The sequence below is a fragment of the Microbacterium longlingense genome (genome assembly GCF_058349825.2).
Window position 1 is genome coordinate 393947 of record NZ_JBYRJA020000001.1, and the last position, 111997, is coordinate 505943.

108 protein-coding genes, 1 pseudogene and 1 riboswitch (2 of these 110 cut by a window edge) are annotated in these 111997 nt (G+C 70.3%); of the genes and pseudogenes, 36 read left to right on the top strand and 73 right to left on the bottom strand.

Annotation, left to right across the window (positions count from 1 at the left end; genetic code table 11):
- Positions 1-1111: the 3' portion of a DNA repair protein RadA gene (gene radA, locus AC3RXY_RS01855; protein WP_491509173.1), read on the top strand. Its footprint begins 242 nt before the window's first position; the window shows 1111 of its 1353 coding nt (coding positions 243-1353); the start codon falls outside the window, past its left edge; its stop codon occupies positions 1109-1111.
- A gap of 48 nt (positions 1112-1159) precedes the next feature.
- On the opposite strand, the gene AC3RXY_RS01860 is transcribed toward radA, so the two are convergent.
- From AC3RXY_RS01860 to AC3RXY_RS01880, 5 genes are all read right to left on the bottom strand, one after another.
- Positions 1160-1582 carry a dehydrogenase gene (locus AC3RXY_RS01860; RefSeq protein WP_491509174.1) on the bottom strand — a complete coding sequence of 141 codons (423 nt, stop codon included), beginning with the start codon at positions 1580-1582 and terminating at the stop codon, positions 1160-1162.
- A gap of 43 nt (positions 1583-1625) precedes the next feature.
- Entirely contained in the window at positions 1626-2300 is a 675-nt protein-coding gene (locus tag AC3RXY_RS01865) for a hypothetical protein (protein WP_491509175.1), read from the bottom strand.
- Positions 2301-2354: 54 nt separating this feature from the next.
- Positions 2355-2855 (bottom strand): amino-acid N-acetyltransferase, encoded by a 501-nt coding sequence (locus AC3RXY_RS01870; RefSeq protein ID WP_491509176.1) that lies wholly within the window; start codon positions 2853-2855, stop codon positions 2355-2357.
- An 80-nt stretch (positions 2856-2935) separates the two neighbouring features.
- Positions 2936-3580, bottom strand: coding sequence for a YitT family protein (locus tag AC3RXY_RS01875; protein ID WP_491509400.1), 645 nt, complete (start codon positions 3578-3580; stop codon positions 2936-2938).
- Positions 3581-3730: 150 nt separating this feature from the next.
- Positions 3731-5452, bottom strand: coding sequence for a glycerol-3-phosphate dehydrogenase/oxidase (locus AC3RXY_RS01880; protein WP_491509177.1), 1722 nt, complete (start codon positions 5450-5452; stop codon positions 3731-3733).
- Between the two features lie 179 nt (positions 5453-5631).
- On the opposite strand from AC3RXY_RS01880, the gene AC3RXY_RS01885 reads away from it, so the two are divergent.
- Positions 5632-6591, top strand: coding sequence for a sugar-binding transcriptional regulator (locus AC3RXY_RS01885; protein ID WP_491509178.1), 960 nt, complete (start codon positions 5632-5634; stop codon positions 6589-6591).
- 160 nt (positions 6592-6751) lie between these two features.
- Here AC3RXY_RS01885 and AC3RXY_RS01890 read toward each other — a convergent pair whose 3' ends face one another.
- Positions 6752-9280: an ATP-dependent Clp protease ATP-binding subunit gene (locus AC3RXY_RS01890; RefSeq protein WP_491509179.1), complete on the bottom strand. Its 2529-nt coding sequence runs from the start codon at positions 9278-9280 to the stop codon at positions 6752-6754.
- Positions 9281-9602: 322 nt separating this feature from the next.
- On the opposite strand from AC3RXY_RS01890, the gene AC3RXY_RS01895 reads away from it, so the two are divergent.
- From AC3RXY_RS01895 to AC3RXY_RS01910, 4 genes are all read left to right on the top strand, one after another.
- Positions 9603-10226: a hypothetical protein gene (locus AC3RXY_RS01895; protein WP_491509180.1), complete on the top strand. Its 624-nt coding sequence runs from the start codon at positions 9603-9605 to the stop codon at positions 10224-10226.
- Entirely contained in the window at positions 10223-10984 is a 762-nt protein-coding gene (locus tag AC3RXY_RS01900; RefSeq protein ID WP_491509181.1) for a hypothetical protein, read from the top strand. The genes AC3RXY_RS01895 and AC3RXY_RS01900 overlap by 4 nt, the downstream gene beginning before the upstream one ends.
- Entirely contained in the window at positions 10981-11211 is a 231-nt protein-coding gene (locus AC3RXY_RS01905) for a helix-turn-helix domain-containing protein (protein ID WP_491509182.1), read from the top strand. Before AC3RXY_RS01900 ends, AC3RXY_RS01905 begins: the two co-directional genes overlap by 4 nt.
- Positions 11212-11325: 114 nt before the next feature.
- Positions 11326-11679 (top strand): hypothetical protein, encoded by a 354-nt coding sequence (locus AC3RXY_RS01910; RefSeq protein ID WP_491509183.1) that lies wholly within the window; start codon positions 11326-11328, stop codon positions 11677-11679.
- Positions 11680-11721: 42 nt separating this feature from the next.
- Here AC3RXY_RS01910 and AC3RXY_RS01915 read toward each other — a convergent pair whose 3' ends face one another.
- Positions 11722-13482: a cation:proton antiporter domain-containing protein gene (locus tag AC3RXY_RS01915; RefSeq protein WP_491509184.1), complete on the bottom strand. Its 1761-nt coding sequence runs from the start codon at positions 13480-13482 to the stop codon at positions 11722-11724.
- Between the two features lie 182 nt (positions 13483-13664).
- On the opposite strand from AC3RXY_RS01915, the gene AC3RXY_RS01920 reads away from it, so the two are divergent.
- Complete coding sequence (locus tag AC3RXY_RS01920) at positions 13665-14741, top strand: LLM class flavin-dependent oxidoreductase (protein WP_491509185.1); 1077 nt, start codon at positions 13665-13667, stop codon at positions 14739-14741.
- A 17-nt stretch (positions 14742-14758) separates the two neighbouring features.
- Here the strand turns inward: AC3RXY_RS01920 and pheA are convergent, their stop codons facing one another.
- A complete protein-coding gene (pheA, locus tag AC3RXY_RS01925) occupies positions 14759-15709 on the bottom strand; it encodes a prephenate dehydratase (protein ID WP_491509401.1) in 951 nt (316 codons plus the stop codon).
- A 218-nt stretch (positions 15710-15927) separates the two neighbouring features.
- Here pheA and pgm point away from each other — a divergent pair, with 218 nt between their 5' ends.
- The 4 genes from pgm (at position 15928) to AC3RXY_RS01945 (ending at position 21695) form a co-directional block, all read left to right on the top strand.
- Positions 15928-17571: a phosphoglucomutase (alpha-D-glucose-1,6-bisphosphate-dependent) gene (gene pgm, locus AC3RXY_RS01930; protein ID WP_491509186.1), complete on the top strand. Its 1644-nt coding sequence runs from the start codon at positions 15928-15930 to the stop codon at positions 17569-17571.
- 34 nt (positions 17572-17605) lie between these two features.
- Positions 17606-19081 carry a mannitol dehydrogenase family protein gene (locus AC3RXY_RS01935; protein WP_491509187.1) on the top strand — a complete coding sequence of 492 codons (1476 nt, stop codon included), beginning with the start codon at positions 17606-17608 and terminating at the stop codon, positions 19079-19081.
- A 110-nt stretch (positions 19082-19191) separates the two neighbouring features.
- On the top strand, positions 19192-20169 hold the full coding sequence (gene galE, locus AC3RXY_RS01940) for a UDP-glucose 4-epimerase GalE (protein WP_491509188.1): 978 nt from the start codon (positions 19192-19194) through the stop codon (positions 20167-20169).
- A 59-nt stretch (positions 20170-20228) separates the two neighbouring features.
- Positions 20229-21695, top strand: a complete 1467-nt coding sequence (locus AC3RXY_RS01945) for a carboxylesterase/lipase family protein (RefSeq protein WP_491509189.1) — start codon at positions 20229-20231, stop codon at positions 21693-21695.
- Positions 21696-21708: 13 nt separating this feature from the next.
- Here AC3RXY_RS01945 and AC3RXY_RS01950 read toward each other — a convergent pair whose 3' ends face one another.
- Positions 21709-22965, bottom strand: coding sequence for an MFS transporter (locus AC3RXY_RS01950; protein ID WP_491509190.1), 1257 nt, complete (start codon positions 22963-22965; stop codon positions 21709-21711).
- 181 nt (positions 22966-23146) lie between these two features.
- Here AC3RXY_RS01950 and AC3RXY_RS01955 point away from each other — a divergent pair, with 181 nt between their 5' ends.
- On the top strand, positions 23147-23281 hold the full coding sequence (locus AC3RXY_RS01955) for a hypothetical protein (protein WP_491509191.1): 135 nt from the start codon (positions 23147-23149) through the stop codon (positions 23279-23281).
- 1147 nt (positions 23282-24428) lie between these two features.
- Here AC3RXY_RS01955 and AC3RXY_RS01960 read toward each other — a convergent pair.
- Positions 24429-25316: a DNA-methyltransferase gene (locus AC3RXY_RS01960; protein WP_491509192.1), complete on the bottom strand. Its 888-nt coding sequence runs from the start codon at positions 25314-25316 to the stop codon at positions 24429-24431.
- A 111-nt stretch (positions 25317-25427) separates the two neighbouring features.
- Here AC3RXY_RS01960 and AC3RXY_RS01965 point away from each other — a divergent pair, with 111 nt between their 5' ends.
- The gene (locus AC3RXY_RS01965) at positions 25428-25820 is read left to right on the top strand and encodes a phage holin family protein (protein WP_491509193.1); all 393 of its coding nucleotides are present in this window, start codon (positions 25428-25430) and stop codon (positions 25818-25820) included.
- Positions 25821-25928: 108 nt separating this feature from the next.
- Here AC3RXY_RS01965 and AC3RXY_RS01970 read toward each other — a convergent pair whose 3' ends face one another.
- From AC3RXY_RS01970 to AC3RXY_RS01980, 3 genes are all read right to left on the bottom strand, one after another.
- Entirely contained in the window at positions 25929-26192 is a 264-nt protein-coding gene (locus AC3RXY_RS01970; protein ID WP_491509194.1) for a hypothetical protein, read from the bottom strand.
- Positions 26193-26331: 139 nt separating this feature from the next.
- On the bottom strand, positions 26332-27381 hold the full coding sequence (gene lplAB / locus AC3RXY_RS01975; RefSeq protein WP_491509195.1) for a lipoate-protein ligase LplAB: 1050 nt from the start codon (positions 27379-27381) through the stop codon (positions 26332-26334).
- 33 nt (positions 27382-27414) lie between these two features.
- Positions 27415-28266 (bottom strand): alpha/beta fold hydrolase, encoded by an 852-nt coding sequence (locus AC3RXY_RS01980; protein ID WP_491509196.1) that lies wholly within the window; start codon positions 28264-28266, stop codon positions 27415-27417.
- Positions 28267-28388: 122 nt separating this feature from the next.
- On the opposite strand from AC3RXY_RS01980, the gene AC3RXY_RS01985 reads away from it, so the two are divergent.
- Positions 28389-28823 carry a MarR family winged helix-turn-helix transcriptional regulator gene (locus AC3RXY_RS01985; protein WP_491509197.1) on the top strand — a complete coding sequence of 145 codons (435 nt, stop codon included), beginning with the start codon at positions 28389-28391 and terminating at the stop codon, positions 28821-28823.
- The gene (locus tag AC3RXY_RS01990) at positions 28820-30172 is read left to right on the top strand and encodes an MFS transporter (protein ID WP_491509198.1); all 1353 of its coding nucleotides are present in this window, start codon (positions 28820-28822) and stop codon (positions 30170-30172) included. Before AC3RXY_RS01985 ends, AC3RXY_RS01990 begins: the two co-directional genes overlap by 4 nt.
- Before the next feature lie 149 nt (positions 30173-30321).
- On the opposite strand, the gene rocD is transcribed toward AC3RXY_RS01990, so the two are convergent.
- The 10 genes from rocD to AC3RXY_RS02040 form a co-directional block, all read right to left on the bottom strand.
- Positions 30322-31503, bottom strand: a complete 1182-nt coding sequence (gene rocD, locus AC3RXY_RS01995; protein WP_491509199.1) for an ornithine--oxo-acid transaminase — start codon at positions 31501-31503, stop codon at positions 30322-30324.
- The gene (gene ddaH, locus AC3RXY_RS02000) at positions 31500-32345 is read right to left on the bottom strand and encodes a dimethylargininase (RefSeq protein WP_491509200.1); all 846 of its coding nucleotides are present in this window, start codon (positions 32343-32345) and stop codon (positions 31500-31502) included. Before ddaH ends, rocD begins: the two co-directional genes overlap by 4 nt.
- Positions 32346-32519: 174 nt before the next feature.
- The gene (locus AC3RXY_RS02005) at positions 32520-36230 is read right to left on the bottom strand and encodes a proline dehydrogenase family protein (protein WP_491509201.1); all 3711 of its coding nucleotides are present in this window, start codon (positions 36228-36230) and stop codon (positions 32520-32522) included.
- A gap of 248 nt (positions 36231-36478) precedes the next feature.
- The gene (pntB, locus tag AC3RXY_RS02010; protein WP_491509202.1) at positions 36479-37897 is read right to left on the bottom strand and encodes a Re/Si-specific NAD(P)(+) transhydrogenase subunit beta; all 1419 of its coding nucleotides are present in this window, start codon (positions 37895-37897) and stop codon (positions 36479-36481) included.
- The gene (locus tag AC3RXY_RS02015) at positions 37894-39438 is read right to left on the bottom strand and encodes a Re/Si-specific NAD(P)(+) transhydrogenase subunit alpha (protein WP_491509203.1); all 1545 of its coding nucleotides are present in this window, start codon (positions 39436-39438) and stop codon (positions 37894-37896) included. The genes pntB and AC3RXY_RS02015 overlap by 4 nt, the downstream gene beginning before the upstream one ends.
- A 243-nt stretch (positions 39439-39681) precedes the next feature.
- Positions 39682-40869: a bifunctional 2-methylcitrate synthase/citrate synthase gene (locus AC3RXY_RS02020; RefSeq protein ID WP_491509204.1), complete on the bottom strand. Its 1188-nt coding sequence runs from the start codon at positions 40867-40869 to the stop codon at positions 39682-39684.
- A 27-nt stretch (positions 40870-40896) separates the two neighbouring features.
- Positions 40897-41796, bottom strand: coding sequence for a methylisocitrate lyase (gene prpB, locus AC3RXY_RS02025; protein WP_491509205.1), 900 nt, complete (start codon positions 41794-41796; stop codon positions 40897-40899).
- A gap of 67 nt (positions 41797-41863) precedes the next feature.
- On the bottom strand, positions 41864-43390 hold the full coding sequence (locus AC3RXY_RS02030; RefSeq protein ID WP_491509206.1) for an MmgE/PrpD family protein: 1527 nt from the start codon (positions 43388-43390) through the stop codon (positions 41864-41866).
- Positions 43387-44070 carry a GntR family transcriptional regulator gene (locus AC3RXY_RS02035; protein WP_491509207.1) on the bottom strand — a complete coding sequence of 228 codons (684 nt, stop codon included), beginning with the start codon at positions 44068-44070 and terminating at the stop codon, positions 43387-43389. The genes AC3RXY_RS02030 and AC3RXY_RS02035 overlap by 4 nt, the downstream gene beginning before the upstream one ends.
- Positions 44071-44237: 167 nt before the next feature.
- Positions 44238-44858 (bottom strand): TetR-type transcription factor C-terminal domain-containing protein, encoded by a 621-nt coding sequence (locus AC3RXY_RS02040; protein ID WP_491509208.1) that lies wholly within the window; start codon positions 44856-44858, stop codon positions 44238-44240.
- 256 nt (positions 44859-45114) lie between these two features.
- Between AC3RXY_RS02040 and AC3RXY_RS02045 the strand changes: the two genes are divergently transcribed.
- A complete protein-coding gene (locus AC3RXY_RS02045; protein WP_491509209.1) occupies positions 45115-45621 on the top strand; it encodes a GNAT family N-acetyltransferase in 507 nt (168 codons plus the stop codon).
- A 101-nt stretch (positions 45622-45722) separates the two neighbouring features.
- On the opposite strand, the gene AC3RXY_RS02050 is transcribed toward AC3RXY_RS02045, so the two are convergent.
- From AC3RXY_RS02050 to AC3RXY_RS02100, 11 genes are all read right to left on the bottom strand, one after another.
- Entirely contained in the window at positions 45723-47279 is a 1557-nt protein-coding gene (locus AC3RXY_RS02050) for a 4-hydroxyphenylacetate 3-hydroxylase N-terminal domain-containing protein (protein WP_491509210.1), read from the bottom strand.
- 53 nt (positions 47280-47332) lie between these two features.
- A complete protein-coding gene (locus AC3RXY_RS02055) occupies positions 47333-47896 on the bottom strand; it encodes a flavin reductase family protein (RefSeq protein ID WP_491509211.1) in 564 nt (187 codons plus the stop codon).
- Positions 47897-48039: 143 nt separating this feature from the next.
- Positions 48040-48945 (bottom strand): AraC family transcriptional regulator, encoded by a 906-nt coding sequence (locus AC3RXY_RS02060; RefSeq protein WP_491509212.1) that lies wholly within the window; start codon positions 48943-48945, stop codon positions 48040-48042.
- Complete coding sequence (locus tag AC3RXY_RS02065) at positions 48932-49801, bottom strand: IclR family transcriptional regulator (protein WP_491509213.1); 870 nt, start codon at positions 49799-49801, stop codon at positions 48932-48934. Before AC3RXY_RS02065 ends, AC3RXY_RS02060 begins: the two co-directional genes overlap by 14 nt.
- 34 nt (positions 49802-49835) lie before the next feature.
- A complete protein-coding gene (locus AC3RXY_RS02070) occupies positions 49836-51272 on the bottom strand; it encodes an aldehyde dehydrogenase (RefSeq protein WP_491509214.1) in 1437 nt (478 codons plus the stop codon).
- Positions 51269-51472, bottom strand: coding sequence for a tautomerase family protein (locus tag AC3RXY_RS02075; RefSeq protein WP_491509215.1), 204 nt, complete (start codon positions 51470-51472; stop codon positions 51269-51271). The genes AC3RXY_RS02070 and AC3RXY_RS02075 overlap by 4 nt, the downstream gene beginning before the upstream one ends.
- The gene (locus tag AC3RXY_RS02080; protein ID WP_491509216.1) at positions 51472-52311 is read right to left on the bottom strand and encodes a 2-keto-4-pentenoate hydratase; all 840 of its coding nucleotides are present in this window, start codon (positions 52309-52311) and stop codon (positions 51472-51474) included. Before AC3RXY_RS02080 ends, AC3RXY_RS02075 begins: the two co-directional genes overlap by 1 nt.
- The gene (gene dmpG / locus AC3RXY_RS02085; protein WP_491509217.1) at positions 52308-53396 is read right to left on the bottom strand and encodes a 4-hydroxy-2-oxovalerate aldolase; all 1089 of its coding nucleotides are present in this window, start codon (positions 53394-53396) and stop codon (positions 52308-52310) included. Before dmpG ends, AC3RXY_RS02080 begins: the two co-directional genes overlap by 4 nt.
- On the bottom strand, positions 53393-54334 hold the full coding sequence (locus tag AC3RXY_RS02090; RefSeq protein ID WP_491509218.1) for an acetaldehyde dehydrogenase (acetylating): 942 nt from the start codon (positions 54332-54334) through the stop codon (positions 53393-53395). The genes dmpG and AC3RXY_RS02090 overlap by 4 nt, the downstream gene beginning before the upstream one ends.
- A 60-nt stretch (positions 54335-54394) precedes the next feature.
- Entirely contained in the window at positions 54395-55177 is a 783-nt protein-coding gene (locus tag AC3RXY_RS02095) for a 2-keto-4-pentenoate hydratase (RefSeq protein ID WP_491509219.1), read from the bottom strand.
- Positions 55178-55192: 15 nt separating this feature from the next.
- Positions 55193-56215, bottom strand: a complete 1023-nt coding sequence (locus tag AC3RXY_RS02100; RefSeq protein WP_491509220.1) for a catechol 2,3-dioxygenase — start codon at positions 56213-56215, stop codon at positions 55193-55195.
- A gap of 216 nt (positions 56216-56431) precedes the next feature.
- Here AC3RXY_RS02100 and AC3RXY_RS02105 point away from each other — a divergent pair, with 216 nt between their 5' ends.
- Complete coding sequence (locus AC3RXY_RS02105) at positions 56432-57655, top strand: MFS transporter (protein ID WP_491509221.1); 1224 nt, start codon at positions 56432-56434, stop codon at positions 57653-57655.
- A 70-nt stretch (positions 57656-57725) separates the two neighbouring features.
- Here AC3RXY_RS02105 and AC3RXY_RS02110 read toward each other — a convergent pair whose 3' ends face one another.
- The 4 genes from AC3RXY_RS02110 to AC3RXY_RS02125 all read right to left on the bottom strand — a co-directional run bounded on the left by AC3RXY_RS02110 (position 57726) and on the right by AC3RXY_RS02125 (position 61841).
- A complete protein-coding gene (locus AC3RXY_RS02110; RefSeq protein WP_491509222.1) occupies positions 57726-59333 on the bottom strand; it encodes a cytochrome b/b6 domain-containing protein in 1608 nt (535 codons plus the stop codon).
- Between the two features lie 2 nt (positions 59334-59335).
- A complete protein-coding gene (locus AC3RXY_RS02115) occupies positions 59336-60316 on the bottom strand; it encodes an electron transfer flavoprotein subunit alpha/FixB family protein (RefSeq protein WP_491509223.1) in 981 nt (326 codons plus the stop codon).
- 7 nt (positions 60317-60323) lie between these two features.
- Positions 60324-61100, bottom strand: coding sequence for an electron transfer flavoprotein subunit beta/FixA family protein (locus tag AC3RXY_RS02120; protein WP_491509224.1), 777 nt, complete (start codon positions 61098-61100; stop codon positions 60324-60326).
- Positions 61101-61391: 291 nt separating this feature from the next.
- On the bottom strand, positions 61392-61841 hold the full coding sequence (locus AC3RXY_RS02125) for a putative immunity protein (protein WP_491509225.1): 450 nt from the start codon (positions 61839-61841) through the stop codon (positions 61392-61394).
- A 106-nt stretch (positions 61842-61947) separates the two neighbouring features.
- On the opposite strand from AC3RXY_RS02125, the gene AC3RXY_RS02130 reads away from it, so the two are divergent.
- Positions 61948-63033, top strand: coding sequence for a PLP-dependent cysteine synthase family protein (locus tag AC3RXY_RS02130; protein ID WP_491509226.1), 1086 nt, complete (start codon positions 61948-61950; stop codon positions 63031-63033).
- Positions 63034-63057: 24 nt separating this feature from the next.
- Here AC3RXY_RS02130 and AC3RXY_RS02135 read toward each other — a convergent pair whose 3' ends face one another.
- The 3 genes from AC3RXY_RS02135 to AC3RXY_RS02145 all read right to left on the bottom strand — a co-directional run bounded on the left by AC3RXY_RS02135 (position 63058) and on the right by AC3RXY_RS02145 (position 67521).
- Complete coding sequence (locus tag AC3RXY_RS02135) at positions 63058-64626, bottom strand: DUF4407 domain-containing protein (protein ID WP_491509227.1); 1569 nt, start codon at positions 64624-64626, stop codon at positions 63058-63060.
- 201 nt (positions 64627-64827) lie between these two features.
- On the bottom strand, positions 64828-65772 hold the full coding sequence (locus AC3RXY_RS02140) for an RNA polymerase sigma factor (RefSeq protein ID WP_491509402.1): 945 nt from the start codon (positions 65770-65772) through the stop codon (positions 64828-64830).
- Between the two features lie 288 nt (positions 65773-66060).
- A complete protein-coding gene (locus tag AC3RXY_RS02145) occupies positions 66061-67521 on the bottom strand; it encodes an aminotransferase-like domain-containing protein (protein WP_491509228.1) in 1461 nt (486 codons plus the stop codon).
- Between the two features lie 19 nt (positions 67522-67540).
- Here AC3RXY_RS02145 and AC3RXY_RS02150 point away from each other — a divergent pair, with 19 nt between their 5' ends.
- Positions 67541-67870 carry a hypothetical protein gene (locus AC3RXY_RS02150; RefSeq protein ID WP_491509229.1) on the top strand — a complete coding sequence of 110 codons (330 nt, stop codon included), beginning with the start codon at positions 67541-67543 and terminating at the stop codon, positions 67868-67870.
- A 117-nt stretch (positions 67871-67987) separates the two neighbouring features.
- Here AC3RXY_RS02150 and rlmN read toward each other — a convergent pair whose 3' ends face one another.
- From rlmN to AC3RXY_RS02180, 6 genes are all read right to left on the bottom strand, one after another.
- Positions 67988-69226 (bottom strand): dual-specificity RNA methyltransferase RlmN, encoded by a 1239-nt coding sequence (gene rlmN, locus AC3RXY_RS02155; protein WP_491509230.1) that lies wholly within the window; start codon positions 69224-69226, stop codon positions 67988-67990.
- Positions 69227-69392: 166 nt separating this feature from the next.
- Positions 69393-70232 (bottom strand): SDR family oxidoreductase, encoded by an 840-nt coding sequence (locus AC3RXY_RS02160; protein WP_491509231.1) that lies wholly within the window; start codon positions 70230-70232, stop codon positions 69393-69395.
- A 36-nt stretch (positions 70233-70268) separates the two neighbouring features.
- Positions 70269-71030, bottom strand: coding sequence for an SDR family NAD(P)-dependent oxidoreductase (locus AC3RXY_RS02165; RefSeq protein ID WP_491509232.1), 762 nt, complete (start codon positions 71028-71030; stop codon positions 70269-70271).
- 188 nt (positions 71031-71218) lie between these two features.
- Complete coding sequence (locus AC3RXY_RS02170) at positions 71219-72061, bottom strand: energy-coupling factor transporter transmembrane component T family protein (protein ID WP_491509233.1); 843 nt, start codon at positions 72059-72061, stop codon at positions 71219-71221.
- Complete coding sequence (locus tag AC3RXY_RS02175; RefSeq protein WP_491509234.1) at positions 72058-73521, bottom strand: ABC transporter ATP-binding protein; 1464 nt, start codon at positions 73519-73521, stop codon at positions 72058-72060. Before AC3RXY_RS02175 ends, AC3RXY_RS02170 begins: the two co-directional genes overlap by 4 nt.
- Positions 73522-73523: 2 nt before the next feature.
- Positions 73524-74162, bottom strand: a complete 639-nt coding sequence (locus AC3RXY_RS02180) for an ECF transporter S component (RefSeq protein ID WP_491509235.1) — start codon at positions 74160-74162, stop codon at positions 73524-73526.
- Positions 74156-74264: riboswitch (TPP riboswitch) on the bottom strand. It overlaps the preceding gene by 7 nt.
- A gap of 140 nt (positions 74265-74404) precedes the next feature.
- Between AC3RXY_RS02180 and AC3RXY_RS02185 the strand changes: the two genes are divergently transcribed.
- Positions 74405-75886 (top strand): D-alanyl-D-alanine carboxypeptidase family protein, encoded by a 1482-nt coding sequence (locus tag AC3RXY_RS02185; RefSeq protein ID WP_491509236.1) that lies wholly within the window; start codon positions 74405-74407, stop codon positions 75884-75886.
- 106 nt (positions 75887-75992) lie between these two features.
- Here AC3RXY_RS02185 and AC3RXY_RS02190 read toward each other — a convergent pair whose 3' ends face one another.
- The 13 genes from AC3RXY_RS02190 to AC3RXY_RS02250 form a co-directional block, all read right to left on the bottom strand.
- Positions 75993-77651: a SulP family inorganic anion transporter gene (locus AC3RXY_RS02190; protein WP_491509237.1), complete on the bottom strand. Its 1659-nt coding sequence runs from the start codon at positions 77649-77651 to the stop codon at positions 75993-75995.
- Complete coding sequence (locus AC3RXY_RS02195; RefSeq protein WP_491509238.1) at positions 77648-78007, bottom strand: ArsR/SmtB family transcription factor; 360 nt, start codon at positions 78005-78007, stop codon at positions 77648-77650. Before AC3RXY_RS02195 ends, AC3RXY_RS02190 begins: the two co-directional genes overlap by 4 nt.
- Positions 78008-78232: 225 nt before the next feature.
- A complete protein-coding gene (locus AC3RXY_RS02200) occupies positions 78233-80356 on the bottom strand; it encodes an ABC transporter ATP-binding protein (protein WP_491509239.1) in 2124 nt (707 codons plus the stop codon).
- Positions 80353-82080 carry an ABC transporter ATP-binding protein gene (locus AC3RXY_RS02205; RefSeq protein ID WP_491509240.1) on the bottom strand — a complete coding sequence of 576 codons (1728 nt, stop codon included), beginning with the start codon at positions 82078-82080 and terminating at the stop codon, positions 80353-80355. Before AC3RXY_RS02205 ends, AC3RXY_RS02200 begins: the two co-directional genes overlap by 4 nt.
- Before the next feature lie 159 nt (positions 82081-82239).
- Positions 82240-83316 carry an enoyl-CoA hydratase/isomerase family protein gene (locus AC3RXY_RS02210; RefSeq protein WP_491509241.1) on the bottom strand — a complete coding sequence of 359 codons (1077 nt, stop codon included), beginning with the start codon at positions 83314-83316 and terminating at the stop codon, positions 82240-82242.
- Between the two features lie 42 nt (positions 83317-83358).
- On the bottom strand, positions 83359-83805 hold the full coding sequence (locus tag AC3RXY_RS02215; protein ID WP_491509242.1) for a hypothetical protein: 447 nt from the start codon (positions 83803-83805) through the stop codon (positions 83359-83361).
- Between the two features lie 127 nt (positions 83806-83932).
- Complete coding sequence (locus tag AC3RXY_RS02220; protein ID WP_491509243.1) at positions 83933-84733, bottom strand: uroporphyrinogen-III synthase; 801 nt, start codon at positions 84731-84733, stop codon at positions 83933-83935.
- A gap of 193 nt (positions 84734-84926) precedes the next feature.
- Positions 84927-85205, bottom strand: coding sequence for a hypothetical protein (locus AC3RXY_RS02225; RefSeq protein ID WP_491509244.1), 279 nt, complete (start codon positions 85203-85205; stop codon positions 84927-84929).
- Positions 85192-85599 carry a phage holin family protein gene (locus AC3RXY_RS02230; protein ID WP_491509245.1) on the bottom strand — a complete coding sequence of 136 codons (408 nt, stop codon included), beginning with the start codon at positions 85597-85599 and terminating at the stop codon, positions 85192-85194. Before AC3RXY_RS02230 ends, AC3RXY_RS02225 begins: the two co-directional genes overlap by 14 nt.
- Positions 85600-85602: 3 nt before the next feature.
- A complete protein-coding gene (locus AC3RXY_RS02235) occupies positions 85603-85992 on the bottom strand; it encodes a hypothetical protein (protein WP_491509246.1) in 390 nt (129 codons plus the stop codon).
- Between the two features lie 139 nt (positions 85993-86131).
- Positions 86132-87667, bottom strand: a complete 1536-nt coding sequence (locus AC3RXY_RS02240; RefSeq protein ID WP_491509247.1) for a protoporphyrinogen/coproporphyrinogen oxidase — start codon at positions 87665-87667, stop codon at positions 86132-86134.
- Positions 87668-87958 (bottom strand): DUF1330 domain-containing protein, encoded by a 291-nt coding sequence (locus AC3RXY_RS02245; RefSeq protein WP_491509248.1) that lies wholly within the window; start codon positions 87956-87958, stop codon positions 87668-87670. It abuts the gene before it with no gap.
- A gap of 152 nt (positions 87959-88110) precedes the next feature.
- Positions 88111-88518 carry a GNAT family N-acetyltransferase gene (locus tag AC3RXY_RS02250; protein ID WP_491509249.1) on the bottom strand — a complete coding sequence of 136 codons (408 nt, stop codon included), beginning with the start codon at positions 88516-88518 and terminating at the stop codon, positions 88111-88113.
- Positions 88519-88735: 217 nt separating this feature from the next.
- Between AC3RXY_RS02250 and AC3RXY_RS02255 the strand changes: the two genes are divergently transcribed.
- From AC3RXY_RS02255 to AC3RXY_RS02270, 4 genes and pseudogenes are all read left to right on the top strand, one after another.
- Entirely contained in the window at positions 88736-88984 is a 249-nt protein-coding gene (locus AC3RXY_RS02255) for a type II toxin-antitoxin system Phd/YefM family antitoxin (RefSeq protein ID WP_491509250.1), read from the top strand.
- Positions 88985-88993: 9 nt separating this feature from the next.
- The gene (locus tag AC3RXY_RS02260; protein ID WP_491509251.1) at positions 88994-89245 is read left to right on the top strand and encodes a type II toxin-antitoxin system RelE family toxin; all 252 of its coding nucleotides are present in this window, start codon (positions 88994-88996) and stop codon (positions 89243-89245) included.
- A 35-nt stretch (positions 89246-89280) separates the two neighbouring features.
- Entirely contained in the window at positions 89281-90027 is a 747-nt protein-coding gene (locus AC3RXY_RS02265; RefSeq protein ID WP_491509252.1) for a phosphotransferase, read from the top strand.
- Between the two features lie 4 nt (positions 90028-90031).
- Positions 90032-90127 (top strand): annotated as a pseudogene (locus AC3RXY_RS02270) (HhH-GPD-type base excision DNA repair protein); the annotation flags it as partial.
- A gap of 38 nt (positions 90128-90165) precedes the next feature.
- Here AC3RXY_RS02270 and AC3RXY_RS02275 read toward each other — a convergent pair.
- Together AC3RXY_RS02275 and AC3RXY_RS02280 are read right to left on the bottom strand one after the other, a co-directional pair.
- Complete coding sequence (locus tag AC3RXY_RS02275) at positions 90166-90516, bottom strand: HepT-like ribonuclease domain-containing protein (protein WP_491509253.1); 351 nt, start codon at positions 90514-90516, stop codon at positions 90166-90168.
- A complete protein-coding gene (locus AC3RXY_RS02280; protein ID WP_491509254.1) occupies positions 90513-90956 on the bottom strand; it encodes a helix-turn-helix domain-containing protein in 444 nt (147 codons plus the stop codon). Before AC3RXY_RS02280 ends, AC3RXY_RS02275 begins: the two co-directional genes overlap by 4 nt.
- A 461-nt stretch (positions 90957-91417) precedes the next feature.
- On the opposite strand from AC3RXY_RS02280, the gene AC3RXY_RS02285 reads away from it, so the two are divergent.
- Entirely contained in the window at positions 91418-91990 is a 573-nt protein-coding gene (locus tag AC3RXY_RS02285; protein ID WP_491509255.1) for an HhH-GPD-type base excision DNA repair protein, read from the top strand.
- A gap of 43 nt (positions 91991-92033) precedes the next feature.
- Here the strand turns inward: AC3RXY_RS02285 and AC3RXY_RS02290 are convergent, their stop codons facing one another.
- From AC3RXY_RS02290 to AC3RXY_RS02305, 4 genes are all read right to left on the bottom strand, one after another.
- Positions 92034-92555 (bottom strand): hypothetical protein, encoded by a 522-nt coding sequence (locus tag AC3RXY_RS02290; RefSeq protein ID WP_491509256.1) that lies wholly within the window; start codon positions 92553-92555, stop codon positions 92034-92036.
- Positions 92552-93298 carry a hypothetical protein gene (locus AC3RXY_RS02295; RefSeq protein WP_491509257.1) on the bottom strand — a complete coding sequence of 249 codons (747 nt, stop codon included), beginning with the start codon at positions 93296-93298 and terminating at the stop codon, positions 92552-92554. Before AC3RXY_RS02295 ends, AC3RXY_RS02290 begins: the two co-directional genes overlap by 4 nt.
- A 148-nt stretch (positions 93299-93446) precedes the next feature.
- Positions 93447-94832, bottom strand: coding sequence for a glycine--tRNA ligase (locus AC3RXY_RS02300; RefSeq protein WP_491509258.1), 1386 nt, complete (start codon positions 94830-94832; stop codon positions 93447-93449).
- Positions 94833-95024: 192 nt separating this feature from the next.
- Positions 95025-95711: an NUDIX hydrolase gene (locus tag AC3RXY_RS02305; RefSeq protein ID WP_491509259.1), complete on the bottom strand. Its 687-nt coding sequence runs from the start codon at positions 95709-95711 to the stop codon at positions 95025-95027.
- 101 nt (positions 95712-95812) lie between these two features.
- On the opposite strand from AC3RXY_RS02305, the gene AC3RXY_RS02310 reads away from it, so the two are divergent.
- From AC3RXY_RS02310 to AC3RXY_RS02325, 4 genes are all read left to right on the top strand, one after another.
- A complete protein-coding gene (locus tag AC3RXY_RS02310) occupies positions 95813-96826 on the top strand; it encodes an SPFH domain-containing protein (RefSeq protein WP_491509260.1) in 1014 nt (337 codons plus the stop codon).
- Position 96827: 1 nt separating this feature from the next.
- A complete protein-coding gene (locus AC3RXY_RS02315; protein ID WP_491509261.1) occupies positions 96828-97718 on the top strand; it encodes an NAD(+)/NADH kinase in 891 nt (296 codons plus the stop codon).
- Between the two features lie 75 nt (positions 97719-97793).
- Positions 97794-98294 carry a MogA/MoaB family molybdenum cofactor biosynthesis protein gene (locus AC3RXY_RS02320; protein ID WP_491509262.1) on the top strand — a complete coding sequence of 167 codons (501 nt, stop codon included), beginning with the start codon at positions 97794-97796 and terminating at the stop codon, positions 98292-98294.
- The gene (locus AC3RXY_RS02325) at positions 98291-98719 is read left to right on the top strand and encodes a molybdenum cofactor biosynthesis protein MoaE (protein WP_491509263.1); all 429 of its coding nucleotides are present in this window, start codon (positions 98291-98293) and stop codon (positions 98717-98719) included. The genes AC3RXY_RS02320 and AC3RXY_RS02325 overlap by 4 nt, the downstream gene beginning before the upstream one ends.
- A gap of 11 nt (positions 98720-98730) precedes the next feature.
- On the opposite strand, the gene AC3RXY_RS02330 is transcribed toward AC3RXY_RS02325, so the two are convergent.
- From AC3RXY_RS02330 to AC3RXY_RS02355, 6 genes are read right to left on the bottom strand one after another with little or no spacing between them, the layout of a single operon-like run.
- Positions 98731-98964, bottom strand: coding sequence for a MoaD/ThiS family protein (locus AC3RXY_RS02330; protein WP_491509264.1), 234 nt, complete (start codon positions 98962-98964; stop codon positions 98731-98733).
- Positions 98961-99206: a DUF6457 domain-containing protein gene (locus AC3RXY_RS02335; RefSeq protein ID WP_491509265.1), complete on the bottom strand. Its 246-nt coding sequence runs from the start codon at positions 99204-99206 to the stop codon at positions 98961-98963. The genes AC3RXY_RS02330 and AC3RXY_RS02335 overlap by 4 nt, the downstream gene beginning before the upstream one ends.
- Positions 99196-99798: a molybdenum cofactor guanylyltransferase gene (mobA, locus tag AC3RXY_RS02340; protein ID WP_491509266.1), complete on the bottom strand. Its 603-nt coding sequence runs from the start codon at positions 99796-99798 to the stop codon at positions 99196-99198. Before mobA ends, AC3RXY_RS02335 begins: the two co-directional genes overlap by 11 nt.
- Positions 99791-100261, bottom strand: coding sequence for a cyclic pyranopterin monophosphate synthase MoaC (gene moaC / locus AC3RXY_RS02345; RefSeq protein WP_491509267.1), 471 nt, complete (start codon positions 100259-100261; stop codon positions 99791-99793). The genes mobA and moaC overlap by 8 nt, the downstream gene beginning before the upstream one ends.
- Complete coding sequence (locus AC3RXY_RS02350; RefSeq protein WP_491509268.1) at positions 100258-101484, bottom strand: molybdopterin molybdotransferase MoeA; 1227 nt, start codon at positions 101482-101484, stop codon at positions 100258-100260. Before AC3RXY_RS02350 ends, moaC begins: the two co-directional genes overlap by 4 nt.
- A complete protein-coding gene (locus AC3RXY_RS02355) occupies positions 101481-102584 on the bottom strand; it encodes a ThiF family adenylyltransferase (RefSeq protein ID WP_491509269.1) in 1104 nt (367 codons plus the stop codon). The genes AC3RXY_RS02350 and AC3RXY_RS02355 overlap by 4 nt, the downstream gene beginning before the upstream one ends.
- Before the next feature lie 178 nt (positions 102585-102762).
- On the opposite strand from AC3RXY_RS02355, the gene AC3RXY_RS02360 reads away from it, so the two are divergent.
- The 7 genes from AC3RXY_RS02360 to AC3RXY_RS02390 all read left to right on the top strand — a co-directional run bounded on the left by AC3RXY_RS02360 (position 102763) and on the right by AC3RXY_RS02390 (position 111161).
- A complete protein-coding gene (locus AC3RXY_RS02360; RefSeq protein WP_491509270.1) occupies positions 102763-103176 on the top strand; it encodes a TOBE domain-containing protein in 414 nt (137 codons plus the stop codon).
- Positions 103177-103237: 61 nt separating this feature from the next.
- Positions 103238-104053: a molybdate ABC transporter substrate-binding protein gene (modA, locus tag AC3RXY_RS02365; protein WP_491509271.1), complete on the top strand. Its 816-nt coding sequence runs from the start codon at positions 103238-103240 to the stop codon at positions 104051-104053.
- An 8-nt stretch (positions 104054-104061) separates the two neighbouring features.
- Positions 104062-104850 carry a molybdate ABC transporter permease subunit gene (locus AC3RXY_RS02370; protein WP_491509272.1) on the top strand — a complete coding sequence of 263 codons (789 nt, stop codon included), beginning with the start codon at positions 104062-104064 and terminating at the stop codon, positions 104848-104850.
- Positions 104847-105953: an ABC transporter ATP-binding protein gene (locus AC3RXY_RS02375; protein ID WP_491509273.1), complete on the top strand. Its 1107-nt coding sequence runs from the start codon at positions 104847-104849 to the stop codon at positions 105951-105953. The genes AC3RXY_RS02370 and AC3RXY_RS02375 overlap by 4 nt, the downstream gene beginning before the upstream one ends.
- Before the next feature lie 55 nt (positions 105954-106008).
- Positions 106009-106857, top strand: a complete 849-nt coding sequence (gene fdhD / locus AC3RXY_RS02380; RefSeq protein ID WP_491509274.1) for a formate dehydrogenase accessory sulfurtransferase FdhD — start codon at positions 106009-106011, stop codon at positions 106855-106857.
- 272 nt (positions 106858-107129) lie between these two features.
- Complete coding sequence (locus AC3RXY_RS02385) at positions 107130-109589, top strand: FdhF/YdeP family oxidoreductase (RefSeq protein WP_491509275.1); 2460 nt, start codon at positions 107130-107132, stop codon at positions 109587-109589.
- Positions 109590-109718: 129 nt separating this feature from the next.
- The gene (locus AC3RXY_RS02390; RefSeq protein WP_491509276.1) at positions 109719-111161 is read left to right on the top strand and encodes an MFS transporter; all 1443 of its coding nucleotides are present in this window, start codon (positions 109719-109721) and stop codon (positions 111159-111161) included.
- Positions 111162-111207: 46 nt separating this feature from the next.
- Here the strand turns inward: AC3RXY_RS02390 and AC3RXY_RS02395 are convergent, their stop codons facing one another.
- A protein-coding gene (locus AC3RXY_RS02395; RefSeq protein ID WP_491509277.1) for a serine hydrolase crosses the window boundary here: on the bottom strand, positions 111208-111997 show its 3' portion. Its footprint extends 128 nt past the window's final position; the window shows 790 of its 918 coding nt (coding positions 129-918); its start codon lies beyond the right edge, outside the window; its stop codon occupies positions 111208-111210.

Consider the following 111997-nt stretch of genomic DNA (forward strand, 5'->3'; position numbering starts at 1 on the left):
CGTGCTCGGCGGTGGCATCGTGCCGGGTGCCGCGATCCTCCTCAGCGGCGAACCGGGCGTGGGGAAGTCGACGCTGCTCCTCGAGGTCGCCGCCCAGGCGGCGCGCGCCGGACGCAGGGTGCTCTACGCGAGCGCAGAGGAGTCGCCGGCCCAGGTGCGCCTGCGGGCCGAGCGCACCGGCGCACTGCACGACGAGCTCTACCTCGCGAGCGAGACCGATCTGGCCACCATCCTGGGTCACATCGACGAGGTTCGCCCGGAGCTGGTGATCGTCGACTCCGTGCAGACCGTCGCCTCCTCGCTCGTCGACGGCGCCGCCGGGCAGCCGAGCCAGGTGCGCGAGGTCGCCGCCACGCTGATCCGGGTGGCCAAGGAGCGCGACCTGCCGATCATCATCGTCGGGCACGTCACGAAAGACGGCCAGGTGGCCGGTCCCCGTGTGCTCGAGCACCTGGTCGACGTCGTCTGCCATTTCGAGGGAGACCGGCAGACCGCGCTGCGGTTCGTGCGGGCGCTGAAGAACCGTTTCGGTCCGACAGACGAAGTCGGCTGCTTCGAGATGACCGGAGCCGGCATCGCCGAGGTTCCCGACCCCAGCGGGCTGTTCCTCTCCCGCGGACGCCCGGAGCCCGGCACGTGCGTGGCCATCGCGATGGAGGGGCGCCGTGCCCTCCCCGTCGAGGTTCAGGCGCTCACGATCCCCACCCAGGCGCCCAACCCGCGGCGCGTGGTGCACGGGCTCGACTCTTCCCGCGTGGCGATGGTCCTGGCCATCCTCGAGCGCCGCGCGTCGATCAAGACCTCCGACCAGGACGTCTACGTCTCCACCGTGGGCGGGGTGCGGTTCACCGAGCCCGCCGCCGACCTCGCGATCGCCCTCGCCGTGGCGAGCTCGCTCGGCAACAGCCCCGTGCCGCGCACGTTCGCCGCCGTCGGCGAGCTGAGCCTCGCGGGCGAGGTGCGCCCCGTCACGCAGGCCGCACAGCGCCGCAGCGAAGCGGCCCGCCTCGGCTACGAACGGGTGATCGACGACCGCTCGGGGCGCCTGCGCGCGGCGCTGGGCGACATGCGCACCGCGTCCGCCCGGCCAGACGACGTCCCCGAGTTCTGACGGCGTCCTCCCGCCGCGACCATCGGCCCGGGCCGGAGGGCGCGGACGCTATGCCTCGCCGAGGCTGAGCACGCGCAGCAGTTCATCGGGCGACGCCTGCATCGGATGCGGCCCGGCGATATCGAGGAACACCGTCGTGATGGTGTCGCGATGTCTGGCCAGGAACGACGACAGCCAGGCCGGCGAGAAGATGCCCACCCCCGGCGGGAGGGTCTCCGGCTTGTTGCGGGCATCGCTGAACAGCAGCAGCGCGACCTGCCCGGTTGCGGCATCACGGTACGTCCACACCTCACCGCGGTCGAGCGGGTCGTCCCGGGTTCCCGCGGAGAGCAGCGGCACCACGATGTTCCCGTTCCGCAGCGCGAGCGCGACGGCCGCCATGTCCTGGCGCTCGAGCGCCTGCGCGAGCGCCTCGGAGCGGAACTCCTCTGGCGCCGGCTTCGTGGTCTTCGTGCTCTTCTTGGCGGCCATGCCTCCAGCCTAAGACGCCGGGGCCGCTGACCTCAGCGGTCGGCTACTCCAGGAAGACCTGCACGCTCTCCGACTCCGGCAGGCCACCGATCGAGACCCGTACGTGATACGAGGCACCGGCACCGGGGGCCTTCGGCCGGCTCTCGGGGGTCGCGCAGGTGTCGACGTTCGACCGGGTGCGGTCCCACACCACCGGCTCGGCGCTGGTCACCGTCTTGCCGGGCTCGAGCGTGACCTCCATGTCGACCGGGTTCTCCTGGCAGTCCGTCGAACGCCACCACACGTCGTTTCCGCTGGTCACCGTGAACGCCTGGGTGGTCGTGCCGACATTGAGGGTGCAGTCGTGCGCGCCGCGATTGGTGACCGCGATCGACATCTGCGGGTTCTGGCCGGCGGCATAGACCTCGGCATCCGTCACCGCGACGACCTCCACGTCGGAGGCCCGGCACGGCCCGAGCTCGGGCGGCTCGGTGGGGGTCGGCGTGCTCTCCACCGCTGCTTCCCCCTCCTGGTCGGGCTCAGCGGAGGCAGACGGATCCGCCGCAGGGCCGGCCGACGGAGTGTTCGACGCCGCGGGCTCGACCGGTTCGACCGTGTCCAGAGCCCGGGCGACGAGCGACCAGATCAGCGCCGTGATCGCCACGACCACCACCACCAGACCGAGCAGCACCACCAGCCGACGGCGGCGGTACACGGCGGGCGACGGACGTGAAGGCATGGCTCCAGGGTACGGCCGGCGGCTGAGCGGATGCCGCAGGGCAACGCCGCGGGATCAGAGGCGTTTGAGCATCCGCGTGTTGCCGAGCGTATTGGGCTTCACGTGCGCGAGGTCGAGGAACTCCGCGATGCCCTCGTCCGGGCTGCGCAGCAACTGCGAGTAGACATCGGGGTCGACCACGTGCTCGCCGATCGGGGCGAAACCGTGCCGCGCGAAGAAGTCGACCTCGAAGGTGAGGCAGAACAGCCGCGTGAGACCCAGGGCACGGGCGTCCTGCTCCAGACGATCCACGATCGCCCTGCCAACACCGCGGTGCAGCCAGTCCGGCCGGGTGAGGAGCGTGCGCACCTCGCCGAGGTCCTCCCACATCACGTGGAGCGCACCGCATCCCACGACCGCGCCGTCCACCTCGGCCACCACGAACTGCTGAACTGATTCGTAGAGCACCACGAGATCCTTGCCGAGCAGGATGCGCTGCGCCACGAACGGCTCCAACAGGTCATGGATCGTCGGAACATCGGCTGCGCGCGCATGCCGCACCAGGAACTCGCTCACACGAAAAGCCTAGAACCGCCGGCCCGCCGACACGGCCTGGTTCTCACAGGAGTTTTGCGGCGAGCGCGACACCGGCCGTCTCAGCGCCCGATGTATCGCCCAGGGCGGTGGTTCATCGCGAGCACGAGGTTCAGCAGCACGGCCCCCGCCGCGCTCAGCAGGACGCCCGGCCACGGCATCACCAGCAGCGCCCCGAGCACGATCAGGACGTCGAAGACCATCAGCGTCCAGCCCGCGCGGAAGCCGGTGCGGTCCTGCACGATCAGCGCGATGATGTTGACGCCGCCGAGGCTGCCCCGGTGGCGGAACACGATCAGCAGGCCGACGCCGGCGAGCAGATTTCCCGCGAGCGTGCCGTAGACCGGCTGGATGTCGTCGATCTGCACCATGTGTCCGTGCAGCACGGAGAAGCCGGAGACCAGCCCGATCCCGAGCGCCGTGCGCAGGGTGAAGCTCCAGCCGCGGCGGCGGATGGCCAGCACCACGAACGGCAGGTTGACCGCGGCGAAGATCGCCCAGAACGGCCAGCCGGTTCCCAGCCCGATGAGCAGCGCCAGGCCGGCTGTGCCGCCGGTCACCGCACCGCACACCTTCAGCAGGTATAGGCCGAGGGAGACGAGGAACGTCCCGGTCAGCAGCCCCAGCACGTCCTCGGGGATGGAATGCCTGGTCGCCTTCTCCTCGAAGACGAGTGATGGACCGGTCTCGGGATGCTTCGCGGGCATGTCGGTCACGAGCATTCATTCTCGCAGGCCGTCGCTCGGCGCAGGTCCCCCGATCCGACGGCAGGAAAACAGGCAGACAGCGCCAGAACAGGCCGGTTCTGGGGGGATGGGCCTGTTCTGGCGCTGTCTGCCTGTTTTCCTGCGGCGGTGTCAGCCGCGCGCGGCCTCCGCACGGTCGGCGCTGTCGATGTGCACACCGTGCGCGTCGGCGAGAAGGCGGATGACGTCCTCCTGCTGCTTGCGGCTCTCCTCCTCGCTCCAGCCGAGCGGACCGGCGATCGCCTCAGCGACCTCGGCGATGGTCTCTGCCGTCATCCCACCAACGAAGGCGAGCGAGGTGCGCCGGAGCAGCACGTCGGCGAGCGTGACGACCTGCTCGGTCTCGGCCAGGTACGCCAGTTCGTCGCGGGTGTACTCCGGAGCGTGCGGCAGCGGCTCCTGCGGCGCGTCGAGGGCGTCGAGGAGAGCCGCAGCGCGCGTGCCGTACCGGGAGAGCATGCGCTCGGCGAACGCGGCATCGTGCTCGCCGCGGTGCGCGTCGATCCAGGTGCGGCGTTCCCGCGGCGAACGCGGGAAGCCCTCTCCGCCGCCGATCGCGCGGTCCAGCGTCGACACGGTGCGTGCGCGCCCCAGACGGTTGAGCACGGCGTCCGCCAGGGTCTCCCCGAGTGCGCGGAAGGTGGTCCACTTGCCGCCCACGAGGCTGATGAGCGGGGTGCCGCCGAGCGTGCCGTCCTCGAGCCGGTAGTCGCGCGACACGAAACCGGGGGCCATGTCGTCGTGGCGGGGCAGGGGGCGGATGCCGGCGAAGGAGTACACGATCTGCGAACGATCGACCGTGATGTTGGGGAACACCTGGGCGACGAGCTCGAAGAAGTAGTCGATCTCCTCCTCCGTGCAGTGCACCGGCTTGGAGGGGTCGGCATCGATGTCGGTGGTGCCGACCATCACGCGTCCCTTGAGCGGGTAGATGAGCACGATGCGGCCGTCTGCGGCCTCGAAGAAGATCTCGTTGCCCCGGGTCGCCGCGGCGAGCTCCGGGTTGTCGAGCACGATGTGCGAGCCCTTGGTTCCCCCCATGAAGGAGGTCGGCTTGCCGAGCGCCCGGTTGGTGAGATCGGTCCACGGACCGCTGGTGTTCACGACCACCTTCGCGTGGATGTCGAACCGCTCTCCGGTGATCTCGTCCTGCACGGTGACGGCGCCGTCGTTCTCGCCCACCGCCGCGACGTAGTTCACGGCGCGCGCGTGGGGGCCGGTGCGCAGCCCGTCGTAGAGCACGTCGAGCGCGAGGCGCTCCGGGTCGTGCATCGACGCGTCATGGTACGTCGCGGTGTAGCGGAAGCGGTCGTCGAGCTCCGGGAAGGCACGCTGCGATGCGCGCTTGCCGCGCATGTGGTGCCGCGGCACGGAGCCGCCGTCGCGCGAGAAGAGGTCGTAGATGATCATCCCGACCTTGATCAGCAGCGCACCGCGCTCGCGCGGCTTGCCCGTGCCGTGGGTGACGAGCAGGCGCAGCGGCGCGGTGAGAATGCCGGAGAAGGTCTTGGCGATGGGGATCGTGGTCGGCAGCGGCTTGACGTAGTGCGGCGCGTTGCGCACCAGCCGGTTGCGCTCGGTGACCGACTCCTTGACCAGCCGCAGCTCGCCGTTCTCCAGATAGCGCACACCACCGTGGATCATGTGGCTCGACGCTGAGGAGGCGCCGGAAACGAAATCGCCCCGCTCGATGAGGACCACGTCGACGCCCTGGAGGGCGAGATCGCGGAAGGTGGCGATGCCGTTGATACCGCCGCCGATGATCAGCACGTCCGTCTCCGGCCGCTTGCGCAGCTCGGTGATGGCCTCTCGCTCCGGCTTCGTCGCTGACATGACCTCACGTCTCCTCTCGTGGCTCATGTCGCGCTCGGCACTGAGCCTGTGGATGGACTTGGTTCCAGATGGAACCTCATTAGACTCTCTCTCAGATACGCACTTCGGTGCAAGGTATCTGGAAACAATTGCGCAGCGGAGTGAACGTGACACGAACGTTCACAGCAAGGAGGCCGACGGTGTCTGATGCATCGCACACCCGTTCTGAGACCGCTCTGCGCGCCGCGCAGCTGTACTACCTGCAGGATCTCAACATGGACGCGATCGCGCGGGAGATGAACCTCTCCCGCTCGTCGGTCTCGCGCCTGATCTCGTTCGCCCGGGATTCCGGCCTCGTGCAGATCAGCGTCACGTCGCCGCAGGCGGCGATGGGCGACATCGGCCAGCGCATCTCGGACGTGCACGGAATCGCGGTGCACATCGTCCCGACTCCGCCCCGCGCGACCGAGGCGGAACGCCTGGAGCGCACGTCCGTCTCGGCGGCCCGGATCCTGGCGACGATGGCCGACTCGAACCAGGTCATCGGGATCGCCTGGGGTGCCACGGTCTCCGCGATCGGGCGCCAGCTGCCCACCAAGGCGCTGCACAACGCGCACGTGGTGCAGATGAACGGCGCAGCCAACACGCATTCCTCCGGCGTTGCGTACGCGGGTGCGCAGCTCGAGCAGTTCGGCAAGGCCTTCGGTGCGGAGATCCATCATTTCCCCGTTCCGGCGCTGTTCGATGACCCCCTCACCAAGCAGGCGATGTGGCGCGAGCGCTCGGTCAGGGCGGTGCTCGACATCCAGGAGCAGGTGAATCTGTTCGTGTTCGGCCTCGGCTCCCCCAAGGCCCACATGCCGTCGCACGTCTACGCCGGGGACTATGTGACGGCGACCGACCTGCGCAGCATCGTGCGCGACGGCGTGGTGGGCGATTGCGCGACCCGGTTCTTCCGTGCAGACGGGTCGAGCGACGACATCGCGCTGAACAACCGTTCGAGCGGGCCGGACTTCCCCACGGTGCGGCAGATCCCGCACCGTGTGTGCGTGGTGTCGAGCCTGTCCAAGATCGAGGCGGTCCGCGGCGCACTGAGCGCCGGGCTGATCACCGAGCTGGTGATCGAGGAGTCGGTGGCTCGCGCGCTGGCCGAGGGCTGAGCCGCCCGCCCAGCCCCAGAACAGGCGAACAACCCCAGAACAGGCCCTTTCCGGAAACTTCGGCCTGTTCTGGGGTTGTTCGCCTGTTCTGGGGCTGGGGTAGACGCAGGCGGGGCGGCCCCCGAAAGGACCGCCCCGCCTGCGCATCAGCCGACGTCCGCTACTCGCCGCTCGCGATCAGATCGGGCGTCGCGCTCACACCGCCACCGGTGTTCACACCCACCGCGACCCGCTCGCCGCGCGGACCGCTCTCGAAGGCGAACGCGCCGTCCACGACGTCGACCTTCACATGATCGCCCGCGTTGAGCTGGCCGTGGAGGATGCGCTCGGAGAGCTGGTCCTCGATCTCGCGCTGCATCGCACGACGCAGCGGTCGGGCACCCAGCGCCGGGTCGAAGCCGATCTCGATGAGCTTGTCCTTCGCGGAATCCGACAGCTCCACCGTCATGTCGCGGTCGAGCAGGCGGTCGCCCAGCTGCTTGGTGAACAGCCCCACGATCTGGCGCAGCTCGTCCTTCGACAGCTGCGGGAAGACGATGATGTCATCGACGCGGTTGAGGAACTCTGGCTTGAAGTGACGCTTGAGCTCCTCGTCGACCTTGCCCTTCATCCGCTCGTAGGTCGTCTGCTGGTTGCCCTCGATCTGGAAACCGACCGGGCCACCGGCGATGGCCGAGGAGCCGAGGTTCGTCGTCATGATGATGACGGTGTTCTTGAAGTCGACGACGCGACCCTGACCGTCGGTCAGACGCCCCTCTTCGAGGATCTGCAGCAGCGAGTTGAAGATGTCGGGGTGGGCCTTCTCGATCTCGTCGAACAGCACCACAGAGAACGGCTTGCGGCGCACCTTCTCGGTGAGCTGACCGCCCTCCTCGAAGCCGACGAAGCCGGGAGGGGCACCGAACAGGCGTGAGACGGTGTGCTTCTCCCCGAACTCGCTCATGTCGAGCGAGATCAGTGCGCCCTCGTCGTCGAAGAGGAACTCGGCGAGCGCCTTGGCCAGCTCGGTCTTTCCGACGCCGGTGGGGCCGGCGAAGATGAACGAGCCGGAGGGACGCTTCGGGTCCTTGAGACCGGCCCGCTGGCGGCGGATCGTGCGCGACAGAGCGGCGATCGCCTCCTCCTGACCGACGACGCGCTGGTGCAGCGCCTTCTCCATGAACACCAGGCGGCTGGACTCCTCCTCGGTGAGCTTGAACACCGGGATCCCGGTGGCCTGGGCGAGCACCTCGGCGATCAGGCCCTCGTCGACGACAGCGCCGGAGGCGACGTCGCCGGAGCGCCACTGCTTCTCCAGGCGCAGCCGCTCGGCGAGGAGCTCCTTCTCCTGGTCGCGCAGAGCCGCGGCCTTCTCGAAGTCCTGCTCCTCGGAGGCCGCCTCCTTCTGTGTGCGCACATCGGCGATCCGCTCGTCGAACTCGCGGAGCTCAGGCGGAGAGGACAGGATGCTCAGACGCAGACGCGCGCCCGCCTCGTCGATCAGGTCGATGGCCTTGTCGGGGAGGAAGCGGTCGGAGATGTAGCGGTCGGCGAGGTTGGCCGCTGCGACGATCGCGCCGTCGGTGATCTGCACCTTGTGGTGCGCCTCGTAGCGGTCGCGCAGCCCCTTGAGGATGTTGATCGCGTGCGGCAGGTTCGGTTCGTTCACCTGCACCGGCTGGAAGCGGCGCTCGAGCGCCGCGTCCTTCTCGAAGTGCTTGCGGTACTCGTCGAGCGTGGTGGCGCCGATGGTCTGCAGCTCGCCGCGCGCGAGCAGCGGCTTCAGGATGGATGCGGCGTCGATCGCTCCCTCGGCGGCGCCCGCCCCCACGAGCGTGTGGATCTCGTCGATGAAGACGATGATGTCGCCGCGGGTGCGGATCTCCTTGGTGACCTTCTTCAGGCGCTCCTCGAAGTCGCCGCGGTAGCGGGAGCCGGCGATGAGCGAGCCGAGGTCGAGCGAGTAGAGCTGCTTGTCCTTGAGGGTCTCGGGCACATCGCCCTTGACGATCGCCTGGGCGAGGCCCTCGACGACGGCGGTCTTGCCGACACCGGGCTCGCCGATCAGGACGGGGTTGTTCTTGGAGCGGCGCGAGAGGATCTGCATGACCCGCTCGGCCTCCTTCTCCCGGCCGATGACCGGGTCGAGCTTGTTGTCGCGCGCGGCCTGGGTGAGGTTGCGGCCGAACTGGTCCAGGATCTGGGAGCCGGCCTGCTGGGTCTGCTGGTTCTCGTGCGCGGCGCCGGAGACGGCGGCGGGCTCACGGCCGCCGGCGGCGCCGGAGAGCAGCTGGATGACCTGCTGGCGCACCTTGTTGAGGTCTGCGCCGAGCTTGACGAGCACCTGCGCGGCGACACCCTCCCCCTCGCGGATGAGGCCGAGGAGGATGTGCTCCGTGCCGATGTAGTTGTGGCCGAGCTGCAGCGCTTCGCGCAGGCTCAGCTCCAGCACCTTCTTCGCACGGGGGGTGAAGGGAATGTGGCCGGTGGGCTGCTGCTGGCCCTGACCGATGATGTCCTGCACCTGCTCACGCACCGCGTCGAGCGAGATCCCCAGCGACTCCAGCGCCTTGGCTGCGGCGCCCTCACCCTCGTGGATGAGGCCGAGGAGGATGTGCTCCGTGCCGATGTAGTTGTGGTTGAGCATCTTCGCCTCTTCCTGGGCGAGGACGACCACCCGGCGGGCCCGGTCGGTGAATCTCTCGAACATGCTGTGCTCCTTGTTCGCTGGGCTGCTCTGATGCCCCTCAAGCGGGCTCTCGAATGCCCTTGCATCGAGAGTAACGACCACGCCGGAGCCCGATGCCCGTGTTCGCCGTCGGCATACCTCCCCCGCTCTCTTTCTCTCTCCGCTTCGACGGGGGGGGGGAGATCCCGGGGGCTGGGGGCGCGGGGTTGCGGCGCGGGAGGAGGGAGCGTATGTTAACGATCATCGATAATATCGATAAACGATATCTCGGGAGCGCGAAAACAACGCGAGCACGAGAACAAGGAGAACGAGGGACACCGGAGGAACCATGGGAAGTGAGCGGATGTCAGCGGACGATGCCTCAGCGAGCCGGCCCACACGCTCCGACGCGAGCGCCTGGTGGTTCTTCATCGCCGTCGGAGCAGCGATCGCCGTGTTCACCATCGTGCGCGGCGCGATCCGCATCGCCGAGGTGCTGCCCGGCCACGGCGTCCGTGTCTTCGCGGAGTTCTCCGGCACCATCGCCGACGCCCCGATCGGACCGGGCGGCGCCCCCGTCCCCGTCGAGCTCAAAAGCGCCTGGCTCACCGCGCCGGCCCTGCCGGTGGCATCGATCGGGGCTCTCGTGCTGGAGCAGATCGTCGCGATGATGGCGATCCTCACCGTGATCATCTGCCTCCTGCTGGTCCTCCGCGGCGTCCTGCAGGGCAGGATCTTCTCCCGGACCAACACCCGGCTCATCAACACCGCCGCCGGCGCCGGCCTCGCCGGCTTCGTCCTCGCGCCGTTCTTCTCGAACATGGGCACCAACGGCGCCTTCGCCTGGCTCTCGGCGCGAACCTTCGACAACATCGTGCTCTCGGCCGACCTCACCCAGCTGTTCGCGATCGCCTTCGCCGCCGCCCTCCTGATCACCACCTTCACCGTCGGCGAGCGCCTGCAGCACGAAACGGAGGGGCTGGTATGAGCGCCACCACAGATAGCCTCTGGCACGCGCTGCTCGTCGTCGGGGTCAGTCTCCTGGTCTGTGCCCTGGTCATCGGCGCCATGATCCTGATCGGCCGCTGGCGCGGCAACACCATGATCGCGATCACCGCCACGGAACTGCTGGCATTCGCGTGGATCACGCTGTGCCTGCTGGGTGTGGCGTTCTCCGTCTACACCCTGCTCGCCCAGCCCGGCGTGTACGTGAACGACCATGTGCGCGACGCGACGATGTCGGGAGACAACCTCGACAAGATCACCTGCACCGACACGACGGAGGTGTCGTCGCCGGGAATCATGTGCGGCTTCACCGAGATCGTCGGGCTCCCCCTGGGGCCGCGGGTCCTGCTCGCCATCGCGAAAGCGGTGCTGACCGCCACGCAGGCTCTGCCCGCCTGGGCGATCCTCGTCGCCGCACGGGGCGCCGGCCGGGGCGCGCCCTTCGACCGGCGCGTGACACGCGCCTTCCTGGTGACCGGAGTGCTCTTCCCCGTCCTGTTCACCCTCGGCACGGTGCTGGATCAGATCGCCGCGACCGTCGCCCTGCGCATGCTCCCCTGGGCCGGGCCCGCGGACGGGACGGGTGGCGGCGCCTGGGTGCCCTTCACGCTGAGCGTGCCCCTGACGACCGCGCTCGCGGTGTCGCTGGGGTGCTTCGCGCTCGCCTCGATCTTCCGTCACGGCGCCGCGCTGCAGGACGAAGCAGCCCGGCTCCGGAAGGAGACGGACGGCCTGGTATGAGCCCCGACGACGATGACACCGGCATCCACTGTCGCCTCGACGAGCTCCTCGCCGAGCGCGGCATGACCCTCACCGAACTGAGCGCCCGGGTCGGTGTGAGCGTCGTGAACCTGTCGGTGCTGAAGAACGACCGGGCGCGAGCCATCCGGTACTCGACGTTGCGCGCGGTGTGCGATGCGCTCGACTGCGAGGTAGGCGACCTGCTGGTGCTGGCGCGGCGCCCGTGAGCACGACGGCAGACCGACGCTCGCCGGCCTGAGCGGCGCGGCGAACCCGCCCGCCGGACGGCGGGACGCGACCCCCAGGAGTCGGCGGTCAGGGGGCCGACGTAGGGTGGACGCATGTCTGCGCAGATCCGCCCCTCCGCCGCCCGCCGCCTGCTGTTCGCCCTCCCCGCCGCTGCGCTCGCACTCTCGCTGACCGCATGCTCTGGCGCGCCCGCCGAGCGTCCCAGCGCAGACGAGCTCGCGGACGGCCTGTCGATCATGGTCGAGAACGAGCAGAAGGGCGCGAGCGACAAGATCGGCCAGGACGGCTTCGACTGCATCGCCGGCATGCTTCTGGACTCGGATCTCTCGGACGAGACCCTCGCGAACTACGCCAGGGGCGAAGACGCCACCCCGCAGACCGACGCCGATCTGGCCACTCAGGTCATCGCCCAGGCGAACCTGATGTGCGTGACGCCTGCCGAGTAACACCCGGCAGCCCGCATCGCTCGCCGCGCCGCGGGCACCGCGTCACCGGACCGGGGCCGCGTCGGGGTCCTCCCGTCCCGGCAGGGCTCCGCGGGCGTCCAGGGCGGACTCCTCGGCATCCATCGCGGTGATGAGGTCGCGCATGACCTCCTCGCTCAGGGTGCCGGCGTCGCGCTCGTGCAACAGCACCTCTCGTCGGATCCCGAGCCAGGAGCGCGACAGCGCGGGCAGCACGTCCCTGGCCGCCCGGTGCACGGCGGCATTGACCGGCTCCTCCTCCCTGGCGCTGTCCGTCGCCGCCTCGACCTTGAGCATCCGCTCGGCGTAGCGGTCGAAGATCGCCAGTTCCTCGGGAGGCCGCGTGCGGGCCCACTCGGCGCGGACCGTGCGCAGATACTGCTTTCCGGCCTCGCGGCTGCGCCGCCGCACGAGAGCGAGCTCGCGCCGATCGGCCTCGCGCTCGCTGTCGTCTGCGATGTCGAGGCGGCGGATCAGCACCGGCAGGGTGAGGCCCTGCAGCAGCAGCGTGCCGACTGTCACGACGAAGGCGACCACGACGATGATGTGCTCCGCACGATCGGAGAGGCCGGCGAGGTCTGCAGCCGCCACCGCGGTGGCGAGTGTGACCACACCGCGCATCCCGGCCCACGAGATCACGATGTTGTCTTTGAGGGTGAGCGTCGGGGCCGTCATCAGCGCTCGCATCCGATCGGCCTCCTCGATCGTGAGCTCTCGACGGTGCCGGCCGATCCGCTTCTTCGTCGGGGGGACGCCGCTCATCGCCGCTTCCTGGGCACGATCGAGCCGGCGCAGCTGCGCACTCTGGTGCATCCGCCCCCATGCCGACGCAGGGAACACGAACGCCGGTCGCACCAGCAGCACCACCAGCAGCACAACCCCGGCGCCGAGCAGCACCTCGGACACCGACTCTGACCCCAGATCGCTCAGCACCCGCGGCAGCTGCAGGCCGATGTAGGCGAACACGAAGCTCTCGAGCAGGAAGTCCATCGACCGCCATACCGGCGCCTCATGCTGCCGCGTGCGGTAGCTCGTGCGGGGTGAGTTGTATCCCACGTACAGCCCCATCGCCACGACGGCCAGCACCCCGGAGCCATGCAGATGCTCGGCGATCGCATAAGCCCCGAAGGGCACGAGCAGACCGGCGGTGCCGATGACGACGGCGTCGGGCACGCGCATCCGCAGCTGGTGCAGCAGCACACCGAACAGCAGGCCGATCGCGATGCCCACCGCCACGGCGAGCAGGAACTCCGCGACACCGTCCCAGACTGTGACGGTCGCTCCGGCCACGACGGCCGCGAACACCCGGTACAGGGTGAGCGAGGTGGCGTCGTTGATGAGGCTCTCCCCCGAGAGCACCGTCATCACACGACGAGGGAGACCGAGCTGGCGGCCGATCGCCGCCGCCGAGACCGCATCGGGCGGGGCCACGATCGCCCCCAGCAGCAACGCCGCCGGCAGGCTGAGCGCGGGAAAGATCAACCAGGCGACGAGCCCCACCGCGGCCGTGGTGACCACCACGAGCCCGATCCCCAGGCGGCGGATCTGCGGCAGGCTCCGCCGGAAGCTGACGAACGACACATCGAGAGAAGCCGAATACAGCAACGGCGGCAGCACGACGCTCAGCAGCACATGACCGTCGATGTTGAGATGGGGAGCGAACGGCAGGAACGACGCCGCGATCGCCACGACCGTCACGAGCAGGGGCGCGGGCCAGCCGCGCCAGCGCGCGACCGCGGCCACCGCGACAGCGCCGACCAGCATGTAGAAGAGTCCGGCATCCATGCGAGAAGCGTAAACCGGGCGTATTGCCAGAAGGTGACCGACGGTCGCATTCCCCAACTCAGGAATTATCGCGACGGAAGGGCGGAAGAGGCCGCATTGCGGCCTCCGACGGACATTCCGCCTGAGTTGGGAATTTGCTGTGGGGCGGAATGCCGCGCGCCGCGGCGCGGTTGCATCTGCAGATGGATGCCGCAGCCCCCGCCCTCTCCGTTCTCGATCTCGTTCCGGTGCGATCGCAGCGGAACGGCCCGGCGCAGACCAGCGCCCAGGCCGTCGCCGCATCGCTCGACCTCGCCCGGCACGCCGACGCCCTCGGCTACCGCCGGTACTGGTTCGCCGAGCACCACAACATGCCCGCGGTGGCCTCGACATCGCCGCCCGTGCTGATCGCCGCCGCCGCGACGCAGACCGCACGGATCCGCCTGGGATCCGGCGGCGTGATGCTGCCGAACCACTCCCCGCTCATCGTCGCAGAGCAGTTCGCCGCACTCGAGGCGATCGCACCGGGCCGCATCGACCTCGGTCTCGGACGAGCCCCCGGCAGCGACCCCGTCATCACCCAGCTGTTGCGCACGTCGGGCACCACGAGCGATGTCTCGCGCTTTCCCGAGCACATCCGCGACATCGCCCTCATGGTCGATCCGGACGGCGCCACCGTGGAGTTCACCAGCGGCGGCACCTACGCCGTGCGTGCGACCCCCGCGGCGACCAGCAGTCCAGAGGTGTGGCTGTTGGGATCGAGTGACTACTCGGCAAGCCTCGCGGCGTCCGCAGGTCTCCCCTACGTGTTCGCCAACCACTTCTCCGGCGAAGGCCTCGACCACGCGCTGCGGCTGTATCGCAGCCAGTACCGGCCCAGCCCGGAGCACCCGGAACCGCGCACGTTCCTCACCATGAACGTCGTCGCAGCACCGACAGAGGAGGAGGCGGCGCTGCGTGCCCTGCCACAGCTGCGGATGATGGCCAGGCTCCGTCGCAACCACCCGCTGACCGCACTGGAGACCGTCGAGCAGGCGCAGGCCGCGCTGGCCGAGAAGCCGGACCCGGTCGAGGAGCAGATGCACGAGCAGACCCGTGCCCGCTGGATCATCGGCACCGCCGACGACGTCCGCGCGCGCCTCGCCGATGTGGCACGGCAGTACGACGTCGACGAGGTCATGATCTCCCCGGTGGCCGGGGCGTTCGAGGGAGAGCCGCTGGACGTCTCGACCGGGCGCGTGCAGACCCTGGAGCTGCTCGCGCCGAACGCCCGCGGATAGCCCCGCGCCGCGCGGAGCTAATCCGATTCGACCCCGGAGATGATGTCGCGCAGCCAGTCGCGCGCCTCGACGAAGACGTCGTCTGCATAGCGCTGCGGGTACTGCACGATCTGCCGGTCGGCCCGCGGGTAGGACCCGAGAAAGACCACGCGGGGGCTGAACCGGCGCAGTCCCAGCAGGGCGTCGGCCATGCGCTCGTCGTTGATGTGGCCATCGGCGTCGATCACGAACCGGTAGCGGCCGAGGGCGTCGCCGATCGGCCGCGACTCGATCAGCGAGAGGTTGATGCCGCGCGTCGAGAACTGCTCGAGCAGCTCGAGGAGGGCCCCCGGATGGTCGTCGGGCAGCTCGGCGATGAGCGAGGTCTTGTCTGCGCCGGTGGGCGCCGGGGACGGGCCGGTGCGGGTGACCAGCACGAACCGCGTCACGGCCTGGTCGTTGTCGCCGATGTGCTCGGCGAGCACCGTGACCTCGTGGTGGTCGACCACCCCGGGGGCGGCGATCGCGGCGTCCGCGGGCAGCGTCCCGTCGAGCATGCCGGTGGCGGAGGCCACGTTGCTCGCGGCGGGCAGATGCGCATGCTCGGGGATGTTCGCGCTCAGCCACTCGGTGCACTGCGCGTATGCGACGGGATGTGCGGCGATGACGCCGACGTCTTCGATGCGGGTGCCGGGCGGGGCGACGAGCACGAAGTCGACCGACACCAGGTACTCCCCCGCGATGCGCAGCCCCGGGCGGGTGGCGAGGGCGTCCTGCGTGGTGGAGACGCCGCCCTCGATCGAGTTCTCGATCGCGATGACCGCCGCGTGACTGCGGCCTTCGAGCACGTCGGCGAAGGCCTCCCCGACGTTGTTCACTGCGCGCCATTGCTGACCGCGGGCCTCCGGCACCTGCGCGAGCGCCGCCTCGGTGAAGGTGCCAGCAGGACCCAGATAGCTGTACGCGCGGCGTTCGGTCACGGCGTTCAGCCTAGTCCTGCGCGCGAGGTGCCTCCGGACTGTCCCTCCCGAACTCAGGCAGAACCGGAGCCGGCGGCCCCAGCGGCGGCCGTTTCCGTTGCCGGGGCGGAATCTGCCTGAGTTGGGGAGGAGCGGCGGCCGCGCTGTCGAAGCGGTGGGCGCGCGGGAGCGGCGGCGATTCCGGCCGTGAGGATGCGCCGAGGCGGCGCCCCGTGCAGACTAGGCGCATGACGAGCCGTGCCGGCCTCCCCGCGGAGGAAAGTGACCTCATCGACATCGACGAGCTGATCGCCGCCTATTACGACCGCTCGCCCGATCCCGCCGTTCCGGCGCAGCGGGTGGCGTTCGGCACGAGCGGGCACCGCGGTTCTTCCCTGTCTTCGAGCTTCAACGAAGACCATATTCTCGCCACCACCCAGGCCATCGTCGAGTACCGCCGCGCTCAGGGCATCCGCGGGCCGCTCTTCCTGGGCCGCGACACCCACGCGCTCTCGTTGCCCGCGGAGCGCAGTGCCGTCGAGGTGCTCGTCGCCGGTGGCGTCGACGTCCGTCTCGACTCCCGCGACGCCTGGGTGCCGACCCCGGCGCTGAGCCACGCGATCCTGACGCACAACCGCGGCCGCGCCGCGGACGACCCCGAGCGCGCGGACGGCATCATCATCACGCCGTCGCACAACCCGCCGCGCGACGGCGGCTTCAAGTACAACCCGCCGCACGGCGGCCCCGCAGACACCGACGCGACCGGCTGGATCGCCGACCGCGCCAACGCGCTGCTCGAGGCGGGCCTCGACGGCGTCGAGCGGGTCCGTTTCGCCGACATCGATGCGGCCGGGCTGGGTTCCTACGACTTCCGCGACGCCTACGTGCGCGATCTGCCGACGATCATCGACATCGACGCGATCCGCACGGCGGGCGTCCGTATCGGCGCAGATCCGATGGGTGGGGCATCGGTGGAGTACTGGGCCCTCATCGCCGAGGTGCACGGCCTCGACCTCACCGTGGTCAACCCCGACGTCGACCCCACGTGGCGCTTCATGACGCTGGACTGGGACGAGAAGATCCGCATGGACCCGTCGTCGCCGTCGGCGATGGCATCGCTCGTGGCGAAGAAGGCCGACTACGACATCCTCACCGGCAACGATGCCGACGCCGACCGGCACGGGATCGTGACCCCGGACGCCGGGCTGATGAACCCGAACCACTTCCTCGCGGTCGCGATCGACTATCTCTTCGCGCATCGGGAGGGATGGCCGACCGATGCGGCGATCGGCAAGACGCTCGTGTCGTCCATGATCATCGACCGGGTCGCGCAGTCCCTCGGCCGCACGCTCGTGGAGGTGCCGGTGGGCTTCAAGTGGTTCGTCCCCGGCCTGCTCGACGGCTCCGTCGCGTTCGGCGGCGAGGAGTCGGCAGGTGCGTCCTTCCTGCGGAAGGACGGCTCGGTGTGGTCGACCGACAAGGACGGCATCCTGCTGTGCCTGCTCGCCGCGGAGATCGTCGCGGTGACCGGCAAGACCCCGTCGCAGCGTTACCGCGAGCTCGAGGAGGCCTTCGGGGCATCGGCCTATCAGCGCGTCGACGCCCCAGCGACGCCCGAGCAGAAGGCGACGCTGGCCAAGCTGTCTCCGGAAGCCGTCAGCGCGACGACGCTGGCCGGCGAGCCCATCACGGCGAAGCTGTCGCATGCCCCCGGCAACGGCGCGGCGATCGGCGGGCTCAAGGTGCAGACCGACTCGGCGTGGTTCGCTGCGCGCCCGTCCGGCACCGAGGACGTCTACAAGCTGTATGCGGAGAGCCTGCGCGGCCCCGAGCACCTCGCCGAGGTGCAGGCGGAGGCGCGTGCGGTGGTGGCTGCCGCCCTCGGCGACTAGGAACGGCTCCGGTCGGCGCACGAAGGGAGCCCCGATGACCCGCCTGCAGCCCGCGACCCTCGACGCGACGACGCCCGGCACGTCTGTGCCGGGCTACGACCGGACCGGGATCACCTGCGGCATCGCGCACATCGGCGTGGGGGGATTCCACCGCGCCCACCAGGCGCTGATCGTCGATGATCTGCTCGGGCAGGGCGATGCCCGGGACTGGGGCATCATGGGGATCGGCGTGCGCGCGGAGGACTCCGCGATGCGGACGGCGCTGAACGCCCAGGGCGGGCTGTACACCCTCGTGGAGAAGTACCCGGACGGCACCCGCAGCGCCCGGGTGATCGGATCGATCATCGGCATGCTCACCGTGCCGGAGGATGGCAGCGAGGCGGTGCTCGCCCTGCTGAGCGCACCGACCACGCGCATCGTCTCGCTCACGATCACCGAGGGCGGCTACCGCATCGACCGGGCCACCGGCGCGTTCGATCTGGACGCCCCCGACATCGCCGCCGATCTCGTGGCCGGGGCGGAGCCGCGCACCGTCTTCGGTCTCATCACGGCGGCGCTGCGCCGGCGCCGTGCCGCCGGTGTCCCGGCGTTCACCGTCATGAGCTGCGACAATCTGCCGGACAACGGCGGTATCACCCGCCGGGCTGTCGGCGCATTCGCCCGCGCGCAAGACCCGGATCTGGCCGACTGGATCGAGCAGAGCGTGAGCTTCCCCAGCTCGATGGTCGACCGCATCACCCCGGTCACCACCGATCGTGATCGCGCCGAGACGGCGTCGCTCACCGGTCTCGACGACGCCTGGCCGGTGGTGTGCGAGCCGTTCCTGCAGTGGGTGCTGGAGGATGCGTTCTGCGCCGGTCGGCCGGCCTTCGAGCGCACCCGGGTGCAGGTGACGTCGGAGGTGGAACCGTACGAGCTGATGAAGCTGCGACTGCTCAACGTCTCGCACCAGGCGCTGGCGTACTTCTCGCATCTGCTCGGATACCGGCTGGTGCACGAGGCCGTCGCCGACCCGCTCATCGTCGATCTGCTGCAGCGCTACATGGCCGACGAGGCGACGCCGACGCTGCGTCCCGTACCGGGGATCGATCTGCCCGCGTACCGCGCGGAGCTCATCGCCCGGTTCGCCAACCCGGAGGTGCGCGACACCGTTGCCCGGCTGTGCTCCGACACAAGCGACCGCATTCCGCAATGGCTGGTTCCTGTCGTCAGGGAACGGTTGGACGCCGGGGGCGACGTCATCCGCTCGGCGGCGGTGATCGCCTCGTGGGCACGCTATGCCACCGGCGTCGACGAGCAGGGCGCGCCGATCGAGGTGGTCGACAGCCGACGCGACGAGATCATGGCTGCGGCTGCCGCCGGAGACGATCCGCTCGGGTTCGTGCGCGATGACACACTGTTCGGCGATCTCTCCTCCCGTCCGGGATTCACCGTGCCTTACCTGCGCGCCGTGGCCGTGCTGCGCGAGCGCGGTGCGCGGGCGCTCCTGACCGAGCTCGCGGCCTCCTGAGGGTTCCGGCGGCTCGGACTGGCAGAATCGAGAGGATCGTGCACGCCAGCCGGTGTGACAGCCTCGGCGACCCGCACGGTCCGTCTCATCAGAGCCCAAGGGGGAACCACATGTCCTGGCTGGTCACCGGCGGCGCCGGCTACATCGGCGCGCACGTCGTACGCGCTCTCACGGATGCCGGGATCACCCCGGTCGTGATCGACAACCTCGTGAGCGGCCGCGGGTCGTTCGTGCCGGCTGACGTCGCCCTCGTCGAGGCCAGCATCCTCGACCGTGACGCCGTGCTGACGACCCTGCGCGAGCACGACGTCGAGGGCGTGATCCACGTCGCCGGGTTCAAGTACGCCGGTGTGTCGGTGCAGCGCCCGCTGCACACCTACGAGCAGAACGTCGACGGCACGCGCGTGCTGCTCGACGCGATGGCGGAGGCCGGCGTGGCCAACATGGTGTTCTCGTCGAGCGCCGCGGTGTTCGGCACGCCGGACGTCGCCCTCGTCGAGGAGGACACCCCCAAGCGCCCGGCAAGCCCGTACGGCGAGTCGAAGCTGATCGGGGAATGGCTGCTGCGCGATCAGGGCATCGCGACGGCGGATACCGATGCCCCGCTGCGGCACACGTCGCTGCGGTACTTCAACGTGGTCGGCTCTGCCGACCCGACGGTGTTCGACACGAGCCCGCACAACCTCTTCCCGCTGGTGTTCGAGGCGCTGCTCGAGGGACGCACCCCGAAGATCTTCGGCGACGACTACGACACGCCGGACGGCACCAACGTGCGCGACTACGTGCACGTCGGCGACATCGCCGCTGCCCATGCGGTGGCCGCGCAGCGCCTGGCCTCCGGCCAGCCGATCGAGCCGGCGTACAACCTCGGCTCCGGCGACGGTCTGTCTGTGCGGCAGATCATGGACGCGATGGTGCGCGTCACCGGCATCGACTTCCGCCCGGAGATCTCGCCGCGCCGGCCCGGAGACCCCGACCGCATCGTGGCGACCGGAGAGCTGGCTGCACGGGACCTCGACTGGCGGATGCGGTACTCCGTGGACGAGATGGTCCGCACCGGCTGGGAGGCACGCCGCGCTGCCGGATGACGATCCACCCGTGACGCGCCGAGGCACGCCTGCGCACGGATGACCGGGAGAATGTGGGCATGGACTCCCCCGTCGTCATGACGCCGCACGGTGCTGTGCGCGGGATCTGGCGCGAGCGCGCCGGCTCCCGCTCGGCGGCCTTCCTCGGCGTGCCCTTCGCTCAGGCCCCCGTCGGCGAACGGCGCTTCACCGCGCCCCTGCCGCCCGAGCCCTGGACCGGCACGCGGGAGGCCACCCGCACCGGCCCCACCCCGCAGCGCACCGACGGCTCGGGAAACCTCATCCCTGAGCCGTCAGTGCCCGGCGATGACACTCTCAACCTGAACGTCTTCACGCCGGCGCCGGATGCCGGGGCCGCGCTGCCGGTGCTGGTGTGGATCCACGGCGGCGGGTACACCGGCGGGTCTCCGGCGAGCCCGTGGTACGACGGTGCGACGTTCGCGCGCGCGGGCATCGTCACCGTCGTGATCTCCTACCGGCTCGGCTTCGACGGATTCGGACTCATCGACGGCACGGTCACCAACCGTGGCGTGCGCGACTGGATCGCCGCGCTCGCTTGGGTGCAGGACGCGATCTCCGCCTTCGGCGGCGACCCGGCCCGCGTCACCATCGCCGGCCAGTCGGCCGGCGGCGGCGCTGTGCTCACCCTGCTCGGGATGCCGCGGGCGCAGGGCCTGTTCCGCGGTGCGATGGCGTTCTCCCCCGCGCTCGGCGACATCGACGCGGAGAAGGCAGAGGCGCGAACAGCCCGTCTGGCGGAGGCCGCTGGCATCGCGCCGAACATCGACGGGTTCCGGTCGGCACCCGAGGAGCGCCTGCTCGAGCTGCAGGCCGCCGCCGGGCAGGACTCCGCCGGCCTCGCCGCGGCGGCGGGCGCGATCGCCGACGGTGTGGCCTGGGGTCCGGTGATCGACGATGACCTCATCCCGCGCGCCACGCCGGCATCGCTCGCCGCGGGCGTCGGAGCCGGGGTCCCCCTGCTGATCGGCGCCACCGACGACGAGTTCACGATGCTCGCCGGCAGTCTGCCCGGGTGGATCCGCCTGGTGCCGGCCGGGCTCGCCCTGCGCCTGCTGGGGATGGACGCCCCGGCGCGGCGCTCCTACCTGGCGGCCCGGCGCGCCCGACGCCGCGACGCGACGCCGGTGGTGATCGGCCGCTACGTGACCGACGCGGTGTTCCGCCGCACGGTCGTGCGGGCCGCGATCGCCCGCGAGGGCTCAGACACGTGGGTCTACCGCTTCGCGTGGCCGTCGCCCGCCCGGCACTGGTCGTGCCACTGCCTCGACGTGCCGTTCTGGTTCGACTGCCTGGACGACCCGCACGTCGCCCAGCTCGCCGGGTCCGCCCCGCCCACGGACCTGGCGGCCGAGATGCACGCCATCGCCGCCGACTTCGTGCGCACGGGGTGCGCACCGTGGCCGTCGTGGGCGGATCGCCCCGGCGCGGCCCGCGTGTTCGACGCGCCTGCCGCCGCCCCGCCCGTGCAGCCCGGCGCCTACGACGACGTACTGTCGCTGCTCTGAGAGTCCGGCCGCATCACCCGTCGCTGACGCGCCGCCGAGCCACGAGTGCGATCGCCACGGCGAGGAACCCCGCATATGCGGTGAGCGCGAGCGCGGGGTGATCGGCCGCATGAATACCGACGGCGATCCAACTGCCGACGATCGAGCCGAGGGCGCTCGCGGCGAGCGACCAGCTCATGATGCGCGCGAACCGACGTCCTCTGTAGTCACGCTGACGAAGCGTCGTGGTCAGGACGGCACGCAATCGTGAGAGCGTACCGATCACGAGCGCGTAGCCGATGCCGACCCCCCACACCGCTGCCCCGTCCACGACGACGAAGAGCGCAGCGACGACGATGAGGAAGACCACCGTCGCCACGAGTGAGCCCATGACAAGACCGTGCAGTTCGCGTGAACGGGCGAGCATCCTGCCGATCCACGGACCAGCGGTCGCGCCGACCCCGAATGCGGCGATGATCACCGCGAGCGCGAAAGCGGGATCGGCATTCGCCTGAGACGCAACAGCGAGGTAGACGAAGACCCCGCCGATCGTGGCGCCGGTCTGGGTCACCAGGCTCAGCAACGGTGATGCGACTCCGGTGCGCAGCATGTCGCGCACGAAGACTCGCACGGTCATCCGTTCCCCCGCGAGGCCGTAGTCATCGAGATCCTGCGCTGCGACGGGCGGCGTCACCACCGTGCGAGCACTCACCAGCCGCAGAGCCGTGCCGGCGAGAGACAGCAGCATGTTCGCCCCGATCAGCACGAGGATCGAGACACTGGCAAGGATGCTGCCGAGCGGCATCGCGATCACGATGCCGACGAAGGCAAGGACCGAGTAGATGGAGGCGTTGAAGGTGATCGCCTCGTCCGCATCTGCCTGCGCGAGCTGCTGACCGTACAGCTCTTCGACGATGTCGGTGAGCGCAGGGAACACCGCTGCGACCAGGAGGTAGACCACGAGCACCGGCACAGCGGCGCCGGGCGCCACGACCAGGACAACGAGAGCGACCGCACTGAGGATCGCCTCGATGAGGTCGGACAGCACGAGCGTGCGCGCGGGGCTGAACCGCGAGACGGCGCGAGCGATCACCGGGGAGGCGAAGGAGACCAGCTCGCCGAAGGTCGTGAGAACCGCGACCCAGAGGACCGGCAGGATCCCGAGCGCGACGGTGCCGTCGGACCCTCCTTCGATGAGCCGGGTGCCGAGGATCGAGACGACCAGACCCGCCGTCATCCAGCGGCGTGCACGCACGAGATTACGCAAGCGCGGGGCGGCGATCCGAATCATGGAGATCGACTCTAACACGAATGAAAGAACCCGCCTATTGCATTCTGCAATACTCGCGTATTGACGTGCGATTGCCTCCTCGCGTCTTCAGAATAAGTGGGCGAAACCGTAACGGTCGACGGGGAGGTCGGGCTGCCGGGCATGGGGTAGCTCGTAAATATACCGAACAAGAAAATCACGCATGGGACACCGCAGGAGCAACAGCAGAAAGCACAACTCCGCGCCGGCGGAACGTGTCACGATCACCGAGGACGACTTCTCCATCGTCGTGCTGTTCAGCGACGCCGTTGAGAAGTCGAAAGACGCGCACGATTGAAGGCGCGGGGGGCTCACACGCGGACGCGCCCGCTCTCCCTGAGCTTCTTCGATCCGGAACGAGCTCGACCCCGAGCGACGCCTTACGTATAGCAAACCGTGTCGCCCGGGACCTCGGCAGCCCTCTCATCCGCACGGCCTTGCCAGAAATCGTCGACAGCTTGGGCCATGTCATACCGGCGACACTGGCAAAAGCTGAGGCACCCATCAGCAGCCCGACCGGCATGATCATGGGAATTCGAGCAGGGGCAAGAGGTGTGATCGAAGCATTCGAGCACACCGCGGCTACGGGATCAATACCGGGACAGCACACCACTCGGCGCACGACGACGCTCCCGGCATCTGGCGTGTTCGCGATAGCCACAACACGCCGGTACGCACCGAGAAGACGGCGCGGAGAACAACAGCGGATGTTCTTGTTCAGCTCTCCGAGGGGAGAGGATATCGTCTATCCCGCCACGACATGTGATGGTTCATTCACGATCGGCAAGAGCGACGATGACCTGCTCCGCCTCGGCCGGTCGCGCACCACGGAGGGTTGCGTAGCGGGAACGAGTTCCGGAAGATCGGAGACACGTGCAATCAAATAGGTGATCGAGCGTAACGCATATTCTGCATATCCCTGTCGAGAATATGAACCGCAGAACTCCTCCGTGGCACCGGACACTCTCTCCTTACCGAAGGCAGCCGCAGCACGCAGCCTCATCACCGCCTACGGGCGACTGAGCCGATCATCGCCCTGTCGCCATCCGTGGCCGCCACGGTCGTCATGACATGGCTCGATACGACGAACGACGCCCGGTTGGCGGGAGTCGGCTGCAGCACGCACTGTCGCGTCGCGCTGATGCAATCATTTACTCACGCTTATCGGGAGACCGCGGCTCGTGCGAGAGGCCTCACACTCGAAAATGAGGACGGGGTTGATTTCGCCGACCTGGATCAGTTCTCCACTCTGCGCAAGCTAGTGGTTGCACACGCCCCACGCTCAAGGGGATCTCATCCCCGCAGCCTCCGTCCCCGGGTCGACGTATCCGGCCGAGTCATCCGTCCCATATGCGTCTCCGCTCGCGGGATAGGGACGGCTGGCGCGGCTCAGCCCTGCGGAGGGGGCCCTGAGCCTTCCCAAAGGCCGACTCGCCACCGCGGGGTCAGGGCCGCACGACCTCTGCCCACGGCATCCGCTCAGCCATGACGCGGATCGCGTCCGCGTTGTCGTCGACCAGCACCGCGTCGCGCCCCAGGGCCGCGGCCACCGCACCGGTCGTGCCACTGCCGGCGAACAGATCCAGAACGCGGTCGCCCGGACGGCTGGACGCCTGCACGATACGACGCAGGATGCCCTCGGGCTTCTGCGTGGGATAGCCGGTCTTCTCGCGACCGGACGTCGGCACGATCGTGTGCCACCACACGTCGGTGGGCATCTTGCCTCGCGCGGCCTTCTCTGGTGTCACCAGCCCCGGGGCCATGTACGGCTCGCGGTCGACGTCGTCGGCATTGAACACGTACCGCGCGGTGTCCTTGACGTACACCAGGATCGTCTCGTGCTTGGTCGGCCAGCGCCGCTTCGACTTCGCGCCGTAGTCGTAAGCCCAGATGATCTCGTTCAGGAAGGCATCGCGCCCGAACACCGCGTCGAGCATCACCTTGGCATAGTGCGCTTCGCGGTAGTCGAGGTGCAGATACAGGGTGCCCTCGTCACTCAGCAGCCGCCACGCCTCCTCGAGCCGCGGGAGCAGGAACTCGCCGTAGTCGTCGAACCGGTCGTCATAGGCGCGCAGCATCCCGCGCACCCGTTCGTAGCTGTGGCCGTGAAAGCCCCGCCGCACCTCGGCGTCGTCGGCCGGGTCGGACGCGGGGGGCTCTGTCGCAGCCGCCTCGTCGCGACGCCGCGCGCTCACCACCTGTCGCTCCCTGGTGCGGCCGGTGTTGAACGGCGGGTCGAGGTAGACGAGCGTGAACGATCCGTCGGAGAGGTCGCGCGCCACCGCGAGGTTGTCGCCCTCGACGATCCGCACCCGCCCGCGCTCTTCGACCATCGCCCCTCCTCGTTCGCCCGGCCCCTATTCTCCCGCGACGGGCGGCCGAGCCCTAATGTGGTGGTCAGCGGTCGGTTCGCCACCCGGGCGTCCCCGCAGCGAGGAGAAGCGATGGTCCGGTTCCTGATCCGCATGGCGATCCATCTCGGCACGGCTGCCCTCGGCATCCTCCTGGCGATGCTGATGCTCGACGGGTTCACCATCTCACCCCCCGGTTTTCTCATCGCGGTGATCGTCTTCGCGGTGGCGCAGGGAGTGCTCGGCCCGTTCATCTTCAACATGGCCCGGCAGTACGCGCCCGCGGTGCTGGGCGGCATCGGGCTGGTCTCGACGTTCGTGGCGCTGCTGATCGCGTCGCTGTTCCCCGGCGGCCTGCACATCACCGGTGTCGGCACGTGGGTGCTCGCCACGCTCATCGTCTGGGTCGTCACCGCCCTCGGCGGCTGGATCCTTCCGGCGATCTTCCTGAAGGAGAAGGCCGGCAGGAAGCACGACCGCTCCTGACCCGCACCCCGCCCGCGCGAGAACAGGCAGACAGCACCGGAACAGGCAGCTTTCACCAGATTCTGCCTGTTCCGGTGCTGTCCGCCTGGTCCCAGGCGGCACTAGCCGTCAGTGCGCGGCCAGCCACTCCTCCGCGTCGGCGAGCTCCGCGCGCATGCGCGCGACCGCGTGCGGGGTGAAGCGCCGCGCAGACATGTCCAGCACGGCGTGGGCCTCCCAGATACGCACACCGAGAGCGCTCGCGACCGCCTCGGCTTCGCGACCCTCTGGCGCCGCCGCGCACGTCGCCAGCAGCAGCGCAGGGTCATCGGCCGCGCGCAGCATCGCGACGAGCACGTCACGCCTGCTGCGCTGGCTCTCCCGGGTGGTCACCTCGCCATCCTCCCCCGCCGCGCGCATGCGGGCGCAGGAAAACAGGCGAACAGCGTGAGAACAGGCGGTTTCGGCTGCTGGCTGCCTGTTCTGGTGCCGTTCGCCTGATCTCGTGCGGGGAGGGACGGGCCGGAGCCGATCAGGGCACGCGGTGCAGCCAGGCTTCCGTCGAGAACTTCGACGCCACGAGCGCCTCCGCCTCGGCGTACTCGGCGTCGCTGATCGTCCCCTCCTCCGCACCGGTCAGGGCCCGGAAAGTCTGTATGAACCGCTCGATGATCTCGGCGCGCTCCAGACCGGTCTGGCTGCGGAGCGGATCGACGCGCTTCGCGGCGGACGCCGTGCCCTTGTCGCTCAGCTTCTCGCGGCCGATGCGCAGCACCTCGGTCATCATCTGACCGTCGATGTCATAAGACAGGGTCGCGTGATGCAGCACGCCACCGTTGGCCAGGCGCTTCTGCGCGGCCCCGCCGATCTTGCCGCTGGGCGAGGTGATGTCGTTGAGCGGCTGGTAGGTGGCCTCGATGCCGAGAGAGCGCAAGGCCTGCAGCACCCAATCGTCGAGGAAGGCATAGGAGTCGGCGAACGTCATGCCCTGCACCAGCGCGGCCGGAACATACAGCGAGTACGTGATGATCTGCCCGGACCCCATCAGCATCGCCCCGCCGCCCGAGATACGACGCACCACGTCGAAGCCGTGCCTGGCCGCCCCCTCGGGGTCCACCTCGTTGCGGTAGGACTGGAACGAGCCGATGACGACCGCCGACTCCTCCCACTCCCAGATGCGCAGCGTGGGGCGTCGGCGACCCTCGCCGACGCGCGTGGTGAGCACCTCGTCCAGGGCCAGGTTCATCCGCGGCGACACGGCCTTCTCGTGCACGACCTCCCAGTCGAAGTCCCGCCATCCCGGCGCCGTCACCAGCGCACGGCGCACGGCGGTGCCGACGGCGTCCGGTGTGAGGCCCAGCAGCTGGGCGCCCTCGGGGAGCGCGGCTCGCACGGCCGCCGCGATCGCCGCGGCGTCCGTCTCGACGGGCAGCCCCTCGACGGCCCGATTGATGTCTTCGAGGGCGGAATCTGGTTCGAGGAAGAAGTCGCCCGCGAGGCGGAAACCGCTGATCGCACCATCCGTCACGTCGAAATCGACGACGACGAGCTTTCCACCGGGGACCTTGTACTCACCGTGCACAGCACCAGCCTACGTCCCCCGCAGACCGGGGAGTCAGAATCGGGCGTCGAGCCAGGCGAGGATGTCGGCACGCACCTCTGCCTGCTGACGCTCGTTGAAGATCTCGTGGCGAGCGTCCGGGTATACCAGCGTCGTGATGTCGGTGAAGCCCGATCGCGTGCGGTAGTCGTCGGCGAGGCGGTGCACGCTGCGCGGCCCGCCGACCGGGTCGTCACGGCCCACCAGCAGGAGCAGCGGGATGTCATAGCCGAGGTTCTTGCGGGGGCGACCGTAGAGCCGCACAGCGTCGGCCGGTCCGAACAGTTTGAGCAGCGGCACGTCGGTGGTCAGCGGATCCGCGGCGAAGTCAGCCCCCACTGCGGCGTCGCTCGAGAGCCATTCCAGCCCACTCGCCTCCGGCCCCTGCCAGCGGCGGTTGAGCGGTGCCGGGTTCAGGTCGGCGGGGGTGCGATGGGCGGACCCGCTGAGGATCACCGCGTCGTAGGCCTCGGGGTGGTCATTGACGAGCATCTGCGCCAGGAACGATCCCCAGGAGTGGCCGAGGAGCACGAGCGGAAGGCTGGGGATCTCCTCGCGGATGATGCCGGTGAGCTGCCACACCGCGGCGAGCGCCGCACGCAGGCCGCCGGGGCCGAGACGGCCGAGGCGGGCTGCATCGCCGTGCTGGCGCATGCCGGTGCGGCCGTGTCCGCGGTGATCGTCGGCGTACACGTGGAAGCCGGCTTCTGTGAGCGCGGTGATGACGGCCCCGTACCGGCCGGCGTGCTCGCCCACGCCGTGCAGGAGCTGCACGACCCCGCGCGGCTCCCCCGCGGCCCGGTGGATGTCGTAGATGATCGTGATGCCGTGGTCATCGATGAACTCGGCGGTTGTGCTCTCGGGCATGGTCCGAGTCTACGGATGCCCCTCCTCCGCCGCCGCCTCTTCCCGCCCGAGTCCGCCGACGGTGGGCGGGACGGGGTGCGGTGCCGGGCGGGAGGGGAGAAATTTCGTTAGACTAACTAACAATGTCTGCTGAATCCCTCCGCCGCACCGCCACCGACCTCCGCCTCGCCACGTTTCGGCTCGCCCGCCGTCTGCGCAACGAGCGCGTCGACGATGCCCTGAGTGACCCGCAGCTCGCCGTCCTCGGTTTCCTCACCATGCACGGCGACCACACGCTCGGCGGGCTCGCGGAGCGTGAGCACGTCACCGCACCCACGATGACGCGCACCGTGACCTGCCTCGAAGAGCGCGGCTACGTCGAACGCAGCCCGGACGACACCGACCGCCGCCGCGTGCACGTGCGCATCACCGAAGCCGGCCGAGAGATCGTGCGCGAGACGATCGAGCGCCGCGACAGCGCCCTGGCGGCGGCGCTCGAACAGCTTGCCTTCGACGAGGAAGAGCTCGATACCCTGCGCAGAGCCAGCGCCCTGATGCGGAAGGTGGCAGAACGATGAGCCAGATGTTCCGCTCCTTCTCGTCCTTCAACTACCGGGTGTGGTTCATCGGTGCCCTCGTCTCGAACGTCGGCGGGTGGATGCAGGCGACCGCGCTCAGCTGGGTGGTCCTGACCGGCCTCACCGACAACGACGCCTCCGCGATGGGCATCACGATGGCGCTGCAGTTCGGCCCCCCGCTGCTCCTCGTGAGCGTGACCGGCTGGGTCACCGACCGTTTCGAGCGGCGCCGGCTGCTGATCCTCACCCAGAGCATGCTGCTCCTGCTGGGCGTCACCATCGGGTCCCTCCTGCTCGCCGGGCTCATGACGCTGCCGATGATGTACGGCTTCGCCCTCGCCCTCGGCGTGGTCGCGGCCTTCGACAACCCGGCCCGCCAGACCTTCGTCTCCGACCTCGTCTCCCGGGAGAACGCCGCGAACGCCGTGGCCCTGAACGCCGCGTCCTTCAACGCCGCCCGGATGATCGGCCCCGCCGTGGCCGGCGTCATGATCGTCGCGATCGGCACCGGGTGGGTGTTCTTCGTCAATGCGGCGGCGTTCGTCGCGATGATCGTCGCACTGCTGCTCATCCGCACCGACGAGCTCACGCCGCGCCCCAAGAACGCCGGCCGCGGCCGGCTGGCCGATGGGTTCCGCTACGTCGCGGCCCGCCCCGACCTCGTCGTGACGTTCATGATGGTGTTCCTGCTCGGCGCGTTCGGGATGAACTTCCCGATCTTCGCCTCCACCATGGCCATCGAGTTCGGGCACGACGCGGACGGGTACGGCATGCTCAGCTCGATCCTGGCGATCGGATCGCTGGTGGGCGCCCTGCTGGCGGCTCGCAGGGACCGGGCCCGGATGCGGGTGGTCGTCGCCGGCACCGGTCTGTTCGCGGCCGCATCGACGATCTCGGTCTTCATGCCGACGTACGGCTGGTACGCGGTGACCCTCATGTTCGTCGGGTTCTCCGTCGTCACCACCCTGACCACGGCGAACGGGTACATCCAGACCACCACGGACCCGGCACTGCGCGGCCGCGTGCTCGCCCTCTACATGGCGATCCTGCTGGGCGGGACCCCGATCGGCGCGCCGATCGTCGGCTGGGTCGCAGAGGTCTACGGCCCCCGTACGGCGATCATGGTCGGCTCGGTCGCCGCGCTGGTCGCCTTCCTGATCGGCGGAATCTGGATGATCGCCTCCGGCCGCATCCACCGCCGCGAGGAGACGCGATTCCGGCTGACGATCGATGACACCCGCTCGATGCCGGTGATCGACGAACCGGCCCCGGCGGAGTTCAGCGACGAGGTGGCCATGACCACCCCGATCCGCACCACCGGCGTGCAGCGGGTGCGCGACCTCCCCTGACCCGGGCACGGACGGCCGGACGGCCTGCCCCAACTCAGGCAGAAACGGGCAGAACATGCCGGAAGCGGCCCCGGCGGCCGACCGGGGGCCGACATTGCCGGAGCGCGGGCAGCAGCATCGCAACGAGAGGCGGTGCTGCTGCCCCGGGCTCAGCCCTCCAGCGCGTGACGCAGCTGCTCGAGCGCCCAGTCCAGCTCGCTGGCGCGCACCACGAGGGGCGGCGCGAAGCGGATCGTCTGGCCGTGGGTGTCCTTCACGAGAACACCGCGGTGCATCATCCGTTCGGAGATCTCGCGTGCGGTGCCATAGGCAGGGTCGATGTCGATGCCCGCCCACAGCCCCGCCACGCGCACCGCGGTCACTCCGTGGCCGATGAAGGCCGCCAGGCCATCGGCGAGGTGGGCGCCGATGGTGCGTGCCCGCTCCTGGAACTCCCCCGTCTCCAGCATCTCCACGACCCGCAGCCCGACGGCCGCGGCCAGCGGGTTGCCCCCGAAGGTCGAGCCGTGCTCGCCGGGCCGGATCACGCCGAGCACATCACGGTCACCGACCACGGCCGACACCGGAACGATGCCGCCGCCGAGGGCCTTGCCGAGCAGGTACAGGTCGGGGACGACGCCCTCGCGGTCGCACGCGAAGGTCTCCCCCACCCGCCCGAGCCCCGACTGGATCTCGTCGGCGATGAACAGCACATTCCGTTCGTCGCAGATCTCCCTGATACGACGCAGATATCCCTCCGGCGGCACGATCACGCCGGCCTCGCCCTGGATGGGCTCGACGAGCACCGCCGCGGTGTCGTCGGTGATCGCCGCGGCGATCGCGTCGGCGTCGCCGTAGGGCACCACGTCGAATCCGGGCGTGAACGGGCCGAATCCGCTGCGCGCCGTGTCATCGTCGCTGAAGCCGACGATGGTGGTGGTGCGACCGTGGAAGTTGCCTGCGGCGACGACCACCCTGGCCCGCCCCTCCGGAATCCCCTTGACCCGGTAGCCCCAGGCGCGGGCAACCTTGATGCCGGTCTCCACAGCCTCGGCGCCGGTGTTCATCGGCAGGATCAGGTCTTTCCCGCTCAGACGCGCGAGCGCGGCGGCGAACGGCTCGAGACGGTCGCTGCGGAACGCGCGGCTCACCAGCGTCACCCGGTCGAGCTGCTCCTGCGCCGCGGCGACGAGCTCCGGATGCCGGTGCCCGAAGTTCACAGCGGAGTAGGCCGCCAGCAGGTCGAGGTAGCGTTTGCCCTCGACGTCGGTGACCCACGAGCCCTCGCCCGTGGCGATGGTCACCGGGAGGGGCGCGTAGTTCTCCGCGACGTGCGGTTCTGCGGCGCTCATCGGGCGTCCCGCAGCTCGAGCGTGCAGCACTTGATACCGCCACCGCCGAGCAGCAGCTCGGAGAGGTCGACGGTGATGGGGTTGTAGCCGCGCTCGCGCAGCTGCTTCTCGAAGCCCACGGCGCGCGGGGAGATGATGACGTTGTAGCCGTCGCTCGCGGAGTTCAGGCCGAAGACCGCGCCGTCCGCGTCTGCGACCTCGATCGCGTCCGGGAACATCTCACGGAGCACCTGCTGCGATGCGTCGTCGAAGGCGTGCGGCAGGTAGGCGATGTTCGCCTGCTCGCCCTCCTCCACCACCGGATCGAGCACGGTGAGCGCGGTGTCGAGGTGGTAGAAACGCGGGTCGACGAGCGTGAGCGAGACGACGGTGCGGCCGAACACCTCACCCACCTCGCGGTGGCTGTCGCCGGTCGAGCGGAAGCCGGTTCCGGCGAGGATCACATCGCCGGCGAGGAGGAAGTCGCCCTCGCCCTCGTTGACCTCCTCCGGGATGATCGTCTCGAAGCCGTTCCGGCGGAACCACTCGATGAACGCGGGCTCCTCGCCGGTTCGCTCGGCGAACCGGAACTTCGGCGCATAGGCGCGACCGTCGATCGTGAAGCCGCCGTTGGCGGTGTAGACCATGTCGGGCGAGCCGGGCAGCGGGTCGACCAGCTCGACCTCATGGCCGAGCTCGACGTACAGGTCATAGAGCCGTTGCCACTGCTCGACGGCCTTGGCGGTGTCGGTGGGGTTGGCCGGCTCCATCCACGGGTTGATCGTGTAGCTGACCGTGAAGTGCTCGGGGCGGCACATGAGGTAGTGGCGGCGGTGCGCGGTGCGGGTAGCTGGCGTCGACATGGATGCTCCTCAGGGGTAGCGGCGGACGCTGTCCAGGGGCCCGGCGGTCCTTCGACCCACGCTCTCAGAGGCGAGCAGGCGGGGAAGATGCGACACGGGCACGCCAGATTTCATTCTGCCACTCATCGTTCCGCTGCACCTCCCTGAGATCTGCGCCCTGAGATCTGTGCGGTGTCAGATCACCTCGGCGAAGAGGTCCGACGGGACGCCGTGGCGCTGGGTGTTGATCGAGATCGTCTGCTCCCGCACGAAGGTCAGCAGCTCGATGCGACCCGCCGTGGTCACTTCGCCGTCATAGACGGCCAGCTCCGGTGCGCCTCCGACGGCGTCGGCGAGCAGGTCGCGCAGCGCGGCGACCGACGCCTCTCCCCCCACGAGCCTGGCACGGTCGGCGGTGAGCACCGCCGATGCGGCATCCGCGTCCGCGGTGTCGGCGAGCGCCGCGGCGTCCGGCCGCAGCGCGGCGGCCATGCGCTGGATCCATTCCTCATCGGTCTCCAGGAACACCGGTACGTCGAGATCACCGAGCACACGGCGCACAGCGGCCGGCAGGCCGACCGGTGTCGAGAGGGTGAAGGCAGACCCCGCCCGCACACCCGCGATCGCGACGCGCAACACCGCGTGCCAGGCGGCGTCCTTCGTCGCGCGGATCGCGACAGGAACCGGGCGGTAGCGGAGCAGGTTGCGTTCGGCATCGAGGCCGGTGAGGTCGCGGACGCGACCGAACTCCCGATCCCAGGCGACCGCGTCGGAGAGCGCTCCCCGGCGCAGCCTCTCGAAACCGGGGAAGTCCAGCGAGGGCTGGGCGGCCTCGATGAGCGCGGAGATCCGGGAGTCCAGGCCGCGCAGGTGCAGCGTGCTGGACGCTTTGCCCCCCTCGGTGGCGTGCCAGCCGCCCAGGCTGACGAGACGATTCGGGCCGCCGGTCTTCGTGCCGGAACCGAGCATCGTCTCGTTCCATCCGCCGACGGGCTGGCGATGGGGCTTGGCCGCGGTGAGCGGGCGCGAGACGAACAGGCTGCCGGCCTCGATGTGGCGGAGCCACTGTGCGAGCTCTGCGGGGTCCTGGGTGTGGATTCCGGCGGCGAAGCCGGCATCCACGGCGTTCTGCAGCTCGATCGCCTTCGCCAGGGTGGGCGCGTGCATCACGCCGAGCACGGGGACGTCGAAGCGCTCCCGATGGAAGCGGGCGCCGGGCTGCACGCCCGCACGGATCCCCGGCTGCCAGAGGCGCCGTCCGGTGTTCGCATCGTCGAGCACGCGGGGCTTCACGATCCATCGCTCGTGCGAGCCGAGCGTCAGAAGTGCCCATTCCGCATCGCCGGTGGCGGCGTCGATGAGCGGACCGACCTCGGCCCGCGGGTCATCGGGAAAGGCCGTGCGCAGGGAGCGCGCCGCGTCGGCCAGACGGCGGGCGAAACGCTTCGAGCGCCCCACCTGGCCGACGAGGATCGCGAGGGTCACGGCGGAGGGCGCCTGCCCGGCGTGCGCGAAGGCGCTGCGCACGAGGTCGTCCACCGCGAGGTCGAGATCCGCCGACGGGGTGACGATCATCGCGTTCGGGCCGGGGGCGGTCGCCTGGAGGGGCAGATCCGGCCGGACGTCGCGGTAGGCGCGCGCCCGGGCGGGGCTGCCGTCCAGGAGCACCCGGTCGACGTCCGGTCGGGCGAGCAGGTGCGCTTCGAGGGGCGCGACGGCGGCATCCGCGGAGATGTCGACCAGGGCGAGCACATCGCGCGGTATTCCGGCGTCCCACAGGGCCTCCGCGATCACGGCCGCCGAGCGGGGGGCACGCCGGTCGGCGGAGAGCACCACCCCGGATCCCGCGGCGAGGGCGGCGAGCACTCCTCCGGCCGGTCCGGACAACGGAGACGTCCACGACGGTGCGACGACGGTGAGCCGTACCGGCACGAACGCGGCACCGGCGACGGCATCGAGCTCGCGCACCTGAGCCGCGTACGCGCGAGCCAGGTCGACCGAGCGCCCCGCCTCGGCATCCGCCTCGCTGAGCACGAGGCCGGTCTCCGCGATCGCGGCTTCGACGAGGGTCGTCCTGCGTGACTCGAGCAGCACGGCGACGCGCAGCAGGCTCTCCGCCCGCTCGACGGCCGTACGCGCTCCCCAGGCCTGTGCGCCCGTGCGCACCCGATCGACGATCCGGTCGAGCGCGGCGGCGTCCCCCACCCGCGCGGATGCGGCGACGGATGCACCGGCGTCCGATGTCGCGATCCCCTCGAGAACGCCGCGCGCCCACGCGCGGTTCGCGGCGAGGGCAGGGTCGGTGTCTGGTGTGCCGCCGGCGGGGCGGCCAGCGCCCGGGGTGAGCACCTCCTCCCGGTCGGCGTAGACGGCGGTGGCGAGGTACGGCCCGGTTTCTTCGTCGGCCTGACGCGCAATGCCCAGCACGACGCCGGTCAGGTCGGCCTCGGCGGCAGCCGCTGTCTCCACGGGGCGGGCCACCGATTCGTGCACGGGGGCACGGCGGTCCTGGCGGCGCCGTGGCGACCCGGGAAGGCCGGGGTCGATCGAGCGGGCGACCGACGCCACGAAGCGCTCGCACGCCCGATCGAACACCTCGGAGTCGGTTCCGATCTCGGCCGCGGACGACAGGAATCCCTCGTCCGCCGCTTCCTCCCGCACCCGTCGCAGCAGGAGCGGGACGGCGGCCTCGATGTCGTCCGGCCGCACCACGGGCGCCGACAGCACGATGCCGCCGACTTCCGCGCCCACCACTGCGGCCGGTGCGGGCGTCACGCCGAGCAGCATCTCGATGTCGAGAGCATCCCGGGTGCCGAGGTCGCCCGCGAGCAGCCACGCGTAGGCGATGTCGAACAGGTTGTGCGTGGCCAACCCCACGCGAACGCCGCGCACCGCCGCCGGGGCGAGCGCCACGTGCAGGCAGCGCAGGAGGTTGGCATCGGTGTCGACCTTGCGCTCATAGGGCGCCGGGGTCCACCCGTGCACCGCCGCGTCGCTGCGCTCGCGGGCGAGATCCGCCCCCTTCACAAGACGCACGACAAGGCGGGCGCCACCGCGGTCGACCCGGTCGTTCGCCGCGTCGATGAGAGCCTGCAGTGTCGGCAGCGCTTCTGGCAGATACGTCTGCAGCGTGATGCCGGCCTCGAGCTGTGCGAGGCGCAGATCGCCCAGGAGGCGGTGGAGCACCGAGACGGTGAGATCGAGATCACGGTAATCGAGCACGTCGAGCGTGAGAAGGGTGCCGTCCGATGCTGCCGTCAGGTACAGCGGAAGCACCTGCTGGACGGCCGCGTCGACGAGCTCGTCCTGCCCCCAGGGCGCGCCGCCGCCGACGACCGAGCGCACCCGGAACGACACGCGGTCCACATCGGGCCGCCGGATGAGCTCGTGGAGCGCCTCGAGGCGCTGCTTGGCCTCGGCATCCCCGAGCACCGGCTCCCCCACGGGGGTGAGGCTCAGGCGCGCGCCGCTCTCCCGCACCCTCGCGATCGCCTGGCCGAGTTTGGCGGGTCGTGCGTCCAGCGTCAGGTGTCCGAGGAGGTCACGGAGCATCCGCCGCACGAGCGGCACCGTCGGGGCGGGGAGAGCCTCGGCGACGCCGCCGCCCACGCGCATCATGGTGCGCGGCATCCAGGGCAGGGCGTCGGGGACGAGGGGAGCAGCGCGTCGCAGGCCGGCAGCGGCCGCCGTGAGACTCTGCGGGCGCACCACGCCGTCGAGCAGTCCGGTGAGGAACGCCGCCCCGGACGGATCGCGCAGCACGGCAGCAAGCCGCGATGCGGCCGCGCGCGCGTCCGGATCGCGGTCGTCCGCCGGGGTGTCCGCCGCTGCGCTGGCCCAGCGCTGCGCGAGTGCGATGGCCCGCTGCGTGAGATCGGCGAGCTCGTCGGGCACCGTCTGCGGCATGCGTTGGTCCTCTCTCCTCGCGTGCGGGCGCGCGCGTGCTCCCAGCATGCCTCGATCCGCTCCGCTCCCCCGTGTCCCGCGCGGACATGTGCGAGGTTGCGGCGCGCCCGCCTTGCTCGCACATGTCCGCTTCCCTCGCGCGGATCCCGCGGGACGCGGCGCGCGCAGCGCACAATGTGCACGCGAGGCCCACGGCGGGCACGGCAGAGCCCGGGCCCCCGAAAGGGTGCCCGGGCTCTGCCGTGGCGTCACAGGGTGCGCAGGATGTCCTCCACGCGCTCTTTGGCGTCGCCGAACAGCATCTGCGCGTTCTCGCGGAAGAACAGCGGGTTCTGCACGCCGGCGTAGCCGGATGCCATCGACCGCTTGAACACGATCACGTTGGCCGCGTTCCACACCTGGAGCACCGGCATCCCCGCGATGGGGCTGGACGGGTCCTCTGCGGCGGCCGGGTTGACGGTGTCGTTCGCGCCGATCACGAGCACGACGTCGGTCTCGGCCAGGTCATCGTTGATCTCGTCCATCTCGAGCACGATGTCATAGGGCACCTTGGCCTCGGCCAGCAGCACGTTCATATGACCGGGCAGACGGCCGGCGACCGGGTGGATGCCGAACTTCACGTCGATGCCCTTCTCGCGCAGCCGCGACGCCATCTCGGCGACCGGGTACTGCGCTTGCGCGACGGCCATGCCGTAGCCGGGCGTGATGACGACGCTCTTGGCGTTGGCCAGCAGGTCGGCAGCGCCGGCCGCGTCGATCTCACGATGCTCGCCCTGTTCCTCCTCGCCCTTCTTCGCGGGGGCCTCGATGCCGAAGCCGCCGGCGATGACGGAGATGAACGAGCGGTTCATCGCCTTGCACATGATGTAGGACAGGTACGCACCGGACGAGCCGACCAGCGCACCGGTGACGATCAGCAGATCGTTGTTGAGCAGGAAGCCCGCCGCGGCGGCAGCCCAGCCGGAGTAGCTGTTGAGCATCGACACGACCACCGGCATGTCGCCGCCGCCGATCGAGGCCACCAGGTGCCAGCCGAGCAGGAACGACAGCACGGTCACCGCGATCAGCAGCCACAGCTGCTGGTCGATCACGAACCACACCGTCAGAGCGATGAACAGCACCAGGGCCAGGATGTTCAGGAGGTTCTTGCCCGGCAGCATGAGCGGCTTCGAGGAGATCTTCGCCGACAGCTTCAGGTTGGCAACGATGGATCCGGTGAAGGTCACGCCGCCGATGAAGATGCCGATGAAGACCTCGGCGTTGTGGATGCCCGCGAGCTCCGCAGAGATGTGCGGGTGGCCGAGGTAGCCGTTCCAGCCCACGATCACCGCGGCCAGACCCACGAAGGAGTGCAGCAGGGCGATGAGCTCCGGCATCCCGGTCATCTCGACAACGCGCGCGCGCCACAGGCCGATGGCGGCACCGATGACGAGGGCGACGATGAGGATGACGAGGCCGGTGAACGCCTGCGGGTTGCCCCAGGCGCCCGCCAGGGTGAGCCACACCGTGGCACCCAGCGCGAGCGCCATGCCGATGATGCCGTAGACGATGCCCCCGCGGGAGGTCTCGTGCTTGCTGAGCCCGGCGAGGCTCAGGATGAACAGCAGGGCCGCGACGATGTATGCGGCAGTCGCGACGCTCGACGCGATCTCGGCGGCGGCGGTCATCGGCTCTCCCCCTTCGAGAACATGGCGAGCATTCTGCGGGTCACCGCGAACCCTCCGAAGATGTTGATGCTCGCCACCAGCACGGCCACACCGGCGAGGATCTGCACGGTGAGGCTGTCAACGGCCAGCTGGCTGATGGCACCGACGACGATGATGCCGGAGATGGCGTTGGTCACGCTCATCAGCGGCGTGTGCAGCGCGTGCGCGACATTGCCGATGACGTAGAAGCCGATGACCACCGACAGCATCAGCACGAAGAAATGCTGCGGGAGGGGCGCGGGCGCGAAGGCGCTGACGAGGAAGAGCGCGCCGAACGCGGCGAGCAGGAGGCCGACCTTGGCCCCCTTCGACATCGTCTTCTTCTCCTTCTTCACCGGGGCCGGTGCGGGTTCCGGTTTTGCGGCCGGGGCGGCGGAGACCTGCACGGGCGGCGGAGGCCAGGTCTCCTCGCCGTCGCGCACGACCGTGATGGCCCGCTGCACGACGTCCTCGAAGTCGAGGGCGATCTCGCCGTCCTTCTCCGGGGTGAGGAGCTTGAGGAGGTTGACCATGTTAGTGCCGTACAGCTGCGACGCCTGGGCGGGCAGACGGGAGGCCAGGTCGGTGTAGCCGATGATGGTCACGCCGTTGTCGGTGAGGACCTTCTCGCCCGCCACCGAACCCTCGACGTTGCCGCCCTGCGCGGCAGCCATGTCGACGATGACGCTGCCCGACTTCATGCTGGCCACATCGGCTGCGGTGATCAGGCGCGGGGCGGCGCGCCCGGGGATCAGGGCGGTCGTGATGATGATGTCGACCTCGGCGGCCTGCTTCGAGTACAGATCGGCGGCGGCCTGGTCGTAGGCCTCGCTGGTGGCCTTGGCGTACCCGTCGGAGGACTCCATCACCTCGTCGACGACGACGGGGAGGTAGGTGCCGCCGATCGACTTGACCTGATCGGCGACCTCGGGCCGCGGATCGGTGGCGCGCACGACCGCGCCGAGGCTCGATGCGGCGCCGATCGCCGCGAGCCCGGCGACGCCGGCGCCCGCGACCAGCACGGTCGCGGGGGGCACCTTGCCCGCAGCGGTCACTTGACCGGTGAAGAAGCGGCCGAACTCGTGGGCGGCCTCGATCACGGCGCGGTAGCCGGCGATGTTGGCCATCGAGCTCAGCACGTCCATCGACTGTGCCCGCGAGATGCGCGGCACCGCGTCGAGCGCGAGGGCCGTGATGCCGCGCTGGGCCAGCTGGGCGCGCAGCTCTGGTCGGAGCGCGGGAGCGAGCAGCGCGATCAGCGTCGCGCCGTCGGAGAGGGATGCGATCTGCTCCTCGGTCGGCGGCGTGATGGCGAGGACGATGTCGCTCCCCCATGCTGTCGCGGTGTCGACGATCGCGGCGCCCGCCGCCTGATAGGCGGCGTCGGAGAAGGATGCGGCCGCGCCGGCGTCCTTCTCGATGACGACCTCGTAGCCGAGCTTCTGCAGGGTCCCGACCGTCGTGGGGGTCGCGGAGACCCGCGCCTCACCCGGTGGTTCATGGACGATGCCTATGCGTGCCACAATGCTCCCTTCGCTGACCGCCCGGTCGACGGTCGCCCCATGCTACTGAGGCGCTCAGAAGAAACAGGACCGTTCTCCCTCCGCAGGGGCGTTAAGAACGGCAATTCCTTCGCGAAGAGGAAAACGCGTCATCGGCACGAAACATGCGCCGGGGGTGCGCGTCCCGACGGATCCCCGGCCAGGAACAGCCGCGGGGCGTCGCATCCGGTGGATACGACGCCCCGCGGCCTGGCTGCGCACCGCTCAGCCGGCGGCCTCCTCCGGCCGCTCGGCGGCGGCCAGGCTCGCCTCGTCGGGCACGTATCCGTCGATGTGGCGCTCGTCGGGGCCGTTGTAGGCCGAGAGCGGACGGATGAGCGCGTTCGACGCCGCCTGCTCCATGATGTGCGCGGTCCACCCGGTCACGCGCGAGGCGATGAACAGCGGGGTGAAGGTGAGCACGTCGAAGCCGATGAGGTCGTACGCCGGCCCGGACGGGTAGTCGAGATTCGGGTAGATGCCCTTGCGCGCGACGAACTCGCTCTCGAGCGCGTCATACAGCTCTGCGACATCCGGGCGCTCGTAGTGGGCGACCAGGGTGTCGAGGGCGGCCTTCATCGTCGGAACACGGGAGTCGCCGCGCTTGTAGACGCGGTGGCCGAAACCCATGATCTTGCGCTTCGCGCCGAGGGCCTCGTCGAGCCAGGGCGCCACGTTGGCCGCGTCGCCGATCTCACGGAAGATGTGCAGCACGGCCTCGTTGGCCCCGCCGTGCAGCGGTCCCTTGAGCGCACCGATGGCGCCGACGACGGCCGAGTACAGGTCGCTCATGGTCGACGTGATCACCCGGGCGGTGAAGGTCGATGCGTTGAAGGAGTGCTCTGCGTAGAGGGTCATCGACCGGTTGAAGGCGTCTTCGACGACCGGGTGCGCCTCATCGCCGAAGGTCATCCACAGGAAGTTGGCGGCGTAGTCGAGGTCGTCCCGCGGCGGCACGAGCTCCTGGCCGCGGCGACGGCGCTGACCGTAGGCGACGATCGCCGGGAGGGCGGCGTACAGGCGGATGCTGCGGGCCAGATTCTCCTCCGGGCTGCCTGCGGCGTCGAGCACCGAGCCGGCACCGGAAGCGTCGCTCGCACCGATCACGCTGACCGCCGTGCGCACCTCGTCCATCGGGTGGGCATCGAGCGGCAGCAGGTCGATCGCGGCCTTGACGTTGTCGGCGATGGCCCGGTGGCGGCGTTCCTCGGCGCGCAGCTCGGCCAGCTCGGCGTCGGAGGGCAGCTCGCCGTTCCACAGCAGGTAGGCCACAGCCTCGAACGGCTGCGTCGCGGCCAGCTCCTGCACGGGGTATCCGCGGTAGAGCAGGCTGTTGGTCTCGGGGTTGACCTTCGAGACGGCCGTGTAGTCGACGACGACCCCGGCCAGGCCCTTCTTGATGTCATCCGTCATGTCGTGCTCCTTTGTCCGGCGGGATCGTCAGCGAGCGATCTGGAAGTTGAAGACGCTCGCGTCGAAATGGTTGTACTGCTCATAGTCGATGAGCTCGTAAAGGTCGGCGCGGTGCTGCATCTCGCCGAGCCGGGAGGTGAGGTGCCCCTCGTCGTTCAGGGTATCCAGTCCGCGACCGGCCGCACCCATCGCGATGCGCAGCAGCGAAACGGGCCAGATGACGATGTTCATGCCGACGTCGCGCAGCTGCTCGGTGGAGAACAGGTCGCTCTTGCCGAACTCGGTCATGTTCGCCAGCAGCGGCACGTCGACCGCGGCACGCATGGCCTCGAACTCGCTGAGGTCACGCATGGCCTCGGGGAAGATGGCGTCTGCGCCGGCGTCGACGAGCGCCTTCGCCCGGTCGGTTGCGGCTTCGAGCCCCTCGGCGGCGCGGATGTCGGTGCGGGCCATGATGAGGAAGTTCTCGTCGCGGCGGGCGTCGACGGCGGCGCGGATGCGCTTGATCGCGGTGTCCTCGTCGACGACGGCCTTGCCGTCGAGGTGACCGCAGCGCTTCGGATTGATCTGGTCCTCGATGTGGCATCCGGCGAGCCCGGCGTCCTCGAGGGTCTGGATGGTGCGGGCGACGTTCATCGGCTCGCCGAAGCCGGTGTCCGCGTCGATGATCGCGGGAAGCTCGGTCATCCGCGCGATCTGCTGGCCACGGCCGGCAACCTCGGTGAGAGTGGTCAGCCCGATGTCGGGAAGGCCGAGGTCCGCGGCCAGGACGGCGCCGGAGATGTAGACGCCCTCGAAGCCCTTGCGCTCGATGAGGCGGGCGCTCAGCGGGTTGAACGCACCGGGGAAACGGAGCAGCTCGCCGGTGGCGAGGCGCTCGCGGAACAGCCGTCGCTTCTCGGCGGCAGGGGTGGCGGAGTACAGCATCGAGGAACCTCCGGGTTCGGATGGGAGGCCGCCGGGCGGAGAGTGCCCGCCCGGCGGCCGTCAGTTCTTAGAAGAGGCCCTTGGGCGCGGGAGCCGCGGCCAGGACACCCGGGGCGGCCACGATCGACAGGTCCAGGACCTCCTCGGCGGTGAGCTCGGGGAGACGCTGGACGAGCTCGAGGAACCGCTCGATCTCGGCCGGCTCCAGCACCGGCTCGGCGAGAAGACGGAACTTGTTGACGTAGTTCTCGCGGGCGAACGGACGAGCCCCCAGCGGGTGGGCGTCGGCGACGGCGATCTCGTCGACGAGGGTCGAGCCGTCGGCCAGCTCGATCTCCACCCGGCCGCCGAAGGCCTTCTCGTTCGGGTCCTCCGAGTGATACCGACGGGTCCACTCGGCGTCCTCGGCGGTGGTGATCTTGTGCCACAGTGCGACGGTGTCCGCACGGCCAGCACGCTCGGGGGCGTACGAGTCGACGTGGTGCCACCCGCCGTCCTGCAGGGCGACGGCGAAGATGTACGGGATGGAGTGGTCGAGGGTCTCGCGCGAGGCCTTCGGGTCGTACTTCTGCGGGTCGTTGGCGCCGGAGCCGATCACGTAGTGCGTGTGGTGGCTGGTGTGCAGGACGATGCTGTCGATGTTGTTCGGGTCTGCCAGGTCCGGGCGCTCGTTGTGGAGCTTGCGGGCCAGGTCGATCCACGCCTGGGCCTGGTACTCCGCCGAATGCTCCTTGGTGTAGGAGTCCAGGATCGCGCGCTTGGGCTCGCCGGCGGCAGGCAGCGGCACATCGTAGGAGGCGTCCGGGCCGTCCAGCATCCAGGCGATGACGCCGTCCTCACCCTCGTAGATCGGGCTCGGCGAGGTCTGGCCCCGCATCGCACGGTCGACCGCCTCGACGGCCATCTTGCCGGCGAACGCGGGAGCGTGCGCCTTCCAGGTCGAGATCTCCCCCTTGCGCGACTGACGCGTCGCGGTGGTGGTGTGCAGCCCCTGCCCGACGGCCTGGTAGATCGTCTCGACGGGAAGACCGAGGAGGGTGCCGATGCCGGCCGCCGCCGACGGACCGATGTGGGCGACGTGGTCGATCTTGTGCTTGTGCAGGCAGATCGATCGCACGAGGTCCATCTGGATCTCGTATCCGGTCGCGATGCCGCGGACCAGAGCGGCGCCGTCCTTGCCGGCGTGCTGGGCGACGGCGAGGATCGGCGGGATGTTGTCGCCGGGGTGCGAGTACTCCGCGGCCAGGAACGTGTCGTGGTAGTCGAGCTCGCGCACGGCCACGCCGTTGGCCCACGCGGCCCACTCCGGGCTCGTGCGGCGCTCGAGCGCGCAGCCGAAGACGGTCGAGCCGACGCCGTTGACCGAGACCGGGTGGTCCAGGGCCTGCTGACGGGCAGCCGAGACCGGCCCGCGCGAGAGGGAGGCGGCGGCGACGGCGGCGTTGTCGATGATCCGGTTGATGATCATGTCGACGACCTCTGGCTCGACCTCGACCGGGTCTGCAGCGACCTCGGCGATCTTCCAGGCCAGCTGCTCCTCGCGGGGAAGGTCTTCCTCGCTCTTGTAGACGCGGACGTGATGGTTGACGGTCATGCTGCTCCCTTGTCGTGGGTGGATTCGTGGGGGGCGACCGCGTCTTCGAGGGAGTCGAGGATGCTGGTCAGCGCGTTGTGCAGGTGCACGTGGGTGGCGTGCGCCGCGAGGTCTCCGTCGCCGGAGGCGATCGCCGCGGCGATGAGGCGGTGCTCGGCGACCGACGCGGAGAGGCGCTCGGGATTGTCGCGGCTGAGCCGGCGTACGCGCACGAGGTGGGTACGCACGGTGCGCAACGACGCGGTGAGGTAGTCGTTGTCCACCGCGCGGTCCAGGGCGGTGTCGAAGCGCCCGATGAGCGCGTAGTAGGCGTCGGTGTCGGCTTCCTGGTCTGACCCGGCGAGCGCGGACGCGGCGGAGAACTCCGCGGCGAGCGCCCGGAACACGCTCCGGTCTCCGCTGACCGCGGCCAGCCGGGCGGCGGTCTCCTCCAGCGCGCGGCGCACGTCGAAGAGCTTGCGGATGTCCGCGGTGTCGATGCCGGCCACGACCGTCACGCGGGGCGACTGCTGCACGAGCAGCCCATCGCCGGCGAGTCTGCTCATCGCTTCGCGCAGCGGGGTCCGGCTGACCCCCAGCCGGGCGGCCTGCTCGACCTCGGCGAGCACGGCGCCGGGAGCGAGGACGCCGGACTGGATCTCCTCGAGAAGGATCCGGTATGCGCGATCGCTCGCCTTCATCCCGCTTCCTCCTCTCGGCACCCGCTCTTGGCCACAGTGTATACACAATCACACAAGAAACGCGAATCTCACCATTTCGACGCCCGCTCGGTATACACAAGACGTCAGGGTGGGCCAGAACTGCACCCGGAGGCATGCCGGGTGCTGCGGCGGACCGCCCGCGCGGATCAGTCCGTCGTGAGCCCGCTGAGCAGGAGCTCTGCGTAGATCTCCCCGAGCTGGCCCGGAGACATCCGTCCGCCGGGCGCTGCGCCGTCCGTCGTCCACGCCGCCATGCCGATGATGCCGAAGGCGATCGCGCGCGGCGGACCGATCCGACGGAAGACGCCGGTCTCCACACCCTGGGCGATCACATCGACGAAGCAGGTCTCGAACGCGCACCGCTTGGCCTCGATATCGGCGAAGGTGCTCTCCGACAGGAACCGCCGCTCCTGATGGAACACCGCGATCTCCGCCTGGTAGCGGGCCATCGACTCCAGCAGCGCGTCACGGATCAACCGGCGCAGGCGCTCGGCCGGGCCCAGCTCCGGATCCGCCATGATCTCGCGCGCCCGCGCCAGCTGCCAGTCGACGAAGTCATCGTGCACGCAGCGGAGCAGATCCTCCTTGGTGCGGAAGTGATGGTAGAAGGCCCCTTTGGTCAGCCCTGCAGCATCGACGATGCTCTGCACCGACGTACTGGCGTACCCGTGCTGCTCGAACAGGTCCACTCCCGCGGCCAGCAGCGCCCGCCGCGCGCCCGCCGGATCACGCGTCCGCCGGGGCCGCCGCTCTGCTGCATCGCCCATGGCTCCTCCCCTCGGCCGACCACCCTCCGGGCAGGAGCGGCCTCCGGCAGCGCCCGCCATCGGACGCCGCCCCTCTCGCGCTGTCCGGCGGGATCCCGCCGAGACCGTCCCCTGAGCATACTCAACGGTCTGCACAGCGGACCAGGGCGGCCGGGCCGCGCTTTCCGATGGGCGTTCTCGCGCAACACGGCGACACGGCGAGCGGCGGGGAGAGACCCGATTTCGCCGCGGAGAGCGCCCGTCGTAGGCTCGCGTCATGACCGCTGAAGCTCGCCCCGAAATCATCGTCCGCCCGGTCCGCGACGTGGATGCCGAGGCCCTCGGCCGCGTACACGCCACCTGCTGGCACGAGACATACGACCATCTCATCAGCCGGGCCGCCCTGGAGGCCGTCAGTCCGCGCCGCCTCGCGGAGCTGTGGACTCACTGGGCCGCTCAGGGCGACGAGTACCGCATGTCGGCCGCGCTCGTCGACGGGGAGATCGTCGGCTTCGTCGGCTCCGGCCCGGCCCGCGACGAGGACGCCCCCCGCTCCCGTGAGCTGTACTTCATCTATCTGCTCTCCGCCTACCACTCGACCGGCGTCGGCCAGCGCCTCTTCGACGCCGCCGTCGACGAGGGAGAGGGTCTGTACCTGTGGGTCGCCGAGGACAATCCCCGCGCGCACCGCTTCTACACCCGCAACGGGTTCCACCTCGACGGTGCCACCAGCTCGCACCCGTTCCTCGGCGAGACCCTCACCGAGGTGCGCTTCGTGCGCTGACACACCCTCCGCACGACCGAGACGCCCGGCCACCGACATCGGTGACCGGGCGTCTCAGCATTCCCGTCTGTGCGAGCGAGGAGCCCGGCGAGGCCGGTCGCTCAGTTGCGGCCGAAGTAGCGCACGTCGTCGTTGTTCACGAGATCGGGCACCGTCCAGCCGTCGAGGTCGTACTCGCTGAGGAACTGGTCGGCCAGTCCCACCATCTGATCGGTGGTTCCGCGGGCCTGCGCCATCAGGAGCTGCTCGATCTTGACGTTCTCGTGGTTGCCGGAGTAGTTGCGCTCGTACAGCTCATGACGACCCCCGAACTCCGACCCGATCGAGTCCCACAGCGCCTTCAGGAGCTTGACCCGGTCGACGGCGCTGACGCCGTTGGAGCCGCGGACGTACTTGTCCAGGTACGGACGCACCTCCACGCTCTTGAAGTCGTCCGCGCCGGAGGGCAGGTAGATCAGCCCGGACGCGACGTCCTGCTCGATGATCTCCTTGATGCGCGGGTAGCCGAAGATCATGAACTGCCGGTACACCAGGCCGTGCTCGATCTTCGGGATCACCGCACCGTTCAGCCACGGCTCCGGGTCCTTGGCCATGACCGTCGAGAGCGACCAGAACAGGTTGCGCCAGCCGATCACCTCGCCGACCCTGGTCTGCACGCCCCGGAAGTCCTTCGCACCGGTGATCTCGAGCGCCTTCAGCAGAAGACCGGCGATGAAGTCGAGCTTGACCGCGAGGCGGGTCACGCCCTGGAACGTGAAGCGCTGCAGGAAGCCGGACTGCGGGAAGAAGGCGTTCACCTTGTCCGCATCGCCGTAGAGGAAGACGTTCTCCCAGGGCACGAGCACCTTGTCGAACACGAAGATCGCGTCGTTCTCGTCGAAGCGGCTCGACAGCGGGTAGTCGAACGGCGAGCCGACGATCGCCGCGTTCTGCGCGTACGAGGTGCGCGAGATCAGCTTCACCCCCGGTGCGTCCATCGGCACGGTGCAGATGAGCGCGAACTCCTTCTTCTTGATCGGGAGGCCGTAGTGGGCGATGAAGTTGTAGTTCGTGATCGCCGACCCGGTGGCCACGACCTTCGCGCCCGAGACGATGAGTCCGGCGTCGGTCTCCTTCTCCACCTTGATGAAGACGTCGCCCACCTCGTCCGGCGGCAGGTGGCGGTCCACCGGCGGGTTGATGATGGCGTGGTTCCAGTACAGCACCTTCTCCTGGGACTCGCGGTACCAGCGCTCCGCGTTGTCGCCGAAGGGCTCGTAGAGGTCGCGGTTGGCGTGCAGCGTGCCAAGGAAGCTGGCCTTGTAGTCCGGGCTGCGGCCCATCCACCCGTAGGTCAGGCGCGCCCAGGCGGCGATGGCGTCGCGCTCCTGGAGCAGGTCGTCCGCGCTGGTGGGGGTGCGGAAGAACGGGAAGGTCACGCCGCCGTTGCCGGTGTCGGTGGGCGTGGTGACGGTGTCCACCAGCGGCCCGGTGTGCATCGAGTCGTAGAGGCGGGCGACCGAGCGCACCGAGTTGCGGAAGGCGGGGTGCGTCGTGACGTCCTTGACGCGCTCGCCGTGGACGTAGACCTCACGGCCGTCCTGCAGCGACTCGATGTACTCGTCGCCGGTCATGGGCCGGGTGGCATAGTTCTTCGATTCCGCGTTCGTCGTCGACATCGCGGTCTCCTCTCTGTGTCGGGATGGGGGGGTGATCGGGGCGGCCGCCGGTGTCAGCGGCCGGCACCCAACGAGATCGAGGTGATCGTGCCGGTGTCGCCGAACCAGCTCGTGTGCGGGTAGTCGCTGGATCCGAGCCACGGCACGTGCGCCGTGGTGCGACCGAGCAGGTGCAGGGCGCCGCTGTGGAAGACCAGGGGCGGGCGCTCCGTGCGACGGTGATCGAGGATCTCGCCGATCACGATGATGTGGTCGCCGCCGTCGTACACCGCCCAGGGGGCGCACTGGAAGGATGCGGCGGCCCCCGTGAGCGCCGGCACAGCCCAGTCCTCCTCCCACGACGGGTCCTGCGGCCCCGGCCGACCGGCGAAGTGCATCGCGAGGTCTGACTGGTCATCGGCGAGCACGCTCACGCTGAAGGGCTGACCGGGGATGAGTGCGGCGATGCGGTTGGCACGGATCAGCGTCACCTGCAGCAGCGGCGGATCCAGCGACACCGAGGTGAACGCCGAGACGGTGGCGCCGTGCACGCCGCCGTCCTCGCCGTGGCAGCTGACGACGGTGACTCCGCTGGCGAACTTCCCGAACGCGTCCCGCAGTGCTCGTGAGTCGGACATCCTCGTCCCTTCTTCCCCGTCGAACGATGGTTCCTCAACGGTAGGAACGGGGAGCCGGGGCGACTATCCGCTTTGCGTCGGTGTCATCCGATTCACGCGTCGCGTTGCGTCCCGCGTCCCGCCCAGTGGGACCCCCGGGGTTTTCACCGGTGCCGCGCGCGACGCAGGGTCTCGGAGGGAGACTCGCCGTAGGCGCGGCGGTAGGCGGCCGCGAACCGCCCCATGTGCACGAGGCCGTTGCGCAGGGCGACGTCGGTGACGGTGTCGCCCTCGCAGGGTCGCTCGAGCTCTGACCGCGTCCGCTGCAGGCGCAGGGTCGTCAGGTAGCCGTGCGGGCTCTCGCCGAGGTGCGTGCGGAAGGCCTCCTGCAGCTGCCGGATGCTGATTCCCGCCGTCTCCGCCATGTCGGCGGCCGTCCAGGCGCGATCCGGTTCGTCGTGCAGGCGCTCCACGACGCGGCGGAGGTTGCGCGGGCACGCGGCCAGCTCCTCGTCCTCCGGCATCGCGGCGAGCAGGAGGGCGGTGGTCAGCGCTCCGGCGAGCTGCTCCTCCACGAGCGGGTGGTCGAAGGGGTTGTCCAGCACGGACTTCACCAACCCCACCCAGCGGCGATGCAGGTCGTCGTCGAGGGAGAGCTCCGGTGGCAGGCTGAGCGGATGCGCGAACAGCCGCTGCGCCTCGCGCGCCAGATGGTCTCTCTCGAAGCGCACACCGACGATGCGGCACTCCGCCGGCCATCGCGTGATCGTGACCGGGGTGTCGCTCGGGTACAGCGTCGCCCGCCGGGTCGTCGCGACCAGGTCGGTTCCCCGCACACGGGACGTCATGCTCCCGGCCAGGGGCAGGTTGACGGCGTAGCCGCCCGCATGCGCCGTATCGACGACGACAGACGCCCCCCACCCAATCAGGGCGATCCGGGCGGGACCGACCTGACGGCCGTCGATGGTGAGCCCGAGCGCGGTGGAGTCCTTCTCCACCGGGGTGAGCCGGTGGGGGAAGTACGCCTCGGAGACCGTGTGGGAGGCTTCGCTCCAGTCAGCGGTCCGCACCGTCGCCGTCCACGTCTTCGTGGGGCCCTGGGCCGGAGGCGACCAGATCCGAGCGCAGCGGCGCCGGCTGCATGAGGGTCGCGAAGGAGGCCTCCTGCGCATCCATCCCCCGGTCGATGAGCTGGCCGAGGGTGAGCGATGCCATGCGCACCGCGGCCCCGACGCGGCGCGGATCGAAGTCCGCGGCGCGCCCGGTCAGTGACAGCCCCCCGCGCAGCTCGCCGCGGGATCCGCGAATCGGCGCACCGGCGCAGGCCACACCCGGCCCGCTCTCCTCGCGCTCGTAGGCGACGCCCTCCGCGCGGACCGCGGCGAGCTCGGCGTCCAGCGCGGCGTGGCTGGTGATGGTGTTCGGTCCGAACCGGCGCATCCGGTGCGCACGGACGGCCTCGACCTCGTCGTCCGTGGCGTAGGCGAGCATCGCCTTGCCGACCGCGGTGGCGTACGCCGGCATCCGCCCGCCCACGCGCGAGGGGAGATCCTGACGGTAGGAGAGGATCTCGATGTAGAGCACATCGCCCTGGTCGAGCACGGCCAGGTGCACGGTGAGCTTGGTCGACTCGCGCAGATTCGCCATGATCGGCAACGCGATGCGGCGCATCACGCGCTGCCGCGGCACGAGCTGCCCGATCTCGAACATCATCATGCCCAGCCGCACGCCGCCGGCGGTGCGCTCGAGCACGCCGAGCTCGATCAGCTCGCCGATGATCCGGTGCCCGGTGGCCTTGGGGAGCCCGGCGCGCCGGGCGAGGGTGGTGGGCGAGACGGCCACGTCATTGGGACGGAACGCCTTGAGGATCTGCGTGCCTCGTTCCAGCATCCCGGCTCGTGCCGCCGGCTGACGTTCATCGCCCATCATCGCTTCCTTGCGCTCGGACTCCCCGCGGAGGTTATGCCTCGTCGATCTGCATCACCACGGCCTTCGGCTCGGTGAAGAACTCACGGCTGAACGAGCCGCCCTCGCGGCCCATCCCGGAGTCGCCCACCCCGCCGAAGGGTGCACGCAAATCACGGATGAAGAAGGTGTTGACCCACACCGTACCCGCCTTCAGGCGCGCGGAGAAGCGGTGCGCACGCGACAGGTTCTCGGTGAACACGATCGCGTTGAGCCCGTAGGGCGTGCCGTTGGCGAGCTCGGCGGCTTCCTCCTCGGTGTCGAAGGGCACCACGACCACCACCGGCCCGAAGATCTCCTCGCGGTACTGCGGCGCATCGGTCCCGAGACCGGTGACGATGGTGGGATCGACGAACAGCCCATCGCCGGGCACACCACCCGTGACGATCGTCCCGCCGTTGTCCTCGACGGTGGCGATGTAGCCGCTGACCTTCTCGAAGTGCTTCGCGGAGGCGAGCGGGCCGAGCTCGGTGGACTCCTCGTTCGGGTCGCCCTTGCGCAGCGCATCGGCGGCGGCCACGAAGCGCTCCATGAACGCGTCGTAGATGCCGCGCTGCACGAACAGCCGCGAGCCCGCCAGGCAGACCTGCCCGGCGTTGCGGAAGATCGCCTGCGCGCTCCAGTACACCGCGTTGTCGAGATCGGCGTCGTCGAACACCACGTTCGCGCCCTTGCCGCCGAGCTCGAGGCTCACCGGCACCAGGTTGCCGCCGGCGATGCTGCCGATCGCCCGCCCGGTGGCGGAGGATCCCGTGAAGGTGATCCGGTCGACCCGGGGGTCGCCTGTCAGCAGGGCGCCGGTGGCGCCGGCGCCGTGCACGACGTTCAGCACGCCATCGGGGAAGCCCGCCTCGATCGCGAGACGCCCGAGCAACGTCGCGGTCGCCACGCTGTCCTCGGAGGGCTTGAGAACGACGGTGTTGCCCCACGCGAGCGCGGGCGCGACCTTCCACGATTCAAGCATCAGCGGGAAGTTCCACGGCGCGATGGCCACCACGACCCCCGCCGCCTCGAAGCGGGTATAGGCATGGTGTCCGGTGTCCGACGGATAGGCGTGGGAGTCCGAGAGCCGGGCGTGGTCGGCGAAGAAGCGGAAGTTCTGCACCGTGCGGTTCACGTCATGGCGGGCCTGGGCGATCGGCTTGCCGATGTCGCGCGTCTCCGCTCTGGCGATCAGCTCGGCGTCGCGCTCGATGAGGTCGGCGAGCGCGTGGATGAGCGCACCGCGTCTGGCGTAGCCCATCCGCGGCCACGGTCCGTCGTCGAACGCGGCGCGCGCCGCCGCGATCGCGCGGTCGACGTCGGGCTCGGCGCCCAGCGCGACCGTGGCGTACTGCTCCTGCGTGTAGGGGTCGATCACCGGGAAGGTGCCGCCGTCGACGGACGGCGTCTCGGCACCGCCGATGATGTGGCCGAAGAACTCGTCGGTCATGATTCTCCTCTCGCGAGACGCTCCTCGATGGTGACATCGCCCGCGGCCCAGTGCCGGGCCGGGACCTGCCGGATGACGACGCGCACGTTCTGCAACGGCTGGTCGAGGGTCTCGACCGTCGCGCGCGTGAGCGCGGAGATCAGCGCGCGCAGCTCTGTCTCGGTCCTGCCCTCCACGAGCGACACTTCGATCAGGGGCATCAGTCCTCCTCGGGGGACGGGGTGGCGGGCAGGTAGATCGACCCGAGGGTCGTGAAATGGAACGCGACCGTGCGTCGCGGGTCGTAGGCGATGGCGTCGGTGAGCGCCCCCGCGAGCACGAGCTGGCCGGCCCGCAGACCGAGGCCGCGTTCGGCGAGGATGTTGATGCCCGCTGCGAGCGCCCTGAGAGGGTGGCCGAGGATCGCTGCGCCGGTGGCCGTGTCGACGACCTCGCCGTCGACCTCCACCACGACGGCCTCGAGCTCCAGATCGACCTCGTCGACCGCACGGGCCACGGGCCCGACGACGAATCCGCCCGAGGAGCAGTTGTCCGCCACGACGTCTCCGAGGGCGAAACGGTAGTCCGCGAAACGGGAGTCGATGACGTCGAGTCCGGCGAACACCGCGCCCACCGCGCCGGCCGCCTGCTCCGGAGTGACACCGGGACCGGCGATGTCGTGCGCGATCGTGAAGAAGATCTCCGGCTCGACCCGCGGGTGGATGAACCGGCCGTCTGGCAGCGGAACGTCGCTCTCCAGCCGGTGCGCATCGGTGATCCAGCCCACCAGCGGCACGTCGACGTTCATCCGGCGCTGCTTGGCCTTGCTGGTCAGCCCGAGCTTGACCCCGATGAGACGCTCGCCGCGCTCCTCGCGCGCACGCAGGGTGCGATCCTGCACGGCGTATCCGGAGCGCTCGTCGAGCTGCGGGTGCGTGGTGGCGGTGAGCGCCGCGATCGCGGTGCGGTCGCGCTCCGCCGCGAGCAGCGTTTCGGCGATCTCATCGATCGCTGTACCGGCCACACCGCTCTGCTCCGCCGTGCTGCTCTGCGCGCTCATGCCGCTCCCTGCCCGTTCTGCTCGGCCGCGAGGGTGACGGCGATGTCGATGAGGAGATCCTCCTGGCCGCCCACGAGGCCGGACTCCCCGGCGATCCGGAGCAGCTCGTGGGCCGGGACGCCGTAGCGGGCGCCCGCCGCGTTGGCGTGGTGGAGGAAGCTCGAATAGACCCCGGCGTAGCCCTGCATGATCGAGGAGCGATCCATCCACGGACGCTCCGGCACGTAGGCGTCGACGACGTCGTTGGCCGCGGCGAGGATGCGGTCCAGGTCGATCCCGGTCGGCACGCCGATGCGCTCGAAGACCGCCACGAGCACCTCGGTCGGGGAGTTGCCTGCCCCGGCGCCGAGCGCGATCAGTGAGCCGTCGATGTTCAGCGCACCCGCACGGTGCGCGAGGACGGAGTTGGCCACGCCGAGCGCGATGTTCTGGTGACCGTGGTAGCCGACCCGCGCGTCGTCGCCGAGCTCCGCGACCAGCGCGGCGACACGGTCGGAGGCCTCTTCGAGCACGAGCGCACCGGCCGAGTCGACCACGTAGACCGTCTGGCATCCGGCATCCGCCTGGATCCTGGCCTGCTTGGCGAGCTCCTCCGGGGTGAGCCGATGGCTGAGCATCAGGAAGCCCATCGTCTCGAACCCCAGCGAACGGGCCACGCCGAAGTGCTGGATGGAGGTGTCCGCCTCGCTGCAGTGCGTCGCGATGCGCACCACCTCGGCGCCCGCGTCACGCGCAGCGCGCATGTCGTCGCTCGTCGCGACCCCCGGGAGCATGAGCGCGGCGATGCGCGCGCTGCGCGCCTCCTCTGCCGCGGCCTGGATGAGCTGGATGTCCGGCACCGCGGAGAAGCCGTAGTTGAAGCTCGACCCCGCCAGCCCATCGCCGTGCGTGACCTCGATCACGCCGACGCCTGCGGCGTCGAGAGCACGGACGGTCTCTCGCACCTGCTCCTCCGTGAACCGGTGGCGAACGGCATGGGAGCCGTCGCGGAGCGTGGTGTCGACGATGCGCACCTCGACGCCCTCGGGGAGCGCGATGTCTGCGGCGGCGTCGTGGTAGACCTGCGTCGTGGTTTCGGTGCTCATTGCTGTCCCTCCAGCTCGCGAACGCCGGCGCCGCGGTGCTCGGCGACGACCTCGCCGATGCGCGCCGCCGCAGCCGTGATGATGTCGAGGTTGCCGGCGTAGTCAGGCAGGTAGTCACCGCGCCCGCGCACCTCCAGGAGAACCGCGACGCGGTTCATGCCCTGCCAGGTGTCGATGGCGGTGTCGTACTGCGGGTCGGCGCGCAGGCGGTATCCCGGCACGTACTCCTGGACCTTCGCGACCATGCGGTGGATCGACTCGGTCACGGCGTCCTGCACCGCGCCCGGTTCTGCCGCGTCGTCGGGGATCGCGGCGAACACGGTGTTGCGCATGATCATCGGCGGCTCGACCGGGTTGAGGATGATGATGGCCTTGCCGCGCTCAGCCCCGCCGACGGCCTCGAGGGCGCGGGAGGTGGTCTGGGTGAACTCGTCCAGGTTGGCGCGGGTTCCCGGACCCGCGGAGCGGGAGGAGATCGAGGCGACGATCTCGGCGTACGGCACGTCGACGACACTGCTGACGGCGGACACGATCGGCGTGGTCGCCTGCCCGCCGCACGTGATGAGGTTGACGTTGTCCGCGTCGAGGTTGACGTCGAGGTTGACCACCGGGCACACGTAGGGACCCACCGCAGCGGGGGTCAGGTCGACGGCGAAGACGCCGGCGTCGCGATACTTGGGGGCATTGGCCTGGTGCGCCTTGGCGCTGGTGGCCTCGAACACGATGTCGGGGACGTCGTCCTGCGCGAGCAGCCAGTCCACGCCGTCTGCACTGGTGGTCAGCCCGAGCCCGCGGGCCCGGCGCAGGCCGTCGGAATCGGGGTCGATCCCGATCATGTGCGTCACGCGAACGCGGTCGCCGTGACGCAGCAGCTTGAACATCAGGTCGGTGCCGATGTTGCCGGAACCGACGATCCCGGCGGTCAGAGTTCTCGACATGGGGTCACTTCCTCTTCTGTCGAACGGATGAGAGCCGCAGCGGGTGCGGCAGGCTGTGCTTCACGCGAAGCGCGCGGTGACGGTGCCGAGGCCGGCGAACCGGGCGGAGACCACGTCTCCGCTGCGCACCGGGATGGCGCGCGTGACGGAACCGGGCAGGATCACCTGTCCGGCGCGGAGGGCCTCGCCTCTCCTGCCCAGCGTGTTCGCCAGCCAGACGAGGGCGTTGATCGGCGAACCGAGCACGGCGGCGCCTGCGCCGGTCTCGGTGATCACGCCGTTGACCCGCACGTTCACACCGAGCATCCGCAGATCGACCTCGTCGACCCGCCTGGCCGTCGACCCCAGCACGACGCCCCCGCTGGAAGCGTTGTCCGCGATGGTGTCGAAGAACGTGATGCGCCAGTCGGCGATGCGGCTGTCGATGATCTCCAGCGACGGCAGCACCCAGTCGATGGCGTCGAGGGCCTGCGCGGTGTTCACTCCCGGCCCGACGAGGTCCTTGCCCAGCAGGAAGGCGACCTCCGGCTCGACCTTCGGCTGCAGGTAGCGGTTCGCCGGAATGGGCACGTGCTCCTGCTCGAAGAAGTCATCGAGCAGGACGCCGTAGTCCGGCTGGTCCACCCCCAGCTGACGCTGCATCGCGAGGGACGTCAGCCCGACCTTGCGGCCGCGGATGACGCGTCCCTGCGCCTGCCACTGCTCGACCTGGATGCGCTGGATCACGTAGGCGTCGTCGAGGTCGATCTCGGGGTGTCTGGCCACGAGCGGCTCCACGGGCCGGCCGCTGCGGTAGGCAGCGGCCAGCCCGTAGGCGAGCTCCGTGCGGAGGTCGTCGCGCATTCTCGGTATCGCCTCTCAGGCGCGGTTGGGCGTCTTGTACTCCGACGGCATGTTGTTGGGCGTGCCGTACAGGAAGTACTCGGTGGGCAGCGGAGCGCCGTACCAGATGATCGACTGGTCGATGTTCTCCTCGGTCCAGGTCAGCGGCTTCCAGTCCGGGTCGAAGATCAGGTATCCGGCGTCGCCGAAGAACTCGATCCGGTTGCCGCCGGGCTCGAACGCGTAGAGGAACTTCGCCTGGCTGATGCCGTGCTTGCCGGGACCGGCCTCGATCTCGATGCCGTTCTCGGTGAAGACGTCGGAGATGTCGTCGAGGTGCTGGGGGTAGCCGTACCAGAACGCGACGTGGTGCAGACGACCGTTGCCGCCGGCGGACTGCCCGGACTGGTCGCCCATCGTCGCGATCTCGTGGACGAGCGGGCTCACGCTCATCCAGGCCGCCGCCTCCTTCGTGCCGTTCTCGAGCAGGATGCGCTCACGGAGCTTGAACCCGAGGTTGTCCTGAAGGAACTGGCGGTCCTTCGCGACGTCATCGACCATGAGGTTGACGTGGTCGAGGCGACGCACGGGAACACCGCGCGTGGGCCGCTTCTGCGGGCGGCTGAGCAGATCGCTCTGCTGGTCGGCCGGCGCCTCGTAGTAGTCCACGTCCCACAGCAGCGCGTGGTTGTGGCCGTTCGGGGTGGTGAAGTGGTAGCTCGGGCCCTGGCTGCGGTCCCCGTCGCTCCAGCGTCCCGCGACGCCGGCGGCCTCGAGGGCCGCGACGCGCCGGTTCAGCGCCTGCGGCGACGTGGTGCGCCAGACGTTGCCGCCGGTGCCGGGGGTCTCCCGGTAGGTGAGCTTGAGGGAGTACTCGTACCAGTCCTCGTACGCCCGCAGGTAGACGGAGTCGCCCTCGCGACCGACCTCGGTCATTCCGCACAGCTCGGTGAAGAACCACAGGCTCTCATCGGTCTTCGGGGAGAACATCTCCACGCTGGCCAGCTGTGCGATGTCGAAGATCGGCTCCGGGGTGGAGCTGTCGACGTTGTTGCTCATGTGCGCGACCTTTCTCAAACGTCGTTGTTCGGCGGTTCCCGACCCGACCGGGGAGGATCTCTGCTGTTCGTCCCCGACCGGTTCATCTGCCCCACGGCAGGTGTCGGCGTGCCCTTGGCCAGAAAGCTAGACCCGCCGCCGGGGACTTCCAATGCCGGGTCTCGACCACTGAGACACGTAGTTCGACGGCTGAGGGCGCGCCCCTAGCATCCTGTCATGAGCACCACGAACGAGCGCCTCGCGATCACGCGCGCGCGGTCTGCGCTGGCCATCGGCGTCCTGACCGTCGGCGGTTTCGCGTTCGGCATCTCGGAGTTCGCCACGATGGGTCTGCTCGGCGACATCGCGCGCAGCATCGTCCCCGACTTCGCCGCAGCGCCGGAACAGGGCATCGCCCGTGCCGGCACCCTGATCAGCGCATACGCCGCCGGCGTGTTCATCGGGGCGCCGACGATCGGGGTGCTCGCCGCCCGGCGCGCCCAGAGCTCCCTCGCGCTGTGGATGCTGCTGGCGGCCGTGGTGGCCAACGCGGCGACCGCGCTGGCCCCGTCCTTCGAGATCGCCGTGATCGCCCGCTTCGCGGCCGGACTGCCGCACGGGGTCTACCTGGGGGTGGCGTCGCTGCTGGCGGGAACCCTGCTCGGACCCGGCCGGCAGGCGCAGGGCGTCGCGCTCGCGCTGAGCGGGCTCACCGTCGCCAACCTCGTCGGCGTGCCGATCGCCACCTGGGTGGGGCAGGGCGTGGGGTGGCGGTGGATCTTCTGCGCCGTCGCCGTGATCCTCGTGCTGACCGTGGCGGCGCTGCGGGTGCTCCTCCCCCGCGTGCCGGGCGACCCGCACGCGAGCCCGGCCTCGGAGCTGACCGCCTTCGCCCGTCCCCGGTTCTGGGTGGTGGTGGGCGTCGGCGCGATCGGCTTCGGCGGGTTCTTCGCGATCTACACCTACATCGGCGAGGTCGCGGTGTCGGTCACCGGGCTCGCGGCACCCACGGTGCCGCTCGTGCTCTTCACGATGGGGGCCGGCATGGTCATCGGCAACCTCATCGGCGGCTGGGCCGCAGACCGCAACCGCCCGCGCACGATCTTCGCCGGCTTGGCCGGCCTCGCCGTCGCGCTGGGCGCGTATCTGCTGCTGGCCGAGCATCCGGCCGGACTGTTCGTGACCGTGTTCCTGGTGAGCCTCTCGGCCTGGACCTTCACCCCGGCCGTGCAGTCCTGGCTGATCGACACCGCCGGCGAACAGCGGCTGCTCGGAGCGGCGATGAACCATGCGGCCTTCAACGTGGCCAACAGCATCGGGGCCTGGGGCGGGGGTGCGGTCATCGCCGCCGGCCTCGGCCTGCTGGCTCCCGCCGGTGTGGGGATCGGTCTCGCGTGCGCTGGGGCGGCACTGGCGGCCGTCGGTCTCCTGGCGGAGCGGCGCGAACGCGCCACGCGGTAGTCGCCGGGGCCCCGCATACGGGTGCGGCCCGGCCGCACCCGGCCGGGCCGCACTCCTATGCGGGGCGTGGTCAGCGGCCGCTGACCCGCCCGAACACCTTTGCCACCGGTGCGATCACCAGCGGACGCACCGCGGCGTTGGCGCCGAGGATCACCGCGACCGACACCAGGAACACCCAGAAACCGGCCCACGAGGCCACCTCGTCCGTGCCCACGTAGATGTGGTTGAGGTTGCGGCGCATGCCCGTGGTGAACACCAGGGTGACGTGCACCACGATGAACGCCACGAAGTAGATCATGACCGGGAAGTGGACGGCACGCGCGAGCTCCATCGGATACATCTTGCTGAGGCGCTCCGCCTTCTTCGGCCAGAAACCGGACATCCGGAACCCGGTCGCCGCGGCGAGCGGAGCAGCGATGAAGATGGTCGTGAAATACGCCAGCTGCTGGAGGCTGTTGTAGTTGGCCCAGCTGTGCTCGGTCGGCCAGTCCAGCGAGATGTACTGCAGCATCGCCGAGAGCGCGTTGGGGAAGACCTCCCAGCTGGTGGGCACGATGCGCATCCAGTGGTTCGTGGCGAAAAGCAGCACAACGAAGATGATCCCGTTGAGCATCCACAGCGCGTCGAGCGCCTGATGGAACCAGATCGTCAGGCTGACGCGGTGCTTCTCGTTACGTTTGGAGGTCCAGAACACCGTGGGGCGCTTCTCGCGGCGGATCGTGATGCCGGATCGGATGATCAGGATCATCAGGAACATGTTGAAGAAGTGCTGCCAGCCGACCCACGACGGGAAGCCCTCCTCCGCGCCCGCCGGGAGATCGTACTCACCCGGATACGCCGCCAGGAACTCCTGCAACGGCTCGGTGCTCAGCAATGCCCGGACGAACGCGATGGCAGCTCCGGCGAGGAACGCCAGCGCGAGCGCGCCGAGCAGACCGGTGATGACCATCGGCCAGCCGGGCCGCTGCGTCGACTCCGCCTGCGCGGGGCCGGTCGCATGACGGGGCGCAGCGCCAGCCCACACCGTCTGCGGAAGGCGCAGCGGTCCGGACGGCTTCACGGGCTCGGCAGCGACCGCGACAGCAGCAGCCGGATCCGCCGCGGGAATCGCCGCAGCAGCGGGGGGCACAGCATCCGCGGCGCCCTGTTCGACGACCGCCGCTGTCAGCGGGAGCGTTCCGGCGGGCGGCCAGGGTTCTCCCCCGGCCACCCGAGGCAGACCCCGGCGCAGGGGTGCCGCGTCCGCGGCGGGCGCGAGCGTGACCGGAGCGGCGGGGGAAGCCGGCGCCGCACTCGGCGCTGGCACGGCAGCGGGAGCCGCCGGAGCGGAGGCCGCGGGAGCCGAGGCAGCGGCAGCCGACGTCACGGCAGCAGCAGCAGGGGCAGCCGAACCGGCCGGCGGCCAGGGTTGTCCCCCGGCCGCGCGCGGCAGACCCCGGCGCAGCGCAGCGGCGGCGACCGGAGCAGCGGTTGCGGGAGCAGGAGCGGTCTCCGGGGTCGTCGTGGCGACGACGGGCGCCGTCGGGGCGCCCGCATCCGCGCGCACGGGGACCGCGGCCGTCACCTCTGCGACGACCTCCTCGACCACCGGGGGCGCAGCATCCGGGGCGACGGCGTCCGCGGGAGGCCAGGGCTCACCGCCCGGCACCCGGGGGAGCCCACGACGCAGTGTCGCCATGCTCAGTTCTTCCGCGCTTCGAGTGCCTTGATCACCTGCGGCACGACGGAGAACAGATCGCCCACGACACCGAAGTCGGCGATCTCGAAGATCGGCGCCTCCGGGTCCTTGTTGATCGCGACGATCGCCTTCGACGTCTGCATGCCCGCACGGTGCTGGATCGCCCCGGAGATGCCCAGCGCCACATACAGCTGGGGCGAGACAGAGACACCGGTCTGACCGACCTGGTGCGTCTGCGGGATGTACCCGGCATCGACCGCCGCGCGCGAGGCGCCGACCGCGGCGCCCAGGGCGTCGGCCAGCTCCTCGACGATCGCGAACTTCTCCTGCGATCCGACGCCGCGTCCGCCGGAGACGACCTTCTTCGCCCCGCGCAGCTCCGGCCGGTTGGAGGCGACCTGGACGACCTCGATCTCGCCGGCCGTCGTCGCCACGGCGTCGGACGCCGTGACCGCGAGCTCCTCCACCCTGGCATCGCCCTGCGCCTCGGCGCGGGCTTCGATCGCACCCTGGCGGATCGTGATGATCGGCACGCCGAAGGTCGCCGCGGCGTCGACGAGGAAGGCACCACCGTAGACGGAGTGCTGCGAGACGATCCCCTCGCCGTCACGGCTCACGCCCACCGCGTCGACGTTCAGCGCGGAAGACAGGCGCACCGCCAGCCGGGCAGCGACATCGCGCCCGGCGATCGAGTTGGAGATCAGGACCGCGTCTGGCCGGACCGCCTCGACCGCCGCCTGGGCGGCATCGACGACGGGCACGGTGAGCGATGCGGCGTCGGCGTCCGCCGTGAGCACGACAGCGGCGCCCGCGGCCGTGGCGGCGTCGACAGCGGCCTGCGCCGAGCCCGCCGGGGCGGCGACGAGCGCCACCGGCACGCCGATGGCGGCGGCCGCGCCGATCAGCCCGGCCGTGCTGCTGGCTGCTTCGCCGTCGGGGGTGACGTCGACGAGGACGAGGATCGCGTTGTCGGGGTAGCTCATGATTGCCTCACACCAGTCGGTTCTGCACGAGGAACTCGACCAGCTTCTCAGCGGCGGTGCCGTCGTCTTCGATCTTCACGCCCGCGGCCCGCGGAGGCTTCTCCGAGACAGCGGTCAGGATGGCCTGCGGCGCGACGCCGGGGTCGACGCTCACATCGAGGTCGGCGAGGGAGATGACATCGATCGGCTTCTTCTTGGCCGCCATGATGCCCTTGAAGTTGGCGAAGCGCGCCTCCGGCAGCGCCTCGGTGACGGACACGACCGCGGGGAGGGGCGCAGACACCTGCTGCGGCCCGAAGTCGGTCGCGCGCGTGCCGGAGACCGCGTCGGCGGAGATCTCGACCGCGCTGAGCGATGTCAGCTGGGCGAAGCCGAGCAGTTCGGCGAGCATGGCGCCCATGACGCCGCCGGAGCCATCGGTGGAGAGGTTGCCGGTGATCACCAGATCGGCACCGCCCCGGCGGATCGCGGCGGCGAGCACCCGGGCGGTGACGCCCAGATCGGCACCCGTGAGAGCGTCGTCGACGATGTGCACGGCGGAGTCCGCGCCGATGGCCAGCGCGCGGCGGATGGACGCGGTCGCGGTGGCGGGGCCCAGCGTCAGGGCGACGATCTCGGTGCCGGGGTTGTTCCCGGCGAAGACCAGGGCGACCTCGAGTGCGCGCTCCGTGATCTCGTCGAGCACGACGTCACCCGCTCCCCGATCGGCGAGGCCGGTCTCCAGGTCGAGCTTGCGGTCGCCGTAGGTGTCCGGCACCTCTTTGACCAAGACGAAGATCTTCATCGACTACCTCCAGGGCAAGTCTGCCACGCCCGTTCGGGCTGCTCCCATCCAACGCCGCCGTCGGCGGGCCGGTCCGGTCATCAAAAAATCAAATATACGATATCAAGCCTTGCGCCCCCGCCCCGCCTTCTGGGCTGAAACCGCGTCTCATACTACGCGACACTCCATCCCACGTCACCCCTTCCCCCTTTCCCACCCGTCGCCGAATCCGCCCGGCGCACCGCGTCCGCCCGATGTGCGAACACCGCGGGCGCGGTTGCGGGGCGGAAAGAGGGGATCCGGCGACGGGGGTCAGTCGCCGTCGTAGACGTAGGTGACGAAGCGGGACGGGATATGAGCGCGCTGCCACGCGAGCTCGGCATCGCGCCGGCCCGCGTCGCCGGGAAACGCTTTCGCCGTGTGCCGCGGCACCTGACGCGCATGCCCGGCCATATGCGCCACGGCGACGGCCTGTCCGCACACCCGTGCCGCCGCCGCGGCCGCGGCCGTGTCGGCCTCGCGTGCCGCCGCGTGGCAGGCGAAAGCGCGCTCGCGCACCTCATCGATCGTGCGCTCTCCGCGCAGGAAAGCCCACGCCGCCTCCAAGGCCTCCTGCGGGCGGAGATCCTGCGGGCGCTCGGCGACGAACAGCGGCAGCAGCCGCTCCGCACACGCGGCCGTCCACGACACGAGCTCCCGGCGATCGAGTTCCGCGAGGGTCAGATCATCGACATCGGGCAGCTCATCGCCGTACGCGGTCATGCCGCGCTCCTTCCGTCTGACTGTCGTCCGATCTCGACCGGAGCGTGCGGCTCCGGCGCCGCATCACCAGCGTAACCGCCGACGCCCAGCGGATAGGGTCGGAGCCATGCCCTGGGTCAACGACGCGATCCGCCTCCTCGAGGCCGATGCCAACCGCAGTGCCGACACGCACCTGCATCTGTTCCCGCTGCCGGCCGAGTGGGGCGTCGACCTCTATCTGAAGGACGAGTCTGTGCATCCGACCGGATCGCTCAAGCACCGCCTGGCGCGCTCGCTCATCCTGTACGGCCTGGTCAACGGACGCATCGACGCCGCGACGACGCTGGTCGAGGCGTCGTCTGGCTCGACGGCGGTCTCGGAGGCCTACTTCGCCCGCATGCTCGGCCTGCCGTTCATCACCGTGGTGCCGCGCTCGACGAGCCAGGAGAAGGTCGACCTCATCGAGTTCTATGGCGGGCGCTGCCATTTCGTCGACCGCGCAGAGGAGATGCATCCCACCGCCGAGCGACTCGCGGAGGAGTGTCACGGCCACTTCCTCGACCAGTTCACCTACGCAGAGCGCGCCACCGACTGGCGCGGCAACAACAACATCGCGGAGAGCGTGTTCTCACAGCTGAGCCACGAGCGCTTCCCCGTGCCGAGCTGGATCGTGGTCGGCGCCGGCACCGGCGGCACGAGCGCGACGTTCGGCCGCTACGCCCGCTACCGTCGTCACCCCACGCGCGTCGCCGTTGTCGACCCGGAGAACTCCGCGTTCTACGACGGCTGGCGGGCGGCCACCGGCCGCTGCAGCGACGCTGACGTGGTGGCGTGCACGGCGCCCAGCATGATCGAGGGCATCGGACGACCGCGCGTCGAGGCGTCGTTCGTGCCGACCGTGATCGACGAGATGATCCGGGTTCCGGACGCCGCATCGGTCGCCGCCATCCGGCTGCTGCGCGAGCGCACCCCGCACTGGGCCGGCGGATCGACCGGCACGAACCTGTACGGTGCGCTGGCGCTCATCGCCCGCATGCGCGACGCGGGCGAGCAGGGCAGCGTGGTGACCCTGATCTGCGATGGCGGTGTGCGCTACGCCGCCACCTACTACGACGACGCCTGGGTCGCAGCCCAGGGCTGGGATCTGGCTCCGCACCGGACGCGCCTGGAACGCTTCCTCGCCGGAGGCCCGTGGCACGAGCCGTCCGCCTGACGCCTCGGACTGAGGCGGATCGACTCACGTGCGCGCGGCGACGTCCTCCGCGACGATGTCGGCGCGCTCGCGGTAACCGCGGGCACTCAGACGATCCAGCTCGACCTGTTTCGCCACGGCCGCGGCGCGCTCGTAGAGCGAAGGCGGACCGAAGCTCGTGAGCATCTTCACGATCACCGGCAGCAGCTCGATCATGAAGAACAGCGCGGCGATCAGCCAGTGCGCCCACAGGATCGCCGGCTCGCGTTCGCCCAGACGCTTGAGACCGCTGATCTGGCTGAGCAGGCCGATGGCGTCCGCGTTGGTTCCGGCGATGACCGATGCCCGGTCGTTGTACGCGGCGAGCGCCGCCTCATAGGTGGCGCGAGCGGCGGGCAGCTGGGCCTCGGCCTGCTCACGGTTGGTCGCCTCCGATGCCGAAGTCGCCTCCTTCGCGCCGGCGTCCGCAGCGGCGAGATCCTCGTTGGCTGCGCGCAGCTGGGCGGCGAGGTCGTCGTAGGTCTGCTGGGCCTGCGCGAGCTGCGACTGCGCCGCCTCCGAGCTCGATCCCTCGCCCAGCATGCCCGTGCAGCCCGGCACCGTCCCGGCGCCCTCGCCGGTGAGCTCACACTGGTACAGCGCCCTGGCCTGGTCGATCACGCCCTGCTGCGCGGCGAGCTGATCGTTCAGCTGGCCCACCGCGCTCTGTGCGGCGGAGAGGGTGGCGGAGGGTCCGTCCGCTCCGGCGACGATCCCCGTCGCCGCCTGGTTCTCGAGCTCCTGGACGCGCGCGAACGCCGCGTCCATCGCCTTCTTCTCCGGCCCCTGCTCCAGCGCCTCCTGGTCGCCCAGCGACTGGGTGATGTTGGTCGTGGTCACCTCGCGGGCGATGTCGTTGTGGAACGCCTGGAGCACGATCGGCTCGGCGACCACGAAACCGATCACCGCCGCCATGAGCACACGGGGGATCGCCAGGCCGAGGAGCTTGAGGATGTTGCGCGTCGAGGTCATGGTCGAGGTCAGGAAGCGGTCGAGGTTGAAGATCAGCAGGCCCCACACGATCGCCAGCGGGATCGCGAGCCACACCGCGACCTGCACACCCGTCGTCAGGGCGAACGTCATCGACAGCGCCGAGACGAGGGCCGTGCCGAGCAGCACGAAGAACATCTGCACGAACCGCGTGGTCTCCAGCGGCACTCGGTCGAGGATCGGGCCGTCGGCACCGCCGAGGATCGCCAGCGCACGCAGTCGCGACCCGCGCGGAGCCGGGACGCGGCGGGCGCGCGGAGCCCGGGCGGCGCGCGGAGCCGCCTCAGCGACCGTCGGCGCGACGCCGGACGCCTCCTGCGCGCCAGCCGGGGCCGGTTCGCTCGTCTGCTCCGGCTCGCCGTCCTGCTCGAACTCGCGCAGCGGCTCGAAGAGGGCCTCCGGTTCGTCGATCCGCTCGGTCGTCGCCTCGGCGTCCCCCTGCTCCTCCGGCGCACCGGTTGGCTCGAAATCGCGGACGAAGAACGCGTCGGCCTCGTCGGCGGACGGCTCTCCCTCGCTGTCGATCTCGAAGGTGATGCGGCCCTGGGAATCGAGCTGCCCGGGGCGGTGCGCGGAATAGGACATCTGACAACGATAGGAAGTCAATGCTGGCAAACCGTTGGACGATCGCTGAAAGCGCACATAGGGTGTCGCCCCTCCTGCGCCCGCGCGAGCACGCGGGCCGCCTGTGCGCCCCGCTCGGAGGAGTGCTCTTCACGCGCAGAGATCTCAGAAGTTCCCCTGAGCGGGGCGCACATCTCCGGGGGAGGCGCCCCGCCTCCCCCGTCAGGGGAGACGCGTCGCATCACCCCTGACCGCGTCCTCCCCCGGACTCGGCCGCGTGGACCCTGCGAGGACGAAGGCCTCCGCCTGCGCGGCCGGTCGTGCCGCCTCCGCCTGCGCGGTCCCCGCGTCGGGCTGGGCCGGATTCGGCCCCTGGGCGGTCGGCAGCGTCACCGCGAGCGCGGCGAAGCCGGCGGTCGACAGCGAGTGCGCTCGCGACGAACGATAGGCGACGTGGAGATCCTCGAGCACCCGCGCACATCGCCGGCACATGCCCAGATGCGCCAGCACGGCGGGCTGATCCGCTGCGGCGACCCCGCCGAGCAGGACCGCGGGCAGCTGCGCACCCGGATGACGGGCGTCCTCGCGCAGATCCACCGGAACATGTTCGAGCAGCCACCGTCCCCGCAGCCCGTCCTTCGCCCGCAGGTAGAGCGCGGAGACCGCGTTGGGGGTGATCCCGAACCGCGCCGCGATGTCCGGCCGCCCCACCCGCTCGACCTCGGCGAGCCAGAGCACGCGCTGCCAGCGCTCCGGCAACGCGTGGAATGACCGCAGCAGAATGACCGCCTCATCGTCGCCCTCCACGACCGAAAGCCCGTCGACCTCGCTCGACGCGCCGGCATCGGGGTCGAGCACGACCCGACCACGTGCGGCGCGCGTACGGATGGCGAGGTTGCGGATGCTGGTGAACAGATAGGCCCGGAAGTGGGTGTCCGGCCCCTTGCCGCGGATGCAGATCTGGTCGAACAGGGCCAGGAACGCCTCGGAGACGACATCCTCCGCATCGTTCGGCGCCACCCGCCTCGCCAGGCTCAGCGCTGCGCTGATGTGTCGTGACCAGAGCTGTTCATATGCACTCCGGTCGCCCTGTCGTAGCTGCGCGATGAGGGCAGCGTCGGACAGCTGCCCCTCGTCGTGCGCGTCGATCGGACCATCGATACCCACCAAGGATCCCCCCTCTCGGCGATGCGATGGAACGCACGAGCGAACCATCGCATCGCTGATGGGAGATCAGGGGAACCCGGCAGTGACGTGACCGAATCGAATAATCGGCAAACTCCCAGAAATGTGCTCGGACACGCCCCCGCCCGCATGTTCGAGAACGACCGGAGCCGGCGCCAGATCGGGCGCCGTTGCACACGCGGGGCGACATCGCCTCACCGCCCGGCCGTTCCCCCACACTACCGCGGCGCCGGAGGAAGCCCTGCTCCGGCGGATGTCTGCGCCCCGCGCTCAGAGCACGCTGCGGTACTCCCGCCACGCCTCGCCCAGCCGCCGCAGCCCCTCCCGCAGCATCTGCTCGTCCGCGGTGAACGGGATGCGCAGGTGGTCGTCATCGGAATGCCCCGCAGCGAACTCGTCGCTCCCCGCGACGGCGACTCCGTGCGCAGCAGCACGCCGCGCCATCTCGGCGGCGGAGCCCGCCGGCATCCGCACCCAGGCGCTCAGGCCGCCACGCGGCGGCGTGAACGTCCAGCCGGGGAGGTGCTCGGCGATCAGCTCGGCGAGCACCCGGAGCGCGGCGGCGTGGCTGGCGCTCACCTCGCGGCGCAGCCGCGGGGCATGCTCGATGAGGCCCAGCGCGAGCAGCTGCGCGGGAATGCTCGACGAGCGGTCGGTGATCTGCCGGAGCCCGCGCATCCGGCGCACGAGCACGGGGTCGGCGCGCAGCCAGCCGATGCGCAGGCCGGACCACGCCCACTTCGACAGCGACTCCACCACGATGATCGGAGCGTCGGGTCGGAGCGCGGCGAGGGTGGGCGGCACGATCCCGTCGAAGGAGACCTGGGCGGGCACGCGGTCCTCCAGCACCGGAACGCCATAGTGCGCGGCGAGCGCAGCGACACGCAGCCGCGCCTCGGACGACATCCGGGTGCCCGTGGGGTTCTGGTGATGCGGGTTGATCGCCACCAGCACCGGACGCAGCCGCGCGATCGCGGCCTCCAGAGCGTCGACGTCGAGACCGTCCGGTCCCATCGGAACGCCGTGCACGATGCCGCCCCGCTCGCGCACCGGATCCGTCAGCCCCGGCCACGCGATCTCCTCGGTCAGCACGACGTCTCCCGGCGCGACCAGGGCGCCCGTCACCAGGCTGATGGCCTGCTGGGCGCCGTGGGTCACGAGGATCTGCTCTGGTGTTGTCGGAGTGCCCTCGTCGCAGAACAGGAGTGCGATCCGTTCGCGCAACGCCGGCAGGCCCGCCGGGTCTGTCTCGGTGAGCAGGAGCGCGTCGACCCCGGGCGAGTGCGCGCGCACGATCTCGACCGCGGCATCCGGAATCTGCGGCACGCCGAGCATCAGGTCGATCGCCGTGGGAGCGGGAGAGAACAGCGCCTCGCCCTTGCGCCGCGTCACCGGCACGGCACCGCCCCCGGAGCTCGACGCTCCGGCGACCGTTGTGCCGCTCCCCTGCCGGCGCTCGACCACGCCGGCCTCGGCGAGGGCACCGTATGCGGCGACCACGGTGCCGCGGGAGACCGCGGTCGCCGCGGCGAGGGCGCGCTCCGCCGGAAGGCGATCCCCTGGGCGCAGTTCACCGGTGGTCACCAGGCCGGAGATCGCCCGAGCCAGCCGCGCCGAGAGGGTTCCGTCACCGTGGGCCCAGCGGCCCAGGCGGGTGGCCAGACGATCGCTCAGAACCACCGCCGATCCGTGGTCCATCAGCCGAACATTGGCCCTGTCATCGCCGCTCATATCTCCGCATTCTGGTCCAATGAACACTGCAGCGTGCGCCGTTTCGCCATTTCGTAGTCCATTCGACGCGCATTGGACCGTCGAAGAGCTCATCGGCCGGCTCGCCCTCGACGACGCAGCGCTGCACTCCTCTGCCACGGCGACCGATCTGGTGCGCGTGGAAGAGGCGCTGTGCCGGGCGGCAGGCGTGCCCTCCTGGCACGGCCGCGCGGATGCCGTGGCGCTCGTGCGCTCCATCGCCGACGTCACGCGTGCCTTCCCGGCGCTGCGCGGGGCACGGCTGGACGAGCTTATGGCAGCCACCACGGCCGTCGGAGCCACGGCCGCGGTTGGACCCGCGCTCCCCTAACTCCGGCAAAAACCCGCCGCGCGGCCCGAAAACGGCAGAGCCCGGGCCGGGCGCCCGATTCTGCCTGAGTTGAGGTCGGCTCGTCGCCCGGCCACTGCGCGCCGCGACGCGCGGCGCTCAGACCGTGGCGGCGGCGGCCTCGTCCTCGGCGGTGGCGACGAGCTGGCCGCACGCGCCGTCGATCTCCTTGCCGCGGGTGTCGCGCAGCGTGGTCGGGATGCCGGCCTCGGTGAGGCGGCGCACGAACTCCTCCTGCGCCGCGCGCGTCGACGAGGTCCACACCGACCCGGGCGTGGGATTCAGCGGGATGGGGTTGACGTGCACCCAGCCCCGCCCGCGGGCGTTGAGCTTGTCGGCGAGCAGGTCGGCCCGCCACGGGTGATCGTTCATGTCCTTGATGAGGGCGTACTCGATCGAGACGCGACGCCCGGTGGCGTCGAAGTACGCCCGGGCGGCGTCCAGGGCCTCGTCCACCTTCCACCGCGAGTTCACCGGGATCATCTCGTCGCGCAGCTCATCGTCCGGCGCGTGCAGCGACAGCGCGAAGGTCACCGGAATGTCCTCGGCGGCAAGCTTGCGGATGGCGGGCACGAGCCCGACGGTCGAGACCGTGATGCCGCGTGCGCTCATGCCGAGGCCCTCGGGCTGGGGCGCCACCATCGTGCGCACCGCCTGCATGACGCGCGCGTAGTTCGCGAGCGGCTCCCCCATGCCCATGAACACGATGTTCGAGACGCGCTCCGCGCTGTTGTCGTCGGCGCGCTTGCCGCCCAGGCCCCCGTCGGCGATGAGGCGGTTGGCACGGACGACCTGCTCGACGATCTCCGCGGCCGACATGTTGCGGGTCAGCCCCGCCTGACCCGTCGCGCAGAACGGGCAGTTCATCCCACAGCCGGCCTGACTCGACACGCACAGCGTGATCCGGCCCGGGTAGCGCATGAGGACGGATTCCACGAGCGCGCCGTCGAAGAGCCGCCAGAGGAACTTGATCGTGTCGCCCCGGTCGGTCTCGAGCCGGCGCACCTCGGTCAGAAGCGGCGGGAGGAGGCCCTGGGCGAGCTCCTCGCGCTGCTCGGCCGGGAGGTCGGTCATCTCGGCGGGATCCGACGTGTAGTGGCGGAAGTAGTGGGTGGCGAGCTGCTTCGCTCGAAATCCGGGCAGGCCAAGCTCTTGGACCTTCGCGACGCGCTCGGCGGGAGTGAGGTCGGCGAGGTGGACCGGCGGCTTGCCGCGGCGAGGACTGGCGAACTGCAGCAGCGGTCGCCCCTCGGCGTCCTTACGCTGCGTCCACCCCTCGGTACGCGGGCGCACCTGAGTGGAACGCGTCGTGGTGGCGGCGGTGTTCTCGGGGGGCATGGGATCCAGGGTACGCGCAGAGCGGTGGGAGACGGCTGGGCACACCCGTCTCCGCGGCGGCCCGGGCCTGCGCGCGGAACCTCCCGCCGGCGGGATCCGGTCGCCCGCATCGATCTGGGCGCGGCAGACCGGCCGCGAGACCCGGGGGCCCGCGGCCGGTCGTCGCTCAATCGAGGAAGATGTCCGGGAAGAGCCGGTCGTCCGGGGTCCCCGGAATCGCGGCGTAGCCCGAGAGGTCCGTGACGCCCTCCTCGGCGAGCACGTCCTCGGCGAGGAAGGAGTTGCCGGTGGTCTCACGGGACGGTCTGGTGAGCACGGCGTACGCCGCATCGGCGTAGACCGCCGGGGTGCGGCTGGCCGCCATGACCTGGTCTCCGCCGAGCAGGTTCTGCACCGCTGCGGTCGCGATCGTCGTGCGCGGCCAGAGCGTGTTCGCAGCGATCCCGGCGTCGGCGAACTCTGCCGCGATCCCGAGCGTGGCCATCGTCATGCCGTACTTCGCGAGCGTGTAGCCGGTGTGTGCGCCCAGCCAGCGCGGGGTGAGATTCAGCGGCGGGGAGAGGGAGAGGATGTGCGGGTTCTGCGCCTCCTGCAGCGCGGGAAGGGCAGCGCGGGAGAGCATGAAGGTGCCGCGCACGTTGACGTCCTGCATCAGGTCGTACTTCTTCGGCTGCAGGTCGAGGGTGCGGGAGAGGTCGATGACGCTGGCGTTGTTGACGACGATGTCGATGCCGCCGAACTCCTCGACGGTGCGGCGCACGGCCTCGGCGATGTCATCGTCGTTGCGCACATCGCCCACGATGGCGAGTGCACGGCCACCCGCGGCACGGATCTCGTCCGCGGCTGTGTGGATCGTGCCCTCGAGCCTCGGGTGCGGCGTGTCGGTCTTCGCGAGCAGCGTGACGTTCGCACCGTCTGCTGCCGCCTTCCGGGCGATCGCGAGGCCGATCCCCCGGCTGCCGCCGGAGATCAGCATCGTCTTGCCGGACAGGTTGCGCTCGGTCATTCGGTGTCCTTTCGTGTGCTGCTGCGTGGCGCCGTGTCAGCGCGGAGCCATCCGGATCGCGCCATCGAGGCGGATCGTCTCACCGTTGATGTAGTCGTTCTCGACGAGGCTGCGCACCAGCGCGGCATACTCGTCCGGGCGGCCGAGGCGGGCCGGATACGGCACCTGCTGCCCGAGGGACTCGCGCGCGGGCTCCGGCAGACCCATGAGCATCGGGGTCTCGAAGATGCCCGGGGCGATCGTGCAGGCCCGGATGCCGTGCCGCGCGAGCTCACGCGCGATGGGGAGCGTCATGGCATGCACCCCGCCCTTCGACGACGCGTACGCCGGCTGGCCGATCTGCCCGTCGAAGGCGGCCACGCTCGCGGTGTTGACGATGAGCCCGCGCGCGCCGGACTCCTCCGGAGCGGTGCGCGCCATGACAGCGGCGGCCTGGGAGGTGACGTTGAAGGTACCGATCAGGTTGATGCGCACGACACGCTCGAAATCCGCGAGCGGCGCCGGCGCTCCGTCGCGATCGAGCACCTTGGCGGGGTTCGCGACGCCGGCGCAGTTGACCACCACGCGCAGCGGCGCATCGGAACCGGCAGCCTCGGCGGCGGCAGCAGCGTCTGCGGGGCTGGTCACGTCGCCCGGCGAGAACCGGGCCCCGAGGGAGGCGGCGATCTCCGCCCCTGCCGAAGACGGCAGGTCGAGGATGGTCACGGAGGCCCCGGCATCGGCCAGCATCCTGGCCGTCGCGAGTCCGAGTCCGCTGGCGCCGCCCGTGACGAGCGCTGCTGTGCCGTCGATCCGCATCCGATCTCCCTCGATCCGTCTGGGTGTGCAAGGGCCACTCTAACTGAGACTCAGTGCCGCGGTCACAGAAACCCTAGCTCAGCACGGGTCGATCGTGACCACCGCCTGACCGCTTTTCCGGTCGCCCGTGCCGAGCACCCGATCCACGGCACGCGATGGCCCGTTCCTGGCCAGCGATCCCGCCCCCGTTATGCGCCGATACCCGCCCACACGAACCGGAAGGTGCCGGCCGCGACCGCGGCACCCAACGCCACCGCGATGATCGCCACCGCCCCGGCCAGGGCCACGGCGTCACGCGGCCCGAGCGTCGACCGGCGCAGCCAGGTGCGCGGGGTCGGCGCGCCGAAGCCACGGGCTTCCATCGCGACGGCGAGCTTCGTGCCCCGCCGCACCGCGAAGACGAGCAGCACGAACGCCATCGAGAAGAACCGCCGCACCGCCCCACGGTCGCCGACACCCCGCGCCCGCCGCGCCAGGCCCATCGAGCGCCAGTCGTCGAGGAACAGTCCGAGCGTGCGGGTGCCGGCGAGCACCCCGAGCACGAAGCGCGACGGCAGCCGCACGATCTGTGCGAGCGCGGCGGCGAGCTCGGCGGGATCGGTCCGGCCGAACAGCAGCATCGCGGGGAGGGCCAGCGCGAGCACACGCAGACTCACCGCGATCGCCAGAACGATCGACCCATCGCTGATCGTCGCGAGCCAGAACGTGGCGTGGATGCGTCCCTCCGGCTGCGCGTACAGCAGCAGGCTGATCCCCGCGAGCGGTGCCAGGAACACCACCGGCAACAGCCGGAGCAGCACCGTGCGCAGCCGCATCCCCGTGAGCGGCACGCACAGCAGTTGCAGCGCCAGGGCGACGGCCGAGCTGACGGCGTCGATCGAGGCCAGCAGCGGCACAGACAGCACCAGGGCGAGGAGGATCTTCGTGGCCGGGTTCACGCCGTCGAGCCACGCCGACCGCTCGGCGACCGGAGCCGCGGGGAGCGGCGTCTCCGCATCGGTCCTGTCCTCCCGGTGGGCGATCGTGCTCATGCCGCCTCCTGACGCGGGACACCGCGGGCGGAGAGCTCGACCCGATGGCCACCGAGATGCCGCGAGACCTCCGCATCGTGCGTGACCGCGACGATGGTGCGCCCCTCGCCCACCTGCTCCTGCAGTAGAGCGACGAGGGAGATCCAGCCGCGACGGTCCTGTCCGAAGGTCGGCTCGTCGAGCACGATCACCTCCGGCGCGGTCGCGAGCACCGTCGCCACCGACAGTCGCCGCTTCTGACCCCCGGAGAGCGTGAACGGATTGGCTCGGGCGAGCGCGGCGAGGCCGATCCGCTCCAGGAGCGCATCGGCGATCTCCCCGGCCTGCTGCTCACTCATCCGCAACGCCCGGGGTCCGACCATCAGCTCCTCGCGCAGCGTCTGGGCGAGGAACTGATGCTCCGGCTCCTGGAACACCGTGCCGATCCGGGTGAGCAGTTCCCGCGAGGTCCACCGCACCGGCCGCGGCCCGCGGCGTCCGGCCAGCGCCGGGGCGATCACCTCACCACCGAGCTCCGGCAGGAGACCGGCGAGGGTGAGCGCGAGCGTCGACTTACCCGCGCCGTTGGGTCCGGTCACCACGGTCGCGGCGCCCCGCGGCACCGCGATGCTCAGACCCTCCTGCACGGCCGTCCGCCCGTCGCGTGAGACGGCCAGCTCGCGGGCGGTGATCACGGCCTCCGCTGCGGACGGCACGGCCGGCAGCACCGGCAGCTCGACGGGCTGCCCCGGAACCCACACCCCCGCTGCCGCGAGGACAGCGCCCTGCTCGGCGAACACCCGTTCCGGCGGGCCGTCTGCGAGCACACCGCCCTCCGCGCCGAGCACGATCACCCGGGTCATCAGGTCTGCCCACACCTCGGTGCGATGCTCGATCACCACCAGGGTCGCGCCACTGTCGGCGACAGCGCGCTCAATGCTCGCCCGCACCTCCGCGACGCCCGCCGGGTCGAGGTTGGCTGTCGGCTCATCCAGCAGCAGGACGCCGGGGTGCATCGCCAGCACACCGGCGATCGCCAGGCGCTGCTTCTGCCCGCCCGAGAGCGCCTTGGTCGGCTGCGACAACGGGATGTCGAGACCGACAGCGTCGAGCGCCGCCGCGATCCGTGCCGGGATCTGCGCCCGGGGCAGGCCGAGGTTCTCACACCCGAAGGCCACGTCGTCCCCGACGCGGGAGAGCACCACCCCGGCATCCGGGTCCTGCAGCACGAGCCCGATGCGCCCACGCTGCTCCGCGGGCGGCCGGCCGTCGACCAGCAGGGAGCCGGAGACCTCGCCCTCGTCTGCGCCGCCGAGGAGCCCGGCGATGCCCGCGAGCAGGGTGGACTTACCCGCGCCCGATGCGCCGAGCAGCAGCACGCGCTCCCCCGGCTCGATCTCGAACGACACCTCGCGCACCGCCGGGGCCTTGCGGCCGGCGTAGCGCCAGCCCCACCGGGACGCCGTCACACCCGCCGTCATGCTCAGACCTCTTCGCGCGTTTCCCGCCCTGCCGCGAATCGGTTCAGTGCCCCCGTTGCCGCCAGCGAGCGCACCAGCAGCCATCCCACCACCCCGGCCAGGAGAGCTCCCGAGACCACCAGCGAGCCGAGGTAGATGAGGTTGTACTCGATCGTCTTCAGGATGTTGGGGCTGGAGCCGTAGAACAGCTCGAAGACCCACGCCGCGGCCGCGGCGCCCACTCCGGCCAGCACGGCCACCGGAAGCGTGAACCGCCGGTAGAGGAACAGCGCGAAGATCAGCTCGGCGCCCAGCCCCTGCACGAGCCCGGAGAGGACCGTCGAGACACCCCAGACGTTGCCGATCAGCGCCGAGACGGTTGCGGCGACCAGTTCGACCATCAGCGCCGCGCCGGGTTTGCGGATGATGAGCCCGCCGACCACCCCGCCGATCAGCCAGATCCCCACGGCAATGCCGCCCAGCCCCGGAGTCAGAGCGTCCATGACGCCGAACCAGGCGCCGCCGACCGTGTTCCACCCCCAGAAGACCAGTCCGACCGCGACACCCAGGACGGCGGCGACGACGATGTCGACGACGCGCCAGCGGTAGCGGTTCTCAGCGACCCCGACGGGCGCACTCGAAACGGAAGCAGACGTGTGCATATCTTTCTCCTCCCTGCGCTGGCATGACCCAGATCAGGTTCGACGGTCGAAGCGCGGATTCGCTTCCTCTCAGCCCGGCTGCCGGACTCCCGTGTGATGTGACGCCGATCATACCGGGTCCTGGGCACTCAGGTCACGTCGTGTTTCGGTTCGTGCGCCGGGCACACGACCCAGGGCAGGGCAGGGCAGGGCAGGGCGAACCATATCGGGGTGGCCACAGCCTCATTCGGTACGGTAGGCGGGTGGTCCCGCATCCCCCCGTCGACGGCACGGTCCCTGTCGACCCCGCCCGACGCACCGACGCCCCCTCCGGTGTGCCCCACGCGCCGAAGACGCGGCGTCAGGCCCGCGCGGCACGCACGCGCAGCACCGGCACGGAGACCCAGGCTCTGACCTGGACCGACATCATCACGGTCGGGGCCCGCTCCACCGAGGACGACGAGTCGCTGCCGACCGCCGCTTTCGTGCCGGTAGAAGCGTCCGGAGACCTCCTTGCCGATCTGCCGCCGCGCCGCTTCCCCGTGGCCGCCGTACTCGCACCGATCGGCACGCTCGTCGTCGCGTTCGGCGTCTACTGCGGCGCCGTCGCGCTCTGGCCCCTCACCAACGTCGCGCCGGTCGTCACCGCGGCCGCCCCCGCGCCGGCAGCCGCGCCGGCGGCGGTGATCACCTGGCCGGAGGAGGGCAGCGCAGCGGTCGGCGTCGACGGGCTTCGCACGGCGTCCTCGACCGGCGAGGCGACGCCGATGGCGAGCCTGACCAAGGTCGTCACCGCGCTGGTGATCCTCGAGCGCAGCCCCCTCGCCCCCGGGGAGCAGGGCCCGTCGTTCTGGTTCACCCAGCAGGACAGTGACGAGTACTGGAACTACCGCTATCAGGACGAGTCCGCCCTTGACGTGCCCGTGGACGGCGAGCTCACCCAGCTGCAGATGCTGCAGGGGATCCTGCTCGGCTCGGCCAACAACTACGCCGACCGCCTTGTCGGCGAGCTGTGGGACAGCGAGGCGGACTTCGCCGAGTCCGCCTCGGCCTGGCTCGAGGCCCACGGCATCACCGACATGGCCGTGACCGGTGCGTCCGGCATCGACCTCGACAACATCGCCTCTCCTGGATCGCTCATCTCTCTCGCATCCATCGCGATGAAAGACCCGATCGTCGGCGAGATCGTGGGGCTCCGCTCGATCGATCTGCCCGGCGCTGGCCTCGTGGAGAACACCAACGAGCTGCTGCACGAGGATCCCCGTGTCGTGGGCATCAAGACGGGATCGGTCGAGGACGCCTACAACCTCCTCACCGCGAAGGACGTGGTGCTGGGCGACACCACCGCGCGGGTCTACACGAGCGTGCTCGGCCAGGGTGATGACGAGACCCGCTACGACGTCACGCGCGACCTGCTCGCGCAGGTCGAGGCACAGCTCTCCGCCCACCCCCCCGTCGTCACCGCCGCCACGGCGGTGGGCACGATCGAGACCCGCTGGGGAGAGACGGCCGGGATCGTGGCCGGGGGCGACGTCACGACCGTGCTGTGGAACGGCGCCCAGCCGACCGTGGCCGCAGAGCTCGCCCTGGGCGACGACTGGTCGGACGGCGCCGGCGCCGGGACGATCACCGTCTCTGGTCCGCTGGGTGCGGCATCCGTCGACGCGGTGCTGGACACCGAGCTCGCCGGCCCGGGGTTCTGGTGGCGCTTCCTGCACCCTCTGGAGCTGCTCGGGCTGAGCTGAGCACCGCTCCCGCCCGCCGCACCGCCGATCCCCCACCACGGCAGACGCAGCACGCCGAGGGCGAGGCCCGCAACGGCTCCCCGGCCGCCGGGACGTCGGCGCTGGTCTATCGACTCGCCGCGGCTCGCCGCACATGGCTGCGGGCGTGTTCCGCCGCCGCGTCGAGGTCGTCGAACACATGCTTGTGGTGCCGCAGCGACCGGATCACACCGACCCGTCGCACCAGGTCTTCATGGCGCGGCTGGATGCCCTTGACGAGCACCGTGATCCCCCGCCGCTCGAGCGCGGTGATCAGCTCCGCGATCACCTGGGCACCGGTCGCATCCAGCACCTGCAACTGGGACATCCGCAGGATCACCACCTCGATGCCGCTCACCTGCTCGATCTGTTCGAGCATGCGCTGCGCCGCCCCGAAGAACAGCGCGCCATCCAGGCGGAACAGCCCGATGCGCTCGTCCCCCGGCTCCGCGGGGCCCGGCAGATCCTCCCGGTGCACCCCGCTGGTGCGCGCCAGCTGACGCAACGCGAAGAAGGCCGCGACGGCCATGCCGATCAGCACCGCGTAGACGAGGTCGACGCTCACCGTGATCACCGCCGTGAGCAGGAACACGATGGCATCAGACCGGCTCGCACCCACCACGGTCCGGATCGTCGCCAGCTGCACCATGCGCACGGCGGTCACCATCAGCACCGCCGCGAGAGCGGCGAGCGGAATCCGCGACACCACGACGCTGCCCACCAGCACCACGGCCAGCAGCAGCACGCCGTGCGCCACCGCCGCCACGCGGGTTCGCGCCCCGGCCCGGACATTGACCGCCGTGCGAGCGATCGCACCGGTCGCCGGCATGCCACCGAAGAGACCGGCGGCGACCGAGGCGAGCCCCTGGCCGACGAGCTCACGGTCGGCATCGTATGAGCCGGTGTCGGCGATCGAAGCCGCCACGCGCGCGGAGAGGAGCGACTCGATCGCCGCGAGCGCGGCGACCGCGGCCGCGGGACCGAGCAACGAGATCCAGGTGTCGAGATCGACACTCGGCAGCGTCGGAGCGGGCAGGCCGGCGGGCAGCTCGCCGATCGTCGCGACCGGCGGATGCAGCAGCCACACCGCGACGGTCGCCACGACGATCGCGGCCAGCGACGCGGGGAAGCGCGGGTGCACCCGCTGCGCCAGCAGCATCACCGCCACGGTGACGGCCGCGATCCCCAGCGACCAGGCGACCTCCGGCCATGTCGCCGCGGACACCGCCTCGACGGCGGCGACGAGGGCGTTGGTGCTCTCCCCCGAAGCGCCGACGGCCGTCGGCACCTGCTGCAGGAAGATGATCACCGCGATGCCGAGCGTGAATCCCTCGATCACGGGCCACGGAATGTAGCCGACCGTCCGGCCCAGCCGCAGCACGCCGGCGACGAGCACCATCGCCCCGGCGAGAAGGCACAGCGGCCCGAGCACAGCCGTGCCGTGCTGGGCCACGATCGGAGCCAGCACGACGACCATCGCGCCCGTCGGGCCGGAGACCTGCACGTGCGAGCCGCCGAAGACCGCCGCGACGATGCCCGCGACGATCGCGGTGACCAGCCCCGCCTCCGCACCGGCTCCCGAGCTCACGCCGAACGCCAGCGCAAGCGGGAGCGCGACGATGCCGACCGTGACACCGGCCAGCAGATCGACGCGCCACGTTCGACGCAGCCCGCGGTAGTCGGCGGGCGACGGCAGCAACGACGCGGCGGCCGACCTTATCCGCTCCCCGCGACCGGTGCCGTTCATGCGACCGGGATCTCGGGAAGGCCGTCGCGCTCGACGAGCTGGCGCTGCGTGGTCTCCAGGATCTCGCCCAGGAGCGCACGCGCCACGCGCAGCAGGTCGGCGACCTGCGGGTAGGCAAGACGGTAGAAGACCTGGCTCGCCCGCCGTTCTGATGCGACCAACCGGTTGCGACGGAGCACGGCGAGGTGCTGCGAGAGATGCGATGCCTCGACCCCGGTCGCAGCCAGCAGCTCAGAGACCGAGGTCTCTGGCGCGGCCGACAGCACCTCGAGAATACGGATGCGGATCGGATGCGCGAGGCCCTTGAACAGTCCCGCCTTCACCTCGTAGAGCGGGCGATGGGGATCGCTGAGCACGCACGCCTCCCAGAAATTGACGGTTTGATGGATCCATCATACCGCGCTCGGCGCTCGACCGTCGTGCCCAACTCAGGCAGGGTCAGAGCCGGAGGCGCCTCCGGCGCCCGGGCGGGCTGCTGCGGAAGGTTCTGCCTGAGTTGGGCACGACACGACAGCAGACCGGAACGACGAGACGCGGGAGCCCGAAGGGGCTCCCGCGTCTCGTCGTGCAGAGTCAGCGCGTCAGGCGCTCTCGCCTTCCGGGGCCGACCCGTCGGCCTCCGCCACAGCCACCACGGGGACGGTGCCGGTCGCGGCAGCCTCCAGGGCCTCCTCCGCGTCGACGTCGTACGCGGCCTGCTCGAACTGCGACTGATAGAGACGCCAGTAGGCCCCCTGCTTCGCAATCAGCTCGTCGTGGCTGCCCTGCTCCACGATCGAGCCATGCTCCATCACGAGGATCAGGTCGGCGTCACGGATGGTCGACAGCCGGTGGGCGATCACGAAGGAGGTACGCCCCTCGCGCAACGCCGCCATGGCGTGCTGCAGCAGCAGCTCCGTCCGGGTGTCCACCGCACTCGTGGCCTCATCGAGAATGAGGATGGACGGCTGGGCGACGAACGCGCGCGCGATCGTGATGAGCTGCTTCTCGCCCGCCGACACATTGGACGCGTCCTCGTCGAGGACGGTGTCGTACCCGTCGGGCAGCGCATGCACGAAACGATCGACGTACGTCGCCGTGGCGGCTGCGACGACCTCGTCGTCGGTGGCCGTCGAGCGACCGTACCGGATGTTCTCCCGGATGGACCCGGCGAACAGCCACGGGTCCTGCAGCACCATGCCCGTGCGCGAGCGCAGGTCGTCACGGGTCATCTCGGCGATGTCCTGCCCGTCGAGCAGGATCCGGCCTCCGTCGAGCTCGTAGAAGCGCATGATGAGGTTCACCAGCGTGGTCTTGCCCGCACCGGTCGGCCCCACGATCGCGACGGTCTGGCCCGGCTCCACGCGGAAGGACAGATCGGTGATGAGCGGCCGGTCCGGGGAGTACGAGAACGACACGTGATCGAACTCGATCACGCCGTCGCCGTCCACCACGGTGGGCGCATCCTCGGCGTCCGGCTCCTGCTCGTCCGCGTCCAGCAGCTGGAAGACGCGCTCTGCAGACGCCGTGCCGGACTGCACGACGGCCGCCATGCCGCCCAGCTCGCTCAGCGGCTGCGTGAACATCTGCGAGTACTGGATGAACGCCTGCACGTCGCCGAGGCGCAGCTGGCCGCTGGCGACCATCAGCCCGCCGAGCACCGCGATGCCGACATAGGTGAGGCTGCCGACGAAGGTCATCGCCGGCATGATGATGCCGGAGAGGAACTGCGCCTTGAAGCTCGACCGGAACAGCTCCTCGTTCTCCGCCTGGAACTTCTCCAGGGCGTCCTGCTCACGCCCGAACACCTTCACCAGCGCATGACCGGAGAAGGACTCCTCCACACGGGCGTTGAGACGGCCCACCTTGCGCCACTGCTGGCCGAAGGCCTTCTGCGAACGCGGACCGATCACGCCGAAGATCACGCCCATGAGCGGCAGCGCGACCAGAGCGACGAGGGCCAGCTGCCACGAGATCGAGAACATCATCACCAGCACACCGACCACGGTGAGCACGGAGGTCAGGGCACCCGACAGCGACTGCTGCATCGTCTGGGTGATGTTGTCGATGTCGTTGGTCACGCGGGAGATGAGCTCGCCGCGCTGGACCTTATCGAAGTACGACAGCGGCAGACGGTTGATCTTGGCCTCGACCTGTTCCCGCAGCTTCCACATCGCGCGGACCATGATCACGTTGATGACGTAGCCCTGGACCCAGCTGAGCAGCGCCGAGGCGACATAGATCGCGAGCGCCGCGACGATGATCCAGCGCAGGCGTTCGAAGTCGATGCCGGCGCCGACGGAGAAGTGCTGCATGGCGCCGACCATGTTCGCGAACTCCTGCTGGCCCGCCGCCTCGAGGGCGGCGACGACCTCGGCCTGGGTCATGTCGGCCGGGAAGCCGGGCCCGGTGGGCGCCGGCTGGCCGAGCAGGAAGGACATGAATCCCTCGTAGACGATGTTGGTCGCCTCGCCGAGCACCTTGGGGGCGATCACGGCGAGCACCACGCCGATCGCGCCCAGGAACGACACCAGCCCGAACCACACCGCCCAGGGGCGGAGGAGTCCGATCATCCGCTTGAAGCTCGGGCCGAAATGATCGGCCTTGCCGGGCGCGACGCTGTCCCAGTCGCCGCTGGCGAGGCGGGCGGCCTCGGCCAGCTCGGCTTCGAGCTGATCCTCGTCCGCAGCCGGATCGGTCGCGGCCTTGTCTTCTGCGGCGCTCATGCGTCCACCCCCAGCTGCGACTCGACGATCTCGCGATAGGTGTCGTTCGACGCCAGCAGCTCGTCATGCGTGCCGACACCCACCATGGTGCCGCCGTCCAGCACGACGATGCGGTCGGCGTCGGTGATCGTGGAGACGCGCTGCGCGACGACGACCTTGGTGACGTGCGGCAGCTCGCGCCACAGCGCCTGGCGCAGCCGGGCGTCTGTGGTGAGGTCGAGCGCCGAGAAGGAGTCGTCGAAGACGAGCACGTCCGGCTGGTGCACGATCGCCCGGGCGATCGCCAGGCGCTGCCGCTGACCACCGGAGACGTTGGTGCCGCCCTGCGCGATCCGCGATGCGAGTCCGTCCGGCATCTCCGAGACGAAGTCGCTCGCCTGGGCGATCTCCAGCGCGTGCCACAGCTCTTCGTCCGTGGCGTCTTCTCGGCCGAACCGGAGGTTCGACGCGATCGTGCCGGTGAACAGGAACGGACGCTGCGGAACGAGCCCGACGGCGTCCCAGAGCGTGTCGAGATCGGCCTCGCGCACGTCGACGCCGCCCACCCGCACGACCCCGCCGGTCGCATCGAACAGCCGCGGGATGAGCGAGACCAGAGTGGTCTTGCCTGCCCCGGTGGATCCGACGATCGCGACCGTCTCACCCGGGTTGGCCCGGAAGCGGATGCCGGTGAGCACCGGCGTCTCAGCGCCCGGGTAGGTGAACGCGACGTCGTCGAACTCGACCGCTCCGCGCTCGGGCAGCTCGGCGATGCCCGCCGCGGGGCGATCCACGGACGACTCAGACTCCAGCACCTCGCCGATGCGCTCTGCCGAGACCGCGGCGCGGGGGATCATCATCGCCATGAAGCTGGACATGATCACGCCCATCATGATCTGGCCGATGTACTGCATGAAGGCGAAGAGCGTGCCGACCTGGACGTTGCCGTTGTTGACCTCGATGCCGCCGAACCAGATCACCGCGACGACGGTGACGTTCAGGATGAGCATGAAGGCGGGGAACAGCAGGACGAAGAGCGACCCGACCTTGCGACCGACGATCATCAGCTCGGTGTTGGCCTCGCCGAACCGCTCCTCCTCGACCCGCTCTCGCACGAAGGCGCGCACGACGCGCACACCGGTGAGCTGCTCGCGCATGATGCGGTTGATGTTGTCGATCTTGCGCTGGTTGCTCCGGAACAGCGGGACCATCCGCGCGATGATGAGACCGGCGACGATGAGCAGCACCGGCACCGAGATGCCGATGAGCCAGCTCAGACCGACGTCCTGCTGAACGGCCATGATGATGCCGCCGATGGCGAGCAGCGGCGCTGTGACGAACATCGTCGCGCCCATCATCGCCAGCATCTGCACCTGCTGCACGTCGTTGGTGTTTCGGGTGATGAGCGAACCGGCTCCGAACTGCGAGACCTCGCGCTCGGAGAAGCCGCTGACCTTGGCGAACACGTCGGCACGGATATCCCGCCCGGTGGCCATCGCGGCGCGCGCCGCGAAGAAGGTGGCCACCACGGACGCGACGATCTGGCCGAGCGAGATCACCAGCATGAAGGCGCCCGTGGACCAGATGAACCCGATGTCGGCGCGCGCGACGCCCTGATCGATAATGTCGGCGTTGAGTCGGGGAAGGTAGAGCGCAGCGAGCGCTGCGGCGAACTGGAAGACCAGCACGCCCAGCAGCAGCCAGCGGTACCTCCCGAGATATCGGAACAGGATCTTTCCGAGCACGGGGCAGAACTCCTTGCGTGAGGGCGCCGAATTGGCGACGTCACACTATGACACGAAGCTCCGACATCGGGGGCGTCGTCCGCTGACAGCGAACCGCCCCGCGCCCCGCGCGCCCTCCGGCTCGCACATGTGTCGTTCGCCCGTGCCCTGCGCCGGACGTCAGCCGAACAGCGGCTGCTCCGGCGTGTACGCCCTGGCCGCCGCCGCCGCGTCCGGCGGCAGCTCGGCGAGGGTGGCCGGGTTCCAGCGCGGTGCGCGGTCCTTGTCGATGACCTGGGCGCGGATGCCCTCGATCATGTCGCCGCCCTCCGCGGCGCACCAGACGATACGCCGGTATTCGCCCGCGAGCGCCTCGCGCAGCGATCCGGCCGCGCGCCCTTCGCGCACACCGTCGAGCGTCACCGCGAGCGCGGTCGGCGACAGGCTTTCGAGCTCTGCCGCGGCGTCCTGCGCCTCCGGCTCCGGACGCGCCCGCAGGCGCGCGACGATCTCGACGAGCGACCCTCCGGCGAACGCCTCGTCGATCCAGGGCCGCGCGGCTGCGAGCGAGGAAGGGTGCTCAGGGGTCTCGTCGAAGAGCAGCACGATCTGCGCAGCACCCTCCGGGTCGGCCCGGTGAGCCAGCGCCTCGCGCAGGGAGGCGAGGTGGGCGGAGGGCACCAGATGATCGGCGACACCCGCGTAGAGGGCGTCCGATGCGTCCATGACCGCGCCGGTGAGGCCGAGGTATTCCCCGGTGCGGCCGGGAGCGCGCCCGAACAGCCACGTGCCGCCCACATCGGGGGTGAGACCGATGCGCGTCTCTGGCATCGCCAAGCGCGACCGCTCTGTGACGATACGGAGCGACGCGTGGCACGCGATGCCCATCCCGCCGCCGAACGTGACGCCGTCGGCGATCGCGACGATCGGCTTCGGATACTCGGCGATCATCGCGTTGAGGGCGTACTCCTCGCGCAGGAACGTGGCGATGTCCTCCGAGCGGCCAGCGCTGGCGGCCTGGTGGAACGCCCGTACGTCTCCCCCGGCGCAGAGACCGCGCTCGCCCGCGCCGTCGATCAGCACCGTGGAGATGTCGGTATCCTCGCGCCACGCTTCCAGGGCCGACGTGACCGCACGGACCATGCCGATATCCAGCGCGTTCACCGCCTCCGGTCGATCGAGGCGGATGTGTCCCAGGGAGCCCTCCCGCTGCACGAGAACACGCGGGGCAGGGGCGGAAGCTGCGGAGTCGCTCACTCCGCCAGGCTACCCGTGCCTGCGGCAGGCGCGGGCCGGCGCTCAGCGCGCGGTGCCTGATTCGACCGGGTCGCCCTGCTCGATGATCGGGATCGACCCGGTCGCGACGATGTCGATCACATCGGTCGGCAGGTCGGTGACATCCAGGCGCAGCGCCTGGACCAGCTCGAGGCCGTGGCGCGTCGTGATGACGAGGCGCTGGAACTCGCTCTCGCCGCCGAGGTCGATGACCACGCTCGGGCGCCGCCGGCGGATGAGCACGAAATCGGAACCACGCGTCGAAGTCCACGTGCCGGCGGCGAACACGCCGGGCAGGTGGGTTCCCGGGCTCGCGACGCCCCGCAGCCACGTCCAGGCGTCGTCCGTGAGCTGCACCTTGCGGATGGCGGAGCGCTCGACGGCGATGTTCTCCCGGCGGAACGAGGCGGCCCGCTCGACCGGCGACAGGACGATCTCCAGCCGGGTCTGATCGAGCATGAGCGTCACCATGCTCCCAGTCTGCCAGCGTCCCGCGGGGAAAGGATCGGAGGGTGCTCACAGGACCGCAACGATTCTGCTGTCGGAATCGCGAAAACGCCCGCGGGTATGCCGGACTCGGCATACGCGGGCGGGCGGCTCAGAGCGCGGCGGGCTCGAACTCGTCGCCGGCGTGCGGCAGCGGGAGGTGCGCGACCGTCTCGAGCAGCAGGTCGACGGTGTCACGGTGCTCGGCGTCGACCTGGGGCAGCCCCATGGCCACGGCGTGCTCGGCCGCCGCCGGGCCGACCGGCACCACCAGGGTGCTCTCGGGGATCGCGGGGAACTGGGCGCGGATCTGTTCCGCCACCGTGCCCACCGTGACGAGGATGGCGTTGATCCGTCCGCTCGCGACATCCGCCAGCACCCGCTCGCTGGCGGGGACGCCGACCATCCGGTAGGCCACCACGGTGTCGACCTCGTGCCCTGCTCCGGTGAGCATGTCGGCGACGAGCGGTCGGGAGATCTCGCTGCGGAGGGAGAGGACACGGGCGGGCTCGACCTGCGTCTCGACGAGAGTCGCGGCCATGCCCAGCGCGGAGTTGTCCTCGGCGGGGGTGAGATCGACCCGGTAGCCCGCGTGCACGAGCGCGTCGGCGGTCGTGCCGCCCACCGCGGCGATGCGGGTGTGCTCCGGGATCTGCACCCCGTGGGCGTAGAGCACGTCGATCGCGGTCGCGCTGGTGACGGTGAGCCAGTCGTACTCCCCCGCGGCGAGACGCTCGATCGCGGCGTCGAGGGAGGCCTGGTCGACGGCGGGGGCGAAGTTGATCAGGGGAGTCACCACGGGCAGAGCGCCCTGAGCGCGCAGGCTCTCGGCCACCGCGTCGCCCCACAGACCGCCGCGGGGCACCAGCACCCGCCAGCCGTTCAGCGGCTTGATCGGATCAGCTTTCGTCATGACTCAGGCTCTCGGGGGTCTGCGCCGACTGCATCGCATGCGAGCAGTCGACGAGCTTTCAGCGTCCGGGAAGGGTCCCGGGCGGACTCCATCGACAGCATTCGCGCCGTTGCCGCTGCCATTGACTCCGAATATACCCCTCAGCGTCGCCCCGCGGTGCCTGGCACCCGCCGAAGCCCGTGAGCGGAGCGGATCAGCGCGATGCGACGGTGCGCGCGACGAGCCAGACGACGCCGCCCACGGTCGCCGCCAGGGCCACCGCAGCCGCCACCGCGCCGGCGGGGTTGCGCCGAGCGAAACGGCGGGCCTTCACGCCTGCGCGCTCCGAGGCGACCGAGATGCGACGAGGCACGTTGCCCTTCTCCTCGATCGCGGCGAGAGCGGCTTTGAGCTCGGCGCGCGCACGCTCGACGGGATCGGTGATGCCCAGAGGAACGGCGGTGCGGGGCAGTGGGTTCTCAGCGGTGCTCATCGAGAGGATCCTTCACGATACGGATGTCTTCTGCCACGGCCTGCCCGGGGTTCTCCCGCGCCATCAGGCGGCGGAAACGGAGCACGGCCAGCAAGAGGAAGAAGGCGACGGCCAGCAGGAGCACAGCGAACATCACCAGGGCGGACAGCCAGACCGGCCACCACGACGAGAGCCCCGCCACGCCGAACACCAGCAGCAGCGGCACAGCCCAGAACAGGAAGAACAGCGCGACGACGACCCAGAGAGCGCCCCATTTGCCGTCCTCCGCAGCGCGGGAGAGCCAACGCTTGGCTGCGTCGATCTCCGCGGTGATGAGGTTGGAGACGAGGGAGGGCAGATCGCCGATGATCGACAGCAGGCTGTCGTCGGCGCGGTCCCGGTATCCGCGGGGCATGGGTCAGTCCTCGCTCTTCGCCGTCTTCTTCGCCGACGCCGCACCACGGCGGGCCGCCTTCTTCGCCTCTTCGACGGTCTCGACCGTCGCGTCCTCGATGTCGTCTGCGGCCTCTTTACCCACGGCGATCGCCGCGTCGAGACGCTGGCCGGGGGTACCGGCACCGGCGGCCGCGCGGGTCACCTTGACGGCACCGCTCCACAGGGCGCCGGGAATGGCGGCGGCCTGCGACTTGGCGAAGCCCTTCACCAGCTCCACGCGCTCCTGGACGGGGTCGAGGTGCCATACCTTCAGCCACTGCGTCTTGATCTGCTCATAGCGCCCACGCCCGGCGCGCGCACCGAGGACGTATCCGACGCCGAGACCTACGACGAGTCCGATCTTGCCCTTCATCGGCGAGTCTCCTCACTGGGGGTCCGGTCGACACGGTCAGGCCGACGCTTTTCCAGCGTAGTCGCATATTCCGATTCCGGCATCCGCTGATCGCGAAGCCGGCCCGCAGCGGCCGGATCTCGCGGTCAGCGCTGGCCCCTCACTCCCAGATCAGCGCCCGGCGAATGCGTTCCGCTTCGGTACGCGCGTCGGGGACGACCTGCGCGAGACCCGATCCGGCCAGCCACGCACCCGCGACCCCGAGCCCCGATGCACGCCCGACCGCCGCGCGCACCGCCGTCCGACGCTGCGGCGTGCCCCGGAACGACGAGGGCCGCGCCTGCATGAAGCGCGCACGATGGACGCCGTGCACGGACGAGGCCGGGATGTCGAGGCCGAGGAGGGCGGAGGCCTCGCGCAGCGCGAGGGCGAGCGCGGCAGCATCGTCGAGCTCGGCGGTCTTTTCTCCCGGGAAGGAGACCCGCACGACATGGCGATCGCCGGCGGTCTCGCGCAGCCACTCCCACTTGGCCGTCATGTGGATGAGCGCCGTCGCAGAGCTCGACCCGGCGAACGGGAAGACATCGGTGCCGCGGGGAGCGGAATCCAGCCGCGGTTCGTCGAGCACGAGGGTGATCGTCTCGACCGGCCCTTCTGGCGCCGTCTCGATCTCACCGAGGGCGCTGGCGTGCGGGGTCAGGAGCGCACGCGCGGCGTGCTCGTCGACCGCGACGATCACCGCGTCGGCGAGGAGAGCGGTCGGCGCCTCCCCGGCATTCACCCCGGGATCGGCACCGGGATCGACACCGGCATCGGCACCGGGTCGTTCCGGATCGGCCCCGGCAGCATCGACGACCACGCGCCAGCGGTCATCGTCGGTCGCCTCGATGCTCGTGACGGTCACGCCCGTGCGCACCACGGCGCCGAGGGTCGTGAGGCGCTCGGCGAGGGCGGCGACGAGCTGGCCCATGCCGCCGCGGAGCCCCAGAACGCCCGGACGGGAGCCGGCCTGCTCACCGCGAAGCACGGCGACGGCCCCCGAGAGCGATCCGGTTCGGGTGAGCGCGGCGTTCAGGCCCGGTGCGGCGATGTCGGGATCGACGTCGTCTGGGTGCACGGCGTGGACGCCGAGGGACACCGGTGCGACCAGACGTTCGAGCACTTTCTGCCCCATCCGGGTGGACACCAGCCGACCGAGGCTGTGCTCGTGACCGATCGTGAGCGGAGGGCGCAGGCGGTCGACATAGGCACGCCACGCACCGCCCCAGCCGATCACGCGCCGGACATCGTCGGCGAAGGGATTGTCGGGGATGCCCAGGAGCCCCCCGGCGGGGAGCGGCGCGGCATGCGGCCCACCGGGGATGCCGCTGACCCATGCGCCGAGCCCGGTCGGCGCGACGACACGGTCGGCGAGGCCGAGGTCGTCGAGCAGGGATCGCACCTGACCTCCGCGCGCTGCGAAGCACTCCGCACCGGCGTCGATGGGCACTCCCCCGGCGTCCGCGCCGCGCACGACACCCCCCAGACCGGACCGCGCCTCGAGGAGCGTGACGGCGATGCCGACCTTGGCGCACTCCCATGCCGCGACCAGGCCAGCGATGCCGCCCCCGATGACGACGACAGTACGCTCCGCCGCACGCTCGGCGAGCTCCGGCGTGTGGTCGTGCTCGGGCTCGGTCGCACCGGCGGCTGTCATCTACACACCCTCGACGATCCGGAAGTCCCTCTCGACACCGTCGCCGAGCGCGTCCAGGGCCGCCCGGTAGGCGGGCGTCTCCCGTGCCGCGAGGGCGGCCTCGACGCTGTCGAACTCGGCGATGACCACCCGCTCGGCGATGCCCTGCTCGAAGACCTCGGCAGCGACGCCGCGGACGATGAACCGGCCGCCAGCCTCGGCCACCGCCGGAGCGGCGAGCTGTGCGTACGCGGCCATCTTCTCGGGGTCCTTGATCGCGCGATAGATCGAGATCCAGTAGCCCTTGGCCATGCGGGTGCTCCTTCGTGCGTCTTCGTGCGTCGAGTGGCGGCCGCTGTCCGCGGCCGGTCCCAGAATATCGACCGCCGGGGACACCACAGCCGCCGAGCTGCTGTCTGAGCCGGGTACACCGCGAACCGTCCGCGATGCCACGACTCGCTCGGTCACCGCGCGGATCGGACCATGGCCGAGTCATCCGGTGCCACGAACCCGAACTGTTGATACAGACCGTGCGCGTCGCCGGTGAACAGCGTCCACCGGAAGCCGGCTCCTGGACCATCATCGATCATGAGCTGCACCAGGCGCTTGCCCAGCCCGCTGCCGCGGTGGCTCTCGATCACGAAGACATCTGCGAGGTATGCGAAGTTGATGCCATCGGACACCGCTCGCGCGAAGCCGACCTGCTCGCCGGTGTCGCTCCGATATGCACCGACGACACGCCACGCGCCGGCGATCTGCACCTCGACGTCGGCGCGGCTGCGCTGCCGCCCCCAATAGGCCTCGGTCGACAGCCACCCCCACACCACATCGGTCTGAATCCGCGAGGGATCGTCGTCGAGGTCGTAGTCCATCCACCAAGTATCGACCCACCGGCGACGCGACGTCGCAGCGCGAGACGGAATGCGTGCCGGCATGCACATCACCGGAGACGTCGCCGAGACCTCCCTGCTCACGAAGAACCCGCTCGCGCTGCTCATCGGGATGCTGCGGGACCAGCACATGCGGTAACCATGCACGGAACGGGCACGAGTTCTTGTGTGCATCTTGTACAAGTTGTACCATTGAGCCATGGCATCTGTCACGCTCTCCGAGTTCCGCGCGCGTCAGAGCGCCTACATCGCTGCGGCTCAGCGTGAACCCGTCGAGATCACGTCGCGCGGCGTCGGCCGGAGAGCGGTTGTCGTGTCACCGGACTTCTTCGACCGGGCTCTCGAAGCCCTGGAGGATCAGGAAGATATCCGCGCCGCCGCGGCCGCGCGAAACGAATCCGAACCTCGCGCGTCTCACGCAGATGTGATGGCTGAGTTCGGTCTGTAGTCACGGCCCGTGCCGTACCAGATCACCTACGCGCAGTCGGCCCTCAAAGCACTGCGAAAACTCGATCGTGGGATTGCACACCGCATCTTGACTGCGATCGACGCACTCGCAAATGACCCGAGACCTCACGGTTGCAAGCAGCTCACAGGCGGCAGCGGCGAGATGCGCATCCGTGTTGGCAATTGCCGCGTCATCGACGACGTCGATGATGGCGAGAGTGTGATCCTCGTGCTGGCGATCGGTCACCGTCGCGAGGTCTAGCGCTGAGCCCCCCACCTGAACGGACACACAACAGGATGCAAGAACATGCACTCTCCGGCGGGAACGCCACCGGCCGCGTCCTGCGCGTCGGCGAGACCGTGCGCAAACCATGGACTGCCGCCACACCCAGCGTGACGGCATTCGTCCGGGCAGTTCGTGCGGCTGGTGTGGATGCTCCCGAACCTCTCGGACAAGACGAGGACGGGCGCTCGGTTCAAGAGTTCATTCACGGGACGAGCTCCATGGATGTGGGCACTCTGTCCCTCGACGACCTGAGGCGAGTCGGATCGATCGTGCGCGACATCCACGATGCAAGCACACAGTTCACACCGCCCGATAATGCAACGTGGGAGAGCGCCATACCTGCGCCGGGAAGCGATCTGGTGTGCCACAACGACCTCGCGCCGTGGAACCTCATCATCGGCGAGCGTTGGGTCTTCATCGATTGGGATGCCGCGGCTCCCAGCACACGACTGTGGGACCTGGCATACGCGGCACAGGCCTTCACACTGAACGATCCGAGTCAGTCGCCGCGCGACGCGGCTCGGGGCCTCGCCGCATTCGTCGACGGCTACCGTGCGAACGAGGCAACTCGAACGGCGCTGCCGGCGGAGATGGGTCGACGAGCAGCAGCGATGCACACATTGTTAGAAGACGCCGCCTTCGCTGGCCGGGAGCCGTGGGCGTCCATGCATGTAGATGGTCACGGCGCACATTGGGCCGGAGCATCTCGCTATGTCGAGTCGCACCAGGAACTCTGGATCAAAGCGCTGGCAGACTGAGCACATGGTGCTGCACATCACCGGAGACACCGCCGCGGACTCCCTGCTCTCGAAGAACCCGCTCGCGCTGCTCATCGGGATGCTGCTGGACCAGCGTGTTGGCTAACCAGAGGTCGTTCCAGCGGTGCAGATCTGCGGTCAATCATCGGGCGCTTCGCCGAGGAGCGATGCGATCGCTGCGCGCACGCGGGGAAGATCGACATTGATGGTGGCCCACACCGCGTCGTAATCGGTCGCCTCGTAGTGATGCGCGAGCTGATCGCGCATGCGCTTGATGCTCGACCAGGGCACCTGCGGGTTCGCGACGGTCGTTTCGTCGCTCAACCGCGCGACGTTCTCGCCGATCTTGATGATGATCGATTCGGCCGCAAGTCCCGGTGTGTTGAGATCGTCCGAGACATACCAATCGTGGCCTCGACCGGCGAGTCGCGCGCCGTCGTCACACAACCGCACGATCTCACGCAGCGACCGTTCATCCCTGTCTCTCACGCGGCCACCGCTGTCCGGAGGATCGGATGATCAGCGGGGAGCCCTCCGTCTGTGACCACGTCAACAGGAACGCCGAGCAGCTGTTCGGCGGCGAGGGCAAACTCGGCGATCGTCAGCAATCCGACGTCCGACGCGCGGGTGACGAGGAGATCGAGGTCGCTCTGCACGGTGTCCGTGCCCTGCCCGGCCGAACCGAACACACGAACGTTGCTCAACCCATAGCCCGCAGCGAGCTGCTTGAGTTCGTCACGATGCCGTTCGAGCGCCTCATGTGGCAGTGGACGCATAGCCGACTGCAACCTGCCGACCATTGCCGCCGACGGTTTCCGCCGCCCAGACTCATAGGCGGCGATGTTCGGCTGCGCAACGCCGCTACGTAGCGCGAGCTGCGATTGGCTGATCCCCGCTCTCTCACGCAACTCGCGCAGGATCTCACTCATATCATGATGATATCGTGCCGACGGATTCGGGGGAAGAGCGCAATCCGAGCGGGGTAGCATCACCAGCCCGCATCGATGGCAATCGTGAGGCTCGTACGACCTCCGCTGCCTTCAGCCTGGCCTTGATGGTCGCGAATACCGCCGACCAGCCGCTGCCTAAAGCGACCGCCAACGCACTCGCTGCGGTCACCTGAGCACCGGACGCGTGGACAGCAGCGAACCCGAACCAGACGGCGGCCGCACTGATGCCGATGATGGCAACGATGGAGGGGAGCCGCAGTACCAGGCGCAACCTCCGTACACGCTGGTCTTCCACGTTTCCTCCGTCAAGCATCACGCTGCGCACCGACGATTCATCAACGGCATCACACCCGTGCCGACTTCGCATCCCCTCAAGACGGATCCCGGATCACGGCCCCGCGGCTCACCTGCAGCAGACTGCCGAGTGCCAGACTTGTCGCATGGCCCTGCACATCACCGGAGACACCGCCGCCGACGAGCTGCTCTCGACCAACCCGCTCGCGCTGCTCATCGGGATGCTGCTGGACCAGCAGGTCGCGATGGAGACCGCGTTCGCTGGTCCTCTCAAGATCGTCCAGCGCACGGGTGCAACCGATGCGGCCGCGATCGCGCGCACGGATCCCGAGGTGTTCCGCGCGGCCTTCGCACAGACCCCGGCGGTGCACCGCTTCCCCGGGTCGATGGCGGCGCGCGTGCAGACGCTCTGCCAGGTGCTCGTCGACGACTGGGGCGGAGACGCCGCCGCGCTGTGGACGCGGGACGACCCGGACGGCGCCGAGGTGCTGCGCCGCCTGAAGAAGCTGCCCGGCTTCGGAGAGCAGAAGGCGAAGATCTTCCTGGCTCTGCTCGGCAAGCAGTACGGTTTCACCGGTGCCGGCTGGCGCGAGGCCTGCGCTCCCTACGGCGAAGAGGACGCATTCCGTTCCGTCGCCGATATCGTCTCGCCGGAGAGCCTGACGAAGGTGCGCGAGACCAAGCGGGCGGCAAAGGCCGCGGCGAAGAACGCCGGCTGACACCCCCGGTCAGGACCACGGGGCCCGGCCGGCGCCGAGGCCGTCAGTCGCGCCGCGCCCGGCGCACGATCATCCGGCAGAGGCCGGCCACCGGCGCGACCACGAGGAGCCAGCCGAGCGGCCCCATCACGATGCCGGCGACGACGAGGATCACCGTGAGCGGAACCGCCATCAGCCCCACGTCGCCGAGGAATCGTGCCGGGTCCACGAGCGCCACGACCCCCAGACCGGCCAGGATGCCGGCCGGCATCACCCCGAGCACCCACCACGCGAACCCCGGACGCGGCCGACGCCCCCTGCTCATCAGCCCCATCACGCGGTGCATCACGATCGCCGAGGCGAGCGCGGGCACGAGAATCACCGCGAGCGGGAACGCCAGCGATCCCTCACCTCCCACCACGGCGGGCACGAGCAGCAGAACCCCCGACACCACGACAGCGCACACCGTCACCACCGCCGCCTCGCGCGCGATCGACACCGGCGCGTGCTCCCGCTCCCCGAGCCCGCTCGCCGGCCAGCGGAACGGCGGCCGGTAGCTGTGGCTGTCGACAGGCGGCAGGGTCATCGACCCGCCTCCGCCTCGCGACGCGCCTCCGCACGTCCCCGACGCATCGACACCACCACGAGGATCACGATCGACGCGACGATCGCCCGCGTGATCCACAGGCCCGGCTCCCACACCACCGTGTAGTCACCGGGGATCCCGAAGAACGACAGGATCGCCGCACGACGGGAGGCGATGATGCCAGAGGGCGTCGGATCGATCGCGCCCGCCCACGCCAGGATCAGCACGCCGAGGGAGAGGTGCATGAGCGGCACGAGAACCGCGCCCGGCGTAGCCTCCCGGCGACGGATCCGGCCGATCACCAGCACCAGGTTCGCGATCGGGAAGACGAGGAAGAACCACACCAGGGAGCCGGCGAGATAGCCGAGAATCGTGAGCAGCGGAGACCACACCACGAGCAGCCAGGGGTTCTCCCCGTCCGGGGTGAAGTAGTCCGGCGCTCCGAAGACGGCCCCCGCGAAGAACATCCAGATGCCCACCGGCAGCACCAGCAGCAGCCACCACAGCAGCCGCGGCGAGATCGCGCGCCGGACGGCGAGCTGCGACATCACCAGCTGGATGACGAGGGCGGACACCACGGCCGGCACCAGGAACTGCGCCATCAGCGGCGCGGCACCGTCGTTCGCTCCGGGTTCCGACACCGTCAGCAGCAGGCCGGCGACCGCCAGGCCCAGCAGCACGAATACCGCCGTCCAGCGCGTGACGGCGGGCGAGGCCGGGCGCACCGGGACACGGTTCGACATGGTCCGCCCCCTCGGTGCGCTCGAATGCCCGTCAACCTACCGAGCCCGGGGGCCGGACCGACACCCGAGGCGTGCGGTCAGCCGCCCACGGAACACGCGCCGGGGCACCCGAGCGCGTGATGCGAGCGGATGCCCCGGCGCGGGATGCTCAGGCGCCGCGCAGGCGCTCAGCCAGGTACGCGTGCAGGCCGTCGAGGGGCACCCGCTCCTGGGCCATCGTGTCGCGGTCGCGCACGGTGACGGCCCGGTCGTCGAGGGAGTCGAAGTCGACGGTCACACAGAACGGCGTGCCGATCTCATCCTGACGGCGATACCGGCGACCGATGGCTCCCGCATCATCGAAGTCGACCGTCCACGCGCCGCGCAGCTGCTCGGCGACCTCGCGGGCCAGCGGCGAGAGGTTCTCGTTGCGCGACAGCGGGAGCACGGCGACCTTGACCGGCGCGAGACGCGGGTCGAGCTTGAGCACCGTCCGGGTGTCGGTGCCTCCCTTGGCGTTGGGCACCTCTTCCTCCACATAGGCGTCGACGAGGAATGCCATCATCGCGCGGGTGAGCCCGAACGACGGCTCGATCACGAACGGCGTGTACCGCTCGCCGGAGGCCTGATCGAAGTACGTCAGACTCTGCCCGGACGCCTCGGTGTGGCTGGAGAGGTCGTAGTCTGTGCGGTTGGCGATGCCCATGAGCTCGCCCCACTCCTTGCCCGGGAAGCCGAAGCGGTACTCGACGTCGATCGTTCCGGCAGAGTAATGCGCGCGATCATCGGTGGGCACGTCGAACTGACGCATGTTCTCCGGGTTGACGCCCAGGTCGATGAACCAGTTCCAGCACGCGTCGACCCAGTGGCGGAACCACTCATCGGCGTCGGCCGGTGGCACGAAGAACTCGATCTCCATCTGCTCGAACTCACGGGTGCGGAAGATGAAGTTGCCCGGGGTGATCTCGTTGCGGAACGCCTTGCCCACCTGGCCGATGCCGAACGGCGGCTTCTTGCGGCTCGCGGTGACGACGTTCGCGAAGTTCACGAAGATGCCCTGCGCGGTCTCGGGGCGCAGATAGTGCAGGCCGGACTCGTCGTCGACGACGCCGAGGTAGGTCTTCACCAGGCCGGAGAACGACTTCGGCTCGGTGAACTGTCCCTTGTTGCCGCAGTTGGGGCACGGCACGTCGGCGAGGCCGTTCTCCGCCTTGCGGCCCTTGCGTGCCTCGAAATCCTCGATGAGGTTGTCGGCCCGGAAACGCTTGTGGCAGCTCAGGCACTCCACGAGCGGGTCGGTGAAGGTGGCCACGTGGCCCGAGGCCTCCCACACGCGCTTGGGAAGGATGATCGACGAGTCGAGGCCAACCATGTCGCCCCGTCCGCGCACGAAGGTCTGCCACCACTGGCGGCGGATGTTCTCCTTGAGCTCGGTGCCGAGGGGACCGTAGTCCCAGGCCGAACGGGATCCGCCGTAGATCTCACCCGCTTGGAAGACGAACCCGCGGTGACGGGCGAGGGCGATGACCTTGTCGAGGCGTGACTGTTCGGCCATGGTGGCTCCAATGGTCGGATGCTGAAGGGAATGCGGCGAGACGAGCGCCACCTCCGATCCTACCCGGCGCCCCGCCGCCGACCTCGAAGCCCGAAAACAGGCAGATGACACGAGAACAGGCAGCAAGCCGCGAAAGCGGCCTGCTTTGGTGCCATCCGCCTGTTCCGGTGCTGGCCGCGCCGGGGCCGGAGCTCAGAGCTGGGCGGGACGCGTGAACGGAGGCTGCAGCACGCCCACCGGGCCGCGACGGTAGAGGCGCGCCGGGCGTCCGCCATCGCGCGCCGTCAGGCCGATCGGCTCGATGAAGCCGTCGGCACCCGTGACCTTGCGGTGGAAGTTGCGCGGATCGACCTCCACCCCCCAGACCGCCTCGTAGACGGCGCGCAGCTGGGCGACCGAGAACTCCGGAGGACAGAACGCCGTCGCGAGCGCCGAATACTCCAGCTTCGCCCTGGCGCGCTCGATGCCGTCTGCGAGGATCACGTCGTGGTCGAAGGCGAGCGGCAGCGCTCCGCGCTCGACCTCGACGACCGGCCACCACCGCGCCGAGCGGGCATCAGACCCCGGAACAGCCTCGCCGAGACCCGGCGCCATCGCCAGCCACGCCGTGGTCACGACCCGACCCCGCGGATCACGATCGGGGGCGCCGTAGGTGCGCAGCTGCTCGAGGTGCACACCAGCCCCGACGCCGGTCTCCTCGACGAGCTCACGATGGGCGGCATGCTCTATGCCCTCGTCAGCGAGCACGAACCCGCCGGGCAGTGCCCAGCGCCCGGCGAAGGGATCGATGCCGCGCTCCACCAGGAGCACGTGCAGCGCCGCATCACGGATCGTCAGCACGACGAGGTCGACGGCGACCGCGAAAGAGAACGGACCCATGCCCCGCATCCTATCGTCCAGAAGGCCCCTTTATCGTCATCTTGACACTTAGTCGTGAGAACCTTTAATGTCAGAGTGACATAAACGAAGAAGGAGACATCATGGCAACCATCACCCGCCTCGCCTTCGCCCGACACCTGAGCGCCACCCCGACCATGCACGTGCGCCACCTGCACCGCGGCACAGTGCGCCACGACGGTGCAGGCGCCGCGTTCTGGTTCCGCCCCCTCGACGCCGCGGTCAGCGAGATCCCGCTCGATGACCGCGATCTGTCCGTGCTCGTGACCCTCCGCACCGCCGACCTCCAGCAGTTGTCGGCTCCGGCCACCGTCACCTATCGCATCGTGGACCCCGCCCTCGCAGCCCGGCGCATCGACTTCTCCGTCGATCTGCGCACCGGTCTCTGGAGCGAGCAACCCCTGGACGCCATCGCCGCACCCCTTCACGGGGCGACCACGGCCGCTGTGGTGCACCTGCTCACCCCGCAACCGCTTGAGCAGGCGCTGCGCACCGACCTCGCCCGCCTCGGCGCCCAGACCAGCGCGATCCTCGCTGCCGACGAGCGTCTGAGCGATCTCGGCATCGAGATCGTGGGCGTGCGGTTCGCTCTCCTGCGCGCGGAGCCTGACGTCGAGCGGGCGATGCAGACCCCCGCGCGCGAGTCCATCCAGCAGGAGGCCGACAAGGCCACGTTCGCGCGCCGCGCCCTCGCGGTCGAGCGCGAGGCAGCGATCGGCGAGAACGAGCTCGCCAACCAGGTGGAGCTTGCCCGCCGCCAGGAGGAACTGGTCGCCACCCGCGGGCGCAACGCACGGGTCGAGGCCGAGCAGGCGGCCGAGGCAGCGGCGATCGCTGCCGACGCCGAAGCGGGGCGCATCCGCGTGACGGCGCAGGCGAGGGCTGATGCGGATCGCGCCACCGGAGAGGCGACCGCCGCGGCCGAGCGCGCACGCATGGACGCCGTGCGCGATGTGCCGACCGGTCTGCTGATGGCCCTCGCGATGCGCGAACTGGCCGGGAGCCTTCCCGCGATCGATCACCTGACCGTGACCCCCGATCTGCTGAGCGATCTGCTCGGGCGCATCGGGGGCGGCCGCGGCACCGAGGAGCGCTGAGATGGCTGCCCCGCGGGTGGTCGTGGTCCACCGGGCGAGCGAGCTCACCGAGCTGCTCACCCGGCACGGGACGCGCGGCCAGGTCACCTTCTACCTCGCGGCGCGCGACCAGTCGCTGCAGGAGGTCGAGGAGCGGCACGAGCGGCTGGGCCGGGCCCTCGCGGCGGTGACCGCGGCGATCCCGGTGGACGGACGCCGCGCAAGCGTCGAACGTTCGGAGCTCACCCGCTTCGTCTTCGAACCGGACGATGTCGTCGTGGTGGTCGGGCAGGACGGCCTGGTGGCCAACGTGGCCAAGCACCTTCACGGGCAGCCTGTGGTCGGCATCGACCCGGATCCCGGACGGAACCCTGGCGTGCTGGTGCCCCACGCTCCGTCGGATGCCGCGGCATTGATCGCCCGCGCCCAGCGCGGCACCGCGACCGTGCAGGAGCGCACCATGGTCGAGGTGCGCACCGACGACGGGCAGAGCCTCGTCGCGCTGAACGAGATCATGATCGGCCAACCCGGGCATCAGTCGGCTCGCTACCAGATCGCGGCGGGCGGCCGCTCGGAGCGGCAGTCGTCGTCCGGCGTGATCGTCGGCACCGGAACAGGAGCGACGGGGTGGTGCCGCTCCATCGCGCGCATCCAGGCTCCCGGCCTCCCGCTGCCGAGTCCGACCGACGCAGCCCTCGTCTGGTTCGTGCGTGAGCCGTGGCCGTCGCCGAGCACCGGTGCCGACCTCATCGCCGGCGGCTTGGAGGGCGATGACAGCCTGGCGCTTCGCGTCGAGTCGGACACGCTCGTCGCCTTCGGTGACGGCATGGAGGCCGACCGGATCACCCTCGGCTGGGGGCAGCGGATCACCGCGGGTGTGAGCGAGCGCACGCTGCGCACCGTGGCCGGTTGAGGCGCCGTGGCCAGTTGAGGCTCTTCGCCCGGCCAGCACCCGCCCCCTCTGGGGCCCGAAGCCTAGACTGACAGGATGGTCTCCCCCCTTCGCGCCGCCGTGATCACGGTGTCAGATCGGTCGGCCGCCGGCACGCGTGCTGATGTGTCCGGACCGACGGCGGTCGACCTGCTGACCGCCGGCGGATGGGAGACAGCGCTCTCCGTCGTCCCGGACGAGCAGGGCGCGATCGCCCGGGCCGTGCGGAACGCGATCGCACGCGGCGCCCGCCTGGTCGTCACGACCGGAGGAACCGGCATCGGCCCCCGCGACGTGACCCCCGAGGCCACAGCACCGCTGCTAAACCGGTTGCTGCCGGGCGTGGCGGAGGAGATCCGCCGGGTCGGCATCGCCCACCTGCCCCAGGCCATGCTGTCGCGGGGGCTGGCGGGTCTGTGCGGCGAGGCCTTCGTGGTGAACCTGGCCGGGTCCCCCGGCGCGGTGCGCGACGGCGTCCCGGTCATCCTGCGCATCGCCGAGCATGTCGTCCGGCAGGCCGCTGGTCACCGTGACCATGCCGGGGAGGAGTCGCCGTGATCGTGCTGTCCGCCCTCACCACCGACCCCCTCGACGCGACAGCACATCTCGAGGCGGTCTCCGCACCGGATGCCGGGGCGGCCGCGCTGTTCGTCGGCACGGTGCGCGATCACGACCCCGGAGCGAGCGGAGCGGTGACGCACCTGGAGTATTCGGCGCACCCCGACGCACCGGGTGTCCTGCGCACCATCGCCGAGCGGTCGGATGCCGCCGGCCTGCGCATCGCGGTGAGCCACCGCATCGGCCGGGTCGATGTGGGCGGGGCCGCGATCGTGTGCGCGGTGTCATCGGCGCACCGGGCAGACGCGTTCGAGGTGTGCCGGGCGCTCGTCGAAGAGGTCAAGGCGCAGCTGCCGGTCTGGAAGAAGCAGGTCGAGGCCTCCGGCTCGCACACCTGGGTCGGCCTGGGAAAGCTCGCCGGATAGCGCGGTCCGAGCTATCCGCCGGCGAACGGCGGCAGCACATCCACCGTCGCCGTGTCGGCGACGACGCCGGTGTCGGTGCGCGTGCCGTCGACCAGCAGCGAGCACCGCGCGAGCACCGCGGCGAACTCCGGACCATGCTCGGCGGCGAGCGCAGCGCGCAGGGCCGCGACGTCCACGGGCCCGGTCAGGATCTGCTCCTCACGCCCGGCCGCCTCTGCGGCGCCGGCGAAGAACCGCACCCTCACGGCTCCCACCTCTGCACGGCCGCACGAGCGCGCTCTGCCGCATGGTCGATCGACATCCCGTCGGCCATCGCGAGCCCGATCAGGTAGGTCGTCAGCGGACCGGCCGGCCTGGTCACCCCGTGGGCGGCGTCGCGGGTGAGCTCGAGCAGTTCCCGCACGGGAACGGGGCCGGGGTCGATTCCCAGCTCCTCGGCGAGCAGCGTCGTCCACGCATCGAGATCGACGCGCTTCTCATCGGTCATCGTGATCATCTCCTTCTCGATAGTCCTCGATCGCCTCCCAGGTGTCCAGGTCGATCGCGTCGCCCCCGTCCGGCACCGGCTGCCAGGCGAGGGCGCTCATGAGGCGCCGCATCGCGGCGTTCTCCGCCGACGGCAGCGCGGCCAGCGCGGAGCGCAGGGCGGCGGTGCGGTAGCGACCGGCGAGCCACTGGGGTTGCTGCTCGGCGTCGACGGCGACCATGGCGTCCGCTCCGGCCGGGATCGCGACGGGCGCGAGCCGCGCCACGAGCGCCTCGGCGCGCGGCAGGTCGCACGCCAGCACCCAGGTCTCCTCCGCATCGGGGGGCAGTGCCGCGAGCCCGGCGGCGAGACCCGCGACAGGGCCGCCGAACGGGGGCTCCTCCCGGACGACCGTGACGCCGGGGCGTGCGAGGTGCTCCGGCCCCACGACGACGACCGGACGGCATCCGGCCACGGCCGCGAGCGCGTGGTCTATGAGCGCACGGTCACCCACCGGAACGGAGGCCTTGTCCGCGCCGCCCAGACGCGCCGCACGTCCGCCGGCGACGATGATCGCCGCCGTCTCGCGCGCCCCGGCCGTCCGGTCAGTCATCCCGCACCCAGTCGCCGCTTTTCCCGCCGGTCTTGCGCAGCAGGCGGATGCTCTCGATGGAGGTCGACTTGTCCATGCCCTTGACCATGTCGACGAGAGCGAGGGCCGCCACGCTCACGGCGGTGAGCGCCTCCATCTCCACCCCCGTCCGGTCGGCGGTGCGCACGGTCGCCTCGACCTCAACGCCCTCCGCGGTGATGGCCAGATCGACGGTCGCGCCGTGCACGCCGATCACGTGGGCCAGCGGCAGCAGATCCGGCACGCGCTTGGCGGCCTGGATGCCGGAGATGCGCGCGACCGCGAGCACGTCGCCCTTGGGCACCGTGCCCTCGCGCAGCGCGGCCACCACCGCCGGAGCGCATCGCACGAACCCGGCCGCGGTGGCACTGCGCACGGTGGGCTGTTTCTCGGTGACGTCGACCATGCGGGCGTGCCCGGCGTCGTCCAGATGCGTGAAGCTCACAGCGCCGCACCTCCGAGCACGATCACGTCGACCGGATCCCCTGCCTCGACCCGCTCGACCTCGGCGGGGACGACAGCGAAGTGCCGTGCGACCGCGAGGGAGCTCACCAGGTGAGACCCGCTGCCGCCCGCCGTCGCCGGGCGCACGGTGTCGTCCACCACGAGCGCGGGCATCACCTGCACTCGCCCGGGCGGACAGCTCCACGACGCAGCCGCCGTGCGCACGACGACCGGGCGCTCCCACTCCCGGTGGCCGGCGAGGGTGAGCAGCGCAGGGCGCACGAACATCTCGAACGAGACAGCGACGCTCACCGGGTTGCCCGGCAGGCAGAACAGCAGCGTCCCGTCGGCGGCGACCCCGAACCCCTGCGGCTTGCCCGGCTGCATCGCGACCCGGTCGAAGCGGGCGGAGCGTTCGTCCGACGGATCGTCCTCGAGAACACCGCGCACGACGTCGAAGGCGCCGACGCTCGCGCCACCGGAGAGGATCACCGCGTCGGCGTCGATCGACGCCAGGCACGCGCGCAGCTCCTCCTCGTCGTCGGTCACGACGTGGATGCCAGCGACCTCCGCACCGATCTCCCGCAGCAGCGACGCCAGCAGCACCGAGTTCGACTCCGGGATCTGGCCGCGTTCCGGGGTCTCGGCCGGCGAGATCAGCTCGGTGCCCGTGGAGACCACGGCCACCCGCGGAGCCCGGTGAACCCGCACGCGGTCGTGCCCGGCCGATGCGATCGATGACAGCTGCCACGCGCCCAGGACACTGCCGGCCGGCACGCTCACCGTTCCGGCCGGGGCGTCCTCGCCCCGGCGGCGGATATGCGCCGCGGGCGCCGGCTGGGTCAGCATGGTGATGCGCTCCGGCGGAGTGCGGCCGATCGCGGTGCCGAGGTCGGTCTGCTCCAGCGGGACGATCGCGTCGGCATCCGTCGGCACGGGCGCTCCGGTCATGATGCGCGCGGCCTCGCCGGGGCCGAGTGAGGGATCCTCCGCAGATCCGGCGGCGATGTCGGCGACCACGCGCAGCACCGCACCGGACACCGCGTCCTCCCGCCGGACGGCGTAGCCGTCCATCGCGGAGTTGTCGAACAGCGGCACCGGCCAGCGGCTGGCCACATCATCGGCGAGCACCCGCCCGAGCGCATCGGCGAGCGGCACGTCGACGACAGCGAGCGGCGCGGCGGCGGCGAGGATGCGCTCCCGGTGCTGAGCGATGGTGATCATGCGTCCTCCTGTTCGTGCTGCCATGCGGCGTATCCGCCGCGCAGCAGGCGGATGTCGGCTTCCGGCTGCCGGGCACGCAGGCGCTGCGCCGCCACCCGTGCCCGCGGCCCCTGCTGACAGAACAGCACAACAGGGCCGTCGATACCCGTCTCTTCGATCGTGCCGAGCGGCGCCGAGCGCGCGCCGGGGATCGTCCCCGCGGCGAACTCGCCGGGGTCCCGCACATCGAGCAGCACGGCACCCGCGGCGAGCGCGGCAGGAATGTCGGCGAAAGCCACGGCCGGGAAAGCCGGCTCTCGCGTGCGGTCATGCTGACCGGCCGGCGCCGCCGCGGCGGCGGGCACGAGCGGCACCTCCCTGGTGCGCGCGGCGAGGGCGTCGACCACCAGCATCCGCCCGACGAGCACGTCACCGGTTCCGGTGATGAGCTTGATGGCCTCCGCCACGAGCAAAGCGCCGACCTGACCGCACAGCGGACCGAGAACGCCGGCCTCCGCGCACGACGGCACCTCGCCGGGTGCCGGCGCCACCGGGAAGACGTCGCGCAGCACGATGCCCGCGCCGCGCGGTGGCATCGACCAGAACACCGTCACCTGCGCGTCGAACCGCAGCACGGAACCCCACACCAGCGGGATGCCGAGCGCGGCGGTGGCGTCGGAGATCACGTAGCGCGTGTCGAAGGAGTCGCTGCCGTCGATCACGAGGTCGTAGCCGCCGAGGATCGTCTCGGCGTTGTCGGCGGTGAGGCGTTCCCGGTGCTCGGCGACGCGGGTGTGCGGCGACAGGGAGCGCACCCGCGCGGCGGCGACGCCGGCTTTGGCGGCGCCGACGTCGTCGACGCCGAACACCACCTGGCGCTGCAGGTTCGAGCCGTCCACCGTGTCGCAGTCGATGATGCCGATCGTGCCGACCCCGGCCGCCGCCAGATAGAGCAGGACGGGGGACCCGATGCCGCCCGCACCGAGCACCGCGACACGGGCGGCGTGCAGCCGGCGCTGTGCGAGCTCGCCGAACTCCGGCAGCCGCCACTGGCGGGATGTGCGCTCGCGCTCACCCGGCGGCAGCGCGGCCGCGGGGTCGACGAGGGGCGGGAAGGGCATGCCTCCACGCTAGCCTCCCGACATCGGCGGCGGCCCCTGCAGCGCGGTCCGGCGTCCTGGTCCGCTCCGGCCGGCACCGTAGGGGGAGGACACGGGCTCGGCGAACGCGCAGAAACTATACGCATGTACGTGTCGACCGACCGATAAAGTCCGCATTTGCGGTGATAGCCTGGCCCGCGTGACGACCTTCCGGATCAGCGAAGCAGCTCGGCTGCTGGGGGTCAGCGACGACACCGTGCGCCGCTGGGTCGACCAGGGCCACCTCACCGCGAGCGCAGATGCCGCCGGCCGCAGTGTGGTCGACGGCGCGGACCTCGCCCGGCGCGTGCGAGAGATCGCCGCACATCCGGAAGACCCGGCCGCGCATGCCTCGAGCGCCCGCAATCGCTTCGTCGGGATCGTCACGAACGTCATCGCCGACACCGTCATGGCACAGGTCGAGATGCAGTGCGGCCCGCACCGTGTGGTCTCGCTGATGTCGAGCGAGGCCGTGCGCGAACTCGGACTCGAGGTGGGGTCCGCGGCGACCGCCGTCGTCAAGGCCACCACGGTCATCGTCGAGACCCCGAATCCCGCCGACCGGCGCCGCTAACGCGTCCGCCTCCCCGCCCCGGACCAGGAGCCCGCGGCATCCCGCACACCGAGAGGACACCATGAGGAAAACTCTGACCACGATCGGAGCCGGCATCCTGCTGGCCACCCTCGCACTCACCGGCTGCTCCAGCAGCACCCCCGAGCCCGCCGCGACCGACACCGCCGCACCGGCCGAGACGACGGAGGCCGTCACGCCCGTCGAGGAGCCGGTCATCGTCTTCGCCGCCGCATCGCTGCAGGCGTCTTTCGACGAGCTCGCGACGGCCTTCACCGCCGAGCACCCCGAGTACACCGTCGCCCCGATCGTCTATGACGGCTCGCAGGCCCTGGCCACCCAGATCATCGACGGCGCAGACGTCGACGTGATCGCCTTCGCCAACGAGCCGAGCATCCAGCCCGTCCTCGACGCCGGCAAGGCGGCAGACCCGACGCTGTTCGCGGTGAACACCCTGCAGATCGCGGTGGCTCCCGGCAACCCGAAGGGCATCGCCGACCTCGCAGACCTCGCAGACCCGGCCAATGTCGTCGTGCTGTGCGCCGTCGAGGTGCCCTGCGGCAACGCGTCCCACAAGCTCCTCGACGACGCCGGCGTCACCGTGACCCCGGTCAGCGAGGAGACCAACGTCACCACCGTGCTCCAGCGCGTGGAGAGCGGGGAGGCCGACGCCGGGCTGGTCTATCTGACCGACGTCGCCTCGACCGACGGGGGCGTGGAGGGCATCACCCCGTCCAACGCGGACGTCGCGATCAACCGCTACCCGATCGTCGTCGCCGAGAACGCCGTCTCGCCCACCGCTGCCGCGGCGTTCGTCGAGTTCGTGCTCTCCGCCGAGGGCCAGGCCATCCTCGCCGCGCACGGCTTCGGCGCCCCCTAAGCAGGAGGATGTCACTCCCCCGCGGCCTCCGATGGGCAGCATGGGCAGGTATCGGCCTGCTGGTGCTGCCCATCGTGGGTCTCGTCTCGCGGGTCAACTGGTCAACGCTGGGCGCCGACCTCACCTCGCCCGCCGCGATCTCCGCCCTGGCCCTGTCGCTGGGCACCGCGGCGGTCGCCACCGTCATCTGCCTGATCGTCGGCCTGCCCCTCGCTGTGGTGATCGCACGCGCTCCCGCCCGGATCGCCGCCGTCCTGCGCACGATCGTGCTCATCCCGCTCGTGCTGCCCCCGATGGTCGGCGGCCTCGCTCTGCTGTCGCTCCTCGGTCGATCCGGGCTGGTCGGCAAGCCCATCTTCGACGCGACCGGCTTCAGCCTGCCCTACACCACGGCGGCAGTCGTGATCGCCCAGGCCTTCGTCGCGATGCCGTTCCTCGTGATCACCCTGGAGGGAACGCTGCGCACCTCCGGCACCGGTCACGAGCAGATCGCCGCCTCCCTCGGCGCATCGCCGTGGCGCGTGCTCACGCGGATCACGATGCCGCTGATCCTCCCCGGCCTCGCCGCCGGAACGGCGCTGTGCTTCACGCGCGCCCTCGGCGAGTTCGGGGCGACCGCGCTGTTCGCCGGCAACTCCGCGGGCATCACCCGCACGATGCCGCTGGCCATCTACACCGCCTTCAACGGCGTCGGCGTGACGCAGGACTCCGCCGTCGCTCTCTCCCTGCTCCTGCTGGTGAGCGCGACCGTCATCATCGTCGGGCTGCGGTCGTGGCGAGAGGATGCGGTCCGGTGAACACCTCCCCCGCCGCCGGCCTGCGCGCCGATGACATCACCGTCACGCGCGGCACGTTCCGCGTCGCGGCGTCGTTCTCCGTTCCGCGCGGCGAGAGCCTCGCGGTGCTCGGCCCCAACGGCTCCGGCAAGTCGACGCTGCTGCTCGCCCTCGCCGGCCTCCTCCCCCTCAGCTCCGGACGGATCGCCCTCGGCGACGGCTCCGTCGAGCGCGTTCTCGAAGACGACCGCGTGCGCCTGCCCGCCGAGCAGCGCCGCATCACGCTTCTCGACCAGAAGCCGCGCCTGTTCCCCCACCTCACGATCGCGGGCAATGTGGCATTCGGGCCGCGGTCACAGGGCCGCAGCCGACGCGAGGCCGACGCGATCGCGCAGGAGTGGCTTGCCCGGTTCGGTCTCGAACAGCGCTCCGCGGCCAAGCCGCACGAGCTCTCCGGCGGGCAGCAGCAGCGCGTCGCCATCGCCCGCGCCTTCGCCGCCGCCCCCGACGTGCTGCTCATGGACGAACCCCTCGCCGCGGTCGATGCCGCATCCGCCCCGGCCGTGCGCGCGATCGTGCGCGACGAGCTCGACCGCACCGGCACCACCAGCATCGTCGTCACCCATGACTTCGCCGACGCGTGGCAGTGGTCGGACGCATGCCTGGTGATCGAGCGTGGCCGTGTGGTCGAGACCGGGTCGCCCGCGATGCTCGCCCGGGAGCCGCGGCATCCGTTCACCGCGCAGCTCGCGGGATTCGGGGTGCTGCACGGCACGTGGGACGGCCGGACGCTGCGTGTCGGACAGGCCGCGATCGCCGCACCGGGCATCGACGTGGTCGCGGGAGAACGAGCGTTCGGGATCGTGGCACCCGAAGGCGTCTCGCTCGCCACGGCCTCCCATCCGGGGGTGCTGCGGGGGATGGTGGACTCGGTATCGGCGCGCGCGGGCACCGTGCGCATCGGAATCTCGGTCGCCACGGAGAGCGCGCGCACCAGCGCACTGGCGACGGAGTTCGCCCTCGACGGCCTCGCGGCCCACGAGGCAGACCTCGGCGAGGGCATCGCGCCGGGAACCGAGCTGTGGATCGACGCCGCTCCGCTCGTCGTGCGACCGCTGCCCTGACCGCCCCGACGTGCGGGAGGGGCCGCAACCCCTGCGCCCGGCGTACCCTCGAAGCATGGGACGGATCACGGCACGTCGGCCGGTCACCCGGATCGTCGTCGGCGAGGGGCAGCGCCGCCGCGCCGACATCCTCGCGGTCGAGGAGCCGCTCGAGATCCGCGTGGGAGGCGAGCCCCTCGTCATCACGATGCGCACGCCCGGCCACGACGTCGAGCTCGCCGCCGGCTTCCTCGTCTCCGAGGGCGTGATCGCGCAGGGCTCCGACTTCCACTCGGCGATCCACTGCGGCGGCCCCGGCACGGGCGGGGAGGAGAACACCTTCAACGTGCTCGACGTCACGCTCGGCCCCGGCGTCGCGCCGCCGGCCCCCGACGTTGCGCGCAACTTCTACACGACCAGCTCGTGCGGCCTGTGCGGCAAGGCGAGCATCGACGCCGTCGAGACGGTCTCGTCCTTCGACGTCGCCGCGGACGACGTCGACCTCGATGCCGAGCGGCTCACGACGTTCCCCGATCTTCTGCGGGAGCAGCAGGCGGTGTTCGAGAAGACCGGCGGCCTGCACGCGGCCGGGCTCTTCGACGCGGCGACAGGAGAGCTCCTCGTGCTGCGCGAGGACGTCGGCCGCCACAACGCCGTCGACAAGGTCGTCGGCTGGGCGACCCTCAACGATCGCCTGCCCCTGACCGGAACCGTGCTGCAGGTCTCCGGGCGGGCGAGCTTCGAGCTCGTGCAGAAGGCGGTGATGGCCGGCATCCCGATCCTCGCGGCGGTCTCGGCGCCGTCATCGCTCGCGGTCGAGCTGGCCGATGCCTCGGGGCTCACGCTGGTCGGCTTCCTGCGCGGTCCGTCGATGAACGTCTACACCCACCCCCGGCGCATCCTGGTGCCCGTCGCGGCCGGATGACCGGGCGGGGCGGCTGCCTGCAGCGCCGCTCCCCCGCTCAGGCGCGTCGGCCCGGATCGGCCGGATTCCGGCCGATCCGGGCCGCACGGAGCGAAATTGCCTGAGGATGGAATGCAGCGCCGTCGGCCGACCGGGCCGACCGGACGGTGGCCCCGCGGCCACGCCGCAGCGGGACGCATCAGACGGAGTTGATTCCGGCTGATACGAATGCGACCCTGAAGAGGTCAACGACGCGCGTCCCACCGGATGCGCTCGAGGGAATGGAGTCAGCAGTGGATACGCCGATCAACGCCAGAAACGAAGGCACCACTCTGGATCACCCGGCGCAGGACGCGCCGTCCTCCACCGGTGCCGCCGGCGCCGCAACGCGCCCGCAGAAGAATACCGAGACCCCGAAGCCCCGCTCGGGCGAGCGCGGCCTCGGCCTGCTGCCCGTCGAGCCCCGCCAGGGCGGCTACGGCCCGCCCACCCACCGCCCCTGGTCGCAGCACGACTATCACCACCCCGCCGCGGGCTGGGGCGCCGCGATCTCGGTCGGCAAGATCCTCGTCAGAGAGAATCAGGTGTTCACCGCACCCATCTCGCTGCTCCGCATGAACCACCCGGACCGCGGCTTCGACTGCCCCGGCTGCGCCTGGCCGGACGACCAGCACGATCTGCACCTCGACTTCTGCGAGAACGGCGTCAAGCACGTCACCTGGGAGATGACTCACAAGCGCGTGGGACCGGCGTTCTTCGCCGCGCACACCGTGAGCGAGCTGTCGACGTGGACCGACTTCCAGCTCGAGAACGCCGGTCGCCTCACCCACCCGATGGTCTACGACGCCGAGACGGACAAGTACGTCCCGATCGAGTGGGACGCGGCGTTCGCCATGATCGGCGAGGAGCTGCGGAGCCTGCCGACGCCGGACGCCGCGACCTTCTACACCTCGGGAAGGCTGAGCAACGAGTCGTCGTACATCTACCAGCTGTTCATGCGCGAGTACGGCACCAACAACATGCCCGACTGCTCCAACATGTGCCACGAGGCCTCTGGTCGCGCGCTCTCCGCGTCGATCGCCACCGGCAAGGGCACCACGAGCCTGGAGGACTGGGAGGAGACCGACCTGCTCCTTCTGCTGGGCGTGAACGCGGCCTCCAACGCTCCGCGCATGCTGACGGCGCTCAAGCACGCCGTGCAGAAGGGCACCCAGGTCGTGCACATCAACCCGCTCGTGGAGATCGCGTCGACCAAGACCACGGTCCCCCACGACATGATCGACATGGCGCTGTTCAAGACCTTCGAGACCGGAACCCTCGACCTCCAGGTGCGCCCCGGTGGCGACATGGCCGTCATGCGTGCCATCTCCAAGTGCGTCTTCGAGGCGGCGGAGACCGATCCCGACGTGCTCGATCATGCCTTCCTCGACGAATACACCGTCGGCTTCGAGGAGTACAAGGAGCTCGTCGATGCCACCAGCTGGGAGGAGCTGGTCCTTCAGGCCGGCCTCACCGAGGCGCAGCTGCGCCAGCTCGGCGAGCTGTACATCAAGGCGGGCCGCACGATCATCAGCTGGTGCCTCGGCATCAGCCAGCACGAGCACGCGGTCAGCATGGTCCGTGAGTTCGTCAACGTGCTCATGCTGCGCGGCAACATCGGCCGTCCGGGGGCGGGACCCGCTCCGGTGCGCGGTCACAGCAACGTGCAGGGGAACCGCACGTGCGGCATCGACCACCATGCCCCGAAGGGCCTCCTCGATGCGCTCGACGAGCTCTACGGCATCACGTGCCCGCGTGAGCCTGGCCTGGACACCGTCACCAGCATGCACGCGATGCACCGGGGAGATGTGAAGGTGTTCGTCTCCCTCGGCGGCAACTTCGTCCTCGCCGCCCCCGACACGCCGTACACCGCAGAGGGCCTGAGCCAGTGCTCGCTCACGGTGCAGGTGTCGACCAAGCTCAACCGCAGCCACCTCGTGCACGGCGAGAAGGCGCTCATCCTCCCCTGCCTCGGCCGCACCGAGGTCGACATCCAGCGCGACGGCCCGCAGGGCCAGACCGTCGAGGACGCCATGAGCATGGTGCACCTCTCGGCGGGCAAGAAGCAGCCGGCCAGCGAGCACCTGCTCTCCGAACCGGCCATCATCGCCGGCATGGCACGGGCGACGACGCCGGACAGCACCATTCCGTGGGAGGAGTTCGTGGCGAACTACGACCGCATCCGCGACGACATGGAGATCGTGCTGCCCGGTTTCGCCGGGATGAACCACCTGATCCGCGACAAGTCGGTGGGCTTCCGCATCCCGCAGCCCGCCGCGGAGCGCATCTTCAACACGCCCACCGGGAAGGCGCAGTTCTGCCACGCTCCGCTGCACAACGTCATCCCCGCCGACCCGGACATGCTCGTGCTGCAGACCATGCGGTCCCACGACCAGTGGAACACCACGATCTACGCCAACAACGATCGGTACCGCGGCGTGAAGAACATCCGCGAGCTGATCTTCATGAACCCGGACGACATGCGCGACCGTGATCTGGCGGAGGGCGATGTCGTCGAGATCGTGTCGACCTCGAAGGACGGCTCGAAGCGTTCATTGAGCGGCTATCGCGCGGTGGCCTACAACACCCCCCGCGGCAGCGCCGCCGGCTACATGCCGGAGATGAACGTGCTGATCGGCCAGGCCGACTACAGCGCCGAGAGCGATCAGCCCCTCATGAAGAGCGTGCACATCACGGTGTCGAAGGCCGCCTGACCCGCACCCGTCCGCGCGAACACGCGTCGAGCCCCGGAACCGGCCGGTTCCGGGGCTCGACGCGTGTTCGCCGCAGCAGTGCGCCGCCGCCGTCACCGCCCATCCGACAATGGGCGATAACGTGGATCGATGCGCGACCTCGATGACGATGCCCGGCGGCGCCTCCGTGAGCCGGCGTCTCCGCGGGCGATCATCTCGGTGCTGTTGTTCATCGGGCTCGTCGCATCGTTCATGTTCACCCAGGTCGTTCCGATCCAGGCCCGGCTCCCGGAGCTTCTGCACGCAGACCGCGAGGACACCGCCTGGGTGCTCACGGCGACGCTGCTCGCATCGACGGTCATCACGCCCATCGCCGGACGCCTGGGCGACATGTACGGCAAACGGCGGATCATCGTCTGGCTGCTGTGCGTGATGATCGTCGGCTCGATCACCGTCGCCGTGTCGACGCACATCGTGCCGGTGATCGTGGGCCGCGCGCTCCAGGGCGCGATGAGCGGGGTGATACCGCTGGGCATCGCCATCATGCGCGATGTTCTTCCGGCGAACCGGGTCGACGCGGCCATCGCGATGATGAGCTCGACGCTCGGCGTCGGCAGCGCGCTGGGTCTGCCGGTGAGCGCGTTCTTCACCCAGTACGCCGACTGGCACGCGATGTTCTGGGCCACCGGCATGCTGGGCGCCGCCGTGCTGGTCCTCGTGCTGCGGGTCGTTCCGGTGAGCACGCTGCGCACCGCCGGCCGCTTCGACGCCGTGGGTGCCGCCGGTCTCAGCGTCGGGCTCGTCGGCGTCCTGCTCATGATCTCCCGCGGAGAGCAGTGGGGGTGGACGAGCGCAGCGACGCTGGGCTGCGGCCTGGGCGGCATCGCCGTCCTGCTGATCTGGGGCGCATATCAGCTCCGCACGCCGGAGCCGCTCCTCGACCTCCGCGTCGCCGCGCGGCGCCCTGTGCTGCTGACCAACCTGGCATCGGTGGCGTTGGGGTTCGGCATGTTCGCATCCAGCGTGGTGTTCCCTCAGTTGCTCGAGATGCCGGAGCACGACGGCATCGGCTTCGGGCTGCCGCTCGTGGCCGCGAGTCTGGTGGTCATGCCATCGGGTCTCATGATGATGCTGCTCTCCCCGGTTGCCGGTCGCATCGCCCGCACGATCGGTCCGAGCTATCTGCTTGTCGCGGGGGCCGCTGCTCTCATCGTCTCCTACGCCTTCGCACTCGCGTTCCACACCGAGGTGTGGCAGGTCCTGGTGGCGAACCTGCTGGTGGGCGTCGGCATCGGCGCGGCGTATGCCGCCATGCCGATGCTCATCATGCGGTCCGTGCCGCAGCACGAGACGGGCGCCTCGAACGGCCTCAATGCGCTGAGCCGGTCCCTCGGCACCGCCACCGCTGCGGCGGTGATGGGGGCCGTGCTCGCTTCATCGTCCGTCGAGTACGACGGCGTCCGGCTGCCCACCGAGGCTGGTTTTCACGCGGCGTTCGTCTTCGGCATCGGCGCCGCCCTGATCGCGCTGGTGATTGCGGTGTTCATCCCCCGGCGGCCCGCTCCCGAGGCACACCCCTCGCTGCCGGGTTGATCGCACCCTCCGCCACGACAGAAAAGCCGCCGCGACACGGCGCGGATCAGTGCGCGTACTCCATCAGCTCCATCCCGAGCACGTGGAAGGCCTCATGGGCGGCGAGGCGATGCTGAATCGACAGGTCGTCGAAGCACACCGTCATCGCATACGCGATTCCGGCGCGGGGACCGGCGAGCACGCCCGCCTCTGAACGCACACCCGGCTCCCGGCCGGTCTTGTTCAAGAACAGGATCCGGTGGGCATCGTCGCCGTGCGCGAAGGGGTCGAGGCCCGTCGCGACAGCGGCGAGGCTGAGGTCCTGATCGAAGCTCAGCCACTCCGAGACCTGCGCACTGACCCCGGTGTTCACCACATTGCCGTTGACGAGAGCGGAGAACAGGCCGGTGAGCTCGCGCGCCACGCCCACCGCGAGGTAGGGCGCGTCATCGAGTCCGCGATGCTCACGATGGCGGTCGAGGAGGGCGGTGCGGCGCAGGCCGAGAGAGGCCATCCGCTGCTGGACACGCTCATGCCCGACGCGGTCGAGCAGCACGTTCGCGGCGATCGGATCGCCCGCGGCGGCCATCAGGACGGCGAGGTCCGGCACCGTCAGCGCGGAGGCGTGCAGATGCCGCCACACCCCGGCACGGACCACCTCGTCGCCGGTGGGGCGCATGACGATCTCCCCGGCATCGATCGAGCCGCCCTGGATACCAGCGGCCACCTCTATCAGAACAGGGACCATCCCGACTCCGCCGATGGGGAGCGTGACGTGCGCGTCGCCCACGAGCACCTCCGCACCGGAATCGAGGTCGACGCCGTGCACCGACACCTGTGCTCCTCGCTCGGCGAGC

What these genes read in the sequence shown, in the direction of transcription:
- AC3RXY_RS02235 (WP_491509246.1), bottom strand. Translation starts at nt 85,992, where the DNA reads ATGAAGGGCAAGATCGGACTCGTCGTAGGTCTCGGCGTCGGATACGTC.
- AC3RXY_RS02065 (WP_491509213.1), bottom strand. Translation starts at nt 49,801, where the DNA reads ATGGGCGATGAACGTCAGCCGGCGGCACGAGCCGGGATGCTGGAACGA.
- AC3RXY_RS02050 (WP_491509210.1), bottom strand. Translation starts at nt 47,279, where the DNA reads ATGTCGACGACGAACGCGGAATCGAAGAACTATGCCACCCGGCCCATG.
- AC3RXY_RS02045 (WP_491509209.1), top strand. Translation starts at nt 45,115, where the DNA reads ATGACCGCTGAAGCTCGCCCCGAAATCATCGTCCGCCCGGTCCGCGAC.
- fdhD (WP_491509274.1), top strand. Translation starts at nt 106,009, where the DNA reads ATGGGACGGATCACGGCACGTCGGCCGGTCACCCGGATCGTCGTCGGC.
- AC3RXY_RS02220 (WP_491509243.1), bottom strand. Translation starts at nt 84,733, where the DNA reads ATGACGAAAGCTGATCCGATCAAGCCGCTGAACGGCTGGCGGGTGCTG.
- rlmN (WP_491509230.1), bottom strand. Translation starts at nt 69,226, where the DNA reads ATGCCCCCCGAGAACACCGCCGCCACCACGACGCGTTCCACTCAGGTG.
- AC3RXY_RS02265 (WP_491509252.1), top strand. Translation starts at nt 89,281, where the DNA reads ATGCAAGAACATGCACTCTCCGGCGGGAACGCCACCGGCCGCGTCCTG.
- AC3RXY_RS02110 (WP_491509222.1), bottom strand. Translation starts at nt 59,333, where the DNA reads ATGGCGACACTGCGTCGTGGGCTCCCCCGGGTGCCGGGCGGTGAGCCC.
- AC3RXY_RS02285 (WP_491509255.1), top strand. Translation starts at nt 91,418, where the DNA reads ATGGCCCTGCACATCACCGGAGACACCGCCGCCGACGAGCTGCTCTCG.
- AC3RXY_RS01955 (WP_491509191.1), top strand. Translation starts at nt 23,147, where the DNA reads ATGGGACACCGCAGGAGCAACAGCAGAAAGCACAACTCCGCGCCGGCG.
- AC3RXY_RS02350 (WP_491509268.1), bottom strand. Translation starts at nt 101,484, where the DNA reads ATGATCACCATCGCTCAGCACCGGGAGCGCATCCTCGCCGCCGCCGCG.
- AC3RXY_RS02250 (WP_491509249.1), bottom strand. Translation starts at nt 88,518, where the DNA reads ATGGACTACGACCTCGACGACGATCCCTCGCGGATTCAGACCGATGTG.
- AC3RXY_RS01900 (WP_491509181.1), top strand. Translation starts at nt 10,223, where the DNA reads ATGAGCGCCACCACAGATAGCCTCTGGCACGCGCTGCTCGTCGTCGGG.
- AC3RXY_RS02095 (WP_491509219.1), bottom strand. Translation starts at nt 55,177, where the DNA reads ATGCGCGACGACCTCCGCACGGAGCTCGCCTACGGGCTGGCCGCTGCC.
- AC3RXY_RS02070 (WP_491509214.1), bottom strand. Translation starts at nt 51,272, where the DNA reads ATGACCGACGAGTTCTTCGGCCACATCATCGGCGGTGCCGAGACGCCG.
- AC3RXY_RS01965 (WP_491509193.1), top strand. Translation starts at nt 25,428, where the DNA reads ATGGTCCGGTTCCTGATCCGCATGGCGATCCATCTCGGCACGGCTGCC.
- AC3RXY_RS02335 (WP_491509265.1), bottom strand. Translation starts at nt 99,206, where the DNA reads ATGACCGATGAGAAGCGCGTCGATCTCGATGCGTGGACGACGCTGCTC.
- modA (WP_491509271.1), top strand. Translation starts at nt 103,238, where the DNA reads ATGAGGAAAACTCTGACCACGATCGGAGCCGGCATCCTGCTGGCCACC.
- rocD (WP_491509199.1), bottom strand. Translation starts at nt 31,503, where the DNA reads ATGAGCGCCGCAGAACCGCACGTCGCGGAGAACTACGCGCCCCTCCCG.
- AC3RXY_RS02280 (WP_491509254.1), bottom strand. Translation starts at nt 90,956, where the DNA reads ATGAGTGAGATCCTGCGCGAGTTGCGTGAGAGAGCGGGGATCAGCCAA.
- AC3RXY_RS02145 (WP_491509228.1), bottom strand. Translation starts at nt 67,521, where the DNA reads ATGAGCGGCGATGACAGGGCCAATGTTCGGCTGATGGACCACGGATCG.
- AC3RXY_RS02130 (WP_491509226.1), top strand. Translation starts at nt 61,948, where the DNA reads ATGCCCTGGGTCAACGACGCGATCCGCCTCCTCGAGGCCGATGCCAAC.
- pgm (WP_491509186.1), top strand. Translation starts at nt 15,928, where the DNA reads ATGACGAGCCGTGCCGGCCTCCCCGCGGAGGAAAGTGACCTCATCGAC.
- prpB (WP_491509205.1), bottom strand. Translation starts at nt 41,796, where the DNA reads ATGCTGTACTCCGCCACCCCTGCCGCCGAGAAGCGACGGCTGTTCCGC.
- AC3RXY_RS01985 (WP_491509197.1), top strand. Translation starts at nt 28,389, where the DNA reads ATGTCTGCTGAATCCCTCCGCCGCACCGCCACCGACCTCCGCCTCGCC.
- AC3RXY_RS02230 (WP_491509245.1), bottom strand. Translation starts at nt 85,599, where the DNA reads ATGCCCCGCGGATACCGGGACCGCGCCGACGACAGCCTGCTGTCGATC.
- AC3RXY_RS02300 (WP_491509258.1), bottom strand. Translation starts at nt 94,832, where the DNA reads ATGGCCGAACAGTCACGCCTCGACAAGGTCATCGCCCTCGCCCGTCAC.
- AC3RXY_RS02055 (WP_491509211.1), bottom strand. Translation starts at nt 47,896, where the DNA reads ATGTCCGACTCACGAGCACTGCGGGACGCGTTCGGGAAGTTCGCCAGC.
- mobA (WP_491509266.1), bottom strand. Translation starts at nt 99,798, where the DNA reads ATGACTGACCGGACGGCCGGGGCGCGCGAGACGGCGGCGATCATCGTC.
- AC3RXY_RS02105 (WP_491509221.1), top strand. Translation starts at nt 56,432, where the DNA reads ATGAGCACCACGAACGAGCGCCTCGCGATCACGCGCGCGCGGTCTGCG.
- AC3RXY_RS02355 (WP_491509269.1), bottom strand. Translation starts at nt 102,584, where the DNA reads ATGCCCTTCCCGCCCCTCGTCGACCCCGCGGCCGCGCTGCCGCCGGGT.
- AC3RXY_RS02120 (WP_491509224.1), bottom strand. Translation starts at nt 61,100, where the DNA reads ATGAAGATCTTCGTCTTGGTCAAAGAGGTGCCGGACACCTACGGCGAC.
- AC3RXY_RS02135 (WP_491509227.1), bottom strand. Translation starts at nt 64,626, where the DNA reads ATGTCCTATTCCGCGCACCGCCCCGGGCAGCTCGATTCCCAGGGCCGC.
- AC3RXY_RS02075 (WP_491509215.1), bottom strand. Translation starts at nt 51,472, where the DNA reads ATGCCCCTGATCGAAGTGTCGCTCGTGGAGGGCAGGACCGAGACAGAG.
- AC3RXY_RS01905 (WP_491509182.1), top strand. Translation starts at nt 10,981, where the DNA reads ATGAGCCCCGACGACGATGACACCGGCATCCACTGTCGCCTCGACGAG.
- AC3RXY_RS02040 (WP_491509208.1), bottom strand. Translation starts at nt 44,858, where the DNA reads ATGGGCGATGCAGCAGAGCGGCGGCCCCGGCGGACGCGTGATCCGGCG.
- AC3RXY_RS01880 (WP_491509177.1), bottom strand. Translation starts at nt 5,452, where the DNA reads ATGTCAGCGACGAAGCCGGAGCGAGAGGCCATCACCGAGCTGCGCAAG.
- AC3RXY_RS02370 (WP_491509272.1), top strand. Translation starts at nt 104,062, where the DNA reads ATGTCACTCCCCCGCGGCCTCCGATGGGCAGCATGGGCAGGTATCGGC.
- AC3RXY_RS02305 (WP_491509259.1), bottom strand. Translation starts at nt 95,711, where the DNA reads ATGGGTCCGTTCTCTTTCGCGGTCGCCGTCGACCTCGTCGTGCTGACG.
- AC3RXY_RS02100 (WP_491509220.1), bottom strand. Translation starts at nt 56,215, where the DNA reads ATGAGCAACAACGTCGACAGCTCCACCCCGGAGCCGATCTTCGACATC.
- AC3RXY_RS02005 (WP_491509201.1), bottom strand. Translation starts at nt 36,230, where the DNA reads ATGCCGCAGACGGTGCCCGACGAGCTCGCCGATCTCACGCAGCGGGCC.
- AC3RXY_RS02035 (WP_491509207.1), bottom strand. Translation starts at nt 44,070, where the DNA reads ATGAAGGCGAGCGATCGCGCATACCGGATCCTTCTCGAGGAGATCCAG.
- AC3RXY_RS02215 (WP_491509242.1), bottom strand. Translation starts at nt 83,805, where the DNA reads ATGGTGACGCTCATGCTCGATCAGACCCGGCTGGAGATCGTCCTGTCG.
- AC3RXY_RS02200 (WP_491509239.1), bottom strand. Translation starts at nt 80,356, where the DNA reads ATGAGCGCCGCAGAAGACAAGGCCGCGACCGATCCGGCTGCGGACGAG.
- AC3RXY_RS02030 (WP_491509206.1), bottom strand. Translation starts at nt 43,390, where the DNA reads ATGACCGTCAACCATCACGTCCGCGTCTACAAGAGCGAGGAAGACCTT.
- galE (WP_491509188.1), top strand. Translation starts at nt 19,192, where the DNA reads ATGTCCTGGCTGGTCACCGGCGGCGCCGGCTACATCGGCGCGCACGTC.
- AC3RXY_RS02295 (WP_491509257.1), bottom strand. Translation starts at nt 93,298, where the DNA reads ATGTCGAACCGTGTCCCGGTGCGCCCGGCCTCGCCCGCCGTCACGCGC.
- AC3RXY_RS02255 (WP_491509250.1), top strand. Translation starts at nt 88,736, where the DNA reads ATGGCATCTGTCACGCTCTCCGAGTTCCGCGCGCGTCAGAGCGCCTAC.
- AC3RXY_RS01895 (WP_491509180.1), top strand. Translation starts at nt 9,603, where the DNA reads ATGTCAGCGGACGATGCCTCAGCGAGCCGGCCCACACGCTCCGACGCG.
- AC3RXY_RS02315 (WP_491509261.1), top strand. Translation starts at nt 96,828, where the DNA reads ATGGCTGCCCCGCGGGTGGTCGTGGTCCACCGGGCGAGCGAGCTCACC.
- AC3RXY_RS01945 (WP_491509189.1), top strand. Translation starts at nt 20,229, where the DNA reads ATGGACTCCCCCGTCGTCATGACGCCGCACGGTGCTGTGCGCGGGATC.
- AC3RXY_RS01865 (WP_491509175.1), bottom strand. Translation starts at nt 2,300, where the DNA reads ATGCCTTCACGTCCGTCGCCCGCCGTGTACCGCCGCCGTCGGCTGGTG.
- AC3RXY_RS02320 (WP_491509262.1), top strand. Translation starts at nt 97,794, where the DNA reads ATGGTCTCCCCCCTTCGCGCCGCCGTGATCACGGTGTCAGATCGGTCG.
- AC3RXY_RS02080 (WP_491509216.1), bottom strand. Translation starts at nt 52,311, where the DNA reads ATGAGCGCGCAGAGCAGCACGGCGGAGCAGAGCGGTGTGGCCGGTACA.
- AC3RXY_RS02165 (WP_491509232.1), bottom strand. Translation starts at nt 71,030, where the DNA reads ATGCGGATCGACGGCACAGCAGCGCTCGTCACGGGCGGCGCCAGCGGA.
- AC3RXY_RS02020 (WP_491509204.1), bottom strand. Translation starts at nt 40,869, where the DNA reads ATGACGGATGACATCAAGAAGGGCCTGGCCGGGGTCGTCGTCGACTAC.
- AC3RXY_RS02390 (WP_491509276.1), top strand. Translation starts at nt 109,719, where the DNA reads ATGCGCGACCTCGATGACGATGCCCGGCGGCGCCTCCGTGAGCCGGCG.
- AC3RXY_RS02240 (WP_491509247.1), bottom strand. Translation starts at nt 87,667, where the DNA reads ATGACAGCCGCCGGTGCGACCGAGCCCGAGCACGACCACACGCCGGAG.
- AC3RXY_RS01935 (WP_491509187.1), top strand. Translation starts at nt 17,606, where the DNA reads ATGACCCGCCTGCAGCCCGCGACCCTCGACGCGACGACGCCCGGCACG.
- AC3RXY_RS01960 (WP_491509192.1), bottom strand. Translation starts at nt 25,316, where the DNA reads ATGGTCGAAGAGCGCGGGCGGGTGCGGATCGTCGAGGGCGACAACCTC.
- AC3RXY_RS01910 (WP_491509183.1), top strand. Translation starts at nt 11,326, where the DNA reads ATGTCTGCGCAGATCCGCCCCTCCGCCGCCCGCCGCCTGCTGTTCGCC.
- AC3RXY_RS02150 (WP_491509229.1), top strand. Translation starts at nt 67,541, where the DNA reads ATGAACACTGCAGCGTGCGCCGTTTCGCCATTTCGTAGTCCATTCGAC.
- AC3RXY_RS01990 (WP_491509198.1), top strand. Translation starts at nt 28,820, where the DNA reads ATGAGCCAGATGTTCCGCTCCTTCTCGTCCTTCAACTACCGGGTGTGG.
- AC3RXY_RS02160 (WP_491509231.1), bottom strand. Translation starts at nt 70,232, where the DNA reads ATGACCGAGCGCAACCTGTCCGGCAAGACGATGCTGATCTCCGGCGGC.
- AC3RXY_RS01860 (WP_491509174.1), bottom strand. Translation starts at nt 1,582, where the DNA reads ATGGCCGCCAAGAAGAGCACGAAGACCACGAAGCCGGCGCCAGAGGAG.
- AC3RXY_RS01950 (WP_491509190.1), bottom strand. Translation starts at nt 22,965, where the DNA reads ATGATTCGGATCGCCGCCCCGCGCTTGCGTAATCTCGTGCGTGCACGC.
- AC3RXY_RS02180 (WP_491509235.1), bottom strand. Translation starts at nt 74,162, where the DNA reads ATGCACACGTCTGCTTCCGTTTCGAGTGCGCCCGTCGGGGTCGCTGAG.
- AC3RXY_RS02115 (WP_491509223.1), bottom strand. Translation starts at nt 60,316, where the DNA reads ATGAGCTACCCCGACAACGCGATCCTCGTCCTCGTCGACGTCACCCCC.
- AC3RXY_RS02170 (WP_491509233.1), bottom strand. Translation starts at nt 72,061, where the DNA reads ATGAGCACGATCGCCCACCGGGAGGACAGGACCGATGCGGAGACGCCG.
- ddaH (WP_491509200.1), bottom strand. Translation starts at nt 32,345, where the DNA reads ATGTCGACGCCAGCTACCCGCACCGCGCACCGCCGCCACTACCTCATG.
- AC3RXY_RS01980 (WP_491509196.1), bottom strand. Translation starts at nt 28,266, where the DNA reads ATGCCCGAGAGCACAACCGCCGAGTTCATCGATGACCACGGCATCACG.
- dmpG (WP_491509217.1), bottom strand. Translation starts at nt 53,396, where the DNA reads ATGAGCACCGAAACCACGACGCAGGTCTACCACGACGCCGCCGCAGAC.
- AC3RXY_RS01915 (WP_491509184.1), bottom strand. Translation starts at nt 13,482, where the DNA reads ATGGATGCCGGACTCTTCTACATGCTGGTCGGCGCTGTCGCGGTGGCC.
- AC3RXY_RS02245 (WP_491509248.1), bottom strand. Translation starts at nt 87,958, where the DNA reads ATGGCCAAGGGCTACTGGATCTCGATCTATCGCGCGATCAAGGACCCC.
- AC3RXY_RS02190 (WP_491509237.1), bottom strand. Translation starts at nt 77,651, where the DNA reads ATGAACGGCACCGGTCGCGGGGAGCGGATAAGGTCGGCCGCCGCGTCG.
- AC3RXY_RS02175 (WP_491509234.1), bottom strand. Translation starts at nt 73,521, where the DNA reads ATGACGGCGGGTGTGACGGCGTCCCGGTGGGGCTGGCGCTACGCCGGC.
- AC3RXY_RS02225 (WP_491509244.1), bottom strand. Translation starts at nt 85,205, where the DNA reads ATGAGCACCGCTGAGAACCCACTGCCCCGCACCGCCGTTCCTCTGGGC.
- AC3RXY_RS01875 (WP_491509400.1), bottom strand. Translation starts at nt 3,580, where the DNA reads ATGCCCGCGAAGCATCCCGAGACCGGTCCATCACTCGTCTTCGAGGAG.
- pntB (WP_491509202.1), bottom strand. Translation starts at nt 37,897, where the DNA reads ATGACCGCCGCCGCCGAGATCGCGTCGAGCGTCGCGACTGCCGCATAC.
- AC3RXY_RS01920 (WP_491509185.1), top strand. Translation starts at nt 13,665, where the DNA reads ATGGATGCCGCAGCCCCCGCCCTCTCCGTTCTCGATCTCGTTCCGGTG.
- AC3RXY_RS02125 (WP_491509225.1), bottom strand. Translation starts at nt 61,841, where the DNA reads ATGACCGCGTACGGCGATGAGCTGCCCGATGTCGATGATCTGACCCTC.
- AC3RXY_RS02090 (WP_491509218.1), bottom strand. Translation starts at nt 54,334, where the DNA reads ATGTCGAGAACTCTGACCGCCGGGATCGTCGGTTCCGGCAACATCGGC.
- AC3RXY_RS01890 (WP_491509179.1), bottom strand. Translation starts at nt 9,280, where the DNA reads ATGTTCGAGAGATTCACCGACCGGGCCCGCCGGGTGGTCGTCCTCGCC.
- AC3RXY_RS02290 (WP_491509256.1), bottom strand. Translation starts at nt 92,555, where the DNA reads ATGACCCTGCCGCCTGTCGACAGCCACAGCTACCGGCCGCCGTTCCGC.
- AC3RXY_RS02310 (WP_491509260.1), top strand. Translation starts at nt 95,813, where the DNA reads ATGGCAACCATCACCCGCCTCGCCTTCGCCCGACACCTGAGCGCCACC.